Annotated in this window: 129 protein-coding genes and 1 tRNA gene (2 of these 130 cut by a window edge); 53 read left to right on the plus strand and 77 right to left on the minus strand. The window is 63.8% G+C overall.

Going from position 1 to position 110196, the window contains the following annotated elements; genetic code table 11:
* Positions 1–1041, minus strand: partial view of a lytic polysaccharide monooxygenase gene (locus IL252_RS17755; protein ID WP_208628360.1) — the 5' portion only. 123 nt of this gene lie to the left of the window's left edge; 1041 of the gene's 1164 nt are visible here — the first part of the coding sequence; it begins with the start codon at positions 1039–1041; its stop codon lies off the left edge, out of view.
* 300 nt (positions 1042–1341) lie between these two features.
* On the opposite strand from IL252_RS17755, the gene IL252_RS13195 reads away from it, so the two are divergent.
* Positions 1342–1872 carry a hypothetical protein gene (locus IL252_RS13195; protein WP_208628361.1) on the plus strand — a complete coding sequence of 177 codons (531 nt, stop codon included), beginning with the start codon at positions 1342–1344 and terminating at the stop codon, positions 1870–1872.
* Here IL252_RS13195 and IL252_RS13200 read toward each other — a convergent pair.
* Together IL252_RS13200 and IL252_RS13205 are read right to left on the minus strand one after the other, a co-directional pair.
* Positions 1869–2525, minus strand: a complete 657-nt coding sequence (locus tag IL252_RS13200) for a metalloregulator ArsR/SmtB family transcription factor (RefSeq protein WP_208628362.1) — start codon at positions 2523–2525, stop codon at positions 1869–1871. The genes IL252_RS13195 and IL252_RS13200 overlap by 4 nt on opposite strands.
* 55 nt (positions 2526–2580) lie before the next feature.
* Positions 2581–3687 (minus strand): hypothetical protein, encoded by a 1107-nt coding sequence (locus IL252_RS13205; protein WP_244257138.1) that lies wholly within the window; start codon positions 3685–3687, stop codon positions 2581–2583.
* A gap of 286 nt (positions 3688–3973) precedes the next feature.
* Between IL252_RS13205 and IL252_RS13210 the strand changes: the two genes are divergently transcribed.
* Genes IL252_RS13210 through IL252_RS13225 form a run of 4 tightly spaced genes read left to right on the plus strand, consistent with a single transcriptional unit; the run spans position 3974 to position 7354 of the window.
* Positions 3974–4318, plus strand: coding sequence for a DUF5802 family protein (locus IL252_RS13210; RefSeq protein ID WP_208628364.1), 345 nt, complete (start codon positions 3974–3976; stop codon positions 4316–4318).
* A 52-nt stretch (positions 4319–4370) separates the two neighbouring features.
* Complete coding sequence (locus tag IL252_RS13215) at positions 4371–5264, plus strand: Vms1/Ankzf1 family peptidyl-tRNA hydrolase (RefSeq protein ID WP_170093510.1); 894 nt, start codon at positions 4371–4373, stop codon at positions 5262–5264.
* A 51-nt stretch (positions 5265–5315) separates the two neighbouring features.
* Entirely contained in the window at positions 5316–6329 is a 1014-nt protein-coding gene (locus IL252_RS13220; protein WP_208628365.1) for a DUF1611 domain-containing protein, read from the plus strand.
* Entirely contained in the window at positions 6326–7354 is a 1029-nt protein-coding gene (locus IL252_RS13225; RefSeq protein ID WP_208628366.1) for a dipeptide epimerase, read from the plus strand. The genes IL252_RS13220 and IL252_RS13225 overlap by 4 nt, the downstream gene beginning before the upstream one ends.
* 70 nt (positions 7355–7424) lie before the next feature.
* On the opposite strand, the gene IL252_RS13230 is transcribed toward IL252_RS13225, so the two are convergent.
* The 11 genes from IL252_RS13230 to IL252_RS13280 all read right to left on the minus strand — a co-directional run bounded on the left by IL252_RS13230 (position 7425) and on the right by IL252_RS13280 (position 18824).
* Positions 7425–9137, minus strand: a complete 1713-nt coding sequence (locus tag IL252_RS13230; protein ID WP_208628367.1) for a hypothetical protein — start codon at positions 9135–9137, stop codon at positions 7425–7427.
* 139 nt (positions 9138–9276) lie between these two features.
* Positions 9277–9789 (minus strand): gamma carbonic anhydrase family protein, encoded by a 513-nt coding sequence (locus tag IL252_RS13235; RefSeq protein ID WP_018256424.1) that lies wholly within the window; start codon positions 9787–9789, stop codon positions 9277–9279.
* A 179-nt stretch (positions 9790–9968) separates the two neighbouring features.
* The gene (locus tag IL252_RS13240) at positions 9969–10121 is read right to left on the minus strand and encodes a hypothetical protein (protein ID WP_208628368.1); all 153 of its coding nucleotides are present in this window, start codon (positions 10119–10121) and stop codon (positions 9969–9971) included.
* Positions 10122–10184: 63 nt separating this feature from the next.
* Positions 10185–11459, minus strand: a complete 1275-nt coding sequence (locus tag IL252_RS13245; RefSeq protein WP_208628369.1) for an RNA-guided endonuclease TnpB family protein — start codon at positions 11457–11459, stop codon at positions 10185–10187.
* A 7-nt stretch (positions 11460–11466) separates the two neighbouring features.
* Positions 11467–11994: a hypothetical protein gene (locus IL252_RS13250; protein ID WP_208628370.1), complete on the minus strand. Its 528-nt coding sequence runs from the start codon at positions 11992–11994 to the stop codon at positions 11467–11469.
* Positions 11995–12266: 272 nt separating this feature from the next.
* Complete coding sequence (locus IL252_RS13255; protein ID WP_208628371.1) at positions 12267–13040, minus strand: ABC transporter permease; 774 nt, start codon at positions 13038–13040, stop codon at positions 12267–12269.
* Positions 13037–14044, minus strand: a complete 1008-nt coding sequence (locus IL252_RS13260; protein WP_208628372.1) for an ABC transporter ATP-binding protein — start codon at positions 14042–14044, stop codon at positions 13037–13039. Before IL252_RS13260 ends, IL252_RS13255 begins: the two co-directional genes overlap by 4 nt.
* A 387-nt stretch (positions 14045–14431) precedes the next feature.
* Positions 14432–15577, minus strand: a complete 1146-nt coding sequence (locus tag IL252_RS13265) for a signal peptidase I (RefSeq protein WP_208628373.1) — start codon at positions 15575–15577, stop codon at positions 14432–14434.
* Positions 15578–15619: 42 nt separating this feature from the next.
* Positions 15620–16507, minus strand: a complete 888-nt coding sequence (locus tag IL252_RS13270) for a hypothetical protein (protein ID WP_208628374.1) — start codon at positions 16505–16507, stop codon at positions 15620–15622.
* A 55-nt stretch (positions 16508–16562) separates the two neighbouring features.
* Positions 16563–18167, minus strand: coding sequence for a CARDB domain-containing protein (locus tag IL252_RS13275; RefSeq protein WP_208628375.1), 1605 nt, complete (start codon positions 18165–18167; stop codon positions 16563–16565).
* Positions 18168–18254: 87 nt separating this feature from the next.
* Positions 18255–18824, minus strand: a complete 570-nt coding sequence (locus IL252_RS13280; RefSeq protein WP_208628376.1) for a hypothetical protein — start codon at positions 18822–18824, stop codon at positions 18255–18257.
* A 258-nt stretch (positions 18825–19082) separates the two neighbouring features.
* On the opposite strand from IL252_RS13280, the gene IL252_RS13285 reads away from it, so the two are divergent.
* Positions 19083–20249, plus strand: coding sequence for a DUF5305 domain-containing protein (locus IL252_RS13285; RefSeq protein ID WP_208628377.1), 1167 nt, complete (start codon positions 19083–19085; stop codon positions 20247–20249).
* Between the two features lie 21 nt (positions 20250–20270).
* Here IL252_RS13285 and IL252_RS13290 read toward each other — a convergent pair whose 3' ends face one another.
* The gene (locus IL252_RS13290) at positions 20271–21128 is read right to left on the minus strand and encodes an RICIN domain-containing protein (RefSeq protein ID WP_244257142.1); all 858 of its coding nucleotides are present in this window, start codon (positions 21126–21128) and stop codon (positions 20271–20273) included.
* Between the two features lie 147 nt (positions 21129–21275).
* A complete protein-coding gene (locus IL252_RS13295; protein WP_208628378.1) occupies positions 21276–21713 on the minus strand; it encodes a universal stress protein in 438 nt (145 codons plus the stop codon).
* A gap of 142 nt (positions 21714–21855) precedes the next feature.
* On the opposite strand from IL252_RS13295, the gene thrS reads away from it, so the two are divergent.
* Positions 21856–23778, plus strand: a complete 1923-nt coding sequence (thrS, locus tag IL252_RS13300) for a threonine--tRNA ligase (protein ID WP_208628379.1) — start codon at positions 21856–21858, stop codon at positions 23776–23778.
* On the opposite strand, the gene IL252_RS13305 is transcribed toward thrS, so the two are convergent.
* Positions 23779–24810, minus strand: coding sequence for a hypothetical protein (locus tag IL252_RS13305; RefSeq protein ID WP_208628380.1), 1032 nt, complete (start codon positions 24808–24810; stop codon positions 23779–23781).
* Between the two features lie 168 nt (positions 24811–24978).
* Complete coding sequence (locus IL252_RS13310; protein WP_208628381.1) at positions 24979–25845, minus strand: PspA/IM30 family protein; 867 nt, start codon at positions 25843–25845, stop codon at positions 24979–24981.
* 59 nt (positions 25846–25904) lie between these two features.
* Between IL252_RS13310 and IL252_RS13315 the strand changes: the two genes are divergently transcribed.
* From IL252_RS13315 to IL252_RS13330, 4 genes are all read left to right on the plus strand, one after another.
* The gene (locus IL252_RS13315; RefSeq protein ID WP_208628382.1) at positions 25905–26489 is read left to right on the plus strand and encodes an alpha/beta hydrolase; all 585 of its coding nucleotides are present in this window, start codon (positions 25905–25907) and stop codon (positions 26487–26489) included.
* A gap of 189 nt (positions 26490–26678) precedes the next feature.
* The gene (locus tag IL252_RS13320) at positions 26679–28331 is read left to right on the plus strand and encodes a CTP synthase (protein WP_208628383.1); all 1653 of its coding nucleotides are present in this window, start codon (positions 26679–26681) and stop codon (positions 28329–28331) included.
* Complete coding sequence (guaA, locus tag IL252_RS13325; RefSeq protein WP_208628384.1) at positions 28331–29248, plus strand: glutamine-hydrolyzing GMP synthase; 918 nt, start codon at positions 28331–28333, stop codon at positions 29246–29248. The genes IL252_RS13320 and guaA overlap by 1 nt, the downstream gene beginning before the upstream one ends.
* On the plus strand, positions 29245–29556 hold the full coding sequence (locus tag IL252_RS13330; protein ID WP_208628385.1) for a CTP synthetase: 312 nt from the start codon (positions 29245–29247) through the stop codon (positions 29554–29556). The genes guaA and IL252_RS13330 overlap by 4 nt, the downstream gene beginning before the upstream one ends.
* Here IL252_RS13330 and IL252_RS13335 read toward each other — a convergent pair.
* The 4 genes from IL252_RS13335 to IL252_RS13350 form a co-directional block, all read right to left on the minus strand.
* Complete coding sequence (locus IL252_RS13335; RefSeq protein ID WP_208628386.1) at positions 29553–29822, minus strand: hypothetical protein; 270 nt, start codon at positions 29820–29822, stop codon at positions 29553–29555. The two genes, IL252_RS13330 and IL252_RS13335, sit on opposite strands and share 4 nt — an antisense overlap.
* 176 nt (positions 29823–29998) lie before the next feature.
* Entirely contained in the window at positions 29999–30415 is a 417-nt protein-coding gene (locus tag IL252_RS13340) for a hypothetical protein (RefSeq protein ID WP_208628387.1), read from the minus strand.
* 51 nt (positions 30416–30466) lie between these two features.
* Entirely contained in the window at positions 30467–31162 is a 696-nt protein-coding gene (locus IL252_RS13345; RefSeq protein ID WP_208628388.1) for an MBL fold metallo-hydrolase, read from the minus strand.
* 38 nt (positions 31163–31200) lie between these two features.
* A complete protein-coding gene (locus IL252_RS13350) occupies positions 31201–31830 on the minus strand; it encodes a molybdenum cofactor biosynthesis protein B (RefSeq protein ID WP_208628389.1) in 630 nt (209 codons plus the stop codon).
* Between the two features lie 116 nt (positions 31831–31946).
* Here IL252_RS13350 and IL252_RS13355 point away from each other — a divergent pair, with 116 nt between their 5' ends.
* From IL252_RS13355 to IL252_RS13365, 3 genes are read left to right on the plus strand one after another with little or no spacing between them, the layout of a single operon-like run.
* Positions 31947–32102 (plus strand): hypothetical protein, encoded by a 156-nt coding sequence (locus IL252_RS13355; protein ID WP_208628482.1) that lies wholly within the window; start codon positions 31947–31949, stop codon positions 32100–32102.
* 31 nt (positions 32103–32133) lie between these two features.
* Complete coding sequence (locus IL252_RS13360) at positions 32134–33192, plus strand: zinc-binding dehydrogenase (RefSeq protein WP_208628390.1); 1059 nt, start codon at positions 32134–32136, stop codon at positions 33190–33192.
* Entirely contained in the window at positions 33185–33478 is a 294-nt protein-coding gene (locus IL252_RS13365; RefSeq protein ID WP_208628391.1) for a hypothetical protein, read from the plus strand. Before IL252_RS13360 ends, IL252_RS13365 begins: the two co-directional genes overlap by 8 nt.
* 100 nt (positions 33479–33578) lie before the next feature.
* Here the strand turns inward: IL252_RS13365 and IL252_RS13370 are convergent, their stop codons facing one another.
* The 3 genes from IL252_RS13370 to IL252_RS13380 are packed head-to-tail and all read right to left on the minus strand — an operon-like array spanning position 33579 to position 36393.
* Positions 33579–34649 (minus strand): ABC transporter ATP-binding protein, encoded by a 1071-nt coding sequence (locus IL252_RS13370; RefSeq protein ID WP_208628392.1) that lies wholly within the window; start codon positions 34647–34649, stop codon positions 33579–33581.
* Positions 34646–35452, minus strand: a complete 807-nt coding sequence (locus IL252_RS13375; RefSeq protein ID WP_208628393.1) for an ABC transporter permease — start codon at positions 35450–35452, stop codon at positions 34646–34648. The genes IL252_RS13370 and IL252_RS13375 overlap by 4 nt, the downstream gene beginning before the upstream one ends.
* On the minus strand, positions 35449–36393 hold the full coding sequence (locus tag IL252_RS13380) for an extracellular solute-binding protein (protein WP_208628394.1): 945 nt from the start codon (positions 36391–36393) through the stop codon (positions 35449–35451). Before IL252_RS13380 ends, IL252_RS13375 begins: the two co-directional genes overlap by 4 nt.
* A gap of 79 nt (positions 36394–36472) precedes the next feature.
* Between IL252_RS13380 and IL252_RS13385 the strand changes: the two genes are divergently transcribed.
* From IL252_RS13385 to IL252_RS13395, 3 genes are all read left to right on the plus strand, one after another.
* A complete protein-coding gene (locus tag IL252_RS13385; RefSeq protein ID WP_208628395.1) occupies positions 36473–37183 on the plus strand; it encodes a TOBE domain-containing protein in 711 nt (236 codons plus the stop codon).
* A gap of 167 nt (positions 37184–37350) precedes the next feature.
* Positions 37351–37581, plus strand: a complete 231-nt coding sequence (locus IL252_RS13390; protein WP_170093539.1) for an Lrp/AsnC family transcriptional regulator — start codon at positions 37351–37353, stop codon at positions 37579–37581.
* Positions 37582–37702: 121 nt separating this feature from the next.
* Positions 37703–38026, plus strand: a complete 324-nt coding sequence (locus IL252_RS13395) for a hypothetical protein (RefSeq protein WP_208628396.1) — start codon at positions 37703–37705, stop codon at positions 38024–38026.
* A gap of 70 nt (positions 38027–38096) precedes the next feature.
* Here IL252_RS13395 and IL252_RS13400 read toward each other — a convergent pair whose 3' ends face one another.
* A complete protein-coding gene (locus IL252_RS13400) occupies positions 38097–39017 on the minus strand; it encodes a complex I NDUFA9 subunit family protein (protein WP_208628397.1) in 921 nt (306 codons plus the stop codon).
* 154 nt (positions 39018–39171) lie between these two features.
* Here IL252_RS13400 and tmk point away from each other — a divergent pair, with 154 nt between their 5' ends.
* From tmk to cofG, 5 genes are all read left to right on the plus strand, one after another.
* Entirely contained in the window at positions 39172–39768 is a 597-nt protein-coding gene (tmk, locus tag IL252_RS13405) for a dTMP kinase (RefSeq protein ID WP_208628398.1), read from the plus strand.
* 144 nt (positions 39769–39912) lie between these two features.
* Positions 39913–41097 carry a tubulin/FtsZ family protein gene (locus IL252_RS13410; RefSeq protein WP_170093543.1) on the plus strand — a complete coding sequence of 395 codons (1185 nt, stop codon included), beginning with the start codon at positions 39913–39915 and terminating at the stop codon, positions 41095–41097.
* On the plus strand, positions 41075–41854 hold the full coding sequence (locus IL252_RS13415) for a hypothetical protein (protein WP_208628399.1): 780 nt from the start codon (positions 41075–41077) through the stop codon (positions 41852–41854). Before IL252_RS13410 ends, IL252_RS13415 begins: the two co-directional genes overlap by 23 nt.
* Positions 41855–42466: a 2-phospho-L-lactate guanylyltransferase gene (gene cofC / locus IL252_RS13420; protein ID WP_208628400.1), complete on the plus strand. Its 612-nt coding sequence runs from the start codon at positions 41855–41857 to the stop codon at positions 42464–42466.
* A 44-nt stretch (positions 42467–42510) separates the two neighbouring features.
* Positions 42511–43629 carry a 7,8-didemethyl-8-hydroxy-5-deazariboflavin synthase subunit CofG gene (gene cofG / locus IL252_RS13425; RefSeq protein WP_208628401.1) on the plus strand — a complete coding sequence of 373 codons (1119 nt, stop codon included), beginning with the start codon at positions 42511–42513 and terminating at the stop codon, positions 43627–43629.
* A gap of 15 nt (positions 43630–43644) precedes the next feature.
* Here the strand turns inward: cofG and IL252_RS13430 are convergent, their stop codons facing one another.
* A complete protein-coding gene (locus IL252_RS13430) occupies positions 43645–44307 on the minus strand; it encodes a helix-turn-helix domain-containing protein (RefSeq protein ID WP_208628402.1) in 663 nt (220 codons plus the stop codon).
* An 85-nt stretch (positions 44308–44392) separates the two neighbouring features.
* Between IL252_RS13430 and IL252_RS13435 the strand changes: the two genes are divergently transcribed.
* Complete coding sequence (locus tag IL252_RS13435) at positions 44393–45709, plus strand: cytochrome P450 (RefSeq protein WP_208628403.1); 1317 nt, start codon at positions 44393–44395, stop codon at positions 45707–45709.
* 181 nt (positions 45710–45890) lie between these two features.
* Here the strand turns inward: IL252_RS13435 and cofH are convergent, their stop codons facing one another.
* Together cofH and IL252_RS13445 are read right to left on the minus strand one after the other, a co-directional pair.
* The gene (gene cofH / locus IL252_RS13440) at positions 45891–47258 is read right to left on the minus strand and encodes a 7,8-didemethyl-8-hydroxy-5-deazariboflavin synthase subunit CofH (protein ID WP_208628404.1); all 1368 of its coding nucleotides are present in this window, start codon (positions 47256–47258) and stop codon (positions 45891–45893) included.
* A gap of 116 nt (positions 47259–47374) precedes the next feature.
* On the minus strand, positions 47375–48391 hold the full coding sequence (locus IL252_RS13445; protein ID WP_208628405.1) for a sodium:calcium antiporter: 1017 nt from the start codon (positions 48389–48391) through the stop codon (positions 47375–47377).
* Positions 48392–48562: 171 nt separating this feature from the next.
* Between IL252_RS13445 and IL252_RS13450 the strand changes: the two genes are divergently transcribed.
* Positions 48563–49591, plus strand: a complete 1029-nt coding sequence (locus tag IL252_RS13450) for a phosphoribosylaminoimidazolesuccinocarboxamide synthase (protein WP_208628406.1) — start codon at positions 48563–48565, stop codon at positions 49589–49591.
* A 78-nt stretch (positions 49592–49669) separates the two neighbouring features.
* Here the strand turns inward: IL252_RS13450 and IL252_RS13455 are convergent, their stop codons facing one another.
* On the minus strand, positions 49670–50650 hold the full coding sequence (locus IL252_RS13455) for a formyltetrahydrofolate deformylase (protein ID WP_208628407.1): 981 nt from the start codon (positions 50648–50650) through the stop codon (positions 49670–49672).
* 176 nt (positions 50651–50826) lie between these two features.
* On the opposite strand from IL252_RS13455, the gene IL252_RS13460 reads away from it, so the two are divergent.
* The 5 genes from IL252_RS13460 (at position 50827) to purQ (ending at position 54803) form a co-directional block, all read left to right on the plus strand.
* On the plus strand, positions 50827–52047 hold the full coding sequence (locus tag IL252_RS13460; protein WP_208628408.1) for a PKD domain-containing protein: 1221 nt from the start codon (positions 50827–50829) through the stop codon (positions 52045–52047).
* Between the two features lie 29 nt (positions 52048–52076).
* Positions 52077–52916, plus strand: a complete 840-nt coding sequence (locus tag IL252_RS13465; RefSeq protein WP_208628409.1) for a hypothetical protein — start codon at positions 52077–52079, stop codon at positions 52914–52916.
* 220 nt (positions 52917–53136) lie between these two features.
* A complete protein-coding gene (locus IL252_RS13470) occupies positions 53137–53790 on the plus strand; it encodes a hypothetical protein (RefSeq protein WP_208628410.1) in 654 nt (217 codons plus the stop codon).
* 78 nt (positions 53791–53868) lie between these two features.
* Positions 53869–54126, plus strand: coding sequence for a phosphoribosylformylglycinamidine synthase subunit PurS (gene purS / locus IL252_RS13475; protein WP_018257527.1), 258 nt, complete (start codon positions 53869–53871; stop codon positions 54124–54126).
* Entirely contained in the window at positions 54123–54803 is a 681-nt protein-coding gene (purQ, locus tag IL252_RS13480) for a phosphoribosylformylglycinamidine synthase I (RefSeq protein WP_208628411.1), read from the plus strand. Before purS ends, purQ begins: the two co-directional genes overlap by 4 nt.
* Before the next feature lie 361 nt (positions 54804–55164).
* Here purQ and IL252_RS13485 read toward each other — a convergent pair whose 3' ends face one another.
* The 3 genes from IL252_RS13485 to aglM are packed head-to-tail and all read right to left on the minus strand — an operon-like array spanning position 55165 to position 58059.
* Positions 55165–56241 carry an archaeosine biosynthesis radical SAM protein RaSEA gene (locus tag IL252_RS13485; protein ID WP_208628412.1) on the minus strand — a complete coding sequence of 359 codons (1077 nt, stop codon included), beginning with the start codon at positions 56239–56241 and terminating at the stop codon, positions 55165–55167.
* Between the two features lie 37 nt (positions 56242–56278).
* On the minus strand, positions 56279–56719 hold the full coding sequence (locus tag IL252_RS13490; RefSeq protein ID WP_208628413.1) for a VanZ family protein: 441 nt from the start codon (positions 56717–56719) through the stop codon (positions 56279–56281).
* A gap of 44 nt (positions 56720–56763) precedes the next feature.
* Positions 56764–58059, minus strand: coding sequence for a UDP-glucose 6-dehydrogenase AglM (gene aglM, locus IL252_RS13495; protein ID WP_208628414.1), 1296 nt, complete (start codon positions 58057–58059; stop codon positions 56764–56766).
* An 82-nt stretch (positions 58060–58141) separates the two neighbouring features.
* Here aglM and aglF point away from each other — a divergent pair, with 82 nt between their 5' ends.
* Together aglF and IL252_RS13505 are read left to right on the plus strand one after the other, a co-directional pair.
* Positions 58142–58903 carry a UTP--glucose-1-phosphate uridylyltransferase AglF gene (gene aglF / locus IL252_RS13500; protein WP_208628415.1) on the plus strand — a complete coding sequence of 254 codons (762 nt, stop codon included), beginning with the start codon at positions 58142–58144 and terminating at the stop codon, positions 58901–58903.
* Positions 58904–58944: 41 nt separating this feature from the next.
* Positions 58945–59931 (plus strand): SDR family oxidoreductase, encoded by a 987-nt coding sequence (locus IL252_RS13505; RefSeq protein WP_170093562.1) that lies wholly within the window; start codon positions 58945–58947, stop codon positions 59929–59931.
* A gap of 13 nt (positions 59932–59944) precedes the next feature.
* On the opposite strand, the gene arcS is transcribed toward IL252_RS13505, so the two are convergent.
* From arcS to IL252_RS13535, 6 genes are all read right to left on the minus strand, one after another.
* Positions 59945–61717 (minus strand): archaeosine synthase subunit alpha, encoded by a 1773-nt coding sequence (gene arcS / locus IL252_RS13510; protein WP_208628416.1) that lies wholly within the window; start codon positions 61715–61717, stop codon positions 59945–59947.
* Between the two features lie 92 nt (positions 61718–61809).
* Positions 61810–63279 (minus strand): tRNA guanosine(15) transglycosylase TgtA, encoded by a 1470-nt coding sequence (tgtA, locus tag IL252_RS13515; RefSeq protein ID WP_208628417.1) that lies wholly within the window; start codon positions 63277–63279, stop codon positions 61810–61812.
* A gap of 25 nt (positions 63280–63304) precedes the next feature.
* Positions 63305–63748 carry a type II toxin-antitoxin system VapC family toxin gene (locus IL252_RS13520; RefSeq protein WP_170093565.1) on the minus strand — a complete coding sequence of 148 codons (444 nt, stop codon included), beginning with the start codon at positions 63746–63748 and terminating at the stop codon, positions 63305–63307.
* The gene (locus IL252_RS13525; protein ID WP_153552839.1) at positions 63745–64020 is read right to left on the minus strand and encodes a hypothetical protein; all 276 of its coding nucleotides are present in this window, start codon (positions 64018–64020) and stop codon (positions 63745–63747) included. Before IL252_RS13525 ends, IL252_RS13520 begins: the two co-directional genes overlap by 4 nt.
* 162 nt (positions 64021–64182) lie before the next feature.
* On the minus strand, positions 64183–64425 hold the full coding sequence (locus IL252_RS13530; RefSeq protein WP_153552838.1) for a hypothetical protein: 243 nt from the start codon (positions 64423–64425) through the stop codon (positions 64183–64185).
* A complete protein-coding gene (locus IL252_RS13535) occupies positions 64422–64733 on the minus strand; it encodes a hypothetical protein (protein ID WP_208628418.1) in 312 nt (103 codons plus the stop codon). The genes IL252_RS13530 and IL252_RS13535 overlap by 4 nt, the downstream gene beginning before the upstream one ends.
* 102 nt (positions 64734–64835) lie before the next feature.
* On the opposite strand from IL252_RS13535, the gene IL252_RS13540 reads away from it, so the two are divergent.
* Positions 64836–66632 carry an L-aspartate oxidase gene (locus IL252_RS13540; RefSeq protein ID WP_208628419.1) on the plus strand — a complete coding sequence of 599 codons (1797 nt, stop codon included), beginning with the start codon at positions 64836–64838 and terminating at the stop codon, positions 66630–66632.
* A gap of 46 nt (positions 66633–66678) precedes the next feature.
* Here the strand turns inward: IL252_RS13540 and IL252_RS13545 are convergent, their stop codons facing one another.
* From IL252_RS13545 to trmY, 7 genes are all read right to left on the minus strand, one after another.
* On the minus strand, positions 66679–66939 hold the full coding sequence (locus IL252_RS13545; protein ID WP_153552835.1) for a hypothetical protein: 261 nt from the start codon (positions 66937–66939) through the stop codon (positions 66679–66681).
* On the minus strand, positions 66936–67163 hold the full coding sequence (locus IL252_RS13550; RefSeq protein ID WP_153552834.1) for a hypothetical protein: 228 nt from the start codon (positions 67161–67163) through the stop codon (positions 66936–66938). The genes IL252_RS13545 and IL252_RS13550 overlap by 4 nt, the downstream gene beginning before the upstream one ends.
* A 106-nt stretch (positions 67164–67269) precedes the next feature.
* Entirely contained in the window at positions 67270–67500 is a 231-nt protein-coding gene (locus tag IL252_RS13555; RefSeq protein WP_170093569.1) for a hypothetical protein, read from the minus strand.
* Positions 67501–67648: 148 nt separating this feature from the next.
* Positions 67649–68194: an NUDIX hydrolase gene (locus IL252_RS13560; RefSeq protein ID WP_208628420.1), complete on the minus strand. Its 546-nt coding sequence runs from the start codon at positions 68192–68194 to the stop codon at positions 67649–67651.
* Between the two features lie 54 nt (positions 68195–68248).
* Positions 68249–70303, minus strand: a complete 2055-nt coding sequence (locus IL252_RS13565; RefSeq protein ID WP_208628421.1) for a hypothetical protein — start codon at positions 70301–70303, stop codon at positions 68249–68251.
* Between the two features lie 70 nt (positions 70304–70373).
* Entirely contained in the window at positions 70374–71612 is a 1239-nt protein-coding gene (locus tag IL252_RS13570) for a PQQ-binding-like beta-propeller repeat protein (RefSeq protein WP_208628422.1), read from the minus strand.
* A gap of 145 nt (positions 71613–71757) precedes the next feature.
* Entirely contained in the window at positions 71758–72357 is a 600-nt protein-coding gene (trmY, locus tag IL252_RS13575; RefSeq protein ID WP_208628423.1) for a tRNA (pseudouridine(54)-N(1))-methyltransferase TrmY, read from the minus strand.
* A 409-nt stretch (positions 72358–72766) separates the two neighbouring features.
* Here trmY and IL252_RS13580 point away from each other — a divergent pair, with 409 nt between their 5' ends.
* The 4 genes from IL252_RS13580 to IL252_RS13595 all read left to right on the plus strand — a co-directional run bounded on the left by IL252_RS13580 (position 72767) and on the right by IL252_RS13595 (position 75077).
* Complete coding sequence (locus tag IL252_RS13580) at positions 72767–73699, plus strand: VOC family protein (RefSeq protein WP_208628424.1); 933 nt, start codon at positions 72767–72769, stop codon at positions 73697–73699.
* Positions 73696–74367 (plus strand): alpha/beta hydrolase, encoded by a 672-nt coding sequence (locus IL252_RS13585; RefSeq protein ID WP_208628425.1) that lies wholly within the window; start codon positions 73696–73698, stop codon positions 74365–74367. The genes IL252_RS13580 and IL252_RS13585 overlap by 4 nt, the downstream gene beginning before the upstream one ends.
* An 81-nt stretch (positions 74368–74448) precedes the next feature.
* Positions 74449–74688 (plus strand): antitoxin VapB family protein, encoded by a 240-nt coding sequence (locus IL252_RS13590; protein ID WP_208628426.1) that lies wholly within the window; start codon positions 74449–74451, stop codon positions 74686–74688.
* Complete coding sequence (locus tag IL252_RS13595; protein WP_170093576.1) at positions 74685–75077, plus strand: type II toxin-antitoxin system VapC family toxin; 393 nt, start codon at positions 74685–74687, stop codon at positions 75075–75077. Before IL252_RS13590 ends, IL252_RS13595 begins: the two co-directional genes overlap by 4 nt.
* Positions 75078–75521: 444 nt before the next feature.
* On the opposite strand, the gene IL252_RS13600 is transcribed toward IL252_RS13595, so the two are convergent.
* Together IL252_RS13600 and IL252_RS13605 are read right to left on the minus strand one after the other, a co-directional pair.
* Entirely contained in the window at positions 75522–76604 is a 1083-nt protein-coding gene (locus tag IL252_RS13600; protein WP_208628427.1) for a site-specific integrase, read from the minus strand.
* Positions 76597–76788: a hypothetical protein gene (locus IL252_RS13605; protein ID WP_208628428.1), complete on the minus strand. Its 192-nt coding sequence runs from the start codon at positions 76786–76788 to the stop codon at positions 76597–76599. Before IL252_RS13605 ends, IL252_RS13600 begins: the two co-directional genes overlap by 8 nt.
* A 294-nt stretch (positions 76789–77082) precedes the next feature.
* On the opposite strand from IL252_RS13605, the gene IL252_RS13610 reads away from it, so the two are divergent.
* Genes IL252_RS13610 through IL252_RS13620 form a run of 3 tightly spaced genes read left to right on the plus strand, consistent with a single transcriptional unit; the run spans position 77083 to position 78242 of the window.
* Positions 77083–77331, plus strand: coding sequence for an ArsR family transcriptional regulator (locus tag IL252_RS13610; protein ID WP_244257145.1), 249 nt, complete (start codon positions 77083–77085; stop codon positions 77329–77331).
* A gap of 3 nt (positions 77332–77334) precedes the next feature.
* Positions 77335–77622 (plus strand): hypothetical protein, encoded by a 288-nt coding sequence (locus IL252_RS13615; protein ID WP_208628430.1) that lies wholly within the window; start codon positions 77335–77337, stop codon positions 77620–77622.
* A complete protein-coding gene (locus tag IL252_RS13620; RefSeq protein ID WP_208628431.1) occupies positions 77619–78242 on the plus strand; it encodes a hypothetical protein in 624 nt (207 codons plus the stop codon). The genes IL252_RS13615 and IL252_RS13620 overlap by 4 nt, the downstream gene beginning before the upstream one ends.
* Positions 78243–78320: 78 nt before the next feature.
* Here the strand turns inward: IL252_RS13620 and IL252_RS13625 are convergent, their stop codons facing one another.
* A complete protein-coding gene (locus tag IL252_RS13625) occupies positions 78321–78665 on the minus strand; it encodes a DUF5615 family PIN-like protein (RefSeq protein ID WP_208628432.1) in 345 nt (114 codons plus the stop codon).
* 2 nt (positions 78666–78667) lie between these two features.
* Positions 78668–78961, minus strand: a complete 294-nt coding sequence (locus tag IL252_RS13630) for a DUF433 domain-containing protein (protein WP_208628433.1) — start codon at positions 78959–78961, stop codon at positions 78668–78670.
* A 286-nt stretch (positions 78962–79247) separates the two neighbouring features.
* On the opposite strand from IL252_RS13630, the gene IL252_RS13635 reads away from it, so the two are divergent.
* Positions 79248–79535, plus strand: a complete 288-nt coding sequence (locus tag IL252_RS13635) for a hypothetical protein (protein ID WP_208628434.1) — start codon at positions 79248–79250, stop codon at positions 79533–79535.
* A 609-nt stretch (positions 79536–80144) separates the two neighbouring features.
* Here IL252_RS13635 and IL252_RS13640 read toward each other — a convergent pair.
* The 18 genes from IL252_RS13640 to IL252_RS13725 all read right to left on the minus strand — a co-directional run bounded on the left by IL252_RS13640 (position 80145) and on the right by IL252_RS13725 (position 89816).
* Entirely contained in the window at positions 80145–80357 is a 213-nt protein-coding gene (locus IL252_RS13640; protein WP_208628435.1) for a hypothetical protein, read from the minus strand.
* The gene (locus IL252_RS13645) at positions 80357–80569 is read right to left on the minus strand and encodes a hypothetical protein (RefSeq protein WP_208628436.1); all 213 of its coding nucleotides are present in this window, start codon (positions 80567–80569) and stop codon (positions 80357–80359) included. Before IL252_RS13645 ends, IL252_RS13640 begins: the two co-directional genes overlap by 1 nt.
* Positions 80569–81078, minus strand: coding sequence for a hypothetical protein (locus tag IL252_RS13650; RefSeq protein WP_208628437.1), 510 nt, complete (start codon positions 81076–81078; stop codon positions 80569–80571). The genes IL252_RS13645 and IL252_RS13650 overlap by 1 nt, the downstream gene beginning before the upstream one ends.
* A complete protein-coding gene (locus tag IL252_RS13655) occupies positions 81075–81635 on the minus strand; it encodes a hypothetical protein (RefSeq protein WP_208628438.1) in 561 nt (186 codons plus the stop codon). The genes IL252_RS13650 and IL252_RS13655 overlap by 4 nt, the downstream gene beginning before the upstream one ends.
* A 70-nt stretch (positions 81636–81705) precedes the next feature.
* Positions 81706–82353 (minus strand): hypothetical protein, encoded by a 648-nt coding sequence (locus tag IL252_RS13660; protein ID WP_208628439.1) that lies wholly within the window; start codon positions 82351–82353, stop codon positions 81706–81708.
* 6 nt (positions 82354–82359) lie between these two features.
* Entirely contained in the window at positions 82360–83208 is an 849-nt protein-coding gene (locus tag IL252_RS13665; RefSeq protein WP_208628440.1) for a hypothetical protein, read from the minus strand.
* 43 nt (positions 83209–83251) lie between these two features.
* Complete coding sequence (locus IL252_RS13670) at positions 83252–83707, minus strand: hypothetical protein (protein ID WP_208628441.1); 456 nt, start codon at positions 83705–83707, stop codon at positions 83252–83254.
* A gap of 61 nt (positions 83708–83768) precedes the next feature.
* Positions 83769–84011, minus strand: a complete 243-nt coding sequence (locus IL252_RS13675) for a hypothetical protein (RefSeq protein WP_208628442.1) — start codon at positions 84009–84011, stop codon at positions 83769–83771.
* A gap of 4 nt (positions 84012–84015) precedes the next feature.
* On the minus strand, positions 84016–84744 hold the full coding sequence (locus tag IL252_RS13680) for a hypothetical protein (protein WP_208628443.1): 729 nt from the start codon (positions 84742–84744) through the stop codon (positions 84016–84018).
* A 4-nt stretch (positions 84745–84748) separates the two neighbouring features.
* Complete coding sequence (locus IL252_RS13685) at positions 84749–85231, minus strand: hypothetical protein (RefSeq protein ID WP_208628444.1); 483 nt, start codon at positions 85229–85231, stop codon at positions 84749–84751.
* Entirely contained in the window at positions 85231–85476 is a 246-nt protein-coding gene (locus IL252_RS13690; RefSeq protein ID WP_244257147.1) for a hypothetical protein, read from the minus strand. The genes IL252_RS13685 and IL252_RS13690 overlap by 1 nt, the downstream gene beginning before the upstream one ends.
* Before the next feature lie 111 nt (positions 85477–85587).
* Positions 85588–85725, minus strand: coding sequence for a hypothetical protein (locus IL252_RS13695; protein ID WP_170092363.1), 138 nt, complete (start codon positions 85723–85725; stop codon positions 85588–85590).
* Positions 85725–86525, minus strand: a complete 801-nt coding sequence (locus IL252_RS13700; RefSeq protein WP_244257151.1) for an ATP-binding protein — start codon at positions 86523–86525, stop codon at positions 85725–85727. Before IL252_RS13700 ends, IL252_RS13695 begins: the two co-directional genes overlap by 1 nt.
* A gap of 229 nt (positions 86526–86754) precedes the next feature.
* Positions 86755–87027: a hypothetical protein gene (locus tag IL252_RS13705; RefSeq protein ID WP_208628446.1), complete on the minus strand. Its 273-nt coding sequence runs from the start codon at positions 87025–87027 to the stop codon at positions 86755–86757.
* Positions 87024–87605 carry a hypothetical protein gene (locus tag IL252_RS13710; RefSeq protein WP_208628447.1) on the minus strand — a complete coding sequence of 194 codons (582 nt, stop codon included), beginning with the start codon at positions 87603–87605 and terminating at the stop codon, positions 87024–87026. The genes IL252_RS13705 and IL252_RS13710 overlap by 4 nt, the downstream gene beginning before the upstream one ends.
* The gene (locus IL252_RS13715) at positions 87602–88156 is read right to left on the minus strand and encodes a hypothetical protein (protein ID WP_244257154.1); all 555 of its coding nucleotides are present in this window, start codon (positions 88154–88156) and stop codon (positions 87602–87604) included. The genes IL252_RS13710 and IL252_RS13715 overlap by 4 nt, the downstream gene beginning before the upstream one ends.
* The gene (locus IL252_RS13720; protein WP_208628449.1) at positions 88156–88767 is read right to left on the minus strand and encodes a hypothetical protein; all 612 of its coding nucleotides are present in this window, start codon (positions 88765–88767) and stop codon (positions 88156–88158) included. The genes IL252_RS13715 and IL252_RS13720 overlap by 1 nt, the downstream gene beginning before the upstream one ends.
* Positions 88764–89816 (minus strand): hypothetical protein, encoded by a 1053-nt coding sequence (locus IL252_RS13725; RefSeq protein ID WP_244257157.1) that lies wholly within the window; start codon positions 89814–89816, stop codon positions 88764–88766. Before IL252_RS13725 ends, IL252_RS13720 begins: the two co-directional genes overlap by 4 nt.
* Before the next feature lie 121 nt (positions 89817–89937).
* On the opposite strand from IL252_RS13725, the gene IL252_RS13730 reads away from it, so the two are divergent.
* Positions 89938–90207, plus strand: coding sequence for a hypothetical protein (locus IL252_RS13730; RefSeq protein ID WP_208628450.1), 270 nt, complete (start codon positions 89938–89940; stop codon positions 90205–90207).
* On the opposite strand, the gene IL252_RS13735 is transcribed toward IL252_RS13730, so the two are convergent.
* The 5 genes from IL252_RS13735 to IL252_RS13760 all read right to left on the minus strand — a co-directional run bounded on the left by IL252_RS13735 (position 90191) and on the right by IL252_RS13760 (position 92639).
* On the minus strand, positions 90191–90820 hold the full coding sequence (locus IL252_RS13735; RefSeq protein ID WP_208628451.1) for a hypothetical protein: 630 nt from the start codon (positions 90818–90820) through the stop codon (positions 90191–90193). The genes IL252_RS13730 and IL252_RS13735 overlap by 17 nt on opposite strands.
* Positions 90817–91125, minus strand: a complete 309-nt coding sequence (locus IL252_RS13740) for a hypothetical protein (RefSeq protein ID WP_208628452.1) — start codon at positions 91123–91125, stop codon at positions 90817–90819. The genes IL252_RS13735 and IL252_RS13740 overlap by 4 nt, the downstream gene beginning before the upstream one ends.
* Positions 91118–91570: a hypothetical protein gene (locus IL252_RS13745; protein ID WP_208628453.1), complete on the minus strand. Its 453-nt coding sequence runs from the start codon at positions 91568–91570 to the stop codon at positions 91118–91120. Before IL252_RS13745 ends, IL252_RS13740 begins: the two co-directional genes overlap by 8 nt.
* A 169-nt stretch (positions 91571–91739) precedes the next feature.
* Positions 91740–92291: an SWIM zinc finger family protein gene (locus IL252_RS13750; protein WP_244257160.1), complete on the minus strand. Its 552-nt coding sequence runs from the start codon at positions 92289–92291 to the stop codon at positions 91740–91742.
* A 275-nt stretch (positions 92292–92566) separates the two neighbouring features.
* Positions 92567–92639, minus strand: a tRNA-Pro gene (locus IL252_RS13760).
* An 801-nt stretch (positions 92640–93440) separates the two neighbouring features.
* Between IL252_RS13760 and IL252_RS17620 the strand changes: the two genes are divergently transcribed.
* Positions 93441–93575, plus strand: coding sequence for a hypothetical protein (locus IL252_RS17620; protein WP_342766466.1), 135 nt, complete (start codon positions 93441–93443; stop codon positions 93573–93575).
* Between the two features lie 207 nt (positions 93576–93782).
* Here the strand turns inward: IL252_RS17620 and IL252_RS13770 are convergent, their stop codons facing one another.
* Entirely contained in the window at positions 93783–95147 is a 1365-nt protein-coding gene (locus IL252_RS13770; protein ID WP_208628455.1) for an O-antigen ligase family protein, read from the minus strand.
* 157 nt (positions 95148–95304) lie between these two features.
* On the opposite strand from IL252_RS13770, the gene IL252_RS13775 reads away from it, so the two are divergent.
* The 5 genes from IL252_RS13775 to IL252_RS13795 all read left to right on the plus strand — a co-directional run bounded on the left by IL252_RS13775 (position 95305) and on the right by IL252_RS13795 (position 100804).
* Positions 95305–96678 (plus strand): hypothetical protein, encoded by a 1374-nt coding sequence (locus tag IL252_RS13775; RefSeq protein WP_208628456.1) that lies wholly within the window; start codon positions 95305–95307, stop codon positions 96676–96678.
* Complete coding sequence (locus IL252_RS13780) at positions 96675–97679, plus strand: sulfotransferase (RefSeq protein WP_208628457.1); 1005 nt, start codon at positions 96675–96677, stop codon at positions 97677–97679. Before IL252_RS13775 ends, IL252_RS13780 begins: the two co-directional genes overlap by 4 nt.
* A gap of 51 nt (positions 97680–97730) precedes the next feature.
* Entirely contained in the window at positions 97731–98900 is a 1170-nt protein-coding gene (gene sat / locus IL252_RS13785) for a sulfate adenylyltransferase (protein ID WP_208628458.1), read from the plus strand.
* Positions 98900–99520: an adenylyl-sulfate kinase gene (gene cysC, locus IL252_RS13790; protein WP_208628459.1), complete on the plus strand. Its 621-nt coding sequence runs from the start codon at positions 98900–98902 to the stop codon at positions 99518–99520. The genes sat and cysC overlap by 1 nt, the downstream gene beginning before the upstream one ends.
* Positions 99521–99655: 135 nt before the next feature.
* Positions 99656–100804: an N-acetyl sugar amidotransferase gene (locus tag IL252_RS13795; RefSeq protein WP_279634290.1), complete on the plus strand. Its 1149-nt coding sequence runs from the start codon at positions 99656–99658 to the stop codon at positions 100802–100804.
* A 43-nt stretch (positions 100805–100847) separates the two neighbouring features.
* Here IL252_RS13795 and IL252_RS13800 read toward each other — a convergent pair whose 3' ends face one another.
* Both IL252_RS13800 and IL252_RS13805 read right to left on the minus strand, forming a co-directional pair.
* Complete coding sequence (locus IL252_RS13800; protein ID WP_208628461.1) at positions 100848–102287, minus strand: hypothetical protein; 1440 nt, start codon at positions 102285–102287, stop codon at positions 100848–100850.
* Between the two features lie 67 nt (positions 102288–102354).
* The gene (locus IL252_RS13805) at positions 102355–103572 is read right to left on the minus strand and encodes a glycosyltransferase family 4 protein (protein WP_208628462.1); all 1218 of its coding nucleotides are present in this window, start codon (positions 103570–103572) and stop codon (positions 102355–102357) included.
* Positions 103573–103707: 135 nt separating this feature from the next.
* On the opposite strand from IL252_RS13805, the gene IL252_RS13810 reads away from it, so the two are divergent.
* Positions 103708–104874, plus strand: coding sequence for a glycosyltransferase family 4 protein (locus tag IL252_RS13810; RefSeq protein ID WP_208628463.1), 1167 nt, complete (start codon positions 103708–103710; stop codon positions 104872–104874).
* 5 nt (positions 104875–104879) lie between these two features.
* Here IL252_RS13810 and IL252_RS13815 read toward each other — a convergent pair whose 3' ends face one another.
* Positions 104880–105932: a hypothetical protein gene (locus IL252_RS13815; protein WP_208628464.1), complete on the minus strand. Its 1053-nt coding sequence runs from the start codon at positions 105930–105932 to the stop codon at positions 104880–104882.
* A gap of 241 nt (positions 105933–106173) precedes the next feature.
* On the opposite strand from IL252_RS13815, the gene IL252_RS13820 reads away from it, so the two are divergent.
* The 5 genes from IL252_RS13820 to IL252_RS13840 all read left to right on the plus strand — a co-directional run.
* A complete protein-coding gene (locus tag IL252_RS13820) occupies positions 106174–106749 on the plus strand; it encodes an acyltransferase (RefSeq protein ID WP_208628465.1) in 576 nt (191 codons plus the stop codon).
* A complete protein-coding gene (locus IL252_RS13825; RefSeq protein ID WP_208628466.1) occupies positions 106746–107831 on the plus strand; it encodes a DegT/DnrJ/EryC1/StrS aminotransferase family protein in 1086 nt (361 codons plus the stop codon). The genes IL252_RS13820 and IL252_RS13825 overlap by 4 nt, the downstream gene beginning before the upstream one ends.
* The gene (locus IL252_RS13830) at positions 107828–108805 is read left to right on the plus strand and encodes a Gfo/Idh/MocA family protein (RefSeq protein WP_208628467.1); all 978 of its coding nucleotides are present in this window, start codon (positions 107828–107830) and stop codon (positions 108803–108805) included. The genes IL252_RS13825 and IL252_RS13830 overlap by 4 nt, the downstream gene beginning before the upstream one ends.
* Before the next feature lie 71 nt (positions 108806–108876).
* Positions 108877–109593 carry a hypothetical protein gene (locus IL252_RS13835; protein WP_208628468.1) on the plus strand — a complete coding sequence of 239 codons (717 nt, stop codon included), beginning with the start codon at positions 108877–108879 and terminating at the stop codon, positions 109591–109593.
* Between the two features lie 138 nt (positions 109594–109731).
* Positions 109732–110196, plus strand: the 5' end (the start) of a protein-coding gene (locus IL252_RS13840) for a nucleotide sugar dehydrogenase (RefSeq protein WP_208628469.1). Its footprint extends 930 nt past the window's final position; only the first 465 of its 1395 coding nucleotides appear in the window; it begins with the start codon at positions 109732–109734; its stop codon lies beyond the right edge, outside the window.

Here is a 110196-nt window from a genome sequence, read left to right on the forward strand (position 1 = left end):
CGAATTCCACTTGGGCACGTCCGGCTGATCGGGCGTGTCAGTTGGCGTGTCGGTTGGCGTGTCGGTTGGCGTGTCGGTTGGCGTGTCAGTTGGCGTGTCGGGCTGATCTGGCGTGTCATCGCCGGAGACCTGCTCCCAGGGACCCCACTCGGAGGAACCGGGTTCGTCACCCTGCGTCCACCATTTGGCCTCCCACGTTTTGCCGTTGTAGGTCACCTGGTCGCCGCTCGTGTACGTGGCTTCGGAGTCCCACGCGGGCACGTCAGGCTGATCTGGCGTGTCAGTTGGCGTGTCAGGCTGATCTGGCGTATCAGTTGGCGTGTCGGGCTGATCTGGCGTGTCATCGTTGCCATCATCAGCGCCGGCGATGTCAACGTAGGAGCACGAATAGAACGCTTCTGGCGAATCGGATCGCTGCCAGACCATGTAGATGATGTGCTCTTTGTTGTTGCGGTCAGGGACATCCACACCACTGATTTCCGTCGTTTCAGTGGGACTCATCGGATCAGTCTCGTGGATCAGTTCCAGGTCATCCCACGCAAGCGCGGTGTCTGGATCCCATCCATCCTTGGTCATGTAGAACCTGAAGTACTTGGCTTCGTGTGGCGCGGTCAGATCGAGAGTAAACGTCTGCGTACCGGGCTCGATCGTCGTCGAAGGCCAGTCTCCTGGCTCATCGTACGGAGCGTATCTTTCGCTTCCGGCACTACAGAGTTCACCGTCGTCGATGTTCTCCCGGTGATCGCCGCCCGCATCACCGTCGCGAATTCCCTGCCAGTTGTAGATTGCCTGTCCGCTCTGCTCGCGTGCAAACTCACACATCTCGTTTGTCTCTCCCTCGCTCTTAACCTCCTCGTAACAGGCCAACCCCTGGCCAATCGGATCCGACGGTGCTCCATGGGCGGCGGCCGTCTGTACCACAAAGAGACCAAGAACCGTCAAAAAGAGGATCAGTACCCCTGTCTTTGCGACACGTGACTTGGTGACACGTGGTAGGCTACTCCCCGCAACTCGTTTGCGTATTACCGGATCTTCCCCCATTGTTGATCCAGTTTTTGTTGCGGTAGGATTGTATATATAATTTTCGTCAAAGAACTAAAACAAAGGATGACTACCTTTTTCAAACTCCACTCACCGTTATATAGAAAGCTGGCCTCGGCACTCATAGGGTTCGTCGCTGCGCGGTGGTCATCCACACTCGGAACCGCGATCGCTCGTCATCGGCCACTCGGTCGTAGTGCGTCCCCGCCAAAGACGGTTGCTCATCGCGGACGGGTACCGACGGGGAAGTCGACCGACGGGGGAGAAAGGCCCATACCCCAGGCGCTCACAGTGTGGTGTATGAGCGAGCGCACCGACGACCTGACGATCGACGAGGAGGCTGTCGACGAGGTCGGTGTGGGTGAGACGGACGCGTCGGTCGGCGGCACAGACGAGATCGCCGGGTTCGACACGGCGACCGACTTCGAGACCGACACCGACACGGCCGACGAGACGACGGCCGGCGGCGGGCTCCGGGGGCGCGTCGGCGACGCCGTTTCGCCGGTCTCGTTCGCCCTCCAGCTCGCGGGCGCACTCGTGGGGACGTTCGTGGTCGGCGGGGCGCTCCCGCTGGGACCCCTGAGCGGCGTCGTCGGCGTGCTGGCGGTGCTGTTCGTGTTGGGTGTGGTCTCGACCGACGCACGGTACGTCGAGGCGGGCACTGCCGGAGCCCTGGTCGGCGTCCTGACGACCGTGGTGGGATCGATCACGCTCTCGGTCGTCTCGGGCGGCCTCGTTCCGGTCGCGGGCGGCGTCGCCGGCGGGCTGGCCGCGCTGGTGGGCCACTACGCCGGCCGTGACCTCCGCGACGGGCTGACGCGAGACCTCTAGTCGGCCAGTTGCCAGCCGTCGGCGTGGCGCTCGACGATCCCCTCGTCGGCGAGCCACGCCAGCGCGTCCTCGACGAGTTCCGGTGGGGCCTCGACCTCGCTGCTGATACGCTCGACCGAGTGGATGCCGTTCGCGAGCGCGCTGACGATTTCGGCGGAGAGGCGGCCGTCTTCCCGGCCGTCGTCGATGCGCTCGCTGATGCGCTCCCGGAGGTCGGTCACCTGGCCCTGGACCCAGCGCTGGGCCAGCGACAGCTCGTTTTCGAGCTGTTCGAGTCGCTCCAGATCGCTGGCGAGTGACTGCAAGTCGTCGCCGTCGTCGTCGCCCACGTCGATGGTGAGGTGTCGACAGGAGCTCATGTCGAAGCCTCTACGGGCCGGGTACGCGCTCTTGGTCCCGAACTCGTAGGGCGAGACCCGGACTTCCAGCCGGAGGTTGCGGGCGATCGAGAAGTACTTGCGGCGCTGATCGTCGGTCCGGCTCTCGATGAGTCCCGCGTCTTCGAGCTTCTGGAGGTGGTCGATGACTGCTTTCGGGCTGACGCCGATGTACTCGCTGATCTCGGTCACGTAGCAGGGCTTGTGTGCTAACAGGCGCAAGATGCGACGGCGGTTCGCGTTCCCGAGGAGATCGAGCAGCTCGGCGGAGTCCATTCACCCCGGGGTAGGCTACCAGTGGGGAAAAGGGTGTCCCCTCGCCCGATGGGGATTACGGACCGTTGCCAGGGGCGTCGTCCGGCGGTCCTCCCGAGGAGTCTCCCCCGGGCGGACCGTCGTCAGATGGTCCGTTCCCGGACGACCCGCCGTCGGCGTCGTCGCCACCGTCGCCGTTCGCTGACGTACCGTCGCCGCTCGCCGACTCGCCGTCGTCCCGGTTCGAGTCGTCGCTCGTGCTCTGATCGGCGTCGTCTGTCGATCCCGTGTCGCTCTCGGACGCTGTGGACTGGGCCGTCGTTTCGGAGCCGTCGTCTGCCGTCCCACCGTCGGACCCGTTTTGCACACCCCCGCGCCTAGGGTCTGTCGTCCCACCCCTGTCAGCGCCGTCGTCTGCCGGCCCGGTCTCGTTGGGCGGCCCACTGCCGGGTCGTTCTCCTTCGGACGCCGGTCCGTCGCCCGCGGTCCCGTTACCGGGGCCTCGGTCGCCGGCTCCCGGCCCTCGCGTCGCGTTAGCGGCCGGTCCTCGCGTCGCGTTGTCCCCCGACGGCGGGCCGGCCTCGTCTGGCGGTCCCTGTCCGTCGCCGATTGAGTCCGGTGGTCCGGCGTTCGCCGGTGGCCCCTGTCCGGTTGCGATACCGCGGGCGACGCCCGGTACGTCGCCCGTCGTGACGTTCCGGGCCTGCCCCCGGAGCCGTTCGATGCCGGTCGGGTCGACGCCCGCGGTCCGTGCTGCGGTCGCGGTGTCGTCGATGCTGTGTCGGAGTGCGTTGATCTCACCGGCGAGTCGGCTGGTCCGGACCAGATACTCGGTTTCGTCGATCGAGCCGTTCTCGTAACGCTCCTGGAGTGTCTGGTTGCGCTCCTGGAGGCGCTGGAGTCGCCGCTCGATCTCGGTCGTCCTGTCGGTCGCCAGCCGCGCCTGCTCGGACTCGTTTGCCCGTTCGAAGCCGGCGGCCCACATCCCCGACTCGACGGTGTCGTTGGTCTCGGCGGCACTGGCCTGCATGAAGGCTGTCAGCTGTGCCCCCATGTCCGCCTCGGTCCCGTTCTCGGCTGTCTCGTTGGTGGCCTGCGCGTTCGCCCCGCTCGCCGGAAGCGCCGCCACGCCGACGGCGACGACCGCGAGGACGGCGACGAACGTGGCCTGCCGACTGTTCATGTTCACCTGCATGTGGTCGGGAGTGCATAAAAAACGATACTCACTGTTCGCACTGTTCAGCGCGGGCAGGTGTCGACTATGAACCGTTCACGCTGCTGATCGAGCGACCCTGCGGCGTCGAGAGCGTTCATTCGGCCCCGTCGAGCGGTTGGACCCGCTATCGCCGCCCGCCGTCAATCGCGACGGCTGTCTGGTTGACGACACGGCTAGCGGTGTGATTGCCCGACGTGATACCGTTCACGGCGAGGGTTTATATCATGGTATCACATACCACGAAACGTACTGTATGTTCGAACGATTCTCCCGTGGCTACTATCTGGGGCGACTGTACGTCGAGCCCAGCGCGGACGGCTCGCCTGCAATGTGCCGCGAGCAACACGAGCAGGTCAACCGACAGCTGTACACGGACGGTGAGGGCATAGAGCGGACAGACCGTCCGCTCGTCGTCAAGCTCGGCACCCGTCACCTCGCGGTCGAGGGCGACGATGCGGTGCCAGCCGACACGCTCGCCGTGCCGGAAGACGTACTCGCCGAGGTCGACGTGGCCAATCCACCGACGCTCCAGGAGGTCCTGCTCGCGAAGGCCGACCGAGCTCGACAGCTCCTCTCGATGACCGGGACCGCGCTGTGAACGCTGGACGCGGTGTGAACGTTTATACGTCAGGCCGTTCCGGTCTCAGTCGATGCTCGAAGAGCTGTTCGGCCGTCGATCGCTGAAAGCGCGCATCGAGGAGTTAGAGGAGGAGAAACGCCACCTCCAGCGCCAACTCGACGCCGAGCAGGACCGCCGTGCCGACGCCGTCAGCGACCGCCAGGCCGCACAGGAGCGCGTCAACCGACTCGAAGACCGCGTGACCGAACTCGAAGATCGCGTCCAGCGCCAGCAAGGCCAGTCCGGACGCGGCGAGTTCCGCCGGGAGGAGACCCTCTCGGGCGAGCGACTGGAGGGCGTCCTCGATCGACTCGACTCCGTCGAGACCGGGCCGGAGGGGGCACTGACCGCCTACGTCGCCGACGAACACGACCTCCCCGCCGCCGTCCGGGACGCGGTCGGCGACGACGCCCCGCTCGTCCGACGGGCCGCTCCGTGCCTGCTCGTCGTCGACGACGCGGGACTCGTCGCGACGACCCTCTCGACGCCCGTCTCGCCCGAACCGTTCGCCGAGTGGCGCGACGGGTTCGCGATCGATCGCACGTGGTTCGAGCCGACGGGCGAGTACGCGGTCGCGCTCGTGCGCTCCGACCTGTTCGCACTCGGCGAGTACGTGGGTCGGGAGCGGATCGCCTTCCACGGCTTCGACTCCGAACTCAAGAGCCAGCACTCGAAGGGCGGCTTCTCGCAGGCGCGTTTCGAACGCCTCCGGGACGCCCAGATCGACTCCCACGTCGACCGCTGTCTGGCCGCCATCGAGGAGCGCGACGCCGAGCGGCTCTACGTCGTCGGCGAGCGCAGCCTGCTCTCGAAGTTCGCCGACCGAGCCGACGCGACCCAGCCCGTCGACGCGACGGGCGAGCCCGAGGCGGCGCTCGCGGACGCCGTCCACGAGTTCTGGCGCGTCCAGCTGCGGGTGCTGTGACTGTCGGCGGCCGGGCGAGGTTTTACTCGGTGGGCGTGCGAGGTTCGACCTATGGACATCGCACTGCTCGCTCACGGACAGTTCCCCGGCCGGGCGAAGACGGCCGTTGGCGTGTTGCGCTACGGCGACCAGAACGTGCGGGCGGTGATCGACCGCGACACCGCTGGCGACCGCGTGAACGACCACGTGACGGACGGACAGGACGCGCCGATCGTCGAGAGCATGGACGACGTGCCGGCGGTCGACGCGCTGGTGATCGGGATCGCACCGATCGGCGGCGGGTTCGTCGAGTCGTGGCGGCCGGACGTTCGGACGGCGATCGAACGCGGCTGTGACGTGATCGCCGGGCTCCACACATTTCTGGCCGACGACCCCGAGCTTTCGACGCTGGCCGAACAGTACGACTGCGAACTCCGGGATCTGCGCGACCCGCCCGACGACCTGTCGGTCGCCGACGGGACCGCCGGGGCGGTCGACGCCGACGTGGTCCTGACCGTCGGCACCGACTGCTCGTCTGGGAAGATGACGGCCAGCTACGAGCTTCGCGACGCTGCCAGAGCACGGGGGATCGACGCCGCAGTCGTCCCGACCGGACAGACCGGCGTCCTGATCGAAGGGTGGGGGATCGTCGTCGACCGAGTGATCGCCGACTTCGCCGCCGGTGCCGTCGAGCGACTCGTCGAGGCGGCGGCCGAGGACCACGACCTGTTGATCGTCGAGGGCCAGGGGGCACTGGCACACCCCGCGTACTCCGGCGTGACGACGAGCATCCTCCACGGCGCACGACCGGACCGGCTCGTGCTCTGTCACGTCGCGGGCCGGACCGCGGTCAACGGGTACGAGGACACCGCGATTCCGCCGGTCGCGGAGTACGCCAGCCTCTACGAGTCGGTCGCTGCCCCGGTCGCGGACGCGCCCGTCGTCGCCGGCACGCTCAACACGCAGTCGTTGCACCCCGAGGCCGCCGATCGGGCTGTCTCGACGTACGCCGGCGAGCTGGGCGTTCCCGCGACGGATCCGGTCCGGTTCGGCGTCGACGATGACCTCCTGGCGGTGGTGACGTGAGGCTCTCGTGCCAGCGCCACGAGCTGCCGACAGACGATCCGTTCGAGATCGCGCGTGGCACGACGACCACCGCAGCCGTCGTGACGGTCGAAATAACACACGAAGGAACTACCGGCGTCGGCGGCGCAGCGCCCAGCGAGTACTACGGCGAGACGGCGGACTCGGTCTGTGAGGCCCTCGACGACCTCCGGCCGGTCGTCGAAGCGTGGGACGATCCCCACGCGAGCCAGCGTGTCGCGAACACGCTCGCGACCCGGCTTCCCGACGCCGCCGCGGTCCGGGCGGCCGTCTCGACGGCGCTCGCGGACCTGGCGGCGCGGGACCTCGGCGTCCCCTGCTATCGGCAGTGGGGGCTCGATCCGGCGGCGGCCCCCCGAACCTCGTACACGGTCGCCATCGCCGATCCCGAGACGATGGCCGAGCGCGCCGAGCGCGCGGTCGAAGCCGGGTACGACACGCTGAAAGTGAAGGTCGGGACCGACGACGACCGGAGTCGCATTCGAGCGGTCCGGCGCGGCGCACCCGACGCGACGCTGCGAGTCGACGCCAACTGCGCGTGGAGCCCCGCAGAAGCTATCGAGCAGGCCGACTGGCTGTCCCGGCGTGACGTGCAGTTCCTCGAACAGCCAGTAGCGGCCGACGATCTGGACGGTCTGGCACGGGTCGCCAGCGCCACGTCGCTGCCGGTCTGTGCCGACGAGAGCTGTGTCGCCGCCCCGGACGTGCCACGCGTGGCCGACGCCTGCGACCTCGTGACGGTGAAACTGATGAAGTGTGGCGGCGTCCGTCCCGCAGTCGAACAGATCCACGCCGCACACGCACACGGGCTCGACGTGCTGCTCGGCTGTATGCTCGAATCGAACGCGTCGATTGCGCCGGCCTGGCACCTCGCACCGCTCGTCGAGTACGCCGACCTCGACGGGGCCGCCCTCCTGTCGCGGGACCCGTACACTGGCGTTCCCCTCGACGGCGGACGCGCAGACCTCGGAAGCGTCACGCGGGGGACCGGCACTCGTCGGTGCTGAGTACGAGCGGCCGGGCCGTCGATCCGTGAAACGGACGCCGTCGGCAGACGGCAAACAGTGTCGCTCGACCTCACAGCCAGTCGGCGAACGTGTCGTGCTCGCGGCTCAGCTCGTAGTAGTCGCGCTGGGCCTCACAGATCGCGTCGGGCAGGTCGTGTTCCGAGAGGTACTCGCCGACCCGGTCGAGCTTCCACTGGCTCGGCGTGGTCCCGAGTGCCCGTCGTCGCTCGATCGGTGCCAGCATCTCGTCGATCTGGCTCTCGGGCACGTCCTGGCTCCCCAGCCCCCGCCGGGCGTACTCGAACACCTCGTCGTAGATCGCGTCGTGGTCGGTCGTGCGCTGGCCGTCGGCGGTCACCCAGGCGAGGTCGGCGTCCGGTCCCTCGCGGGCGGCGCTGTAGAAGCTCGCTTCTGCGTCCTGCCAGGGGAGTTCCGCGAGCGGATGGTCGGCGACGACAAGCCCGCGGAGCAGGCCGGCCGTCAGCACCTGGACGGCGATCGTGTCAGCGACCGTCGGCTGGGTGGGGATCGGCCGGTACTCGATTCGCAGGGACCGCTCGTCACCGGCTCCGTCGACGGGATCGCCCCCGATCACGCAGCGCAGCCACCGCCAGTAGGTCCCCCGCTTGTGGTCGAACTCCCAGTAGGTGTCGTGGAGTCCGCTCCGAGTGCCGTCCTCGATCCACTCCCGGGGGAACGGGGCGAACAGGTCGTCCTCGACGACGCGGTCGACGACCTCGGTCGTCGTCTCGATGTCGCTGGGGACTCGCACCTTGGGGTTCTCGCTGGTGTTGACCGACTGCTCGAAGGCGGCGATCCGGAGCTCGTGGTGGGTGTCTTCCAGCAGCGCCCGCGGGTCCTCGACCGCGTCGTACATGTCCGCCGGCAGGAGCGGCGAGTTCGCCGTCAGCGCGACGATCGGTCCCAGCGTCCGGATCGCCGCGTTGTAGTAGGCCGGGAACGCGTCGCTGTCGGGGATCTGGAGGTGTGGCTGGATCGAGGCGGTCAGGGACTCGAAGAGGATCGTCGGGAACGAGTGACTCGCGCCGGGCACCGAGAAGTCGATCTCGCCCCCGGCGTGGCCCAGCGCCTCGTTGTCCAGCGCCACGTAGCGTGGGTCCTGTCGCATGTTCTCGGCGAAGACGAACCCGTCGCGTTCCTCGACGTCCGAGAGGTACGACACGCTCCCCGCCGCTGGCGGAATCGTCCACATCGCGTCCAGCACGAGTTCGCGGTTGGCCTCGCGGGCCGCGTCGCGGGCCTTCTTGATGCGCATCTCGATCGAGGTCGTCTGGACCGCCAGCCCGGTCGGACCGAGCACGTCGGGATCGGTGTTGATCTCCGCGTTGTGGACGCCCAGCTCCTTGGCTGCAGCGGTCCCGAAGATCGACTCCGGAAGCTCGGCGAGTCGCCCCTCCCAGTCGTCGGGGTCCATATAAGGCTCGTCGGCCTCGTCGTCCCCGTCGGATTCGAACGAATCGTCGACAGCGTCCTCGCCCGCCGGTTCGAGTGAACCCAGATCACCGCCGCTGCCACCACTCAAGTCGGCGTCGAGTGTCGCCTCGTCGGGTTCGTCCTCGCCGTCGTCGTCCGTGACGGGTTCCGGCTCGGCGTCGATCGCGTACACCTCGACTTCGAGTCCGACCGCGAAGTCCTCGTTGTCGAAGGTGCCCGCCTCGATCGCGTCGCGCAGTTGGTCGGCCTGCTCGGCGATCCGTTCACGAAACTCCGCGTCGCTCTCCCCCGACAGCGACCGTCTCACCAGGTCGACCACGTCGTCCATGGCAGTGGTATGCGCGACCGGGGGAATTAGTGTTGTGCCTCTTCGGTCCGTTCAGAGTGCCGAGACACCGGGCTCGCGACGGTGAACGACTCGTGGACTCGCCGTCGGACCGATTCGTGCTCTTCCCGACCGCCCCACGCTACTCGAACAGCTCCTCGTGGCGGGCCGCGAGATTGGCGTAGTCCCCCGACGAGAAGGCTTCGAACACGGCCTCGGGGTCGATGGTCGTCTCGGACAGCGGCGTCACGGAGGCGGGGCTCCCACGGACGAACGAGTCCGGGGGCACGTCGTATCCCGGCGGCACGACTGTCCCCATCGCGACGATGGAGCCGGAGCCGATCGTCGCCTCGCTGACCGTCGAGTTGAACCCGACGAGCGCGCCGTCCTCGACGGTCGCGTCGTTGAGCACGGCCCCGTGCCCAACCATCACGTTCTCGCCGACTGTCGAAGCGTGGAGCGTGGCGTTGTCGCCGATGGCGCTCTCTCGTCCCACCTCGACCGGCCCCACGTCTCCCCGGAGGACGACGCCGGGCCAGACGTTCGCGTTGGCCTCGATCCGCACGTCGCCGACGACGGTCGCGTCGCTGCTGACGTGTGCGTAGCCGTTGATCGTCGGCGTCTCCCCTTCGAACGAGTACTCGCGACTGTCCATACACAGTGTAGGGTGGCAGTCGGCAAAAAGTGTCGGTCGAACTACACGGCCGTCGACGACGGGTGAGACGCCCACCGACACGCGACGATACCCCTCGCTCACACTGCCGGCTGTAACTCCGTGACGAGCTTCGCCACCCCGGGGTGGCGAAATCGGTCACAGATGTACGGCCGGGAGTATCAGTTCGCCCGGACCGCGTCGTCGAAGACGGGCTTGAGCCGGTGGACGGTCTGGTCGTCCACGGCGTTGGGATCGAGGTGGAAGTGAGCGACGGCGTCGACGCTGCGGAGCTGCCCGGTGAACATGTACAGGAACTTGAACGCCGCTTGCACGTCGTTGACATCCTCCCCGCTCTGAAGGGCGAGGATTCCCGACCGCCGTCGGGATATTGTGGTTTACGACGTGACCTGTTCTTGAGGTGCGAACGCACCAGTTTCCTTGTCAAACAAGAACGTCGATGGCTGTGCCAACCAGCCGTTACTCCTATCCTCTCCGTGAGGATTCGGAGATACTTTCTGCCGGATGTTCTCAGCACCGTTCACATCTGCGTTCGCCACCGTCTTACACTCATCACAGACGTACAACCCACGCTCCACGCGGTTCGCCTTCCGCTTCCGACCACAACACGAACACGACTTCGACGTGTCCCGCTCAGACACTTGCTTGACCGTGATGCCGTCCATCTCGGCTTTGTACGCAAGCATCGAAGTGAAGCGGTCGAACGCCCACGAATGCGGGTCGAGATTGCCGTGTTTCCCCCAGTTTTTCGACTCGTCTGTCTCTTCGTCCTCGCGGATGCCGGAGAGGTCGCCAACCACGATCGTACCAACACCTTCGTCCACACATCGCTGAACGATGTGTTTCGAGAGCGTGTGGAAGTAGTGAGTGCGACGAGCCGAGTTCTTCTGGTTCAACCGCGTAGCTTGCTCGGAGTCAGAATCGTCACATTGGGCGAGTCGCTTGCTGAAGTAGTAGTCGTCCTGCTTCAAGCAGTTGAGCGGGTACAGTTCGCTGTGACCGTCTTGGTAGGCGAGTGCGGCGAAGTTGTTGATGCCGAGGTCAACACCCACGGTCTTCTCACCGGGTGCTTCAGAAACCTCGATCTCGACTTTGCAGACGAAGTGGAGTTCCCACTCGTCGCCGGTCCAGACAGCCCGAACCTGTTGCACGGTCTCGACGGTGGAGAGGTCAATGTCGGGACGAGTCTGGTATTCGCAGAGGATGAAATCCGACCAGTATGCTTTGAGGTTCGAGCCTTTGCTGAGGCGGACTCGCTCGTAGTTGGTGTCGAGTTTGAAGCCGGCGGCTTTGAACGTGACCGTGCTTCGGGGATGGTCGTCGCCGTGTTTGCGGTACTTCGGCGGGTTGGCTCTCGTGTCTCCATTGCGTCGTTTGCCGTACCAGCCGTTGAACGCTTCAGCGAGTTGTTGAAGGACTCGCTGACTTGACTGAGAATGCAGGTCATCGTAGCGTTCGTGCGACTTCAGGTAGGTGGTGAGTTCGTTGTGACTGGGAATGTGGCCGATTTCAGACCACACTCGGTCGCAGACCCACCGTCCGACGTTCCAGAGTTTCGAGGCAGCGAACCCGAGCGAATCAAGGTCGTCAGACACCCGCTGCTGGTTCCTAATGGAAGCAGTGTAGGTGCGGGTAACGACCTGTTTCGCCATACATAACCTATGTAGTCAGAGTTACTGGAGAGTATGGATTGGAGCGTGGAATATCCAGCCGTGCAATCGAACGGTGGATTGCGTAGGAGTTGTCGGATTCATCCCCGCCCTGAAGGTCGGGGCTTTCTCCTCGTAGCCCCGTAAACTGCAGCGGCTCGGTCAGCGAGTCGAAGCAGACCACGAGCTGGCAGTCCGTATCCAGATCGTTCAGGTAGTTGTTCAGCTCCATCCCCAGCCCGGTGATGTCGTTGGGGTTGGCCGTGGTCACGGCGACGCTCGCGGACAGCTCCTCGCTCCCGTCGCCGGCCACGCCGCCCCGGTCGGCGACGTCGACGATTCCCAGCCGCGCCGGCAGTTCCTCGTGGGCCGACAGCCATGCCTCGACGCGTTCGGCCGCCGAGTCCGAGTAGGTGATCTGTAACACGTCCAGCGTCGCGGGCGGACCGACGTTCAGCAGCTGCGTACACTGCCGGTCTCTGGCCGCACTGAGCGACGGTGCCAGCGTGAGGACGTTCGTGCCCGGTGTGGCGGTCATTTCCCGTCTCCCGCAGCGCCGAGCTGGCGATCCCACGGTGTGGGTGTCTGGACTGGCACCAGCACAACGTCGGCCCAGCGAGACATATAGCTACGGGCTGGCGCTCACGCGGTGGTCAGATGAGAGAGCGAAACTGGACGGAGCGCCCTCGCAGTGCTCGACCGCTCGGTGACTCGCTGTCGTCCGAAGACGCCGTTGCCTCCCACCTCTCGCTGCTCTCTGTGGAGGGGGATTTCACTCGTCATCACGCTGGACTACTGCCACCGCCCCGTCTAGTAGTGCCCGAGAACGCCTCGCTTGCGTGCCTTTGCCGTCCCCACTCGGAATACTAGCAGTCCAATTGCCAGGTAAACACCCGACTGGCCGACCAGCAGTCCGAGGTCGAACGCCGGCAGTTCCCACACGTGGAGGCCAGCCGTCATCGTCCGTTGCAATAAGTCATTGCCCAGCGATAGCGGGAGGAGTTTCAACAGTGCGTACTCCTGGACCGGCAGGGCGATCAGCCCCGCAAACGAGAGCTGAATCAGCGGAAACACCTTCTCGATCTGCTTGTAGACGAGCGCCGCTCCTCCGAAGACGAATCCGAGGCCGACCACCGGGAGCAGCGTCAATACTCCCAGTACGACGGCTGAGAGCGGTGCAATGGAAAACCACGTCTCCGTCGTCACCATCATCACCAGCAGGAGGACGACGCCGGTAACGAACGTTCCAAGGAGGTTGACCACGGTCTTCATCGTGACAACCGCTGTGAAGCCGAACGGAGACATCGACAACTGCTCCAGAGTTCCCCACTGCGCCTCATCAGTTAGGTCGTGCGTGAGATCGGCATATGCCGACACCGCCATCGTAAAGAGGAGATACCCGACGACGAGCGATTCCACCGACCGGGAAATCACATCTTCTGCCACAAACTGCCCGCCGAAGAAAATGAGCGCGAAAAATACGTAGAGGGTCACGAACCCCACCACCGTGTTCACGAGATAGCGACGCGAGAGCGTCAGCGATTTGCTCGCGATCGCTCGAAACAGGACGAGATGGCGATTCACGACTCTCCCTCCTCTCGTGACGGCGATGCAGGTGTCGTCAGATCGACGAAGATGTCTTCCAGATCGGGCTCGATTTCGGTGAACGATCTGACCGTCGCGTCTGCCGTCCGCAGTACTTCGACACACTCGTAGAACTCCTCGCTGCCCGCGAGCGCGATTTCGAACGCCACGGAGTCGGTGTCGATCCGCCAGTCGTGCAGCTGGAAGCGGGTTTCGAGTTGCTCTCGGAGGTGTGCTTGCGATCTCCCCGCGAGTTGGACGTGGTATGATTGGGCCCGAAAGACATCGAGCAAGCTATCGACGGAATCGTCAGCGACGATGTCGCCGTCACTGAGAACGATCACGCGGTCGCAAACGGCTTCGATGATGTCCATGTCGTGACTCGTGATTACGATTGTCCTGTCTTCCTCCCTAGCGAGGCGTCGTAATTCGGTCTGGAGGTCGCGGGTCGTTTCCACGTCGAGGCCGAGCATCGGTTCGTCGAGGAAGAGGACGGGCGTTTCGCGGGCGAGCGTACAGCCGAGGGCGACTTTCTGCTTCATGCCACGAGAGAGATTTTTGGCCGGCTCGTCCGCCTTTCCGGTGAGTCCGAGCGTGTCGATAATTGCCTCGTGTCTGTCGACACGTGTCTGTGGAGCGATGCCGTGGAGGCCGGCGAAAAACGCGAGGTTTTCACGAACGCTCAGCCGCCAATAGACGTTGCGTGCGCCTTCGAGGACGGCACTCACGTAGTTGTACGCGCGTGAACGGGCCTCGTGTACGGGGACTCCGTGAATGGAGATCGTACCACTCGTGGGTGTGACGAGTCCGAGGATCGTTTTGACGGTCGTCGTTTTGCCAGCGCCGTTCGGGCCGAGCAGCCCGACAATGTGCCCGGCTCCGATATCGAACGAAACGTCATCTACGGCCGTGACACGACCACTCTCACCCGTATAGGTCTTTGTGAGCGACGAGACCGAAACTGCGGGGCCACCTTCTGGAGGGTCCGTTGGGCGGGAACACATCGTTCAGTGTCGGCTCGCTACTCGGAGAACTAATTTAAAAGTACGTACTAACTGGAAGGGAAGGAAGACAATCGGTAACAGTACGGGCGTACGTCTACAGGCGGTGCAGGCCGAGTGCCACGGGACTCGATCCCGAGACAGTTCACAGACGGGACGGAGGCGAGTACCCGACGCGGGTACGGGCGACTCACGCAACGGTCTGGCACTTCTATCTCGGGCGTCGAGATGAACAGAGAGGTCGTGCCGTCGGCTGGAGTCGCGAACCGCACCACAGACGGCCGTCGGTCGGAATCGCTCTCCCACCGGTCATACGGAACGTTGTCGTTGCGTACCGGTGAGTATCTCCCCCGTCTAGCGCTCACCGGGACATCGCTACAACCGTCCGTATCAGTCCAAACGACGGCGGACTCTGGTTCCCAGTGACGCGTTCCCGCCCTCGCGGACCCTGACAGTCCGGAACCCGACGACGCGACTCACCACGAGCGTCGTGACACCCACCAGTACGGCGTTGACCGCGGCGAGTGCGAGCAGCGGGTGTCGCTCGTGGAGCGCGGCGACGACCGGGGCGGGCAGCACGTGGAGATAGCGATACTCCGTCACCGACAGGACGGTCTGCTCGCCCGGCTCGGGTGCGGTCGCCGACACCGACAGCGTCGCGGCCTGTCCGGGTCCCACGGTCAGTTGCTCGTCGAGGACGCTGGTACCGGCACTCTCGCCCTCGAACACGAGCACGATCGGGACCAGTCCGTAGTTGTCGACACCGATCTCCCAGGTCGCGTCGTCGCCGGGGACGATGTCCGGGCTCTGGGCGACGGTGTCGCCGTCGACGACCAGCTCCTGCGTGCCGTTGCCCACGAGCATGGCGGCGTTGGCCGGGACCAGCACTGCGAGCACCAGCAGTATCGTCGCGGTCCGCGCGTTCAGCAGTCCGGGTCGATCACGCGACCGCTCGGTGCTGCGCTTGCGGTCGTCGTCCACCACGAGCGTGAGGGCGAACAGCACGAACCCCACCGCAAAGAGGACGACGCCCGAACCCTGCCGGTCCAGCGAGTCGCCGAATCCCACGAGCTGTGCGAAACTGGACTGTAGCGCGAGGACGCCCTCCTGGACCGCACCGACCCCCACGCCGAGCGCCGGGATGACGACGACCGTGCCGTCGATCTGGAGTGCGTGGGCGACGATCTGGTCGTCGGTCACCGGCGGTTCGGGACCGTCCTGGTCGGTAAAGGGGTTGGCGTCGCCCTTCGTGATGTACCCCTCGTCGGTCTCGCCGACGACGCGGTGGGTGGTCAGTCCACCGCCCTGGAGCTCTCGGGCCTCGTAGACGACGACGTCGCCTTCGTCGACGCTCCCGGCGAGCACGGACGGCACCGCGACGAAGCCGTCGCCGGTGTCGATCGTCGGCTCCATGCTCCCAGTCTCGACGTACGAAAACAGGATCGGCTGGCCGAGGATCGCCCCGAGCACCAGTGCCGCGACGGCGACGATCGCGGCCACTTCGAGCACGGTCCCGACGGTCGCGCGAACTGACACGGGGCGACGTAGACGCCCGAGCGACAAAAGCGTTCTCGGCCGTCAGATCGGTGTTTCCTCGCCCGGCAACTGGGCCCCGACCTCGACGGTCGTGTACGTCGCGATGAACCCCAGCGCGTACCCCAGCAGGTGAACGTAGACGTTGACCACGGTCGCCCCCGTCGCCGTCGTCGGCGGGAAGGCGACGAAGAAAAACGAGACGAAGACGACGCCGGAAAAGCCCAGTAGCTCGGCGTTGCCCGGCCGGTAGGAGATCCCGCGGAGCTTCCGGACGACATCAGTCACACGATCCGGGGCCGAGAGCCAGTACAGCAGCGCCGCCAGAATCGCTGTCAGGATCAGTCCGGCAGTGCCCAGCCACACTGTCGCTCGATCTTGCTGGACCGACTGGACGCTCAGCCCCGCGACGAGTGCGATACCCAGGAAGAAGAGAGTCGGTGCGACCGTCTCACTGGGCCCGACGTCGGCGTGGGCTTCGAGGAAGTCTGCCAGTGCCAGCGGGAGGTAGCCCACGAAGGCCATCGTCACTCCGGAGAAGCCGGTGCCGGCGGCCGGGCGAACGACCGCCAGATTGAGGTACGACAGCAAGACCGGGAACACCAGAACGAACGTGAAGAAAGCCGCGAAAAAGCGGCTCCGACGCCCGCTCGCGACGCTCAGCAGGTACGCTACCGGGACGACGAGGAAGTATCCCACGACGTTGACCGCGAGGTGGGACGTACTGAGGTGGACGAACGGCGCGGTCGCCGCCGTCAGCAACGTCGGGTCCGTGTACTCGAAGACCAGCGACTGCCGCGTCGACAGCGGCAGGAGAAAGACCAGCCCCAGCAGTATCGGAACCGAAAACAGAACCGCGATGTCGGTCGGGTGGAGGCCACTCCAGCGTGGCGTGATCCGATCAGACCTCTCGACGGGGCTCCGATTGCTCATGACTCGCTCGACCGGAGATGCGCCCGTCTCACGCTTGAGCGTTCTCACCGAAATATCAGCGCTGAAAATCGGACTCGGTCCCAGAGTCGGCCGTCTCGACGCGGAGGGTCGCGATCGCCTCGACGGCGTCGGCTTCGAGCACCAGCCGGACGGCGAGGGAACCACCGGCCGGAATCGCGTTGGGCGACGTATCGTCGTCGGGGAACTCGGTAACGTCGTCGCCGTCGGCGCTCTGGACGGTCACACCGTCCGTGACCGGCGCTCCCTCCTCGTCGACGGCGACGACCCGCACGCTCGCGGCGCTGGCTGCGGTGTTTCTGATCGTAAACGCCGGATCGAGCGTCACGGGCTCGCCGTCGGGCACGTCGTAGCCGAGGATCGTGCGCTCGTCGTCGGTCTCGCTGACCGTGGCGGACCCGTCGCCGACGAGTTCCAGCGTCGGCGGGCTCTCGTCGGCGAGGACGACCACGAAGTCGGCGTCGTCGGACCGCCACAGGACGAACAGTACCAGACCGGCGGCGAGCAGGACCAGCCCGCCGAGCAGCGCCGGGGCGAAGCCACCGATCTCCAGTGGCGACTGACTCTGCTCGTCGACCGTGACGGTCACCGACTCGTTCTGGCCCTGAATCTCGTAGGACCCCGGCGCGTCGAAGGTGACTGTGCCGCTGACGGTCGTCCGTTCGCCCGGTTCGAGCGTCACCGTCTCGGACGCGATCACGCCGCCACCGCCGCGGATCTCGATCGTCCTCGTCGCGGTGTCCGGCCCGCGGTTCTCGACGGTCGCCGTCACTGTGACCGTCTCGCCGACGGTCGGCGACTCGGGGTCGGTCGTCAGGCCGACCACTTCGATCCCCGCTGTCGACGCATTTGTCGGCTGGCCGCCGCCACCGACCTCGGTCCGGGTCGGCGTTGGCGTCGCGGTTCCGGGAGTGGCGGTGCCGTCGTCCGTCGGCGTCGCGGTGTCGCCCGTCGTGCCGCCGCCGGTCGAGCCACCCGTCGAGCCGCTGCCCGTGCCGCCGCCTGTGCCGCTGCCCGCGGTGTCGGTCGGCGTCGCGGTGTCGGTCGCGTTGTCGCCAGGGATCTCGGTGGGTGTCGAAGTATCCGTCGGCGTCTCGGTCGCGGCTGGCGGTCCGCCGGTGTCGCCGCCGCCGGTGTCGCCACCACCCGTTCCGCCGCCGGTGTCGCCGCCGCCCGTTCCGCCCTCGCTGGTCTCGTCGGGGATCGCTCCCCGGAGCGTGATCGACTCCATGACGATGCCGGGGGTCCCACTCTCGACGACGAACCCGATGCGTACGGACTCGCCGTCGGTGAGCGTCACCGGATCGGTCTCGTCTTCGACGGACGCGCCGGTGTCCATCCGGTAGAAGTCGACGGCGGAACGGTCGTCTTCGATCCAGACGCTGGCCTCCGCCAGATCAGTGCCGAGGACGAACACGTCGTCGACGACAGTTCGCGAGTCCGGATTCAGGTTCGATATCTCGACGCGAAGCTGCCCGTCCGGTCCGATCTCGGCGTACTGCTCTCCGTTGGCCGTGTCGGCGGGATCGAGGTAGACGCCACGGACGGCCTCGTCACCGGTCGTGAACGCACCAGTAGTCGTGGCGATGGCGAAAGCACCGACTACCAGGAGTGCGAGGAACAGCGACCGATGAGTGTCCATCTCGTTACCTTACCATTCGTCGTGCTCGTTTTGCCGCCGGCTGGGCAGTCGCCACGGTCCTGTCGCCTGTCTATCAGGGAGCCGACCTTAGTTCTCGTTCGCGACGATCACGAGCGATCCGTTTCCGTCGGTGTCGGGGGAGTCCGGCACTTCTTTGCCGGCCTTGACCGTCGCTTTGAGGTCGAGCGATTCTCCGCTGCTGCCCGAAGAGCCGCCTGTCAGTGGGTTCTGTGCGCTATCGAGTTCGAAAGTCACGATCGCATCGAGATCGCCGACGGTACCGATGCCGATCGTCGCGCTGTCACTGGGAGTACTGCCCGAGGGTCCGTTCAGCTGGATGTCCACGTCGGTCGTGGAGTTGTTCGTGATCGTGACGACGGAGTCGATGATCGTCGTCGCGTCGTCGTTCAGCCCCTCTGCACCGCCACCAGTACTCGTACCGAGTGCTTCACCGATGTTGATGGTCAGCGTGTCGCTGTTGTCGTTCGTGACGTAGGTGCCGTCTCCTGCGAGACCGATCAGACCGCTCGCGTCACCGGTGGTGGTGACTGCGACCGTTCGGTCTGCCTGGACCTGTGTCAGGGCACCGCTGCCCAGGACTGCGCCGCTTCCAACTGCTGCTGTGCCAATGCCGATGAGTAGGTTCCGTCGATTCATAATTCACTCGACCACCCACCAAGGTGGTTACCATAACATGTTTCCCCACTCATAAATAACTTGTGCGTCTATCGCGTCCCGAAACGGAAATATCGGACGATTCATACGGTCTATTGCGTGTTTGTCGTTGCCACACCCTCAGTACGACGGCGTCGGATCACTGTTGGCGATGTGATATGGCGGTCGACCGGACGGCCCCGAATACGATCGCCGTTCCGACCGTCACGTCTTTGGTAGTGGCCCAGACAGTAGCGTGCAATGGGAACGGGCGACGGTTCGGCGTGGGTACTGCGTTCGCGTCACCTGCTCGCACAGTACCTCGCGATCGCGGTGGTCGTCTGTCTGGTGCTGGCCGGAGCCGGTGGGTTCGTCGCTTACGCCGAGTACAGCGCGCCCGACACGACGACCGAGCAACGCGTCACCGCCTCGTGGACGACCGACAGCTCGTTCGCCCACCAGGCCACCGTCGAGCGCTCGACGCGGGCCTTCGAGGCGGGCACGGTCCTCCGGAACCGATCGGCGTACCTGTTCCGCGTGACGCCGGCACTGGCCGGCGAGCACCGCTTCCGGCACGAGGGCGCTCCCGAGGCGGCGACCGTCGCGACGGACGTGCGACTGGTCAAACGCTCGATCGGCGGAACCGGCGACGACCGGACCGAGTTCTGGCGCGTCACCGACTCGCTGGCCTCGAAGGAGACGACGGTCGCACCCGGCGAGAGCGCACGCACGAGCTTTCGAGTGAACGTCTCCCAGCAGCGCAACGAGACCAGACAGATCGAGCGCGAACTCGGCGGGACGCCGGGGCGCATCGAGCTGTTCGTCCGCGTCACGACGCGGGTGACGACCACCGTCGACGGGGAGCAACTGGAACGGAGCCGGACCGAGCGACTGACGATCCGGCCCGGTACCGCCACGTACGCGGTCGCGGCGAACACGACCGGACGACAGGAGGAACCGGTTCGGACCGAGACCGTCTCCGTCCCCGTCGAGAAGAACACCGCCCGGATCTACGGCGGCGCGGCCTTCGCGGCCTTCTCGCTACTCGCCGCGGCGGGACTGGTCTTCGCCGACCGTCGCGATCGGCTGGCCGTCCCACCCGAAACGGTGGCCGCCTTGCAGACCGAACGGACGCGCGACCGCTTCGACGAGTGGATCTCGGTCGGGCGCGTCCCCGAACCGGACGACGACGAGCGCGTCGTCACCGTCGACTCGCTGGCGGACCTGGTCGACGTGGCGATCGACAGCGATCGCCGCGTGATCGAGGACGGCGACGACGGCCGGTTCGTGGTGCTCGTCGATCGGGTGCGGTACTGCTACGAGCCCCGAGCCCCGACGATCGACTCGACGGATTCGGTGGCCGACGGCTCGAACGGGGCGACCGACGCCGTCGGCGAAGACGACCCGATAGGAGACGACGACAGCTGAGCCGCCACGCCGTCTCCGGTGTCACACCTGCGTTATCTTCCAGAACTGGTTTTTGACGCTCGGATTCGATCCCTTCCAGGGCCACTGGATCGCCGCCGCGCCCCATCTGGTATCACCGCCATCGATGTCGATGACGTATCCGCTCCCCTCGTTTTCGATCCGATACCGATCTGGTGCGTTCGGTATCGGCACGACGTTCCAGCGCTGGTATGCCGTTCCGTCTGGGGATTCGAGTATCAGTGGTGACCCGCTGCTGTCGCGATTCTCCGGCGCGATAACGCCGTCACGCTGATAATACTCTATCGTGTACGCACAGCCGTCGTCGGTCGGGGTAAGTATCCACGAAGTGGGGAAACCCAGTTGCTCGACTCTGCCATTTCCCCACCAGCTAGGGTCGTACCCCAAATACAGATCAGAGTGGACCGGTGAGAGCCGGTACTGTCCTTCACTGAGCGGTGGCGTCGTCACCCGTCGCGTCAGATCGATTTCCGTGCCTGGTCCCGTCGCGCTAATTCGCACCTCGTCTGCGGTGCCACTGGCCGGAGCGAACTGCACGTCGACGGTGTTGCCGGACCCCGGCGGCAGCGGGAACTGGACGCGCTTGCGCCGCCGTTCCGTTCGCGGATGCAACACGTCGATAGCGTCGGTCTCGATTTCGACGACGAACTGGTCCTGGCCGTTGTTCGTCAGCGAGAACCCGCCACCGCATCCCGACGTGCCCTCGATACCCAGCAACGCGTCGGCGTCGGAAACGACGTCGACGGACGCCTGTCGATTCGCCGTGGACTTCGTCAGCCCGAGCGTCTGTCCCGCGAGGAGAGCGCCACCGCTCCCCATGAGGGCCAGCGCACCGCGACGCGTGAGCGTTCGCCTGTCCACCACCAGTCACCACCGAAATATACGGTTGGTAACAGGAAATTACTGAGGGGGAAACATTAAGCTTGTTCTCCATTCACCGGTCGATATCGCCCCGTACTGTTGGCTGTCACTTCGTGACGGTCCGGCACCTGCGGGTGGCGAAACCGATCACTCGATGTTGACGACCAGTACCGGCACGTCGACGCCCTTCAAGACGCGTTCGGTGACGCTGCCAAGCGTGGCGACCCGATCGCGACCCGTCTGGCCGTGAGTCCCCATCGTGACCACGTCGACGTCGTTGTTCGTCGCGTACTTCTGAATCGTCTTGTGCGGGATCCCCTCCTCCATCGCAGTCTCGACCGTCACTCCGGCGTCTTCGGCGGTCACCGTCACGTCGTCGATCGCGACTTCGCCCTGTTCGCGCAGCGCCTCGATAACGTCGTCCTGGGTCTCCTTGTCGGCCGCGAGGAAGCGCCGACGGTCGACCACGTACAGGACGTGCAGCGTCGCGTCGTGGTTCCGGGCCAGCGTGAGCGCGTGGCTAACGGTGTCTTCGGTGCCCTTGCTTCCGTCGGTCGGCAGCAAAATGTCGTCGTACGTCTCCATCGTTCGCCCTTTCGTCGGCCTCCCCAATATGTGTGGTCCCGTCGTGGCGTCCCCCGTGACGATTCACTGCCCACGCAGCCGACGAACAGGCCGGCCGCTCCGTCTCAATACACTTATCCCACCGTGTCGTTTTGTGCCGTCCATGAGCACGGTCACGGTCACGCTACCGGATGGCTCCCCCCTCGAACTCGAGGCCGGGGCCACCGTCGAGGACGCCGCCTACGAGATCGGCCCGGGTCTCGGCTCGGACACGGTCGCCGGCGTCGTCGACGGTGAGCTCGTCGACAAACACACCCCGCTGCCCGACGACGCAGCGCTCGAAATCGTCACAGACGGGGCCGACGAGTACGTCGACGTGCTTCGCCACTCGGCGGCGCACGTCTTCGCACAGGCGCTCCAGCGACTGTACCCGGAGGCGGAGCTGACACTGGGACCGTGGACCGACGACGGCTTCTACTACGACGTGACCGGCGTCGACCTCGACGAGGACGACCTCGACGACATCGAGGACGAGGCCCACGAGATCATCGCAGAGGACCTCGACATCGAACGCGTCATGCTCGACCGCGAAGAGGCGCTCGATCGCTACGAGGACAACGAGTACAAGCAGGAGATTCTGGAGACCGAAGCAGCGGGCGAGGACCCCGTCTCCTTCTACGAACAGGGCGAGTTCTACGACCTCTGTCAGGGCCCCCACGTCGAGTCGACCGGCGAGATCGGCGGCTTCGCGCTGCTGGAGATGTCGGCCTCGTACTGGCGCGGCGACGAGGACAACGACACCCTCACGCGGGTGTACGGCACCGCGTTCCCGACCGAAGAGGAACTCGACGAGTACATGGAGCGCCGCCAGAAGGCCAAGGAACGCGACCACCGCAAGATCGGCCAGGAGATGGACCTGTTCTCCATCGACGAGACGACGGGTCCGGGACTTCCGCTGTACGAGCCCAACGGGAAGACGGTCCTCAACGAGCTTTCCGACTACGTCGCTGAACTGAACCGTGAGGCCGGCTACGACGAGGTCGAGACGCCCCACGTCTTCCGCACCGAGCTGTGGAAGAAGTCGGGCCACTACGACAACTACGTCGACGACATGTTCCTGCTGGACGTCAACGACGAGGAGTACGGCCTCAAGCCGATGAACTGTCCGGGCCACGCGACGATCTTCGACCAGCAGTCCTGGTCCTATCGCGACCTGCCGATCCGCTACTTCGAGGACGGGAAGGTCTATCGCAAGGAGCAGCGCGGCGAGCTGTCGGGACTCTCGCGGACGTGGTCGTTCACGATCGACGACGGCCACCTGTTCGTCCGACCCGACCAGATCGAGGCGGAGGTCCTGTCGATCATGGACATCATCCTCGACATCCTGGACACGTTCTCGCTCGACTACACCGTCCAGTTCGCGACCCGCCCCGAGAAGTCCACCGGCAGCGACGAGATCTGGGAGAAGGCAGAGTCCCAGCTCGAAGCGGTGTTAGAGCAAGAGGGCATCGACTACGTCGTCGAGGAGGGCGACGGCGCGTTCTACGGCCCGAAGATCGACTTCGCCTTCGAGGACGCGCTGGGTCGCCACTGGGACGGCCCGACCGTCCAGCTGGACTTCAACATGCCCGACCGGTTCGACCTGACGTACACGGGTGAGGACAACGAGGACCACCGCCCGGTGATGATCCACCGCGCGCTCTATGGCAGCTACGAGCGGTTCTTCATGGTGCTCATCGAGCACTACAACGGGAAGTTCCCGCCGTGGCTCGCGCCCGAGCAGGTCCGCATCCTCCCCGTGTCGGACGACAACATCGACTACTGCGAGGAGATCGCAGAGGAACTCGACGACTTCCGCGTCGAGATCGAGGATCGCTCGTGGACGGTCGGCAAGAAGATCCAGGTCGCCCACGACGACAAGGTGCCATACATGATGGTCATCGGCGACGACGAGGAAGCGGCCGGGACCATCTCCGTCCGGGACCGCAAGGAACGCGAGGAGAAAGACCTCCAACTGGCCGACTTCAAGCAGCACCTCGAACGCGAGGTCGAGCAGAAGCGCACCGCCGTCACGTACCTCGTGTAGTCACGCGTCTCCGTTTTCGTCGCCTCCGGAGTGGACGGTGTCTCTGAGGACGAACGGGCCGATCGACAGCGTCCGCTTCGCGACGGTGACGATCCGCAGGATATAGGCCAGCAGGAGGACGAACGGGACCAGCGCGACCGTCGTCGCGGCGCTGACCAGCCAGACGACGCTGTCGACGCCGAGGACGGCTCCCTGCACGACGGCCGTCTGTCCGCCGTAGAGGATCATGCCGGCCGAGACGATCAGCGCCGGGACGGCGGCGTACGCGATCGCCCGCGAGAGCTCGATCAGTTCCCACTGAAAGTACAGCGTCTTGACGTGCTCGCGGGCCGGCCCGAAGAGCGTCAGCGTCTCGACGAGGTCGTCGAGCGTTTCGGCCGCGTCGTCGCCGGTCCCGTCGGCCGCCCTCAGCCGGCGTGCCTCGTAGATCTTGCTCGCGTAGTTGAAGTTCAGTGCGGCGAACACGACCTCGAAGGTACCGAACTGGGACGCTTCGAGGTCGTCGCCGACGGCATCGGCGTCTGCAACGAGGTCGTCGGCGAACGAACGCAATTGCTCGTCGCCGCTTCCCTCGGCCGCCGTCTGTAGTGTCGCGGCCTGGCGACCGACCGCCGCGACGAGCGACCGGAGAAAGCTCGCCGGATCCGGGGGCGTCACGTCGCTGTCGATGACCGACTCGACCGACCGCCGGAACGACATGGCACCGTCCATCCGTTCCCGTTGGTCCCCCAGCGCCCCGAGTTCCTGTGACAGCACCAGCTGAGAGAGCGTCACGACGAGCGTGACGCCGGTGATGATCGCCGTCAGCAACCCCTGGAACAGCGTCTCGACGGGATCCGAACCGTCCATGGTCGCCCGCAGGTCGGTCCCGGAGACCTGACTCAGTGCCACGAGCGCGACGAAGACCGACAGGAGCGCGAGCGCCGCCACCACGCGTCGGTCCGCGCCGAGCAACAGCCAGAGTTTCCAGCGGCTCTCGTCGGCGCGTTCTCGCATCGTCCCGGCACCGACGTCACTGTCGGCAGTTGGCATAGCTGCCCGTTCGAAGGCCACGCACTTATAGCACCGATCGGGGCGACAGACGAGACGGCGATCCGGTCGTTGGCGCTCGCAAACTGCTTATACTGCCGGCTGTACATCTGTGACCGATTTCGCCACCCCGGGGTGGCGAAGCTCTTCACGAAGTGACAGCCGGCAGTATTAGGACTGTTCGTCCTCTTTGAGGTCTTCGAGCTCGCTCTCGACTTCGCTGTCGGAGACCTCGGGCGTCTCCACGTCGGCCTCGCCGTTGCCCCCTGCCAGCTCGGCTTCGAGGTCGTCGGTCGTGACCTCGGCGTCTGCGCTCTCGTCGCTCGTCTCGTCGGCGTCGCCTTTGCCCATCTCGGCTTTCAGCGTGTCGAGTTCGGCGTCGACCTCGCCTTTCGACTGGATATCTTCGAGTTCGCGGTCGAGCTGGTCCTTGTCGCTGAGCGCGTCCTCGAAGACGCCCTCGTCTTGGAGTTCGTCCATCGCCTGGGAGCGGGCCTCCATCTTCTCGGTGCGTTCCTCCGCGCGCTCGATCGCACGTCCCACGTCTTTCATCTCGTCGCCGGCTCCCGTCATCGCCTCGTTGACTCGCTTGGAGGCCTCGGCGGCCTCGTAGCGTGCCTTCATCGTCTCTTTCTTGGTCTTGAACTGCTCGATGCGCTGCTGGAGCTGGTCTTTCTGTTCGACGAGCCCCTCCTGCTGGCTCTGGAGCTGCTGGATCTGGCTGTCGAGCTCCTCGATCTGGCTCATCTTCTGCTTTTTCTTTTCGAGGGCCTTCCGGGCCAGATCCTCGCGATCCTGCTCGATCGCCTGCCGGGCCTGTTCGTTGTGGTTCTCGACGTTCTCTTCGAGTCTGCGTTTCTGGATCTCCAGGCGCTTTTTCTGGGTGGTCAGGTCGGCGATCCCTTCCTTCACGTCCTGGAGTTCGTCCCGCAGTTGCTCGTAGGAGTAGTCGAGCGTCTCGTTCGGGTCCTCGGCGCTGTTGAGGACGGCGTTCAGTTTCGACCGGATGACGTACGATGCGCGCGAGAGGATTCCCATACCCCGTCTTCGGGGGCCGCGCCTTAAAATTCTTACATCCATCTGCCCTGAGGTACAATGTGGAACGTATTCCGATTCCAGGTGGGCGTGACGTGCGGGCCGTCCTCGACGACCGGGGAGCGGACCGCGTCGTCGTCGCGTGTCCGCCCCACCCACAGATGGGCGGCTCTCGTAGCGACCGGCGCTTGCAGGCGGTCGGCGACGCGGTCGGCGAGCGAGGCGTGGCGTGTCTGCGCTTCGACTACGGGCCGTGGGACGAGGGCCGCGGCGAGCGCCGTGATTGTCTCGCGGCGCTGGAGTGGGCCCGCGAGCGGTTCGACTCGGTCGCGCTCTTTGGCTACAGTTTCGGCGCTGGCGTCGCGTTGCTCGCGGCGGCCGAGGCCGACCCACAGCCCGCCGCCGTCTCGGTGCTCGCACCGCCGGCACGACTGGACGACGGCACGGAGACGCCGCCGGCCGTCGGCGACATCGACTGCCCGCTTCAGGTGTGCTACGGCGAGCGCGACGACACCGCCGACTGGCGGCCAGTCGTCGACGCCGCCCGCGAGCGCGGGGCCGCTGTCGAAGCGCTGCCGGCAGACCACCACTTTGTGGGGCAGGGCGAGCGTGTGGGTTCGCTGGTCGCCCAGTTCGTGACGCGGTGATCCCGACGCGGTGATCGGGGTTTCCCGCGGACGACGTTGGCCCCTTCCGCGGGGCCGCTCGGCCCGACGATTTCACGTCTGGGGGTGTGGTTCGGGTTCGCTAACCACGCCGCTCGCCGCTTCGCGCCCGACCACAGGCCGGTCTCGCCATCCCGAAATGGTTTTGACGCCACGGAGTCCACCGTCGGTATGCCGACGGAACCTGAGACTGACTACGACCCGGAGCTGGGTCGGAAGTTCATTTTCGTAACGGGAGGCGTGATGTCCGGGCTGGGCAAGGGAATCACCGCCGCCAGCACCGGCCGACTGCTGAAAAACGCGGGCTTCGACGTGACCGCGGTCAAGATCGACCCGTACCTCAACGTCGACGCCGGGACGATGAACCCCTTCCAGCACGGCGAGGTGTACGTGCTCAAAGACGGCGGGGAGGTCGACCTCGACCTGGGGAACTACGAGCGGTTCCTCGACATCGACATGACCTTCGACCACAACATCACGACCGGCAAGACCTACCAGCACGTCATCGAGAAGGAGCGGGCCGGCGACTACCTGGGTAAGACGGTCCAGATCATCCCCCACATCACCGACGACATCAAGCGCCGGATCCGAGAGGCCGCGAAGGGCAACGACGTGTGTATCATCGAGGTCGGGGGCACGGTCGGGGACATCGAGGGGATGCCCTACCTCGAAGCCCTGCGCCAGTTCGCCCACGAGGAAGACGACGACGACATTCTCTTTACCCACGTCACGCTCGTCCCCTACTCGATGAACGGCGAGCAAAAGACCAAGCCGACCCAGCACTCGGTGAAGGAACTGCGCTCGATCGGGCTCCAGCCCGACATCCTCGTCGGCCGATCGGAGGACAAACTCGACATCGACACCCGCGAGAAGATCGCGCTCTTCTGTGACGTGCCGACCAAGGCGGTGTTCTCTAACCCCGACGTATCTGACATCTACCACGTCCCGCTGATGGTCGAAGAGGCGGGGCTCGACCAGTACGTGATGGAGCAACTCGACATCGCGGACGAGGCGCTCCCACCCGAGCAACGGGAGAACCGCTGGCGCGAACTCGTCACCCAGCAGACGACCGGCGAGGTCGACGTGGCACTGGTCGGCAAGTACGACCTCGAAGACGCCTACATGTCCGTCCACGAGGCGCTGAAACACGCGGGCCTCGAAGCGAACGTCGACGTGAACGTCGAGTGGGTCGACTCCGAGGAGATGAGCGACCACCACGTCGACCGACTCCACGACGCCGACGCCGTCGTGGTCCCCGGTGGCTTCGGCTCTCGCGGGACCGCGGGCAAGGTCGAGGCGATCCGCTACGCTCGCGAGAACGACGTGCCGTTCCTGGGTCTGTGTCTGGGCTTCCAGATGGCCGTCGTCGAGTTCGCCCGGAACGTCCTCGGACTGGCGGGCGCACACTCCGCAGAGCTGGACGAGGAGACGCCACATCCGGTCATCGACATCCTCCCCGAACAGTACGAGGTCGAGGACATGGGCGGGACGATGCGACTGGGGGCCCACGAGACCGACATCGAACCGGGGACGCTGGCCCACGAGCTGTACGGGGCCGACAGCTGTACCGAACGCCACCGCCACCGCTACGAGGTCAACCCCGAGTACATCGAGCGCATCGAGTCCGAAGGGATGACTTTCTCGGGGCGCGCCAACAACCGTATGGAGATCCTCGAACTGCCCGATCACCCGTACTTCATCGGGACACAGTTCCACCCCGAGTTCCGCTCGCGACCGACGCGTGCCAGCCCGCCGTTCGTCGGGCTCCTCGAAGCAGTGCTCGACGACGACACCGCGGCCGCCGATCCGGAGGTGAGCCACTGATGGTCGACGTGGACTCGTTCATCGACGAGAAGGTCGACGAGATCGCCGACGCCGTCGGCGAGAAGAACGCCGTCATCGCGCTGTCTGGTGGCGTCGACTCCTCGACGGCCGCCGCGCTGGCCTACGAGGCTGTCGGCGACCAGCTCACGCCGGTCTACGTCGACACGGGGCTGATGCGCAAAGGCGAGACCGACGAGATCCGCGAGACCTTCGACTACATGGACTCGCTGCGGATCGTCGACGCCACGGACCGCTTCCTCGACGCGCTGGGCGGCGAGACCGACCCCGAGGAGAAGCGCCACATCATCGGCGAGCAGTTCATCAGGGAGTTCGAGACCGTCGCCAAGGAGGTCGAGGCCGACTACCTCGTCCAGGGGACGATCTACCCGGACCGGATCGAGAGCGAGGGGACGATCAAGTCCCACCACAACGTCGGCGGCCTCCCCGAGGTCGTCGACTTCGAGGGGATCGTCGAGCCGATGCGTGATCTCTACAAGGACGAGGTCCGCGAGGTCGCCCGCGCGCTCGACCTGGAGGAGGTCGTCTCCGAGCGGATGCCCTTCCCCGGGCCCGGCCTCGCGGTGCGGATCATCGGCGAGGTCACCGAGGAGAAACTCGACGTCGCCCGCGAGGCCAACCACGTCGTCGAGGACGAACTCGAAGAGTACGAGCCGTGGCAGGCACTCGCAGCGGTGATCGGCAAGGCCACGGGCGTCAAGGGCGACAACCGCGTCCACGGCTGGGTCGTCGCCGTCCGCTCGGTCGAATCGCGCGACGGTATGACCGCCCGCGCCCAGGAGATCGACTGGGAGACCCTCCAGCGCATTCAATCGCGGATCACCGGCTCTCACGAGAACGTCGCTCGCGTCGTCTACGACGTGACTCACAAACCGCCCGCGACCATCGAGTACGAATGAACGTCGTCGTCGCCGGCCCGGACGAGACAGCGATCGCCGACGCGATCGCGGCCGAGGGCCACACGATCACGGAAGCGCCGGTCGGTAACCGACCGGGACTCGAAGAGGCGGACGTACACGAGGCCGACGTGTACCTGCTGACGGATCTCGAACAGGCGACTTCGATCGCCGTCGCGAAGGACCTCAACCCCGAGGTCCGCATTGTCGTCTACGCCGAGGGCTCGCTGCCCGACTTCGCCAGCCGACAGACGGATCTGGTCGTCGATCCGCAACTGCTCGGCCCCGAGGCCGTCGCCGAAGAACTCTAGTGACCCTGCATCGCCTCCATGGCGATCGCGGCCGCCGCCGCTCGGTCCGGTGCGCTGTCGAGCACCAGTGATCGATCGTTGCACAGTTCTCGCACCTGCCACTCCTGTCCGTCACCTGGAGCACGCACGAGCGTCGGGACGACCTCGACACGTCGCCCCGAGTCGTCGTGTTCGTACACCACCGGCGTCGCCGACGAGTACTTGCGGTCCCGATGGGTCGCACGGACTCTGTGCCACCCGTCTGGGGGAGTCGTGTGAACGGCCATCGCGTCTCGTCGTCCACGCTCTATGGTAAAAAGTGACACACCAATATTGTTGGGTAGTCGACAAAAATCGCTCGCGGTTCGGAACGGAATTTTTCGGGCCGGTACGCCGGGCGGCCGTCGTCGAGCACTAAACGGTGCTGTGGTCGCTGAGACTGCCGAATTTCGACGAACGAGTACTACTCTCCGATCGAGAATGTCCCGTAGATCGTGTCGTCGTCTGGCGTGTTGTGGAGGACTCGTAACTCTGTGATCTCGCTCTCTTCGACTGCTATCGACGCCTGATACGTAACGTGGCCCTCGCATTCGAGGCAGTGGGGACCGCTGTCCACTCGGCTGAAATCTAATTCGAGGACTGACCTCCCATCCTCCGATGGAACGTGAGCATCGTCCTGGACGACGTAGCAGCCGGCCGGCACCTCGGCGTGGCCCACCAGCTCTATCTCTGCCCGGTCGCCCGAGATTTCTGTTGGCGTCTCTGTGAGGTCGCAGTCGGTTCCCTCGATCTCCACTGTCGAACCTATCTCTGGGGCGTCAGAATCACCGAGTGTGGCGCAGCCAGCGAGCGACGGGAGGGCGACGGCGGACGATTTCATCAGGGATCTCCTGTTCACAAATATACTCATTGTGTAGGAATACAAAAAACATCAGCGCCGGTTCGCGACCTCGGCCAGCCGATCACGGCCGTCACGCTCGAACGGACGGCCGTGTCCGACGCCCAGTACCTCGAAGGCGGGCGCTCGTCCGTCCAGATCCGCGATGCTGCGCGCGACCTCGTCGGTGGCGTAACTGAGGAGCCACGGCGACGGTTGGAGCGAACCGCCCGACTCCCGTACCAGGTCGCCGAGCAGGCCGACCGACGCCGCCTCGCTGACGTAGGCCACGTGGCCGGGCGTGTGTCCCGGCGTCGCGTAGACGGTGAACTCCCCGACGGTGTCGCCGTCGGTGACGGGTTCGATCCGGCTGGTGGGCGGCGAGACGAAGCCGGCCATCGCTCGCTGGAACAGTCCTTTGTGGTTGTGCCAGGGCGGCCGCCGTCGGCCCGCGACCAGTTCGGCGTCGGCCTCGCCGACGTAGATCGGCGCGTCGAGACCGTCGAGTCCTGCCAGTCCGCCGACGTGGTCGACGTCGTAGTGCGTGACCAGGATTCGATCGATGTCGGCCAGTTCGTAGCCGGCCTCGGCGAGCCCCTCGACGAGTCGGCTGCCGTGCCAGGGCAGCCCCGCGTCGACCAGCGTCACGCCGGAGCCAGCGCCGTCGCCCGCGACCGCTTCGTCGATCAGGTAGGCGTTGACGCCCCGGAAGTCGAACCACCAGACGCCGTCCGCGAGCCGAGTGACCATACCGTCGCGTTGGCCGCGTGGCCGCAAATGGGTTTGGCCTACGGCCCCTCGCCGATCCGGTCGGAGAGTCGACCGATCTGCTCGACGACGATTTCCTCGGTGCCGAGACGGGCTCCCTCGACGGAACCGGGGAGGCAAAACACCGGCGTCCCGTCGGCGATGCCGGCCGCCGCCCGAGTGGCGATCACGTCGGTCCCGACTGCCTCGTAGAACCGTCGTCGGAACAGTTCGCCGAACCCCGGGAGTGCCTTCTCGAACAGCGGATGGACGGCCTCGACCGTGATATCCCGCGTGTCGATGCCGGTCCCGCCGACGGTGACGACGCCGTCGACGTCCCCGCGGTTGACGAGCGCGTCGACCGCGCCCTGGACGCCGTCGTGGTCGCGACCGAGCAGCTCGCGGGTCACCAGCTCGTGGGGACCCAGCGCGTCGATGACGGCGTCACCGACGGGATCGTCCTCGACGCTCCGGTCGTCGGCGACGGTGACGACGGCGACGCCGGCCACCGGTCCCCGATCGGATTCGTCGGCCTCCGCCGTCGTCTCGGGCTCGTCCGGCGCGGACGATTCCGACTCGTCGTCCGTCGGCTCGTCGGACTCCGAGTCCGTCTCAGATTCACCTCGCTCGTCGTCCCGCGTCCGGCGGTTCCGTGACTGGAAGTCGACCATGGTCCGGCTTCGCAGTGCCGCGGATAAATAGCTCGCGGCCTTCGCCGGGTCACTTCGACGCGTGCCTTGTATTACCAAATCAAAATGATTAAGTGACATGTATGTGGGCTGAACGTATGGAGAAAGCGTTTCACGTCGTCTGCCACGAGTGCAGCGAGGAGGGGGTCTACGAGAGCCGATCCGACGCAGTTGCCACACGGGAAGCGCACGCCGACGGGACGAGTCACCGGGTCAGTATGCTGGCGATCGGCCCGGCGGTCCCGAACCCCTAGGGTTTAGACGATGGTGGCCTGACCACCAGCCATGGATGCCGTCCAGTTCGCCGCCCACGGCGACCGCGAGGTCGTCGAGTACGGGCCGTCTCCCGAGCCCACACTCGACCCCGACGACGTTCTCCTCGACGTGCGAGCCGGAGCACTGAACCACCTCGACGTGTGGACACGCCGGGGACTTCCGGGGATCGACCTCGACTTTCCCCACGTCCCCGGGAGCGATGCCGCGGGCGTCGTCGTGGCCGTCGGAGACGCGGTCGAGCGGTTCGGCCCCGGCGATCGCGTCGCCGTCACCGCCGGACGCAACTGTGGGACCTGCGAGTTCTGTCGCGACGGTGAGCCGACGCTGTGTGTGAACTACGAGATCCTCGGCGAACACTGTCCGGGCGTCCACGCCGAGCGGACCGCGGTCCCGGCCGACGCGCTCGTCCCCGTTCCGGAGGGCGTCGACTGGACGACCGCGGGGGCCGCGCCGCTGGTCTTCGGGACCGCCTGGCGCATGCTCCACACTCGCGGCGAGATCGACGCCGGAGAGACCGTCCTCGTTCTGGGAGCGAGCGGCGGCGTCGGCCACGCGGCGGTCCAGATCGCCGACCACGCCGGCTGTGACGTGATCGCGACGGCCAGCAGCGACGAGAAGCGTGCGACCGCTCGTCGGCTGGGTGCGGATCTCGCGATCGACTACGAGGCCGAAGACTTCGCCGACGTCGTCCGCGCGGAGACCGGCCAGCGCGGCGTCGACGTGGTCGTCGATCACGTCGGCGCGGCCACCTGGAGACAGTCGCTGCGCAGTCTCGCGAACGGCGGCCGACTGTTGACCTGCGGGGCGACGACCGGCCCGACGCCGGAGACGAACGTCAACCGGATCTTCGGCAACCAGCTCTCCGTCCACGGCTCGACGATGGCCGGTCCCGGCGAGCTCGACGACGTGCTCGAACTGGTCTGGGACGGGACCTTCGAGGTGCTGATCCGGGCGGTCCTCCCGATGAGCGAGACCGCACGTGGCCACGAACTGCTGGAGGACCGCGAGGGGTTCGGCAAGGTCGTCGTCGTTCCGGACAGCGAGTACGAGGGAGGAGCCGATGAGTAGCGACGACGACGCGGGCTACGTCCATCGACCCAGCGGCGAACCGCCGACGAGCGGCGACGGCGAACGCGAGTTCGACTGGCGAGGGTGGACGCTGGTCGCCACCGTGATCTTCGCCTTCATCGTCGCTCCCGGCGCGCTCCTCCTCCTCCCGGCCGCACAGTCGTTCGTCCAGTCGCTCGGGCTGACGTTGCGTGACGCCTACCTGGTTCTCCCACTGCTCCCGGCGTTTCTGCTCGGTTCCGTCGCCGTCTGGTCGGCGATGCGCGCTCGTTCCGGCGGTGCGTGACACGGACGGTCGTCGCCAGCAGTGAGCGGCTCCCCGGTGGCGACTCACTGCTTGCGACGACATCGGTCCGCGCGAGCGCGACCGCGAATTTCTCGGCTGGTCACTCTCTTGCCGTGTCGGCTCCGAAGCGCGTCAGCTTCGCCGCCGGCACCCGAACTGTCACCGTCGTCCCCACTGCCGGCGGCTCGGACTGGCGCTCGACGACGACCGTCTCGTCGGTCGGGAGGGTGACCGACACGTCGTAGCGTGACCCCCGGTCCGTGACGTGGCTCACCGCCCCGCTCAACGTCGGTGTCGTACCGGCGCTGTCGGAGCTAGCCAGCGTCAGCTCCCCTGGGCGGACGTGACACGACACCGAGGCCCCCGCCGGTCTGTCGCTCCGGGCCTCCGGCAGTGTCAGCGTCTGCTCGCCGACCGCGAGTACGAGCGGCTCCGGTTCGACGACGGTCGCCTCGACGGTGTTCGACCGTCCGAGAAACGACGCGACGAAGGGCGTGGGGGGCGACTCGTACAGCGCCCGCGGCGTGTCGACTCCCGCGATCGCGCCCTCGTTCATCACGACGAGTCGATCCGCGAGCGCCATCGCGTCCGCCTGATCGTGGGTGACAAACAGCGTCGTGACGCCGGTCTCTCGCTGGATGCGACCGATCGCCCGCCGCAGCTCCTCGCGGAGGCTGCGGTCCAGTGCCGACAGCGGCTCGTCGAGCAGCAGTACGTCCGGCTCCGGTGCCAGCGCCCGTGCCAACTCCACACGGCGCTTCTGGCCGCCGCTCAGTTCGGCGGGGGAGGCGTCGCGCCGCGAGGCGAGCGAGACCAGTTCGAGGTGGGTCTCGACGAGTTCGTCGATCCGCGAGCGTTCGATCTCGCGTGCTTCGAGCCCGTAGGCCACGTTCTCGCCGACGGTCATGTGGGGGTACAGCGTCGATTCCTGGAAGACGACACTCACCCGTCGGCGTTCGGGCGGCTGCCGGGTCACGTCCTCGCCGCGCAGCCAGATCCGGCCCGCGGTCGGGCTGAGGTGGCCGGCGATCGCCTGGACGATCGTCGTCTTGCCACAGCCACTCGGCCCGAGCAGCCCGACGATCTCCCCGTCTGCCAGCGAGAACGACACGTCTTCGACGGCCGTCTTCGAGCCGTAGCGGTGCGTGAGGCCGCTGACTTCGAGGGTCATCCGTCGACCACCGTCGGCACGTGTCCGAGCCGCTGGACCGTGGTGACGACGACGACCGTGATGGCGAGCAACGCCAGCGCGAGCGGGACGATCGCGTCGATCCCTCCGGCGATGAACTCGACCCAGATCCGGGTGGGGATCGTCCGGGGGTTGTACGCGACCATCATCGTAGCACCGAACTCCCCGACCGCTCGCGCGAACGTGAGGACGACGCCCGCGACGATCGCGCCCCGTGCCAGCGGGAGCGAGACGTTCCAGAACGTCGCCAGCGGTCCGTACCCGAGCGAGCGAGACGCCTGTTCCAGTCGCTCGTCGACGGCACCGAAGCCGGCCCGCGCCGTGACGACGACGAACGGGCCGGCGACGAACGTCTGGGCGAGGATCACGCCCGCGAGACTGTCGGTCAGCGGGAGGCCCGCCGCCAGCGCCGCACGGCCGAGCGGCGTGAAGCGCCCGACCGCCGTCAGGAGCATTGCGCCGCCGACCACCGGCGGCACGACCAGTGGCAGGACGACGATCCCCTCGACCAGGCGCTTCCCGCGGACGGACGTTCGAGCGAGCGCGTACGCCAGCGGGACGCCGAACAGCGTCGAAACCAGGGTGGCGACGGGGGCCGTCAACAGCGAGTTCCGGATCGCGCGCTGCGCTGGCGGGGCCGACAGTCCGGCGACGACGTTCGACGTGCCAGTCCGCGAGAGGAAGGCCACGAACGGGACGACCAAGTGGACGAGGAGGACACCGCCCAGCAGCGCCGGCACGAGCCGGCTCGGCGTCCGAAGGTGTCCTCGGTCGAACGCTCTCACACTGTCACCTCCGAGGGGACCGAGCCGTGTTCGCCCGGCAGTTGCTCGCTCACGCGCAGGCCGGCAGCCCTCAGCACGGACGGATTCGCACAGAGGAACCGGACGAGTGCCCGCCCGCCGGCCGGATCGTCGGCGTCGTCACAGACGGTCGCACTGTAGAGGATCGGCCGTCCCGTCGCGGTGTAGCCGTCGTCGGTCGTGTACGAGACCGTCGCGTAGTGGTCTGCCAGGGCCGGGTTCGAGAAGTTGTAGCGGTCCGGAAACGCCACGAAGGGCAGCCCGCGGTCGGCGGCCATGTTCTCGTAGACGACTGCGCCAGCACGAGACCCGGTCTCGACGCCCGCGAGCAGCTGTGGCTCGTCGGGCTCGGTGTACAGCCGCGGGACCACCCGATCGCGAAAGCCGTCGAGGTCGTGTGCCCGCTGTGCGAGTTCGAACGCCTGGAGCGCGCGATAGCCCAGCGGATCCAGCTCCGGGTCGCCGATTGCGATGGCACCGTCGTCGGCGTCGCCGACGACCTCGTACCACGGGGTGCCGGCCGCCAGCTGTTCGCCCGGCTCCGTCGCCTCGTTGTAGCACAGCCCCAGGCTGTTCGCCGCGAAAGTCACGTCCCAGTCCGTGGCCACCCCGTACAGTCGGTCCCGGAGGAGCGTCGCGTCGGCGCTGACGACGGCGTCGGGCCGCTTGACGCCCTCTTTGACCATCCGCATCACGGCGTTCGACCCGTGGTACTCGCCGTGGATCGCCCGCCCCGTCTGCTCTCTGAATGCCGGGCCGACGTGTCGCTCGAAGGTGCGGGCGAGACTGCCGGCACACAGCAGGCTGACTGCGCCGCTTCCCGTTCCCGTGACGCCGGTACACCCCCCGAGTGTCCCCACGCCGACGGCCCCGATCGCGGACAGGAACCCTCGACGGGAGACCGCAGCCCTGGTGTTGTCCATCGTTGTATCACGCCCAACATAACGGGGTTATGCTGAGTACAACATAACGGTTTTGCTCGCTCCGTCCGTCGGCGTGGGTATGGACACGGACGTGGCCGTCTCGCTGACTGCCGATGGGGTGACCGTCGACGCGTCGGACGCGGCGCTGTTGCGGGCCGTCGACAGCGAGGGATCGCTGAACGCGGCCGCCACTGCGCTGGGCCGCTCGTACTCTCGGGCACACAAGCGCCTGACCGCTCTGGAAGAGACGCTTGGCTCGCTCGTCGAGCGCGAACGCGGGGGAGAGGGCGGCGGTGGGAGCGTCCTCACCGACCGGGGCCGCGAACTGTTGACGCAGTTCGCCCGCGTCCACACCGTGGTCTCGGGTACGGCCGCCGCGGACGTGATCGCGCTCTCGGGCACCGTTCGCGAGCGAGCGGGACGGCTGGTGACCGCCGAGAGCCCGGCCGGCGAGTTGCACGCGATCGTCGTCGGGGACCGAGAATCGTCGGTCGACACCGGCGACGACGTGACGGTGACGCTGACCGCCGACGCCGTGACGCTCCAGGAGCCAGACGCCGGTCCCTCGGCCACCCGGACGAGTGCCCGCAACCGACTGCGCGGAACGGTGACGGCCGTCGACGAGCGCGACGGCGTCGCGACGATCACCGTCGACGTCGGAGCCGCGACGCCCATCCCGGTACTGGTCACGTCGGCGAGTCGGGCACGTCTCGACCTCGAACCGGGCGATCCCGTCGTGGCGACGTTCAAAGCGACGGCCGCCAGAGTGACACCGCTCTCCGGGGAGTGATACTACCGGCTGTACATCTGTGACCGATTTCGCCACCCTGGGTGGCGAAGATATTCACGAAGTGACAGCCGGCAGTATGAGCCGGCCGTCACTGTCCTCGCCGTCGGCGTCTCGCGAACCACGCGACCGACCTGAAGCTTTTCATGTCATGAGTTCACACAGTACACATGGTCAGTGCATTCATCATGATCAAGAGTTCGGCCGGCAAGTCCCAGGGACTGCTGTCGGAGATCCGCGGTCACGACGGCGTCGGCGAGGCCCACATCGTCGCCGGCAACTACGACATCATCGCCGAAGCGGCCGGCGAGGAAGTGTACGACGTGATGCACACCGTCGCGACGCGGATCCGGGACCTCGACGGCGTCGTCGACACGCGGACCTACATCTGCATGGAGTGAGACCGAGCGGTGGCGACGTGTACCGGGAGGCGTCGCCAGCAGGTAGCCCTCACCGGTCTATCGTCCGACGCCGTCCGACTCGTCCCGATACTGCAAAGCGTCTCGACTCCCTAGCCCGACCATGGTCGCCGTCATCGATCTCGTCGGACTGCTGGTGATCGTGCTGGTCAACAGCGCCGTCACGGCGTTGATGACTCGGTTCTTCCGCGTGCGACTCGACACGCGCTGGGGGAGTGTCATCTACTCGCTGCTGTTGTGCCCGGTCGTGCTGTTCGTCCTCTTGCTGGTACTGTCGGGCGTGTTCAAGCTCGGCGGAAATCTCGGCAGTCGCACACTCGTGGTGTTGGCGACGATCTTCCTCCCGCTGGCGCTGGGACTCACGTTCGACTACGTGTGGATGCCGGCCCCCGACGAGGTAGAGCTCCCGGAGACGATGCAACAGTAGTGTTCTGGGCCCGCGGCGTTCGCTCGCCCGTCGGCCCGATCACGTCGTCCGGTCGAGGAGACGCCGCCGCTCAGTTCGCGACGCTGGCGGCGATGCCGAGGTACTCGCCGAGCGTCGTCAGCTCGCTCTCTTCGACGCCGAACCGCCCGACGTCGTTGTCGTCGGTCGTGTTGTCGAAGTTCAGTGACCGGTACTGATCGCCGCCCATGGGGAAGCCGGGGACGAAGCCGAGCGTCTTCAGCCCGATCCCGGCCAGTGCCATCGGGAGCGGGACGATGGTGACCGAGCCGTCCGCGGCCTCGTAGACCTGTTCTGTTACCGCTCGCAGCGACAGGACCTCGGGGCCACCGAGTTCGTAGACCTCGCCGACGTGTTCGGCCTCGGTGAGCGCGTCGGCCAGCATCGGCACGAGGTCGCCGACCCAGATGGGCTGGAACCGCGTCTGCTCGCCGCCGCCGGGCAGCGGGTAGATCGGGACGCCGGGCGCGAACATCCCCTTGAGCCGCTTGGTGAACGGGACGAACTCGCCGCCGTCACCGAACACGACGGAGGGACGGACGATCACCCAGTCCAGCGACGAGTCGCGGACGATCGCTTCGGCTCGGCCCTTCGAACGGATGTAGTGGGTCGCACCGTCGGCGTCGGCCCCGAGCGCGCTCATCTGGACGAATCGCTCGACGCCGTGTTCCTCGGCTGCGCGCACGCAGTGCTCCGTCCCACCGCGGTGGACGCGGTCGTGCATCTCGTTGCCGCCCTTGGGCTTGAACAGGGGCGACAGCGCCACGAGGTTGATCGCGGCGTCCTGGCCCTCGAACGCGCCCTCGATGCTGTCGTAGTCGGTCACGTCGCCCGCGACGGCCGTCGCCTCGGCGGGCAGATCGGCGGCGTCGGGCGAGCGTGCCAGCACCGTCACGTCGTGGCCGCGATCCACCAGCGCCGTACAGAGATTCGTCCCGATGAAGCCACTCCCGCCGACGAGCAGTACGTTCATACCCGATATATGACCGGGGACTGATGTAAAGCTAGTGCGCACCCAGTTAGGACGCGCCGCCAGTGTCCTGACAGCCTGTCGAGTGATCTCGGTGGAGCTGCCGGGGCTCCGACCAGTCGGGGCGTTTACGTACGGCCGCGGCGACGGCTCGGGTATGCTGCTCACGCTCGAAGGACTGGACGGCAGCGGAAAGACGACCGCGTGGGAGACGCTCCAGCACCACGCCGCCGTGCCCGACGACGCCGTCTTCACGCGCGAGCCGACGGAATCGTGGTACGGCGAGGCCGTCCAGCGATCGATCGACGACGACGAGGCGGATTCGCTGGCGGAGCTGTTCCTCTATACGGCCGACCACGCCGACCACCTCGCGAACACGGTCGAGCCGGCCCTCGACGCCGGACGGCTCGTCGTCTCGGATCGGTACTCCGATTCGCGCTACGCTTACCAGGGGGCGACCCTGAGCGACCGCCTCGACGACGCGCTCGGGTACGTCAGGGACGTACACGCGCCCTGGACCCGACCGCCGGACGCGACGATCTACCTCGACGTGGACGCCGAGACCGCCGCCGAGCGCAGCGGCGCGACCAACAAGTTCGAGACCGCCGACTACCTCGCGGACGTCCGCGAGAACTACGAGCGCCTGATCGCGGCCGAGCCCGACCGGTTCGTCCGCATCGACGCCACCCAGCCCGAGCGGGCCGTCCGGGCGGCCATAGAGGCGGCCGTCGACGAACTCCTGTCCGGAGAGTGAGGTTCCCACCAGTGGTTCGGCCAGTCGCCGTCGCGTGGTGTCGGGCCAAATATCAATATAACAACCATATCGTATTCGATATCCTGGCAAAAGGCTTATGCCTGCTTTCCTACTTTCCCTCTTCAAGCGGAGTCTCACCAAGCAATGAAACTCGCGATGATCGGCTTCGGGCAGGCCGGCGGTAAAATCGTCGACAAGTTCCTCGAATACGACGAACGGACCAACTCTGGCATCGTCCGTTCGGCGGTCGCGGTGAACACGGCGAAAGCGGACCTGCTCGGCCTCGAGAACATACCACAGGAGAATCGAGTCCTGATCGGACAGGCGCGCGTCAAGGGACACGGCGTCGGTGCCGACAACGAACTCGGCGCGGAGATCGCCGAGGAGGACATCGACGAGATCCAGGGCGCGATCGACAGCATCCCGGTCCACGAGATCGACGGTTTCCTCGTCGTCTCTGGACTCGGCGGTGGCACCGGCTCGGGCGGTTCGCCGGTCATCGCGAAACACCTCAAGCGCATCTACACCGAGCCCGTCTACGGGCTCGGCGTGTTGCCGGGCAGCGACGAGGGTGGCATCTACACCCTCAACGCCGCCCGCTCGTTCCAGACGTTCGTCCGTGAGGTGGACAACCTGCTCGTCTTCGACAACGACGCCTGGCGCAAGACCGGCGAGTCCGTCGAGGGTGGCTACGACCACATCAACGAAGAGATCGTCAGGCGCTTCGGCGTCCTCTTCGGCGCGGGCGAGATCGGCGACGGCGACAACGTCGCAGAGAGCGTCGTCGACTCCTCGGAGATCATCAACACGCTTTCGGGCGGTGGCGTCTCGACGGTCGGGTACGCCTCCGAGGACGTGGAGATGTCGTCAAACAGCGGTGGCGGCCTGCTGTCGCGGTTCTCCAGTAGCAGCGACGACAGCAACGACATGGACACCGCCAACACCACCAACCGAATCACCTCGCTCGTCCGGAAGGCGGCGCTCGGTCGGCTGACACTGCCCTGCGAGATCGACGGTGCCGAGCGTGCGCTGCTCGTGATGGCCGGTCCCTCTGCCCACCTCAACCGAAAAGGCATCGAGCGCGGGCGCAAGTGGCTCGAGGAGCAGACCGGCAGCATGGAAGTCCGCGGCGGAGACTACCCGACAAACGAGCCCCGCGTCGCCGCCGCGGTGCTCCTGTCGGGCGTCCACAACGTGCCCCGCATCAAGGAGCTCCAGCAGGTGGCAATCGAGGCACAGGACAACATCGACGACATCCGCCAGGAGAGCGAAGATAACTTAGAGCAGTTGGTCGAAGACGACGATGATGAACTTGACCCGCTGTTCTAAGACTGCGACTGCGCTGCTTTGCGTCGCGCTGCTGGTGACCGCGACGGGGACAGCCGCTGCTCTGACTCTCTCTTCGGATGGGGTGCCAAGCGAGGCACAGGTCGGGGAGGAGGTGTCGATGACGTACACGATCGACGATCCCTTCACCGACACGGCCAACGACTGGACGCTCATCGCGGACACCGAACTCCAGAACGTCCGCTGGACCGTCACCGTCCTCAGGGCCGGCACGCCGGTCGAGGACGGGGAGACGACATACGGCGAACAGTCGTTCGAACAGGATCTGAGCGTCGACAACAACGGCGACCAGATCCAGATCGAACTGGTCGGTGAGGCACCGGCGGTCGCAAACTACAGCTACGACCCCGAACAGACGTTCACCGTCGCCGCGCTCGACCAGCGGACCGGCAGCAACACCGACGAGCTGGTCAACGACTCCGCCCACCACTACACGAGCGAGAGCCAGGCCGCTCGCGAGGCCATCGACGACGCCCAGAGTGCCATCGACGCCGCAGGTGGCCACCAGGAAGCCGAGGACCTGCTCGACAGTGCGATCTCGTCGTACGAGAACGAGAACTTCGAGAACGCACAGGAGCTTGCAGCACAGTCCCAGAACGCGGCCGACTCCGCCCGCCAGTCCCAGCAGACGACCCAGATGATCCTCATGGGTGCCGGCGTGCTCGCCGTCTTGCTCCTGCTAGGCGGGGGCATCTACTACTGGCAGTCCCAGCAGGGCGACGACTTCTCGAAGCTGTAGATGCGCGTCGTCGTCCCGTTTTCTGCGACCGAGCCCAAGACGCGACTCGCGCCAGTTCTGGACGCCGACGAGCGTCGCGCGTTCGCCCGTGTGATGCTCGCGGACGTGCTCGACGCGCTCGATACGGTCGGCGTCGACCCCACGATCCTCGCGACCGAAGCGATCGACCTCGACCGGCCGGTGACCGTCGACGACCGCTCGCTCGATGCGGCGATCAACGATCTGCTCGCGGCGAGTGACGAGCCCGTCGCGGTCGTGATGGCTGACCTCGCGCTGGCGACCCCGGACGCGCTCGACCGGCTCTTGGCGGCCGAGGGCGACGTGGTCCTCGCTCCGGGCCGTGGCGGCGGGACGAACGCGTTCGTCGCACGCCACCCCGACTTCCGGGTCGACTACCACGACGCGTCGATCCGCGACCACCGCCGGATCGCTCGCAACGTTGGTGCGACGGTGACCGAGGTCGACTCCTATCGCCTGAGCACCGACGTCGACGAGCCGGCCGACCTCGCGGAGGTCCTGCTCCACGGCGAGCGAGCGGGTGCCGACTGGCTGCGCGGGGCGGGCGTCCAGTTGACCGTCGCCGACGGGCGGACCACCGTCGAGCGACCCTGACCCGTCCGGAAGGACTTTTGCCCTCGCAGTTCCGAGACGGTGACGTGATTCCCGGCGCGAGCGACTACGACCTGTCGCTGTCCATCGACGAGGAGGCGATCGAGCAGCTGTTGCAGACGACCCCGGCCGACGTGTCGGCCGCGCCGTCGCTGTCGTTCGCGCGCAACGTCTTCCTGCCCCTGACGACGGCCTGTCGGTACACCTGTACCTACTGTACCTACTACGATCCGCCGGGTCAGGCCGAACTCATGACCACCGAGGAGATCAGAGAGACCTGCCGGCGCGGGGCCGACGCCGGCTGTACGGAGGCCCTATTTACCTTCGGTGACGACCCGGACGACCGCTACACGGCGGTCCACGACCAGCTCGCCGAGTGGGGGTACGAGTCGATCCACACGTACCTTCGACGGGCCTGCGAAATCGCCCTGGAGGAGGGACTGCTCCCACACAGCAACCCCGGCGACCAGACGCGCGAGCAGATGGCAACGGTGGCCGACCGCAACGCCTCGATGGGCGTGATGCTCGAAACCACCGCAGACGTGCAGGCCCACGGCGGTCCCAGAGCCAAGAACCCCGGCCAACGGCTCAACACGCTGCGAGTGGCTGGCGAGCTCGGCGTCCCGTTTACGACCGGGATTCTGGTCGGCATCGGCGAGGACTGGGCCGATCGGGCCGAGAGCATCCTCGCCATCGCCGCGATGCACGAGCGGTACGGCCACGTCCAGGAAGTGATCGTCCAGCCCGTCGTGGACAACGAGCGGTGGGACGGCGGGTCCCCGGACCTGGCGACGCTGCGTCGCGTGACGGCGATGGCTCGGGCCGGGCTGCCGGAAGACGTGTCCGTCCAGGTCCCGCCGAACCTCGCGCCGGCCCGCGAACTCGTCGACTGTGGCATCGACGACCTCGGCGGGGTGTCGCCGGTGACGGTAGACCACGTCAACCCGGCCTACGAGTGGCCGGCGCTCCAGGAGCTGCGTGCCGTGGCGGACCACGCCGACGTACCGCTCCGCGAGCGGCTGCCGGTGTACGAGCGGTTCCTCGGGGACGAGACGTGGATCTCCGAGCGGATCCGCGCCGCCATCGAGCGCGACGACGTCCACGGCGAACGGTTCCGTGCCGTGCGAGACCGGGGCGAGAACCCTGCCGGCGTCGGCGGCCGGTAGCTGCCGAGCGCGTTCTCACGAGTCCGGATCGACGAATTGCGAGAACACCCGGTGCTCGATTTTCCGGAGGTGTTCCCCGACGGTCCCGGCGGTCGCGTCGACGGCGTCGGCGATCTCCGCCTGGGTCGCCTCTCGGGGGTTCTCGTAGTACCCTAGCTCGATCGCCGTTTCGAGGATCGTCTGCTGGCGGTCGGTCAGACAGGCAAAGAGGTCCTCGCCGCGAGGCGGGCGCTGGCCGGTCTCCAGCAGTTCGATCTCGAACGCCTCTCCGCTCGCGGGCACGGCCTCGCTGAAGGCCCCTTCGTCGCCGACGAAGGTGATCTCCATCGCGCCGTCTGGGTGGACCTCGATGGGCATCTCCATCATCACGGTCGACTCCTGGCGGTGCTGGAGCATCCGGTAGTTGGCGTCGTTGGGATCGAACTGACAGTAGGCGTACCAGCGCCCCTCGGTCCCGGTGACGGCGTACTGACGGACGTAGTCGCTGTCGTCGAGGATCGCCTCGTAGCGGTCGCGGTTGCCCCGCGCCTCTGCGAGCATCACGCCGCTGCCGTCGTCGAGTAACTCGACGCGGTGGATCGCCTCGCGGGTGATGTCCTCGGCGTCGGACAGCGCCTGCCCGAGCGGGTGGAAGGCGGTGCCCTCGCGCGGCTCGACGCGGACGGTGACGTACCGCATATCCGCAGTTTCTCCGGGTGCTACTTAAATCGACCTCGTCGGCGAGGCGACAGGCCGAGGCGAGTCCCGGCCGTCTCTGTACACGATGACGACCACAGATGCCCCCGGCCCGCGTGGACTGCCCGTGATCGGAAACTCCCACCAGTGGGCTCGCGACCCCTGTGCCTTCCGCGAGCGCTGTGCCGCGGAGTACGGCCCCGTCGTCAACTACGAGATGCTGGGGTGGGACACCTACATGCTGACCGATCCCGCCGACGTCAAGCGCGTCCTCGAAGATCCCGACACCTTCCCCAAACACGAACCGAGCAACGCCCAGCTGGAAGCGTTCGTGGGAAACGGCCTGCTGACGAGTGGCGGCGATCTCTGGGAGCGCCAGCGAGCGGCGATTCAGCCGGCCTTCTACATGGATCACATCCGCAACTACGCCGAGCGGATGGTCGCTCAGGCCGCCGCGACCGCCGACCGCTGGACGGCCGGCGAGTCGGTCGACGTTCGGCGTGCGATGACGCGGTGTACGCTCGACATCCTCGTCGACTGTCTGTTCGGCGAGGATATCGATCCGGCCGAACGCGGACTGTACGAGGCCGTCGAGGCGTTTCAGGCCCCGCTGGAACCCAGCAAGCAGCCGATCACGTTCTTCGCGCCCGACTGGGCTCCAGTCCCGTTCCTCAGGCGGGCCGATCGGGCGCTCTCTCACATCGACGACCAGATCTACGACATCCTCGAAATCCGCCGCGCCGACGAGTCGGACCGCGACGACCTGGTCGCGATGTTGCTCGCGGCCGACACCGCGATGGACGACGAGCAGATCCGCGACGAGCTGGTCACCTTCCTCTTTGCCGGCCACGAGACGACCGCGCTGTCGATGACCTACGTCTGGGACCTGCTCTCGCGCAATCCCACGGCCCAGCGGCGACTCCACGAGGAGGTGGACGCGCTCGACGGGCGACCGACGATCGAAGACGTGTTCGACTTCGAGTACACCGGTGCCGTCATCGAGGAAGCGATGCGACTGTATCCCCCAGCCCACGACATCCGTCGATCGCCCGCCACGACGGTCGAGATCGGCGGCTACACGATTCCAGAAGGGAGTCTCGTCACGCTCCCGACGTGGGTGTTGCACCGCGACGAGCGCTTCTGGGACGACCCAGAGCGGTTCCGCCCCGAGCGGTTCCTCGACGGCGGCCGATCGGACCGGCCGGAGTACGCCTACTTCCCCTTCGGCGGCGGCCCGCGTCGCTGTATCGGCCAGCAGTTCGCGATGACGGAGGCCCAACTGATCCTGGCGACGATCGCCCGCGAGTGGACGCTCGAACGCGAGTACGGCGACCTCGACCTGTCGGCCGCGGTCACGCTCCAGCCGAGCCACGACGTGCCGATGACTCCCCACGAGCGAACGTAGACCGATACTGCCGGCTGTCCATCTGTGACCGATTTCGCCACCCGGGGTGGCAAAGCTCGTCACGAAGTGACAGCCGGCAGTATGAGCGAGCGACAGCGTGCGCCCGATTGCTCGACGGGGCGTCGGGTCGCGGTCGTCGGCCGAACGACCGGCGCGGGCCGACGGTTCCACGGTGGCGGCGCTATCGTGTACTATCCTCTATCATCGGAGTGCCGTCTGCCTTCGGCCCGAGTTCGGGACCGAAGGGCGGGTCGTCGGGGTCGATCCGGCGGCGCTGGCGGTAGTCGGTCGACCGTTCGACGGGGATCCGGCCGACGGCGGTGATCATGTCGACGTACTCCCGGAACGTGCGCATCTCGCCGTAGTCGCCGCCGGCTCGCTTGGTGATCTCTTCGGAGAGGATCGTCCCCATGAAGTCGTCGGCACCGCAGGTCAGCATCTTCAGGCCCTTGGCGTCGCCGTACTTGACCCACGAGGTCTGGATGTGTTCGACGTTGTCGAGGAACAGTCGCGAGACGGCGATCAGGAGCTCGTCCTCGTCGTCTGTCGCGCCGCCAGCGACCAGCCCTTCCTCGTACAGCGGCGTCTCCTCGTGGACAAAGGAGAGCGGGACGAACTCCGTGATCGCGCCAGTGCGGTCCTGCAGATCGCGGATCCGTTCGAGGTGGAGCGCCCGGTGGGCCTCGTTGTCGACGTGGCCGTACATCATCGTCGCGGTCACGTCCAGCCCGACGCTGGTGGCCGCCTCCATGGCCGCCATCCACTCGCCGCTGTCGATCTTGCCGGGACAGATCACGTCGCGCACCTCGTCGACGAGGATCTCGGCGGCCGTTCCGGGGACGCTGTCGAGGCCGGCCTCGGCCAGTCGCCCGTAGATCACCTCGTACTCCCAGTCGGTGCCCCGTCGGGCGTGGTAGGCCTCTTCGGGCGTCATCGAGTGGAGGTGGACGCCGCCGACGCTCATCGCCTCGATCTGTTCGCAGTAGGTGCCCGGATCGGTGTCGTACTCGCCGGCCGGCCGGTAGTTCAGGTCGCCGCGGTCGCTCGTTTCGAGTATCTCGCGGTGTTCCTCGTCGAGCGCGAAGGCGGGGTGCAGTCCCGAGACGGAGGTCACCTCGTAGATCCCCATCTCCAGGGCGTCGGCGACGATTTCGCGGGACTGTGCTGGCGTTTTAGTGAAACCGCCGTGATCGTCCTGGTGGGACGTGCGGAACTGTTCGGAGCGGTCCTTGAAGTTACAGAACTGACAGCCCGTGTTACAGGCCGTCGTCACGTTGTTGTTGAGGTTCGCGACGAAGGTGACTTCCTCGCCGACGACCTCGGCGCGGCGACGGTCCGCGGCTTCCAGGACGAGTTCCTTGCGTCGCGGATCGATCCCCGAGTGGTCGGTGCCCGTCGTCAGGAGTTCGATCGCGTCGTCGACGGACAGTCGCGTCCCGTCGCGGGCCTTCGCCAGTGCGTTCTCGAAGGCCTGGTCCGTCTCGGGGCGGTGGGAGAAGTCGAACTCTCCCCGCGGGACGTTCGCCGCTGTGTCGAAGGCGTCCGGCATCGTCTACCGATAGGTGTAGTCGGTCAAAAGCGTGGCGGGACTGCGCGAAGCTGTAGCGTTCCCGAGGGTTACCGCTCGAAGGCAAAACGTGCCGAGCCGAGCGATTCGGCCGGTCGCTACGACGGCAAGACGCCGACGACGCCGACCGCTTCGGCGACGACCCAGGCGACGAACACGAGGTACGCGATCAGCAGCGAGTACGCCTCGCCCATCGTCATCTCCAGATCCGTCCTGAGGACGGTAAAGAGGTGCAGCGTCGCGAGCGTGAGCACGCCGAACATCGGGACGGCCATCGCGAAGTCGACCGCCCACTCGCCGATGATGAGAACGCCGGCCGGGATCGCGACCAGCAGGTCGAACGTGTTCGAGCCGAGCACGTTCCCCAGCGACACGACTCCGCGCTCGTCTCGCGCCGAGCGCACGCTGACGAGTGTGTCTGGGAGGCTGGTCGCACCGGCGACGACGGTGACGCCCATGATGAACTCTGGGACGCCGAGCGCGAGCCCGATGGCGTCGACCGACTCGACGAGGAAGTGGACGGCGACGAGGATCGTCAACAGTCCGGCACCCAGCAGCGCCCACTGTCTGCCGGCGTCGATCCCCTCGCGTCCGTCCTCGTCGGCCTCGTAGTCGGCCGTGTCCTGGGACTGGATGAAGACGTACAGTCCGTACATGCCAAGCGGCAGCAGTGCCAGGGGACGGGTCACGGTCCCGACCAGGCGCTCACCGTCGGCGGGATAGTAGATCACCGCCATCGAGAACGTGATGATAAGGACCGACACCGCGAGCATGTAGAACTGGGCCTCCTTGTAGACGAGCGTTCGGTTGGCCTCCATCGGTCCGTCTCTGGCGATCCCCGACAGCGCCGGAATGACCAGGATGTTGAAGATCGCCGACCCGACGATCGCACCGACGCCCAGCGACAGCGATCCCTGGAGCGCCGAGGCGACGGCACTTGCGAGCTCCGGGAAGCTGGAGCCGATCGCGGCGACGAGTGCGCCCTGTACGACCTGTGGCAGTCCGTAGTAGGTCGCGAGCCGATCGCTGGCCGATTCGAGCCAGCCGCTCCCTTTCCAGACCGCGATCGTGGCCGCGAAGACGATGCCGATGTCGATCGGCGCAACCCCACTCATCGACTGACGGTCCTGCCGGATCGGAGTTAGGTGTTTGGTTGCCCGCCCGAGTCGGGACAGCCAGACAACACGTGTGTCTGCGTCGGTGAACCCGGCAACGGATCTGGACGGCCGCTGCCCGACGGTGCGAAGTGCAAACGCCTTTGTCCGGGCACGCCGACGCTGGCAGTAATGACGAGCGTCAAGGAGTTCCGTGTCGACGAACCGGCCACCGCCGATCAGCTGGGCCGTGGCTCGTTCGTGTTCACCGACGACTACTCCGTGTTCGACTGGGGCAAGATGCCCGACGAGATCCCCGACAAGGGGGCGTCGCTGTGTACGATGGGTGCGTTCAACTTCGAGCTCCTAGAGGAGAACCACGTGCCCACTCACTACGAGGGCGTCGTCGTCGACGGCGAGGTCGTCGAACTCGGCGACGCGCTCGCGGCCGGTGTCGCTCCCGACGAGATGTCGATCTCGCTGACCCAGGTCCCCGACCTGCCTTTCGACGGGGGCAGCTACGACTACGACGCGTACCACGCCGACGCCGGCCAGAACTACCTCGTCCCCTTGGAGATCGTCTTCCGCAACCGCGTGCCGGTCGGCTCCTCGCTCCGGAGCCGGACCGATCCCAGCGATCACGGGCTCGACCGCGACAGCTGGCCCGACGAGGTCGTCGAACTCGACGAGCCGATCGTCGAGTACTCGACGAAATACGAAGAACAGGACCGCTATCTCGATCCCGCCGACGCCGACGAGATCGCCGGCCGGGCCGACATCGACCGTCTCGACGAACTCGCCCGCGCTATCAACCACGTCGTCACCGAGCAGGCCGCAGACGCCGGGCTCGTCCACGAGGACGGCAAGATCGAGTGTCTCTACTACGAGGGCGAGATCCGGGTCGCCGACGTGGTCGGCACCTTCGACGAGAACCGCTTTTCCTACGACGACCAGCAGGTCTCCAAGGAGGTCGTCCGCCAGTACCACAAGCGAACCCAGTCCGAGTGGGTCGCGGCTGTCGGCGACGCCAAAGACCGCGCGGACGAGGAGGGCGTCGCCGACTGGAAGTCGCTGTGTGACCACCAGCCCGAACCGCTCGACGAGGATGTCCTCGGTGTCGCTCGGGACCTCTACTGTGCCGGGACCAACGCCTACGTAGCGGCCGACGTGTTCGACGCCCCGTCGCTGGACGCCGCGGTCGCCGCCGCTCGCGACCTGTAGAACGCTCGCCGTTGTGCCGTTTCGGTCGACTGCACGCACTCGTGCGGTCGGCCGATCCAACGGCGGCAAGAATCCGTGTCAGTCGTCGGCCTCGATCTCGTCGTCTTCGCCGGCAACGAACTCGCCCAGTCCGTCGATGGGGCGATCCGGATTCTGCTCGTCGAGCTCTCGTGGTGCGCCCAGCTGGGCGTCGACATCGTCGGCGTTCCGGAGTTTCGTCCGGCCGCGGTGGACCGTCACCTCGTCTTCGAGGTGGAGTCTGATGGCCTCCAGCAGCGCCTCGGCTTCGAGTGGCTGGCCGATCTGCTGGAGTTGCTCTTCGGTCGCGTCGTCGGGGACGTTGAACGCCCGCTGGGTGATGATCGGTCCCTGGTCGAGATCCGTCGTCACGTAGTGGGCCGTGACGCCGGCAATCCGGACGCCCTCCTCGATCGCTTGCATGTACGCCGACGCGCCGGGGAACGCGGGCAGCAGCGACGGGTGGACGTTGATGATCCGACTCTCGTAGCGAAAGACCACGTCGGGACTGAGGATGCGCATGTACCGCGCGAGAACGATCAGATCGGCGTTGTACTCCGAGAGGAGGTCCAGGAGTTCTCCCTCGTCGGGAGTCCCCTTCTCGTCGCCGATGTCGTGGAAGGGAACGTCGTACTTCTCGGCGAGGGGCCGGAGGTCCGGATGGTTCCCGATCACGACGTCGATGTCGGCTCCGAGGTTGCCGCTGGCCCACGCCTCGAACAGCGCTTCGAGACAGTGGCTCTCCTTGGTGACCAGGACGGCGATCGACTGCGTCTCTCGGTCGGCCGGGAATCGGACCTGCACGTCGACGCCGAGTTCGTCTCCCAGATCGTGGAGGTCGTTTCGCAGCGTCGTCTCCGTACAGACCATCTCGCCGGTGTCGACGTGCATCGTCATCCGGAACACGCCTTCTCGAACCGCCTGGTCCAGGTCTTCGATGTTGATGCTCCGCTCGAACAGGAGACTGGTGACCTCGGCGATCAGGCCCGTGTCGTCGTCGCCGACGACCGTGATCTCCGTCAGATCGTGCGTCACGCCCACCACCTCGTGACGATCGTGCTCATCATTGCCCGTTCGTCGGGCGTGCCACTCCAAAAGCCTTCGTGTTGGCCGCCAGCCCTGGCGAACGCCACCCATCTTTCCGCTTAATCTGGAGAACATTCCCGAACAGAATGGACGAAATTATAAATACGGAGACGGAACCACGCCCCACCCAGATGCGACGACTCCACTCTCTCGTGGTACTCTTGGGGCTCCTCGCGGCGCTCGCGATCCCCGTATCAGCGGCCGGCAACGCTCCGCCGACCGCCGCTGCGGGACTCGATCAAACGGTCACGAGCGGGACGACGGTGTACCTCGACGGCGCCAACTCCCACGATCCCGACGGGCGTATTCAGACCGTCGAGTGGTCGATCCGGGACCCAAACGGCGCGACCGTCGCCCCGTCGTGTCGGAACTGCCTCCAGCCGACCTTCACGCCGAACGTCACCGGGCGCTGGTCGGTCACTGTGACGGTGACCGACGACGACGGCGCAGCGGCCACCGACACGCTGTACGTCACCGTCGAGGAGGCGCGCGGCCCGACGCTCACGCTCGATGGACCCGACAGAGTCGTTCCAGACGAATCGACGCCCTTCGTCGTCGAGGCGACCAGCGACGGAGCACCCCTTCGTTCCGTGTCACTCTATCACGACGACACGCGCGTCAACAGCACGACGGTCGACGGCACCACGACGCTGACGACGCTCACCCACACGTTCTCCGAAACCGGGTCGACGGAACTGCTCGCCGCCGTGACGGACGAGGCTGGCTACGTCAACACGACGACGATCACCGTCGACCCCACGACCGCCAGTGCTGCCAGGGTGGGCGATCGCTGTGACGAGGGCGAACGCCGGGTGTACATGGGCGGAAGTATCGGCAGTATGTGCTCTTCGACGGCACTGATCTACGAGACGCGGAACGACGTGACGATGGTCGTTCCGACGGGCGACGCCTCCCAGGAGGGTATTCAACTCTACAACGATGAACAGGGAGAGGTCGTGACAGTAGCGACGGGCGAGCAGGTCCAGGAGATACGACGTGAGAATGATGGTCTCATCACACTGGAAGACGTAGAAAAAACTTACGAAGAAAACAAAGATAACGGAATGTATAGCCCATATGACCAGTCAGTAGAAACTATTATAGAAAATAACGAAGAGGAGTATGAAGACGCAATTGAGAACATGCCAGTATCAATGACAGAATCTGGAACCACTGACGTGGACGAGGCGGATGATATGACTGGATCCAACTCTCAAAGAGAAGAATCTGAAGAATCAGACGGTGAAAATGACGCTGCCGAGGATGACAACACGACATCAAATTCTAGTGGTTGTCCACCGGTGAACAACCTCGTTCCTCCATCAGTCAGACACAACCGGATGAGTTGCTGAGTATGTGGGAGCATAAAATAAAACATATCATGAAACAAGCTCTTCGAATTATTGGAGTCCTCTTTTTCCCAATTACTTTGCCGATCGTTGTTGGAACAAATACTGATGAATACGCAGCGCCATTCAGTTCACTGCCCGGCATCAGTGAAGATGGTGGAATTGTTAGTGGAGTATTAATGGCTCTGTACATTTCTTTATTCATATATGCTATTTTAACGTTTAGCTCTAATATGTATGGTGGAGTAGCTGAACCTAGCAGGCCTGTAGATAGCAATACTTCAGAAAGCAGCCATACACAGACAATGGTTCAAAATATTAATACCACCCAAACTGCCGGGACGGCTACAACAACACCAGAACCATCCCAGACAACCGTATCAACTGAAATTCCTGAGGATAGCAGCACATATGACGGTCAAGTCAAAAGAGAGATAGTTGAATATATATCATTTATGATTGTATATAATAACACAATATCTAACAAGAGTGGTGTAAATGTCCGGAACTATACTGTGGATCCAAGAAATGAATCAGCGACACTCTATTGGGAAACAAATCCGAATAATGAATCTCGATATATTGAGGAAACCCAGTCCGTAATGTTGGATTATGCTGGTGGCGGTGAACGAATCCGTAAGTCAAATAATGCATCTGTTAGTATGATTCCAAAGAAATTGAACTTTGTTGTGCTCACAACAAAGGGGGAAGTATATCTGAAAAGCTATGTATCATATATGTCTTCTTGGAGATTTACTAAGGATGTCACTAGTGGACAACGTTATTATATGAGATTCTTTCAAAATTCAAGACCTGGCCCAGCACACCCGAGTTACGAAGCGAACCAGACGACTACCGCAACCACGGGCTAGTGACTCGCCTCGGTATCAGTAATTGATTCGCGGCGATAAAGCCTAACACGGAGGACTGACCAGAAGAGTACGTGAGCGGTCGAACCACGTCGGCAGCCGGTCCCAGCAACGACCGAGCAGTGCGGTGTGGGCCACTTGACAGCCCAGAGTTCGGTGCAGTCGGGTCGAGTCGTCGACGGCGAACGGACCAGGAGCGACGCGCGAGTCGCTGGCGATCGACATGAGTCAGGTGAAGACGCGGTACGGGTTCGAGGGAGTGCCACTGGAGTCGGTTCCAGCCGGGACGAACCTGCTGGTGACAGGGCCGTCGCTCGGTGGCCTGCGGCAGCTTTCGCTGGGCCTCCTGTCTGGGCCGGCTGACGAGGGTATCTTGCTCGTGACTGCGGACGTGAGCGCCAGTGAGGTCGTCACCGACTTCGAGATGGTCGGTGGCGACGCGGACCCGGGGCGGATGTGCCTCGTCGACTGTGCACACGAGAGCGACGGGACAGAGAGCGACCGCGTTCACGGTATCGCGACGCCGGCCGACCTGACGGGGATCGGGATGTCGCTCTCCGCGCTGTACGAGCAACTGTACGACGACGGGCTGCAGAGAGTCCGGGTTGGGGTGTACACGCTGGGTCCGTTGCTCGTGTACGCCGACGACGTGCGGCCGGTGTATCGGTTTTTGCACACCGTTGCCGGGCGTGTCAGAGCGGCGGACGGACTGGGTGTCTGTGCCGTCGATCCCGCGGCACACGACGAACGGACGATTCGGAGCGTTGCGCAGGCGTTCGACGGGACAGTCGAACTCCGCGAGGGCGACGGCGGACACCAGCTTCGTGTTCGGGGCCTGTCCGGTCAGCCCGACGGTTGGCGGGACGTGACGCTGTAGGGGTCCTGTCGAAGTCCGGTTGCGCCGGCACGGGCGAGAACACAAGCGTTTTGCCCGGTCCCCACCGTCGGTTCACCAATGACTGACTACACCGCGACCGTGACGGTCAGGCTCAAGCGGGGCGTGCTCGACCCCGAAGCCGAGACGACCAAGCGAGCGCTCGAACGGCTGGGGTTCGAACTCGACGCGCTCCGATCGACGGACCGCTACGAGCTCGATCTGGCTGCCGAGAGCGAGGACGAGGCTGCCGAACGCGCCGGTGAGATGGCAGAGCGGCTGCTGGCGAACCCGACCATCCACGACTACGAGGTGGCGGTCGAGCGGGCCGAGGCATGACCGTCGCCGTCGTCCGCTTTGGCGGTTCGAACTGCGACCGCGACTCCGTGCAGGCGCTGTCCCATCTGGGCATCGACGCCGAACTCGTGTGGCACGAGGACGGACTCCCGGAGGACGTCGAGGGCGTCATGCTCCCCGGCGGGTTCTCCTACGGCGACTACCTGCGAGCGGGTGCGATGGCGGCACGGTCGCCGATCATGCAGGAGGTCCGCGAGGTCGCGGCCGAGGGGGTCCCGGTACTGGGCGTCTGCAACGGTGCGCAGATCGGCTGTGAGTCGGCGCTGACGCCCGGGGCGTTCACGACGAATCGGAGCGCACGCTTCCAGTGTGAACACGTCCACCTCCGCGTCGAGAACGCCGACACGCCGTGGACGGCCGCCTACGACGAGGGGCAGGTCGTCGAGTTCCCGATCGCACACGGCGAAGGCCGCTTCGAGATCGACGACGACCGACTCGAAGCACTGGAAGCCGACGACCGGATTCTGTTCAAATACTGTGACGAGAGCGGCGCGGTTCACGACGGTGCGAACCCGAACGGGTCGAAGCACAACGTCGCCGGCATCACGGGCGAGGACGACACGGTCGCCGTCATGATGCCCCACCCCGAGCGCGTCTCGCTGCCCGACATCGGTGCCGTCGAGGGCCAGGGCGTCCTCCGCGGATTCGCGGAGGCGTAGGTCAGCGAACCGCCGTAGAAACTTTCTATCGAACGAGTGCGCGCTCATACTGCCGGCTGTAACTGTTGCAAGATATTCGCGACCCCGTGGTCGCGAAATTCTTCACAGACTTACAGCCGGCAGTATTACGAGCGGACAGCCACACCGTCGGCTGGGCGAGTATCGTCTCGGAGGATGGGAACGAGGGGCCATGGAGCGTGTGACAAGATCCTGACCCCTAACCGTCGGTATGAGATCCAGGAATAAAAAGACGGGGTTACCGGAGTGAAAGTGAAACTGGGTGTAAGGCGAAACCTACTGGCAATCTCCACAGACTAGCGAGTCAGCGAGCGCTCCCGTTCCTGGCCGGGATCGGGGACGGTTATCGGGCCAGGGGGAGCGAGTAACTCGCTTCGCGCTCGACGACGGCGTCCCAGGTCGCCTCACAGTCACAGGTGACTTGCTCGAAGACGCTCGGGTCCTGGCGGAGGTCGAAGTCCTTGATCGCGCGCTGGGCGCGGTCGTCACACTCTCCGCAGTTGTGTGGGCCGCGATCGCTCCCGTGGCCGACGGGGTCCGAGACGACGATCACGTCCTCGTCGGCGGTCGACTCCAGCACTTCACACACCGACCAGAGCCACGGGGGCCGGTACCCCTGGTCGTGAAACAGCTCTTCGACCATCGTGTACCGCTGGACGTTACAGGGGTTCATCGAGACGGTGTGACACCCCTCGACGTCGGCGCACTTGCGCACGGAACGTTGCATGTCTTCGATCGCTTCCGACTCCGTGAGGAAGGGCGGTTTCATCAGGAGATACGCCTTGACGCCGCCACCGGCGGCCTGTGCCTGTGCGGCCGCGTCCTCGAAGTCCGCAAAGTCGAAGTACTTGTTCACGCAGTCCCGCCGAACGCGGTCTGTCGCCGTTTCGAGGCCGACCGCGATGTCGGTCTCCAGTCCCGCGTCGACGAACTCGGCGACCTTCGCACGGTCGACGAAGTCGGGCAGGGACTCGACGACGATCCGGTCGCGGTCGGCGAACTCAGAAGCGATCGCGCGCCGCGTCTCGGCACCGACCTCGCGTTCGTCGAGGAAGCTCCCGGACGTGTAGATCTTGATCAGCCCGGCCTTCTCGTCGGCCTCCTCGGCCTCGTGGTCGAGACAGTACTGGATCTGGGCCATCAGGTCCTCGTGGGCGACGCTGCCGCCGTCGACGCTCTCGGCGACGTAGCCACACATCGTACAGCCACCGGCGCGGGCCCACCGGCAGCCGCCGGTGTTGAGGATGATCGTCAGGCTCTGGTAGACGCCGTCGGGCGTGTTGTCCTCGTCGAGCCAGACGCGGGTCGGTTCGCGGGGATCGTAGGACGCGTCGTTGCGCGAGCGGACCTCGCGCATCACCTTGTTGTGGGCGTCCATGCCCTTCCCCTGTTCGTATACTTCGGGCGTGGGCGTGCTCATTGTCGGGCAAAGCGGGGCTGTGCGTAAAGCGGCTTCGCTACGGGTCGCCGTCGGACAGAGACTTCGTCGCCTCGGCTGCGACCGATTCGAAGCGCAGTCGGGCCGCGACGACGCCCCAGCCGGCGGCGATCACGGACGCGCCGACGGCGTTTGCGAGCACGTCGAGGCGACTGAACTGCCGGTAGACCAGTGGCAACTGGACGAGTTCGACCACGAAGCCAAACGCCACCGCGAGGACGAACACCGCCACGGCGGCCCTCCGTGGCTCCCACTCGGCCAGCGCGTAGGCAAGCACCGTCGCGAGGCCGCCGTACGCCAAGACGTGGAGGTACTTGTCGATCCCGAACACGCCGAGGGGACCCGTTGTCTGACTGGCCGATCCTGGGCGAAGCACCGAGAGGAGCAGGATCACGGCTGCGACGCAGCCGACGACCAGCCAGCGCATCCGGCTGGAGACGAGTGGGAGCCGACGGGACATAGCGACGACTGGCCGGCGACGCGCAAAAATGTCTTGCTGTGCGCTCACCAGGTCAGGCCTTCGTAGGTGATGCCGTCGCGTCGCTCGACGACGTGACGGCCGTCGACGACGACGGGGTCCGCCATCTCGTCGAACTCGTCGTCGAGCGCCGCGAACTCGTCCCAGTCGGTGACGACGACTGCACCGTGGGCTCCTGATAGGGCGTCCGCCGCGGCGTCGGCGGCGCTAAAGGCCACGTCCGGCGCGTACTCCCGGAAGCTCTCGACGGCGACGGGGTCGTAGGCGACCACGTCGGCTCCTCGCTCGTGGAGCCCCTCGATGACCGGGATCGCACGCGTCCCGCGCACGTCGTCCGTGCCGGGCTTGAACGACAGTCCCAGCACGGCGATCCGTTTGCCCGCCACGTCGACGTGATCGTCGAGCAAGGAGAGGAGCCGTTCTGGCTGGCGGTCATTGACGTTCACGCCGGCCTGCAACAGTTCGGGATCGTAGTCGGCGTCTTCCGCGGCCGCGATGAGTGCGTCGACATCTTTCGGGAAGCAGCTACCCCCCCACCCCAGCCCTGACCGGAGGAACCGCTCGCCGATGCGGTCGTCGAGCCCGATCGCGTCCGCGACCTCGTAGGCGTCGACGCCGTACTCCTTGCAGATGTTCCCGAGTTCGTTGATGAGGCTCACCTTCGTCGCGAGGAAGGAGTTGTTGGCGTACTTGATCATCTCGGCCTCCCGGAGGCCGGTGCGGACGACCGGGGCCCCGGTCTCCTCGACCAGTGGCTCGTAGATCCGATCGAGCGTCTCGTAGGCCCGTTCGTCGGTCGCACCGAAGACGATCTTGTCCGGGTCCATGAAGTCCGCGACGGCGGTCCCCATCCGGAGGAACTCGGGGTTCATCGCGATCCGGAAGTCCTCGCCGACCGCGAGGTCGCCGGCCTGCTCGATTGCCGGTGTGACGACTGCTTCGGTGCTGCCCGGGATCACCGTGCTCTTGACGATCACGAGGTGGTCGCCGCCCGCCGGGAGCGCCTCGCCCAGCGAGCGCGCGCCCGCTTCCATGATCGAGAGGTCGTTGCTCCCGTCGTCGTTTGCGGGTGTCGGCAGCGCGAGGAACGTCGCGTCGGTCTCGCGGACGGCCGCGTAGTCGGTCGTCGCCCGCAGGCGGTCGCCCGCGTGGCGCTCGATGCGCTCTGCCAGACCGGGCTCGTGGATCGGCGCGTCGCCGTCGTTGATCGCGGCGACGACCGACTCGTCGATGTCGACGTTGACCACGTCGTGTCCGAGGTCGGCCAGACAGGCCGCGAGCGTCGTCCCAACGTACCCGCTGCCGACGATGCTTACTTTCATTGGCCGCCAGTTGTCCGGGACTGGCCTTGAGGATTCTGTTCGACCGATAGCCTTTAGCTGACTGACTGGTGAATGGGGACGTATGAAAGCTGTCGTCCTCGCCGCCGGGGAAGGCACCCGGCTCCGCCCGCTGACCGAAGACAAGCCCAAAGGAATGGTCGAAGTCGCCGGCAAGCCGATTCTCACTCACTGCTTCGAGCAACTGATCGAGCTCGGTGCCGACGAACTGCTCGTCGTCGTCGGCTACAAGAAACAGGTCATCATCAACCACTTCGAGGACGAGTTCGAGGGCGTCCCGATCACGTACGCCCACCAGCGCGAACAGAACGGGCTGGCCCACGCCCTGCTGACCGTCGAGGAGCACATCGACGACGACTTCATGCTGATGCTCGGCGACAACATCTTCCAGGCGAACCTCCAGGACGTGATCAATCGCCAGCGCGAGGAGCGGGCCGACGCCGCCTTCCTCGTCGAGGAAGTGCCGTGGGACGAGGCCTCTCGCTACGGAGTCTGTGACACCAACAAGTACGGCGAGATCGAGGAAGTCGTCGAGAAGCCAGAGGACCCGCCGTCGAACCTCGTGATGACCGGGTTCTACACGTTCACACCGGCGATCTTCCACGCGTGTCACCTCGTCCAGCCCTCCAACCGCGACGAGTACGAGATCAGCGACGCGATCGACCTCCTGTTGCACTCCGGGCGGACCATCGACGCCATCCGGATGGACGGCTGGCGCACCGACATCGGCTATCCCGAGGATAGAGACGCCGCGGAGGAACGGCTCACCGACGGTGCCGAAGTCGACGACGGTGAGGCCGTGCAGGCGGTCGACGGCGCGGAGTAGTCCCGACGGGTTTTTACTGACAGCCCGTGGCCTTTCCGACAATGAGGATTCTCGTCACCGGCGGTGCGGGGTTCATCGGCGGTCACATCGCCGAGCGGTTCGTCGTCGACGGCCACGACGTGGTCGCGCTGGACAACCTCGATCCGTTCTACGACGTGGACATCAAACAGCACACGATCGAGCAGTGTCGCGAGCAGGCGGCGTCGGGCGACGGTAGCTACGAACTGGTCGAGGGCGACGTGCGCGACGCCGACCTCGTCGCCGAGTTGGTCGCCGACGCCGACTACGTCTACCACCAGGCCGCACAGGCCGGCGTCCGTCAGAGCGTCGAGAACCCGCGCAAGTACGACGAGGTCAACGTCGACGGAACGCTGAACTTACTGGACGCCGCCCGCGAGACCGGCCTCGAACGGTTCGTGATGGCGTCCTCGTCGTCGGTGTACGGCAAGCCGCGGTACCTGCCCTACGACGAGGAGCACCCGACGACGCCGGTCAGTCCCTACGGGGCGTCCAAGCTCGCGGCCGAACGGTACGTCTGTGCCTACAGCGAGGTGTACGATCTGTCCGCGGTCGCGCTGCGCTATTTCACCGTCTACGGGCCGCGGATGCGCCCGAACATGGCGATCTCGAACTTCGTCTCTCGCTGTCTCGACGGCCGCTCTCCCATCGTCTACGGCGACGGGAGCCAGACGAGAGACTTCACCTTCATCGAGGACGTGGTCGAGGCGAACGTCGCACTGCTCGACACCGACGCGGCCGACGGCGAGGCGATCAACGTCGGCTCGACGGACAACATCGAGATCGAGACGCTGGCCCAGGAGATCCGCGACCAGCTCGCCCCGGAGCTGGATCTGGTCTACGAGGAGCGCCACGACGCCGACGCCGAGCACACCCACGCCAGCACCGAGCGGGCCGCGGAGCTGCTGGGCTACGAGCCGGAGTACACGATCCGTGAGGGCGTCTCGGCGTTCATCGACTGGTACCGCGAGAACCGCGAGTGGTACGAGCCGCTGGTCCGCAACTCCTGACGGTCACCGCACGCTACTGTTCTTCGACGTGGCGCACCTGGCAGGCGATCCCGCGAGTGGCCTCGTCCATCGCCGGACCGGGCATCGTCGCGCGGCCGACGCCGAAGGCCGACGGGCCTTCGATCACGACCTCGTCGCCGACGCGGATCTCGTCGTCGGCCTCTACGACGCCCGGCGCGAGCACGGAGCCGTGTGGCACGAAGTCGTCGATCGCGACGCGCTTTACCGACACGTCCGAGTCGACCCACCGTCGGGCTCCCGCGATCGTGAGTCCGAGGACGCCGTACTGCTGGGTCAGCGCCGCCAGCTGTTCGCCCTGGCCGCCGTCGGTCCGCTCGCCGTGGGCCCGTAGCTGGGGGTACGTCCCTTCCGCGGTCAGCGTGTCGCCGAAGATCTCGTCGCCCGCACCGGCCCCGAACTGGTAGTCTGCCACTGCCCGGAGCGTGTTGTGCTGGCGCTCGCGCTTGCGGTACTTCGGGTACCCCTCCAGCGCTCCGGCGAGGTTCGCAAGCGAGTCTGCCGTCGTCGGGTGGTCTTCGACGGTGTAGGTAAAGGACTGGTCGAGACGCTCCTCGACGCGCTCGCAGATCTCGCGGTACCCCTCGCCGGGGACGTGGACGATCACTTCGGGGTAGTCGGTGCCGTCGAGATAGCGTTCGAGCACGTCGGCCACGAACTCGATCTCGTTGGCGCTCCACTGCCCGGTGACGACGGAGTCGTAGTGCTGGGCCGGATAGGTGAGTTCCAGCTCCTGTGGGACGACGCCGATCGGCGAGGTCATCGACGCCATGTGGCCCCGGAACTGGACCGCCCGGTGGTACTGCTCGTGGCTCTGTGAGTCGCTGTAGGGCTTGCGCGCCGAGCAGGGGACGATGACGAGGGGCTGCTCGTCGAAGCGGGGCCGGTACCGTTCGGTGACCCGCTGTGCGAACCGCTGGATCTCGACCCGGCGCATGGTGTCTTCGGTCGCGGCGGTGAGCTCCTCGCGTCGGTAGATCGGGGTGTGGCGTTCGAGGTAGGCGTACTGCTGGTCGAGCCGTCGCATCGTCGCCGTCAGCCACTGGTCCTGGCGGGCCTGGCCTTCGACGTAGTCACGCAGCCGGCCGTCTCGTATCCGGCGACGGACCCGAGCCAGCTCCGCTTCCAGTGCGTTGACGTTGTGGTCGACACAGTCCTGTCGGTCGAACTCCTCGCGGGGCTGCCGGCAGGCCGGACACGAGCAGGGCAGTTCGTCGAGGTCTTCCAGGAAGTAGGCGTCGTCGGTCGTCAGGTATCGGCCCTGTGTCCCCCGGACGACGGCCCGGTCCCGGTCGACGAGGTCGACGCCAGCGTAGACCAGCGTGGCGACGTTGCGCGGCGTCGCGACGCCGGACAGCATCAGGGCGGTGTCGTCCGGGATCGCTTCGCGCGTCTCGATCACGGCCTCGACGAACGCTTCGGCGTGGCCGACGAGCCCGGCGGCCTCCGAGAGGACGTACGCGTCGGCGCCGTCGTCGTCGGCCGTCTCCGTCGAGACGACGGCGGCGCTCGGATAGTCCACGTCAGGATAGTCGACGGCGAACGCCTCGGCGACCTCCTCGGGCGTGCCACCGGGGAGGCCGCGGTGCGGGAGGACGGTGAGGACGCTCTCGTCGCCTTCTGGCACGTCTCGCTCCGTCGGCCAGAGGCTCCCGGCGTCCGCGAGGTAGTCGTCCACGACCGCGGGCGTCGTGACCGGATCGGCCAGCCGCAACTCGGCCAGCCGCGCCGCGCCGTCGCGCTCGTGAACCTCGAAGTACTCGGTCATGGCCCTGTATCGGCTACGGGGACCCAACTATCTTGCGAGTCTCCCCGGCCGGCGAGTCGCCACACGACCGGACGGCCGACACGGCAGCCCGGTCAGTCCTCGCCGAGGTGGCGGACCGTCACCGAGTCGGGCACGCGAGCCAGCGCGCTCTCGGGCCACTCGAACTGCGCGAGCGTGAACGTCGCGTCGGGGTTGGCCTCGGCGAGGCGCACGACGCCGTCGGCGGCGGCCTCGTAGGCCTGTGGAGCGAGTCGCTCGGGGACCTCCGCGGTGAAGGGATAGGCGTCGCTCATCTCTCTGGGATAGGGGCCGAAGGGGGGCGTCACCTGCCAGCACTCGTCGTAGGCCTCGTCGCGCTCGCCTTCCGTGAGCAGGACCTCGCCCGAGAGGTCGAAGCGGTCGAGTCGCTGGTGGTGCCGGACGACCTCGGGGCGGCGCGCGCTCTCCGTCGACGTGTGGAAGACGGTGTCCTTGGCGATGCGGTCGGTCTCTTCCAGCTGCTCGGCGTGGTCCAGCAGCGTCCGGTAGCCGTCCAGCATCGTCGGGTGGGCACGGGCCCGCGAGTCGACCAGCTCCATGAGGTCGCCGTCCCTGATCGCCTGCTTGATCGTCCGGATCTCGCCGTAGGTGACGTGGAGGTTGTGGCGGGCCAGCAGGTCCTCGCCGCGCTGGTCGTCCATCGCCCGGAGGTCTGCGGGCTCGTACTCGACACAGACGGGACACGAGCAGGGGAAGTACTCCATGTCCTCGAGGTGCTCGGTGCCGCGGACGGTGAGGTACCGGCCGTCACGAGCGTACAGCGCGTACGCCGCCGAGTCGAACAGGTCACAGCCGAGCGCGACGGCCATCGCGAACATCATGGGATGGCCGGCCCCGAACAGGTGGACCGGCGCGTCCTCGCCGAGCCCGCGCTTGCAGGCCGCGACCACGTCCGCGAGGTCGTCGTAGCGGTACTCGTTCATCAGCGGGACGACCGCGCCGACCGGGAACACGTCGAGGTCGGTCCCGTGTGCGTGCTCGGCCGCTCGCTCGCGCAGGTCGGGATAGGTCGAGCCCTGGATCGGTGCAGTCGTGAGCATCTCGCCGGTGTCGACGCCGTCGGCGATCTCCAGGCGCTCCTGGGTCGTCGCCAGCTCCGATTCGGCTCGCTCGCGCGCCACGTCCGGCGGCGTCGGGATGTCGACGGGCGTCCCGATGTCGCTCCCGATCTCCTGCTGGAAGGCCAGGATCTCCTCCGTCGTCACGTCGATCTCGCCGTACTCGGCCAGCTGGAAGGAGCCGGAGTCGGTCATGATCGCCCCCGGGAAGTCGAGCAGTTCGTGGAGGCCCTGCTCCTCGGCGGGCTCGCGGAGATCGTCGCTCTGGTGGAGGATGTAGCTGTTCGTGATGAGGATCTCCGCGCCGAACTCCGACGCCAGCGTGGACGGCTCGATCGTCTGGACGTGGGGGTTGACGACGGGCAGGAGTGCGGGCGTCTCGACGGTGACGCCGGCCCGGGGCACCGTCAGCTCGCCCAGGCGGCCGGCCGCGTCGTACCGGCCGACTTCGAAGTGGTCTCGCATTACCCCCAGTGGGGAGAGCGCGTGCCTAAGGGTTGCGTTCCGCGACGGTGGCCGGAGCGAGGCGATCGACGAGACCGTCGAAATCGTCGTCGAACGCGAGGACGTGGTCGATGTCGTGGGACCGGACCAGCGCGACCGTCGTCGCGTCGGTGAAACTGAGGCGCTGGTCGTCGTACCGTTCGAAGATCTCCACGGCCTCGTCGAACTGCGGTGATTCGACATCGAGCATCGAGAACTCGCTCGGGTAGCCGTCGCCTCGAATCCGCTTCCCGACGTGGACTGCTCGCTCGTGATCGCCGCTTCGCTGTAGCGTCAACGTCACTGCCTCGTCGTAGACGTAGTCGCTGACGTACGGCTGTCCGAAGGCCCCGTCTTGCACTGCTTCGAGCGCTGCGGCGGCGACGTCGTGGCGAGATGCCGAGTGATCCTGCTCCGCGTAGACGACGCCAGTATCGACGAAGACGGTCATCCGTAGAGGATGTCGTCAATGTCGTCCTCGTCGGTCTCGACGCCCGAGTCGAACTGACTCTCGCGTAGTTTCTCTTTTTGCTCGTCACTCAGCGGGACCGTCGAGTCACGGAACGAATCGACGAACTCCGTCCGGGACCGATCGACGTTCTCGACCATCCGTTCGAGGATCTCCTGTTGGGTCACCTTCCGACCCGTTTCGAGTCTGATCTCGGCCTGGATCTCCTCTATCTTCTCCTTGACCGCCTCGTCCATCTTCACGGCCGTCGCCATACAACTGAGTAGTAATTTCAACCGAATAAACGTTACTCACCCACGGCCGCGTCGCCACTCGCTTCCAGGTGTTCGCGTTCGGCGACGAGACAATCGGCGAGGGCGTCCCTACGTCCCATTCCGTAGTCTTCGCTTGCGGTTTCGGTCCGAAACGTCTGTCGTTCACCCGCCCCGGACGCGGTACCAGACCGTTTCGCCGACCGGCGATCCGCCGTCGAGGTCGAGCCGTCCCACGAACAGGTCCCGGACGGCGAAGGTGACGGTCAGTTCGACGCACTCCCCGTCGTCGGCGCGGACCGTGACGACGCAGTGGCCGTCGCGTTCTTCGAGTGCCTCGATATGCCCACGCTCCCACCGGTCGACGTGGTGGTCGGGTTCTCTGGCGTGGATGCGATCGTGGTTCACGACGGGCTCCCGTCACAGCAGACGGTGTAGCGAACGTCCGCGTCGACCAGGGCGGCGATCCGTTCGAGGACGGCCGTCGTCGTTTCCAGCGGGCCGAACTTGCTCACCGTCTCTCCGTCGGCTCGCAGGGCGAGCGTCCACACTGGCGTCCCCGCCGGCCCGTGACGCCGTTCGACGACGAGCGTCCGGTCGGGAAAGGCGAGGCGACAGTGGCCGTCATCCGAGACGGTCAGCGACACGCCCTCGCGGTCGCCGAACCGCTCTCGGAGCCGCGCTTCGAGGCCGTCGGCGTGTTCTGGCTCGGTCACACCGGCCGTAGCGCCTCTCGACCGATACGTGTTTCGCGGCTTCGCGTGCGAGCACGCGCACGCGCGCGAAAGCCGTAAGGGTCCAGCGCCCCTCGTCTTGATGTGAGCAACCCAGACACTGCCGACAGCGACGGAACGTCTGTGCCCGAATACGAGCGAGTCGACGTCTCGGTACTCGTCGTCGGAGCGGGCGCTGCCGGCGCTCGTACGGCGATCGAACTCGCCGAGCGCGGCGTCGACGACGTACTGGTGCTGGGCAAACGGAATCACGGCGACGCCCACACGACGTGGGCTCGCGGTGGCATCAACGGCGCACTCGGGACCCACGATCCGGACGACTCGTGGGCGATCCACGCCGCCGACACCCTCAACGAGGGCCACTTCGTCAACGACCCACAGAAGGTCGAGACGGTGACCAGACAGATGCCCGATCGCCTCCGGGAACTCGACGACTGGGGGATGGACTTCTCCCGAACGGACGACGGCGAGATCGACCAGCGGTTCTTCGGTGCCCAGTCGTTCCGCCGGACGGCGTTCGCGGGCGATCACACCGGCGAGTCGATGCTGGAGACACTCGTCGACCGGGCACGGGAGCTGTCGGTGCCGTACCGCGAGAACGTGCTGATCACCAAGCTGCTGTCGGACGGTGACCAGTGTTACGGCGCGGTCGGGTTCGACATGGACTCCGGCGAGTTCGTGCTCGTCAACGCGGGGACCGTCGTGCTCGCGGCCGGTGGCTACGCCGCGGCCTACAACCGCCACACGTCCCGCGACGACGAGAACAACGGCGACGGGCCGGCACTGGCCTACGACGCGGGTGCCGAACTCATGGACATGGAGTTCGTCCAGTTCCACCCGACGGGGATGGCGGTCGACGAAGACGATCCCGAGTGGGAGCCCTGGAGTGGGCGACTCGTCACCGAGGCGGTTCGCGGCGAGGGGGGACACCTCTACAACACCGACGGCGAGCGGTTCATGGAGCGGTACTCGCCCGACCAGATGGAGCTAGACGCCCGCGACGTCGTCGCCCGAGCGATCGCACGGGAGATCGCGGAGGGACGTGGCACCGACAACGGCGGCGTCTATCTCGATCTCTCTCACAGAGACCGTGCGTTCATTCGAGAGCGTCTCCCGCGGATGTACGAGCGGTTCCAGGAACTGGGCGTCGACATGGCCACCGAGCCAGTCGAAGTCGCGCCGACGGCCCACTACGGCATGGGCGGGGTCGCCGTCGACGAGCACGGGGAGACGACCGTCGACGGACTGTTCGCGATCGGCGAGACGATGGCCGGCGTCCACGGTGCCAACCGACTCGGTGGCAACTCCCTGGCAGAGACCGTCGCCTTCGGCGTCGTTGCGGGCGAACGGATCGCCGAGCGCGTCGACGGAGCGGGACACCTGCCCGAGGCGGTCGTCTCCGACATCGCCGAGCCGCAGTTCCGCGACCTGGCGACACTGGCCGGTCGGGACGGCTCTCACGACGTGATGGACGTGTTCACCGAACTGCAGTACCTGCTGTGGGAACACGCCGGCATCCTGCGGACCGACGCGTCGTTGCGGGCGGGCCTCGACGCACTCGACGAGGTCCGCCGGAAGGCCGCCGACATGGACGTGGGGCCGACGACGAGTTCGTCGTTCGAGTTCGCGATCGACATCGGGTTCATGCTGACCGCCGCAGAGGCGGTCCTGCGTGGCGCACTCGAACGGACCGAGTCCCGGGGCGCACACTACCGGACCGACGAGACGGAGACGGACCCGGACTGGCAGCGCAACATCTACTTCGAACGCTCCGACGTCGGTGGCATGCGGACCGAGACGCGTCCGGTCGGCACGCCGAGCGATGCCGTCCAGTCGGCTCTCGACGAAGGGCACGAACTGGACTACCATCAGCTCGAATGAGGCCGCTCGGGCGTCCCGAGGGCCGATCAGATCGTGTGGCTGGGGCTTAGCTGTCCGGCACGTCGAAGTAGCCCAGTGCGTCCAGAATCGCGCCCAGCAGGAAGCTGATCACGGCGAGCACGACGACGAGGCTGGTCAACACCGTCGAGATGGGTTCCGGGAGCGTAAACTGGAACGCTGCGATGAACACGCACGTGACGATCCCGACCACGAGGAGAAACGACCCCGCGCTCGGGTCCTCGCCGGTCAGGAACTCGATCCCGGAGAGCGAACGGTCGGGCTGTTCGTCTGCGAGGTCGTTGCTCATGTCTCGGCCTCGGGTGCGGCTCGCTGGACGATCTGAACGAGATGGGAGACCCAGAGCCCGCCAGTGAAGCCGAACAGCACGGAGACGACGACGACTTTCGTCATCAGCTCCAGTGGGGCGACTGCTGCCAGCAGGCAGAGCGTGCCAAACAGGAGCATCAATCCGTACTGGATGCGCGTCTCGGTGTCGATCCGTGTGAGTGGTCTGGTGATTGTCGAACGCATTGTGTCTGTCTCGTCGCGACTGCAATGTCTGGTCGTCCGGTACACCGGCTCGAACTCTCGGCGGCCCGAGGTGGCGACTCCCTTCACGGAGCGACGGCCCAGCGTTTCACTCTCGGTGCCGTTCGAGCTCCGTCTCGATCTCGTCCAGCCTGCGGTAGATGGCGAGCCCGAGGATCGTCGCGGGCCAGAGGCCAACGAACTGTCCGCGCTGTTTGTCTCCCCGAACGTAGTAGTAGTACAGTGCCAGCGCGACGGAGGCGATCGAGGCCAGTGCCGCCGGGCCGAGCGTCCGTTCGGCGTCACCGCCCGTCTCGACTGTCAGTTCTTCTGTGAGCACACTGTTAACTAGTCCCACATACATATATCACTTCGGCAAGAATATCACTGCGATTTGTCTTCCGGCAGCTATCTGGCCGCACTGTTCTCTCTGCAACCGTCGGCTCCAGGTGGTGCGTGGGATACAGACGGACGGCCGGGAGACGACCCTACTGCTCGAACAGCGCGTAGTAGAGCACGCCCGTCACGGTGCGCCCGTCCCGAAGCTCGTCTTCCCGGGCCGCATCGAGGAGTTCGTCGAGCGTCGTCGTCGCGACGCGGATCGACTCGTTGTCGTCGAGGTCCTGCTGGGCCGTCTGCTCGCAGTCGCGGGCGACGAAGTAGTGGAAGACCGCGTCCGCGAAGCCGTTGGCCGGCTCGACCGTCGTCAGGTGTTCGAGCGACCCGGCCTCGTAGCCGGTCTCCTCGGCGAGTTCGCGACGGGCGGCGTCCGCGGGCTCGGCGTCGTCGGACTCTATCGAGCCGGCCGGGAGGCCGCGGTTCACGCGGCCGACCGCCTGTCGCCACTCCTCGATGACGACCACGTCGCCGTCGGGCGTCAGCGGGAGGACGACGACGCTCTCACCCTCCGCGAGGTAGTCGAATTCGGCGTCGGTACCGTCCGGGAAGCGAACGCGCTCGTTGCGTACGTCGAACCCCGCACAGCTGTAGGCGACGCTGCGCTCTATGGTCTCCCAGGCGAGTTCGTCGGTCATGTCACAGCGTGTGTGGACGACGATCAAAAGGCGTCCGGAACTGCCGGCCCGGAGCTACAGCTTCTCTGCGTCGAGGGCCTGATCGACGCGCTTGCGGGCCTGTGACAGCCGTCTGTCGACCGCTCGCTCGATGGGGTCGGGGAGACCGTCTGCGGCCCGTTCGAGGTTGTCCGCGACCTGCTCGAATCCGCTCTGGACGGCGACGAGCCGACGGTCCGCTCCCTCTCGGTCGCCGTCTGCGGCCCGCTGGGCCGCTCGCTGTGCGGCGCTGCCGGTCGCTTCCAGCGCTCTGACGAGTCCCTGGACGGCGTTTGCCCTCCCGTCGAGGTCCAGTCCCTCGATCTCGGCGCGCGTCTCCTCGGTGATCGTCGCCAGAAAGCTCGCCAGCGATTCTTTCCCGGTGGTCGGCCGCTCGATTGCGATGCGGTCCTCGTCGGTCGGATTCACGCGGACGGCCCCGAGTTCGTCGTCGCTGTCCCGGATCTCGCCCGTGTAGGCACCGCCGCGGTGGACGTAGACCGCGTCTGGCCCCTCGACCGGCGCGTCGTAGAGTCGCCCGCCGAAGTCGTCTTCGAGCGCGAAGTCGGTCACGTCGGCCTCGCTCTCGGTCGGGTCGACGGTCACCTTCGTCGCGTCCTCGCGAGCCACGAGCGGGATCTCGCCGTCGACGCCGGCCGCCGTCACGCCCTCGTCTTCGACCGTGATCGACTCGCTGTGCGGTTCGACACCCGCTCCGTTGACGGTGAGACGGTGCTGGCCGGAGTCGACGCCCTGTGCCACCGCGACTCCCTGGAACGTCGGGACGGCACTCGGCTCGCTCTCCAGCAGCGCGACGGACTCGACCGCGCTGTCCTCGGTGGTCACGCCTTCCCCGTCCGGAGCCTCGCCGTCTTCGACGAGCGAGGAGACGGCGGTGACGACGGCGTTGATCGGTGCCGGCTCGCCGATCGCCGCGTAGCGGTCGGCGAGTTCTCGGCGGTGGTTCGGGTCCGAGATGTCCGCTGCGGGGTTCTCGTAGCGAGGCTGGGTCCAGGGCTCTCCGGTCGTCGTGATGTGGCCGGCGACGGCGTCCTCGACGGCTTCCGGGACCGAGAACTCGAAGCTCAACTGCGGGCCGGTGAACCCGGAGATGTGTTCGAGGGCCGTCGTCGGTCGCAGTTCGTACGCCACGTCCGCGTCGGTCTCGGGGTCGTCGCGGCCCTCGAACTCGAAGACGAGGCCGGTCTCGCGCTCGGGGAGGTCGGTCGGCGGCGCGGTGAGCGCGTCGAACGACCGGATCGTGAGCTCCGCGGGGACGAGATCTTCGGGTTCGACCGACGGCAGCCGGTCGTGCTCGTAGACGGGTGCGCCGTCGAGTTCCGGGACGACGTAGGGGAGCCGACTCCCCTCGTCGCGGGGCAGCCCGTAGGCGACGGGGATCGAGGCGAGGGACTCGACGTCGTCGACGACGCGGTTGGTGATGTCCGCGATGTCGCCGCCCGTCGGCAGTCGCTGGAAGTGGTCGCGTTCCTCGTTGACCGACAGCGCGCTCGAATGGGAGCCCAGTTCCTGGAGGATCCGCGGCACGGTCCGCTCGGGGTCGAGGAACTCGTTGTTCGGGACCTTGCGCGAGTGGGAACTGGCGACGAAGAGCGCGGGCTCGTCGCTGTCGGTGTCGACGAAGACGTGGAGCACCTCCCAGTCGTGCCAGTGGAAGTTCGTCGTGAACTGGTCGAAGGCGCTGTAGGCCCAGTACTGGACGACGGCGAGCGGGGAGTCGTCGTAGGTGACGACGTTGTGGAAGACGGTCGGGTCCGGCGGCGTCTCGGCGGCTCGAAACCGTTCGGTGTAGCCGTCGAGTGCGTCGAATCCCGCGACGACAGTTTCGCCCTCGCGCTCGCTCTCGTAGGGGCGTGGATCGGTCGGGTACCACTGCTCGGCGCTGTCGAAGTACAGCGTCGGTGCGAAACGCTCGGCCAACTCGCGAGCGCGGCCCTCGTCGACCGGCGTCGTCGTCGCGTCCTCGCCGGATTCCAGCGCGCTACAGCCGGCCACTGCGCCCGTCCCGACGACGGCGGTGGCGGCGAGGAAGGCACGCCGGTCGAGGGGATCGGAGGCGTACTCAGTCACGTGTGTCCCTCGCCGGGCACGTCAAAAGGTCTTCTGGCACTTTCGGGACCGCCCCAGCCGTCACCGCCGGTCACTCGTCGGCGACGATGCGGTACAGCCCGCCGGTGGGGCCCTCGCCCTCCAGCGACGCCTCGGAGGTTCGCTCGGCGACGTAGATCGCGCTGTCGGTCACCAGCGGGGTGCTGGTGACCTCGCCCTCGGCCGGGACGGTCCAGACCTCTTCGCCCGTCGACTTCGCCAGCGCGGACAGCGTCGGCTCGTAGGACCCCACGAGGACGTGCTCGCTGGTCACGGTCGGACAGCCGATGACGGGGCCACCCACGTCCGTCTCCCACTGCTCGTCGCCGCTGTCGGTGTCGAGAGCGTACAGCGACTCGTGCTGGTCGCCGACGTAGACGGTGCCCGTCGCTCCCTCGACGGCGGGGCCGGCCATCACCGACGCGCCCAGATCGGTCGCCCACTGCTCGGTGCCGTCCGACAGCGCGACGCGGTAGACCCTGTCGCTCCACGAGCCGAAGAACGCGCTCCCGTCCCAGGTCGCGATCGGCCCCTTGATTTCCTCGCCGGTGTCGTAGCGCCAGAGGAACTCGTGGTCGGGATACGACCAGCCGTAGAGGGAGCCGTCGTTGGAGCCGACGACCAGCCGACCGGCCGCCCGGTCGATCGCACACGTCGAGTGTGGGTGGTCCGTGATCCGGCGGTCCTCCCAGCGGACCTCGCCCGTGACGGCGTCGAGCGCGAAGATGGCACCGCTCGGTTCGTAGTACTCGACGGCGATGTAGAGCCGTCCGTCGTGGTAGCCGGGACTGGATCCGATGGCGTCGCCCAGCTGCGTGCGCCAGTACTGCTCGCCCGTCTCCAGATCGAACGCGTACAGCGCCCCGTCGTACGCGCCGACGTAGACGGTCCCGTTCGCGATCGCTGGCGTGCCGTGGAATCCCCGCGACGTGTCCGTGGCGTCGGCTCGCCACCGCCGTCTCCCGTCGGGCCGGACCGCCCACACCTCGCCGGTGTCGCCGGTGACGACGATATCGCCGTTCGGTGCCAGCACGGGACTGCCCTTCGCCGCGGTGTGTCCGCCCGTGTTGAGGCCGTCGAGTCGCCAGTCGACGGTCACCGACGAGGGAATCGTCTGTTCGGGGAACACACCCCGTCTGGTGGTTTCGCCACGGAACTGCGTGTCGGCCGTCTCGGCTGGCGGCCTCTCCGGGCCGCCTCCGAGCGTCCGCAAGCGACCCATGCAGCCCGCGGTCCCGATCGCCGCGGTCGTTCCCACGCCTGCGAGGAACCGCCGTCTGCGCTCGTCCATACCTCTCCCCAACGCGGGGATCGAGTCAAGTGACTTTCGCACGCTCCGGGGGCACGCTCCTGGCTCATACTACCGGCTGTACATCTGTGACCGATTTCGCCACCCCGAGGTGGCGAAGCTCTTCACGAAGTGACAGCCGGCAGTATCACTCGGTGGACCGGTAGCCGTCGGTGTCGAGGAAGTTGTGGGCGACGGTGATCGCGTGGTTGGCGTGTAACGGCTGTGGGCCAAGCGAGAGCCGCCGGTCGACGGCGTCGTCCAGCAGGGCCTGTTCGGCGTCGGTGAAATCTCGGTGATCCGAGAGGACGAACACCGGATCGGTCGGCGGCGTCGCGTCGACGACGGGATCGCCGTCGGCGTGCAACTGGACGACCGTCCCCGCCGTCGCCACGTCTTCGAGCGTCCCCTCGAATCCCCGGCGGGTCAGCGAGATGCCGGGCGACGTTTCGACTGGCACGTGGCCGATGGCTTCCTCGCGCTCTTCGAGAGCCGTGCGAATGAGGGCCGCCGTCGATCGCTCGTCCGGGTTGAGCCGCCGGACCGTGTCGCTGTCGACGGTGACCGTGTACTCGTCGCCCAGCACGAGGTGGACGCGCACCGCCTCGCGGACGTCGTGACTGAGGAAGACGGCGGCCGAGACACACCGACAGAGCACGTCGAGTCGCCCCGCCGCCCCCGCGAGATCGTCCAGCGAGAAGTCGGGCGTCGTGGGGGCGTCGTGGCCGATGATGACGAACTGGCGCATACCGACGGCGAGGACGTGTGGGGACAAGAACGCTCGCTTTCGACGTCGGAGTGTGGGAAGCCAGAATCGGGGACAAGACACCGAAAGCCCTCGTGCAGTTCCGGTCCCGCGACTCGCTGCGCTCCAGTAGGTGCTTACGTCGTCGGGGTTCCCGGAACTGCACTCGCCCTTTCATCCGCCAGGCGTGTGGATAGCTCTACAGTCTACGTCCTGGCGGATGAAAGGGCGAGGCACGGTTGGGCGGTCTGCGTGGGCCCTATCCGACCGTCGGGAGGATATCCCGCACAGACCGCCCGAGCGGGCCGAGGGCTTTCGGTGTCTGCACTTCGGTTTCGTCTGCTGCTCTCGAACCCCCTCTTTCGTCTGCCGCCGGGACTATCACCACCGATCCCCAACAGACGTTTATCAGATGCTCACCGACACGCCGGGGATCCACCACGTCACGTCGATGGTCGGGGACCCGCAGGCGAATCTCGACTTCTACGCCGACGTGCTGGGCCTGCGCCTCGTCAAGCGCACCGTCAACCACGAGGACGTGCTGCGCTATCACCTCTACTACGGCAACGCCACCGGCGACCTCGGGACGATCTACACCTGCTTTCCCTACCCCAACGAGCCGCCGGGGCGGCGCGGGCGACCGGGAATCGACGCCGCCGCCTTCGCCGTTCCGCTGGGATCGCTCGACTTCTGGGCGGACCGCCTCGCCACGCACGGCGTCGACGCCGAGCGCCGCGAGCGCTTCGGCGAGTCCCTGCTCCGGTTCGAGGATCCCGCGGGGACGCGCCTCGAACTCGTGGCCGCCGACGCGCCGGTCGACTCCTGGCAGGCGGGCCCCGTCCCAACCGAGCACGGGATCAGGGGCCTCCACGGCGTCACGACCCATCCCGTCGATCCCTACCAGACCGCGAGCGTCCTCGAAACGCTCGGCCTCGAACAGGTCGCCGAGAGCGATGATCGGGTCCGCTACCACGCACCCGGCGACCACGCGACCGTCGTCGACCTGCTCGACCGCGAGGGGGAGTTCGGCCGCGAGGGTGTCGGGACGATCCACCATGTCGCCCTGCGCGTCGCCGACGACGAGTTGCGCGAGTGGCACGATCTCTTCCGGGACCGTGACGTTCGCGTCTCGCGCATCCACGATCGGCACTACTACCGAGCGATCTACGTCCGGGAACCAGGCGGGATCCTGATCGAACTCGCGACGGAGTCACCGGGGCTCACGGTCGACGAGGACGCCGCCGACCTCGGCGGGTCGCTCGTCCTGCCACCGTGGGCCGAAGAGGACCGGTCGATGATCGAGGAGCAGTTGCCTCCGGTCGAGGTCCCTCACCGCGACGGATGAGTGAGGACCGCCCGACTGACGATGTCCCCGGCCCCCACGGCGGCCGGCCGATCGTCACCGCGGGCGCGCCCCGAGGAGCCACGGAAGCCGTCGTCCTCGCACTCCACGGCCGGGGCGCGACCGCACAGGGCATCGTTGCCCTCCTCGATCCGATCTCCCACCACGGCGTCACCGTCGTCGCCCCTGACGCCCACCGAAGCAGGTGGTATCCCTACGCTGGCACCCAGCCGATCGAGCGCAACGAACCACACGTCTCGTCTGCCCTCGCCGTCGTCGAGGCCCTCCTCGAACACGTCGTCGAGACCTTCGGCGTGGACCGTGACCACGTCGTCCTCGTCGGCTTCTCGCAGGGGGCCTGCGTCGCCGCCGAGTTCGCCGCCCGCAACCCCGACCGGTACGGCGGCGTAGCCGTCCTCAGTGGCACGCTGCTCGGCCCGACGATCGACTCCAGTGGCTTCGCGGGGACGCTCGACGGGACGCCGGTGCTCGTGGCCTCGGGCGACGAGGATCCACACGTCTCCGCCGACCGGGCCCGAGCGACTGCGGAAGTGTTCCGGTCGCTCGATGGTGATGTGACTGAGCGTCGCTACGAGGGCGTGGGTCACGAGGTCACCGACGACGAGTTCGATTTTCTGGGGTCGCTGCTCGAAACGCTGGTCGACAGCTGATAGCCGTCATTGGTTGGATCGTGCAGTCGGTCGGCACGTGGTGGCGGTAGCCTTTTCAACTCTGTAAACGGGTGTTTACACATGGGGACGAAGCACGTCCGGCTCGACGAAGACGTCTACGAGACGATCCGAGCGCGAAAACACGAGGACGAGACCTTCTCGGAGGCCGTCGCTCGGCTCGTCGGCGGCCCCTCGCTGCTGGAGATCGCCGGTATCCTCTCGGACGAGGAAGCGGACGGGTTCCGTGAAGCAGTCGACGAGGTAGACGCCGTCGACAACAAGGATCTCGACGAGCTGGTCGACCGTTTCGAGGGCACATGATCCTCGATACGTCGTTTTTGATCGATCTAATGAACGGACAGACCGACGCCGTGACGAAGGCCGGTCAGCTGGACTCGAATCCCGTTGTCGAACGAATTCCCGCGCAGGTCGTGTACGAGTTGTACGTCGGTGTCGGATACACCGAGACGCCCGAAGCGGAGGTCGAGAAGATCCAGTCGATCGTCGACACTCGCCCCGTCGAGGAGACAACGCCGGAGATCGCGCGTCTCGCTGGCCGGCTCAACGGGTCACTGAAGCGTCAGGGGCAGACGGTCTCGACCGGAGATATACTGATCGGAGCGACTGCACGCCACTACGACGAGCCGGTCGTTACCGGCAACCCCACCGATTTCGAACCGATTCCCGACCTCGAGATCGAGCGATACTGAGACACGGTCGCCATGGCAACGAGCGTCGATGCCGCAGTCGACAGTTGCTGCGAACCAGCATCAACTGTCAGTTCATGCGTGGTACGAGTCGGGCTCGTTTTACGATCTCGGCCCCAGCAGATGAGTTCTCCAGGGTGATATCTTTACGTTCGCTGTTTCTCTTGCACGCACAAACACGATATTTACCCAGTGATTGCATTTGAGAGTCCTCAGTGCAACGCTCGATGTGGAACGGTCCTGCTGTATCGAACAGCGACCACGCAATGATCGTGTTGTGTCACCAAGCCGGTGAAGTAGCGTATTTCGTTCTATCCCAACGTACACTGAACTCTGCGTTCTCAGGACTTCTCGCGTAGTAGAGTGAAAATGGGCCGGCGCGATTCTGGTTTATCGCGATTCGTAGGGTCCTGTGCATGGTCTACTTCCCGTTTTCTGATCGTCGTGTTAGTTATCATCATTCTGAAATTCCAGTTGGTCGATGAGCGATCGGCGGCGGTCTTCCATCCGCTCGCGCAGTCGTTCGCGGCGCTCCTCGGGAGTCGCCTTGTCGTAGTGGTCCTCGATCGTCTTGACCGAGGCGTTGACCCGTTCTGCTACGTCCTGGGGCGGCCAGCCGCGGTTGAGCAACCACGTGATCGTCCCGGTTCGGATCTGGTGGGGAGATCGGGACGAGGGGCACTTGCTGGCGTGCCGGCGGGCGGTCCAGTCGCACTCCTCTATCGTCTTCCCGTGGGGACAGAGGCCGTATGTACACGGAATGGTCGCCAGATAGCTCCAGAATCGGACCGTGTTGCTGGTCGGTCGGCCGTTCGCGCTCGCCAGCAGCGGCTGGCGACCGTGATCGTCGTTCACGTCGTAGCGGTACTCAGAGAGGTACGTCTTGACGACGGCCGCAACCTCTGGAGAGAGTGCGACCGGCCGCTCGCCCCGGCGCTTGTTCTTCAGCGGCGTCCCGGTATCGGGACGATGGCGGAACATCACGTAGGGGTTCTCGCCCAGCACCGCGTCCCGAACGTCGAGCGCTCGGAGACTGCCCTGCCGAGCGCCAGTGAACCACGCCAGTTCGAGAAAGACGTGCTGTCGGGTCCCGTAGTCGGAATCGGACTGCCGGTAGTGCTCCAGCAGGGCGCGGGCCTCCTGCGCGTCGAGCTTCGTGTCGCTCGATCGTTCCTCGGGGTCGATGTCGGGGATTCGGACTCTCTCGGCGAGGCCGTCGTCCACCGCCTCGATGTCTTCGAGGAACTCGAAGAGCATCTTCAGCGTCCACATCTCGCCTTCGAGTGTGACGGGTGCGATGTTGGCCGATCGGAGCTCGTAGTACTCGTCGAGATCGTAGCCACGCAGCTCCCCGACGGTCTCGATACCGACGCCGTCGCACCACTCGACGAAGAGCTTCAGCCGGTACTCCCAGCCGTGAACGCTCTTCTCTGTCGAGTCCGACCGGCGACGCCGAAGGTATCGGTCGCACGCCTCGCGTGGGGTCAGTTCCGACGGCTCGGACCGTCGACGGCGTCGGTCCTCAGTCATCGTCTGACTTGCCACCGTCGGCGACGAGACCGGCACAGTCGGCGCACGTCGGCAGTCGGTCGCGGGCGTCGACGCCGTCGGCCGCCGCGCCACAGGTCGCGCAACTGCCAGCGTCAGAATTATTGGATGGCGATGCCTCAGTCTCTGCACGGGGCTCCAGCCCCGTCGAAGTGGTTTCGATCATAGCTATCGGTGGAACCACCTTTTCGGGCGGTGTTGTTGCACCGCCCGGCTTCGAGAACCGAGGAGAGTCATCATCAACCGACCAAGCGGTTCCTACCTCACCAATAACACTGCTATGTTATAGATGTTACGCTGGCGCTTAGAGTATAGCATATAGTTATAAATGCTATATTCCGGGCCTTGACGTTCTAAAACGCCATATTTGATGTAAATGAGACGTTCAGGCGCATGGATGACCATATGGGATGACCGAATCCTTGAGATTGCTCGTGACGAAGACAGTGTCTCCCCAAAGATGCTGGAAGATACAGGGTTGATCCGAGTCACGAAACAACAGATCTCTCGTCGACTGCGGAAGCTCGCCGACAAGGGCCTCTTGCTCGATCTCGGAAACGGGGTCTACGTAATCACCGACCGGGGCGAGGCGTACCTCAACGGTGAGATCAGCACGTACGAAGACGAGCAGGACGAGCCGATCGACGTGAACGGGGAGAACGGGAACAACGGCACGACCAGCACATCCGAGTCGGAGAACGCGGGGTAACACATGGATCGGAAGACAGCCAGTTGGATGAAGCGCGAGGATGAGCGGATACTCGAATATCTCGAAGAGGAAGAGTGGGCCGAACCGGAGATGATCTCACGGAACGCCTTCACGAAGGTTTCGACGGCCCACGTCTGTGAACGGCTCGAAATGCTCCGCTACGCCGGTCTTGCGGATACGATGGGGCTGGCAAGCTACGAACTCACAGGTGACGGCCACCGGTATCTCGACGGCGAGCTCGACGCCGAGAACCTGCCACGGCCGACTGTTGATCGGGTGCTACGGAAATGACCGATCAGTCGGGCTTAAACGATACACGCAACGATCCACAGGCGCAGAGAGTCGTACGAGAGATTGAACGGTTCGTCGAGACGTTTGAGGAACGTGCTGGAAAGCACGCTGCTGACGTAATTCTTGATGGTAACAATCTACACGGTAGTCAGATCAATCAAGAACCCGAACGGTTTGTCGAGGACAACCTGATTGAGCCAATCGCGAACGCTCTGAATTTGAATGTCCGATTTCGCCCGAAAGGATTTACCGGGCTTGAAGGTCGAATCCCCGATTTCACTGTATTGAACCTCGATATTGAGAACTTCGGTGAAGTGAAGACTCCTGGTCAGATCGCGAGCGGTCGGAAAGAGTCTGTAGAATATCTCGAAATGGCAACAGAGCGCCCGATCGTCGGTATTGCAACAGACGGTTTCACTTGGATACTCTATACTGCGAACGAGAGCGAGAAGCCGACCTACACGAGTCACGAACGGATCTACGATATAATCAAGAAGATCAGGATGGAACAAGCACACGAGCGTGCTGAACGGCGTTCTCGTCCTCCACTTCGTGAAGCTGCATACGGTCTGGTTTCAGAATTCTCAAAAGCTGCCATTAAAAAGCGGATTCAGCAGTAACCTGTGTCAGCGTGGAACGGGGTCGGATTCCGTGGAGACCAGAGGTGAAATGACCGACTCTTTGTTTGCTGGGGACTGTTACAGCCAGTCTTTGCTCCCGAACTCCAGCCCACGGAACTCCGATTCGGGATACGTCGACGCCATCTTGTGGACGATCTCGGCCACTTCTCGGCCCGAGAAGTCCTGATCCACGAAGTAGATCGCGCAGTGGTAGGCGTCGTGGTCGTGGTCCGTGATGAAGTCGTCGTCGTAGGTGAGGATCACTCGCTCCTCGCGAGCGGAGTAGCGGACGATCTGGTCGTCCGTCGTCCCCAGGTCCAACTCTGCTACGTCACCGACGTGCTCGACATCGTAGCCGTAGGCATCCAGCTTGTGGCGTACCTGCGGCTCCATGTTCTCGTCGAGCAGGAAGCGCACCGTCATCCTCACTCATCAGGTGGGGTGAGCGTCGACTCTTCCCGCGCGATCTCCGCGGCCTCCTCTCGCTGGCGTTCCACGGCGTCCATCTCGTCGGGATGGTCGTGGTAGTACGCCAGCGCGTGGTAGACCTTCGACAGTGGGAGATCGTGCCGGTCAGCTACGGTCTCGGGCCGCAGCCCGCGCTCCTCGACGCGGTCGTGGATATAGCCAACCGTGATGCGACGGCCGCGGATGTGCGGCTCGTCGTGAATGTCTGACTCGTCGCCTGAAACTACAGTTTTCTTCATCTGCTTCGACATTGCTACACTACGATATTGTAGAGCGGCACACTTGAGTTTTGCCGGTAGTTCCCTCTCAGTTGCTGGGAAGACTCTCTGGGTGCGACCGCATGGGGTTACGCGTCGAGAAAATGGCTTCCTCCAATATGAACACGAGACTGGGTCACTCCGTGTTCATATTCGCGGCTCGTCCCTGATCGTGACCACGAATCTCCTCGGCAGTTCAGCACTTCACCCCCAAATCGGGCCGAAATGGCCCGTCCAGTGAGCCGAAAAAACTAGGATTCCGGGGGTCGTGTTCACGAGCATGGCGACGAAAGACGTTCCCAAGTCCGTCCGCATCCGCACTGGCGATGGTAACGAGTATCGTTTCGACGCGATCGAGCAGGCCGCCGACTTCTACGACTGCAATCGATCGGACGCTGTGGCCTACGCCTGCGACAACGTGCCGGCACTCGTCGAGGCAGCTCGGGACGTGCTGGAGCGGGACGACCTGACGACCAAGCAGAAGCGCGAGATTGCCAAGACCATGTCGACGAGAGGGATTGAGTTCGAGATCGAGAGTAGTGTGGGCGTTGATCGAGGAGACGCATAGGACGAGACTCGATTCTACAACTCAGGAGTTTATACCATATTTTGCGGTCGCAGCTAACCAACCAACTACCCATGTCTGGAAGTGGCTTCGCAGTAGCCCTCGAAGATTCTCAGACAACAAGATTTCATCCAAAGGCCATCCGACCAGTTTCATGATGTAAACATCCATCATGATCGCGAATGCCTGAGAGAACGTCCCAGCGTCAGCGAGACCGGTCAATAAATAATACAGAATCCAGAGGCTCCCGCCATAAATATACATATTCTGGATTGTATTCTTGTTCGTAGCGGTTCCAATCGCGTAGTTTGCAGTACGGGAGCCTCGACCCATATTAACCATCAACAGAGAACAATGTATATAAATCATATGATATAGATTTAAACATTATGGTTAGGTTGTGCAGATAGGCAGTTCTTTTCTAATATAAGTGATGGAATAATCTGACTATGATACCACAGATCCCCATCGGGATGTCAATGGCTATAGTCGCGTTCACTGCACTGGCGTTCATTTATCTCCAGCTCAAACTAAAAGCGATCTGAAACAGCTACCGCGCCGGCTCGGTGACCAGCGCCAGGTCGCACCGCACCAGGATCTCGTCGTCGACGCTCACCCCTCACCGCCGTCGACGGCGTCGGCCATCGCCTGCTGCTCGTCCTGTCCCGGCGGGGGCTGGTACGGGAGCTTGCTCGCGACCGCTCGCCCGAAGCCCTCGACGCGCTCCATGCCGTACCGTGTGGGCACGCTCATCCCACCGAGGAACATCAGCAGGCCGAACGCGACCGTCTGCGTCTCGGGGAGCGCGGCCAGGGCGGCCTGCATCACGACTCACCTCCGAGTGCGTCGGCGTCCACGTCGTAGGCCGGTCCTTCGTCGGGATGGACACTGAAGGCCCGCAAGAGCGCTCTGAGCCGCTTCCGGTTCGAGCGCGACCGCTGGGCCGTCCGTCGCAGTACCTCCAACTGCGCAAGCTCGATCCCGACGAGCACCGACAGGAGCGCCGCGACCGTCCCGAGACCGATCTGGACACCCATTAGAGCAACCCTCCGATGGCGTCCCCGGCGTCCTCGACCGTGTCGGCCGCACCGCCGGCCGCCCAGTCCCACGCTTCGCCGGCTTCGCTGCCGACGTTCTCGACGGCGTCGGCCGCACCGCCAGCCGCCCAGTCGCCGGCCTCCTCGGAGTCGTCTGCCGCCTCCTCGACTGCACCGGCACCGTTGGTAAACAGCCAGTCGAGGCCGTCTCTCACTACGTCGCCGGTGCCGTCGGCTACGTCCGTTGCACCGTCCCAGGCATCGCCAGCAGCGCCGCCCACGTCACCCGCGGCATCCTGTGCGCCGTCAGCCACGTCGCTGCCGACGGTAACGGCCGTGTACATGTAGTACAGCAGCCCGAGACCGAGGATCACCATGAAGATCTGCCCGCCGCGGGACTCCGCGACCTGACGGGCGTCGGCACTGCCCTGCTTGGCAACATCGGCCACTTCGTCGGCGTTCTCAGCGAGAGCGCCGCCGGCTGCTGCTGCCGCTGGAGCTGGACTCACTGCCACCACCCCCAGAGCGCGACCAACAGCATGATCCCGGCGACTGCACCGACTGCCTCCATCGGCAGGCCGGCCGGCCCGGTCGGACCAGTCGGGGAACTATCGCTCGACGGGCCACCCGATCCCGAGGAATCCGACGTGTCGGTCGAGTCGTCCGGAGCGGTGGTCCCTCGATCCTCCTGGCTGGAGTTGGGGGTCCCGTCAGTCCGCGAGTCCGGCGTCGTCACCACCGTGTCGGCCGATCCGTCGCCATCGGTGTCCTCGACGCCTTCAGACGGGCCAACAGTCGTGTCACTACTGCCCTCGTTGCGCCCGCTGATGATCGTGTGATCCGAGCCGTTCGTTCCCGAGCCCGCCGGGTCGTCGTCTGGGACCGTGTAATCGTCGTCGCGCGAGTCGTCAGTCTGCCGGTCGATGAGGTCCTGTGTCTGCTCCGATCCGCGACTCGACGACAAGCCGCTCAGCGACGAGTCGGTGCTGTCGTCTGACTCGGAGATCGATCCGTCGGGGCTGATCTCCTTCCCGGTAGCCTGTTCCCATCTTTCGACTGCGTTCATCGCTCGATACCTCTGTTCTGAGTGTTGCTGTCGTTCATGATTGTGTCACAGATACGCTGCCGGTAGTCGATCACGAGAGAGGCCCCCCGAGGTTGCCCCCACGACCGACGCTGAGGCCCTTGAGCTTGACCGGGTCGAGGACGATCGTCGCAGTATCGTCCAGCGGCCCGATGGGATCTTGAAGCGGATTGCCGTCCTCGTCGGTGGCCGGGTTGAACCACGTGTAGCGGACGCCATCGGGTCCGCCCGATCTCCGAGCCACTCCCATGAACGTCGTGTAGGTCGTGGAGAGACACGGGAGATCGCCCTGGGCGTCGTCGTCGATCGCTGCCGCCGTCGGGAACACGCCGGCAGACATCACCCACTCGACTTCTGGGAGCGGGTTGCCGTCGGGATCAACGACAGTCACCCGGACGGGCCGGAACGCTGCCGGTATGAGGATCGCACTCTGGTCGGTACTCGCGGCGCGATCGCGACGGCGGTGGGGCCGCGGTCGGACCGTGTCGGTCGTCGCCGCCCCAGCTGCGTCTCCCGGCCGCTCGGGTCGTGGCCGCACCGTATCCGCAGTGACAGCTCCCGACTGGGTCACGGTGTGATGGGTGTCGGGCCGGGACCGGCTCGACGTGGCCGCCGAGGCCGCCGTGGCCGTCCGCGACTCGTCGCTGTCGCTCAGCGATTGTGCGGCCGCCCCAGTCGGTGCCTCTGTGAAAGTCGCCATCGGTGGTCACTCCATCGCGATGCCGACCTGGGCGATGTTGTGGGCCTTACACAGCTTGTACAGGTTGTTCGCCGAGTCGTCCTGAATCGTGTCCTCGTGGCTGGCGTCGTCGCCCGATTCCTCCCGAACCCACATCGAGTGCGTCCCGATGATGGCGTCGTTTCCGGCGTTGTTTTTGTACTGGCCAGAACACACGACGTTGTCAGTCGTCGTGTAGTTCGCGTAGTTGTTGTCTGGGTTCACCTGCCCTCGACCGTGCTGGGTGCTGCCCGACTGCGTGCCGGGCATCGCGCTCAGGAAGTTCGTCCAGTTTCGTGGGTGTCGGTCATCGTAATCTCTGTCGTAGCACTGTGCGTGCCAGAGCACTGCGTAATTGCTCTCTCGGTTGGCGGCCGCGTCGATGTCCCAGGTCTCGGCGAGCCGGGCCATCCCGATCGCCATATCCTCGTCGTGGCCGTCGCCGACGTTTCGATCGACGTAGAATACCCAGCCGTCAGAGTCGGAGTAGTCGAGATAGTAGCTCACGCTGTCGCCTTCTTGAATGTTCTTTCCGCCCTTGTTGTCTGGAGCGTACCCCATCGGATCATCATAGTCGTCAGTACCGGTCTCAGCAGCCACATCGTGCGCGTAGCGGTCAGCCCACGTCGAGTTTGCTGAGTCCCAGTCAGGGCCGTGCTCCATCCGGATGGCCCCGTCATAGTTGTTGGCGAGCGTTTCGATCCGGAAACACTCGCCGTTCGGGGTACTGATGACGAACCACTCTCCGTCAGCGATGCTCTCGGCGTCGCCGGTCGCGGAGGTGTCTTCGAGCGACCAGTTCGCCATGCCGCTCACCTTGTCTCTGAGTGCTGCCAATGCTTTGCCCCACGTCGTCGCGTTTGGTCCAGTGAAAGTCATGCTATCGTAGTGCCAACACTTTCAGAGTGGTGTCGGCGGCACTCTCGGTCATCTGTCGGTACCACAGCTTCGAGGTGTTGAGTCCACCAGGTGGGCTGAGCGAAAACGGCGCTTCAGCGGCCGTGAGCGGAATTTCGCGGTTGGTCCCGGTCTGCTGGAACGAGACCAGAACGGGCTCGTCGAAGCCCCAGACGGTGACCGTGTCGGCCGGGAATCCCCAGTCGAGGCCCTGCTGGTTGACAGAGTCGACCAAGACCGGCTCTTCGGTCACGAAATACGTCGGCTCGTCGCTGGTGCTCGTTTCGCCGAGGTACTGTTCACCTCGCTGCTCAAGCAACAGCGCGAGCAAGAGCCGGTCCGTGTCGCTCTCAAACAGATCTTCGTGCCAGGAATCGGCACCGATGTTGTACTCGGACAGCACCCGCTCGATGACGCTGTCGGGGCCGACAGTACTCATCGGCCGATCACCACGTCGTCACTGTCGTGCCGCCGTTCTGTGGCGGCTATGTCGTCGTGAGTCATATCGTACCGTCCTCCATCGCCGTGTACAGCAGCAACAGGAGCATGCACAGGGTGCTCGCCAGCAGCAGGTCGTCGCGGTTGATCGGACGCTGACGGAAGAACTCGTCCAGCGCCGAGTCGTCCGGTCCGTACTGTTGGCTTCCCTGCTCGGTGCTCGTGGTCGCTGCTGCGGTTCGTGGCCCGGTGCCAGATGCCTCTCGTCCGGTTGCGGGTCGTGTAACAAGTCCGCCGGGCGGCACGGCTCTACCTCCGTGCCGCGTCAGTCGCCACTGCCTGCTTCAGTCCGTCGATAGGACCTTCGGCTCCGCGGACAGGCAGGTCAGTGAGCGCGTTCGTTGCGACCACCTCGGTCCCCGATCCGTTCGCGTCCGTAGCGAACGCGACCGTGTACGGGGCCGTGATGGTGAGTGCGAGTGTGAAGTCCGCCGGAACGAATGGATGGAGTGGGGACTGATCGGCGTCGACGGTGATCGGCTCCTTGCCCTGGTCCCGACGGTGGATCATCCCCATGTCCGCCGAAAACAGTACGTCCGGCGTCCCGTTGGGTGCGACCTTCTGCAACTCCACGAGGGCCTGCGCACCGCTCGTGTAGTAGGCCGTGAGCGTGTTGTCTGCGCCACCGGCCGTGTAGTCGAACGAGTCTCCGGCGTAGTCGACCGAGTCGGGCTGAACCCGCTTGTCGCCCTCGTACAGCACCAGCGAGTCGGTGACCACATTCGAGTCGATCAGCTCGTGAGACAGGGAGAACGTCTCGGTGTTCCCATCTGTCCCGTCGGTCGTGAACGTCTCGTAGGCCACCAGCGACAGGTCAAAGGGGCGGCTCCCGTCGACGGACACTGCCCGCTTGGGCTGGTACTCCGCGACGGTCGTGGGCTGTCCCGGCGACCCTGTGGAGAAGGTGAAATCACCGGCTGTGATGTTGTCGCGGCTGGTGTTGGCCTCCCGAAGACGCTGCATGATCTGCTCGTTCATGCTGTCAGTCCTCCGCTCGGACGGTCACAGCCTTGCGATCGATCTCCACACGCGAGTTGTCCCAGTCGATCTGCTTCGAGGATCGGATGGCGACCTGCACCTCCTCGAAGTCGAGCACGACCAGGCCGTCGCCCTTCAGTTCGGTGCGGGTCTGTTCGCGGTAGTCCTCGTTTTGCTGCTCGGTGAGTGAGAGGGTCCGGTACTGACGGATGTTGCTGAGCCGTTCGCTCACGACCATCGGCTGATCCCGGCTCGGGGTATCCCACCGCAGGATCACCTCGGTGTCGCGGGGCAGGTCGTTCCCGTCGGCGTCCTTCAGCTCGGCGTAGATGGGGACACCAGACCCACCGTAGACGTGGTTGTCGATCTCGATGACGAGCCCGTCGACGGGCGACCACGTGAGGATCGTGCTGTCGGTGTCTTTGATGTTCGTCTCCTCGGTGGCGTCGACCTTCGCGCTGCCGAGGTTGGTCAGACTCTCCGACATCAGTTACCCCCCGAGACCCGCGCCCGGAGTTCTTCGAGGACGTTGATGCCGCCGCCGATGGCGACCTTCCGGCCAGCGCCGCCGTAGAGCGCGCCGCCAGCGGCCACTGTCGCGCCGTAGGCTTCGTTGGGGAGGTCCCGCCCCATCTTGTCTTCGACTGCGTACTGTACGAGTTCCGGTGCCATGTAGCCGCCACCGATGAGGGCCACGTCCATCACGTAGTCCTCGCTGGCGAGCGTCGACATTGCATTACCAAAGTCCATGCAATCGAGCAGTAGCGGCCCGATATCCTTCAAGAACCGACGAAATAGTGAAGCAGTCTGCTACGGTGTGAAGCACAGTGCTTCAGTCTGGGTTCAGTACGTACAGTCGTCCATCAACACGCGAACCACTTCGGCGTTGTTCGGTTCGCTACCGGGGCGCTTCCGGTCGATCTGGTCGCGCACTTCCTCGAATCGCTGGCTGTCGTCGCCGCGCAGGGTGATCTGTGTCATCATCCGTACTGTGGGGGGTTGAGGTCGTTGCCTTCGCTGCCGTAGTGCGTGCTGTCCATCGTGACGTTCTGCGTGTTGACACGGTACTGCTCGCCGTCGTCGTCGCTGTAAATCCACTCACTCCCGATCGTGCGCTCCTGCTCGTCCTCGTGCTTCTGGAGCGACGTGGGCCGCTCCCGATCGGGCGGGAGGAGTTCGTCGGGCACCCGGCGAGGGTCGGGGTCGGCCGTGTTGTCGTGCAGTTCGGCGGGGTACTCCAGAGCGGACGAGAGAGCGCCAAGTTCCAAGCCGTCAAACCCGCCGATCATCCGGGCCTGACACTGTGTGAGTACGGTCTTGTCGATCTCGGCCGGTCGCTGAGTGACCCACATACTCGACGTGCCGGCCCCTCGCCCCGTCGTCGCCAGCTCCTTGATCGGCTGGGGGAGCTTCATCTGCTGGGGCGCGACGAAGTGGGCTTCGTCGATGACGACGAGCTGGTCCCGATCGAGCCGACGGAGGGCTGAGGCGATCGTGGCGCACACGTCGCGCCACCGGTCGGTGCCCAGGTGCTTCTTGTTGCGTTCCAGCACCACGAACGGGTTGTTTTGCAGGAACGTCACCCAGTCGGAGACGGACCACTGCTCTTCGACGCGGCCGACGATCCAGTGAGAGGCGATCCCCTCCTTGACGAGACCGCGATACTCGCCGCAGTAGTCGAGTACGGCCATCGATTCGTACTCCTGGGCGTTGCTCTCCATCCAAGCCTGGGCGTGGTAGCTCTTGCCCCATCCCGATTGGGCGACGAAGGCCAGATTCACGCCTCTACCCCCGTGCAGGCACCGGTTCGGGGTGTGTCGCCGCGCCGAAGCCGGCGAGGGTCAAAGCGCTTGGCGAGTCGGCACCACCGTGAGGGGCACCGCGTCGACCGGGTAGGTGGCGGGCTTGCCCCGAACTCCAGATACTTCTCGAAGCACCGGCCACAGCGCCGGCAGATCGACCGCCCGCAACAGTCGCACGTCCGGCGTGATGTGGTACACTCGGGGTCCGTCATTCCTCGTTGTCGCCCTCCTTGACGTGCTCGGCTTCGAGCCGGAGTGTGTCGCCGCCGTAGGTCCTGACGCGCCGTTGCTCACCGTCGGCCAGAGCATCGAGGTCCAGATCGGTCAGAACGGCTCGGTCCGGTTGCTCGCCGGGACCGGTCGCGTTGCTGCTTCGCTGCTGGGTGAGGAGTGCATCCAGTAGGAGTGCGACGGCCAGCACCCACGCCATCGCCTCGGCCGTCTTCTTGACTTCGTAGGTCGGTGGGAGAGCTACGTTCATGCCAGCGCCTCCGTGTTCGCGTAGATGGCCCCCTCGGTCGCCTCGCTCGGGCCGGCAAGCAGCTCCTCCATCGCTCGCTCTCGGTCGAACTCGACGATCACCTGCTCGAAGCGGTCGAGTGAGACGCCCCACTGGCCGCTGACGTGGTGGTCCGCAACCTCTCGATCAGAGCGACCGTGCAGCCCGTCGGCCTGGTGGCGCACTGCGTCGGCCCACCGGCTGACCTGCTGTTTCCACTCGCTGTGGTCCATCTCGGCGTAGGTCGCCAGCGTCTCCGGGTCGTCGACGTCGAGGTCTTCGGGAGCGTGGTGGGCCAGCCAGATCTCGGCGAGCGACGGGCCGCCGGGCGTCTGAGCGGCGAGCACGTCGCAGATCTCCGCCACGCGCTCCTCCACGTCGTGCTCGTCCACGCCGTCGTCGGGGTCGATCCCCAACTGCTCGCGCTGGTCGAGCACGGCCGCCCGCTGCTGGGCTTCGATCTCGGCCAGCACTCGGGCGTGGGCCGTGATCCGCTCGGAGTTGTGAGGGTCGTTCAGATCGCCTTTCATCTGCCGTAGCTGCTTCATGCGTTCCATCATAGCTGTAGGTCCAGGTCGTCGGTGAGGTCACTGATAGCGTCCTGTGCCAGATCCGTCTCGGTGAGTACGATCACCAGCGCCAGCCCGGCGGTCCCGAGGGCCACCTGCTTGCCGGGCGAGAAGTCGGTGCCCATGCCCGACTCGGCAAGCCACTGGTCGACCGCGTCGTCCAGTTCGACCGGGGGCGAGCGGGCGAGGTCCTCGATGGTCTCGGCGTCCTTCTCGGTCGGTCCGTCGCTCGCTTCGGCGATCTCGCCGAGGAGGAGTGCCAGCATCATCACGTACTGGTCGCCCCACGACTCGCCGTCTGGGACCATCGACTGTGGCTCGTCGTCGGTGGTCTCCTCGCCGCTCTCGTCGTCCTGCTCGTCGCTGCCAGCGCCGGCTTCCTCTTCGATGGCGTCTGTGTCGAGGTCGAGATCGTCGAGGTCCACGTCGGCCCGCTCGTCGTCGTCGATCGCCGGCCGGTCGTCTTCGGTTTCCTCGCTGGTCTCTGGGTCCGGTTCGGGCTCTTCGGGTGGCTCCTCCTCGGCGCTCTCGGCTTCGCTCATCAAAACACCTCCTGGGGAGTCTCGCCTTCGTCGACGGGACCGGCGTCGGATACCTCGCTCTCTACCTCGACCGGTTCCTCCTCGTTGTCGCTGTCGCCGCTGGTCGCGACGAGGAAGGCCACCAGCAGGGCGATGGTTCCACCGAGGATGGCAAGCCCCGAGCGGCCGCTGCCACCGCTCGACGCATCGCTTTGAGCGTGCTCGTCCTGCTCGTCCGTACCGCTGCCGTCGGTGCTTTCACCGCTGCTCTCAGCACCCTGCTGCTGTAGCTGTTGCTCGTACTCGTCGGATTGGTCCATGTCGTCGCCCTCCTCGGGGTGCTCGTTTCCCGCTTTTGCACCGCTCTCAGCGCCCTCTACCACCGCTTCGCCCTGCTCGTCGCTCTCGTCTTCCTCGGTAGCAGCGGCACCACCGGTTCCGGGCGGGTCATCATCCCCTTCGTCGCCCTCGTCGGCGGTGCTCGTCTGCTCCATCAGCGCCGCTCGGAGTGCTTCGGTGTCCTCGTGGGCGTCGTCTGCTTTCGCGTTGATGTGCCGGCGCACACTGCTCGCGCTCTTTTCTCCGTCGTCGTTGTAGTCGCACCCCTCTGCGGGGCAAGGTGGTCCTGTCATGTGTCGGTAAGTAATGCGTCGTCAGTCTGGTCGGCGGTGCCGACCGGCGTGTCAGCGGTGCCCTTCAGCGCCGCTCGAAGGTCCTCGCGTTCCCCTGCCGTCACTGGATGAGCGTGCTCGCCGTGGTCGGCGTGACACTCGTGGCAGTCGGCGGCCATCGAGCGCGCTAAATCAAGCAGGTCGGCCTGCGTTTCCTCCAGTCGCTCGAAGTCGAGCGGGGACTGGCCGGCCGTATCCCGTACCGCGTTTATCGCTCGCGCGGCCTGCTGTGCGTGGTGCCACTCCTCGGTGACGGTGGCGAGTGTATCGTCGAGCGCATCGAGCGCGCTCAGGTAGCCGTTCCAACCGCGCTTGAGCGCGCCTTTCTGCTTGCCGGTGAGAGCGGTGGATTCACCGCTTTCAGCACCCTCTACTGCCCCTTTGCCCTGCTCGTCGTCCCGGTCGTCTGGATGGACCGGTTCGGGAGGGCGCTCGGGTTCCCTCGCGGCGAGCATCCGGTTGACCTCTTCTTCGCTGTAGTCGCAGGTCGTGCTCAGGAACTCGCAGGCTTCGGGGTCGCCCCGCTCGCAGTGCCCGCGGGCGTGGTCGCACTGCTCGCCCTTCGCCGTCTGGGCGGCGTTGGCGGCCTTTTCGTCGACGCTCTCCCTGTCGGTGCGCTTGCCGCTTTCGCGACTCGCCTTCGCCATCACCTCGCGGTGCTCGTCGACGGTGAGGGTGCCGTCGTAGTAGCTCACCCAGTCCTCGACGCCCTCGGACCGGGCGATCCCCTTGACCGCCTTCGCGTGGGGTACCGAGGCGCGTGCCTTCGAGAAGTCGATCCGGTCACGCTCGCCGTCGGACAGCGGAACCTGACCGGGACCGTCGCTCTGCTCGCCCCGACTGTCGGCAGCCTCCAGGCGCTCGGCATCGAGCACGTGTTCCGGCGTGTCGGCATCCGAGTAGGCGACCGTCTTCAGCCGCCGGTCGTCGTCCGTACACAGGTACTCCTCGTGTCGCTCTCTCGCGGCGTCTGCGGCGTCTTTACTCCCGTACTCGATTCGTGTGGTCACAGAATGAGGTCACCACCATACACCCAAACGGGAGGTAGAGCGTGTTGGGTGACTGGGCCACTCCGAGTACGAGTATATAGTCGGATACAGACTTTTTACTAATCAAATTCTAGACGGTTCCATGTCGCAGCGGCAAGTGAGATACAACGTTGGTCGGGCGCTGTCGGACAGTCCGGTGGTGCCCCTTGGTGATGCAAAAGCGCAGGAACAGGGCGGATCGTCGATTTACGTTCCGTATCCGCAACCCCACGCTCGGAATCAGGGCATCGAGCAGAGTAGTGAAGTGGAGCTGGCACTGCTCGCCGGGACTGGGGTTATCATGGTCGCGCCGTCTGGGTTCGACTGGGAGATGCTGGAAAAGCAGGGTGAGCCGTTTACTGCTGGTCAGTAGCCGTGTCTACAGCACAGTCGTTACCGCCGTCCGTCGCTGCAACCAAGGTCGTCTGTTCGGTCAGGTCGGGAACCTCACCCGCGATCGGTGCAGCGCCCCCCTTTCGATCGACAGAGAGCGCGATGTCGCACCCGGACCAGTTCGGAGTCCGGAAGTAGTAGGTCGCAACCCGTTCCCAGCCGTCCCAGCCGTCGAGTCCGTCGGAGTTGTAGCCGAACGTCAGCACGTGGCCGCCGGGCGCGGTGACGTTCGCGATCGCTCCGCGGGCCTCCCACTTCCGTCCGACGTGGTTCCCATCGTAGTGCCGCTCGGCCATCTCTGCCGTGTACGGCGGATCGTAGACGACGGTATCGAACCGGTCGTGGTCCAGGTGCTCGTCGAGCTCCCGAACGTCGTAGTGCGTGTCGACGTCGCGGTCACGATCGAGGTCGTTCCGGTGAATCGCCCCATCGTGGTCGAGCTTCGTCTTTCCGGCGCAGGCGTTCAGGACCTCGCCAGCAAGCCACTTCTCCACGATCTCCCGTATCTGCGGCGTCTCGAAGGTCCACGGTGAGAGGTGAACCGGATCGCCGTCCTCGGTCTTGCCGCCGATCTTGATTCGCTCGACCGTCACGCCGATTCACCTCCCGTGTGTACCGCGTAGATGATCGGTTCCTTTCCCTGCGGTTTTATCGACACTCTGTCCGGGGCGAGATCGGGATTCTTTGGATCGCGGAACTCATCGACAGGCCCGAAATCGTCAGCCCTCACCATCGGGTAAAACGGGCCCACAGAGCCGCTACCGAAGTGTTGGATTGTGCTCCGAGGGGTCCGAATAACGAGCTGCTGATCGAACTCCCGAACTTCTGGCGGGATTCGAAGGCCGTCTTCGTCGATGTAGGTGGTCCGTTCAGTACCGCTCGTAGACTGCTCACTCACCGTCGGACACCTCAGTTCGGAGCGTTAGCGGATGGATAGCGACGCGGCCAGAGCGAACAGTCACGAGCCCACTCCCGTCGAGAGGGTCCAGAATTTCGCTTTTCACAAGCACCTTCTTCTTGTTCGGGTGGGACTCTCGGCAGATGATGTCTTTTGCCGCCTCGACTGGTATGACTCGTCGCTCCTCGCCAGCGAGTTCAACATAAGCGTCCGCGAGATCGGGGTCCTTCGGGAGTACGAACCGGGACCGCTCCGACGACGGAAGGTACTCGTCGAGGGCTTCCCGAAGCACCTCGCTCTTTTTCTCGCCGTGCTCGTCGAGGTAGATCGCCAAGCGTCGGCCCAGTTCGTCGCCGAGACGCGCCTCGGCGCGTTCCTCGGTCCGGTGGCGGTCGTTAGCCTCGGAGTCGCCGGGAAGACGACTGCCTCGTGACTGACTGCTCATGCGACCCTCCTGTCCGCAGATCGGGCTTCCACTGCGGACACAGATGAAACAGGGGTTCGGTTACCCCGCATCCGGGGGGTGCCGAATAGTGGGTGTGTTTCGGTTCGAGTGTATGGTGGCGGACACCCCCCCGTACATCGCTGAGAGAGTGGGGTGGGGGTCGGTCCGGTCATCGCTGACCACCGACCTTTTCGCGTGCCCAGCGTAGCTGATTCCCGACGGTTCCCGGCGACCGGTCCGTCTGGCGGGCGTACTCCCGAACGCCTACGTCGCCCCACTCGCAGGTGAGATAGGCGTCGAGTTCGGCGGGCGTCAGTCCTTCGAGCACGTGGCTCCGGTCCTCGCGGTCGAAGGACAGCCACGACGGGGGAGTCCGATAGTGCCGGCCGGTGTCGATGTGCGTAACTTCGATCTGGCCGCGGACCCAGCGCCACCACAGGCTGGCGAGATGTGCGCACCAGTCCCGATGATGGAAGCCCTTGCAGGGACACTCGGCGCGCAGTGAGCCGCCAGAGAGCGCCCAGACGACTCTGTGGTAGCTGTCACTGTCCGATAGAGAGACCATACGCTCTGCCCCGTTGATCGGGCCGCCGTCGTCGGTTGTCTCCTGTGCGCGCTTCCAGCTGCTGGACATGGTGAAGTCGTCGGGCAGTTCGAAGCGCGGGAGCCCACCGATGCGCTCCGGTGACGGGCCGGCGGGTACATCCTCGACGATGCTCATTGTTGCCCGCCTCCGTGGCAGTCGGGGCACCATTCGGTCGGGATCGGTGAGTCGCCGCGGGTACCGCGTTGCATCCGGCTGCCACACTCGGGACAGTACTTCACGGGCGACACACCCCTTCGTCGCGCGCCGGACACCGTTGCAGTGGCTCTTCGATGTAACCACCACAGTAGTTACAGATCGGGCGGTGTCGGCCGTGGTCAATGCTCACGCCGACCACCTCCCAAAGCAGCCGCTAATTGTCGGAGAACCCTGGAAAAAGGGTATATAGGTAGTGGGCCGGCGCGAATTCGAATCGCGGTTACGGCCACCCGAAGGCCGAAGGATACCAAGCTACCCCACCGGCCCGTGACGTAGCACGTGGACGAATGGGTGGCGACGGTTTAATCGTTGCGAAACTGTGCCTTCGCGACGGGTAGGCTCACTTCCCCCTTGTCGTTCCAGTCGCAGATTCCTCACAACACAGCACTACTTTTAGAGTGATTTTCCAAGGTTGGATCGACCGCGGCCTGTACCAGCCATCGTCGCTAGGTCACACTCTGTACACCTGTGCCCGTGAACCAACGGCACGTACGCCACAGGTGGTGACAGGCGACTCGTGTGCGAGTGAGCAGTATCGACGCGTGCCATCTCGACAGCCTCGTCGTCGCCAGCCTCGGCCGGGGTGGATTCGACTAGCTCTAACCCATAGCTTCGCTGTATACGCTCTCTTGCATCGTCACATATAGCGCCAAACCGGTCACGATTCCACTCGGACCCATCGCCACATATCCTCGGTCGCGAGCTGTGTCGTGAGATCACAGAAGTGATTGAGAAGCCAGAAGATCGGGATGAAGACGAAGTACGACTGACTGGTGAACTCGGCGATAACGAAACTGAACTGGTCCAAGGGATGGACGGCCAAGAATGACTCTCCACGGATTTCACTCGCAGTCTTCGCCATCACAGATAGTGCGAATACTCGCCACCGGCGATGCAGGATTTATCGGCGACCTCCTGGTGGAACGGTTCGTCACGGACAGCCACGATGTGATCGCACTCGATAATCTCGATCCGCTCTAGGATATTGATATCAGACGGTACACGGGACAGCAGTGCCGGGAACTGACTGAAACTGGCTGTGGCCACTACAAATTAATCAGGGGCAACATTCGTGATGCCGATCTTATCGCAGATCTTGTGGCCGACGCAGACTACATCTACCACCAGGCTGCTCAGACAATCGTTCGACACAGTGTCAGAACCCCCAGAAGTATGACGAAGTCAACGTCGATGGAACACTAAACTTGCTAGGTGCAGCCCGAGAGTCCGGGATTGACTCCGAGAAACCATACATCGGTGGAGAATACAGTACCTACCACCACAACTACGTCAAGAACTTGAGTAGACGGCGCTTCGATATTGTCCCGATTATCAAGCCGAATCGATTCTCTCTTCAGTTGGTCGCAACAGGCACTTGAAGTGCAGTACTTTCGGACAATTAAATTGGGATCAGCGGTTCGGCGTTTGGATCTGGCACTTTTTCGACGGGGATCTGGACCGTTTGGCTACGAGACCTATGAAGACTCCGAAACAGAGCCACCAGAAGATCATCGACGGGTCCATCGTGGGGAACGGACCGAGTTGTCCGGCTGTAACGCCGCCGAATACTGAACCGACCACTACGATTGAAACTCCCCAGAGGGTCGGGGAGTCGTCGCAAAGTAAATCTGCGGTCTTGCTTGAGAGTTTCCAGCAGAGATAGAATAGCATTCCACCAGAGACGAATCCGTACTCAATCAAATATTCGAAGGCTAAGTTATGCGAACGAGTTAGTTTCGGATCGTAAAATGACAGCGGAGCAGTCTCCACACCGACACCAAGTTCCGCGTAGGTGTATTCACCCCATGGTGCAGGCCCTATTCCGATCGGAGCCCACGAGTTACGCAGCAAGACGCGAATCGAATCCATATAGAGACTGATTCGACTCGACATGAAGTCGTCCAGCCAGTAGACGAAGCCGACCGGTTCCCACACTGTGGTCATAATGAAGATCCCGATCCAGAGAAACAGCGGGCTGAAAACCGCGACCGGCAGTAACTGTTCGAGACGAAGTTTCTCCAGGAGCAGAACGATGAGGACGAAGACTGGCAAGACCAGTCCGACGCGCCCGTGTCCGCCCGTAATGTCCACGAGAACGAACAGATACGTTAGCAGGATGAGGGTCGGAAGGTAGTAGTAACTGCTCTTTCGAGCGTACGCGATTGAGAAGACGAACGCAATCGAGACGGGGACTGGGGTCGCGTTTCCGTTGTAGAATCCAAATGAGTTGGGAACCAAATTGGGATTCCCGAACCGTTCGACGAACGTCTCGTGCGGTGTGCCTGGATACACGATCGGCTCGAAACCGGGAATAGGCATGTAATGAACCAGCATTGCATACACCGACAGAAGCGTCATCCAGATCGTAAAGAGGTGGACGATCCGCTTTGCTATCTCTGGTCGGCGATAGACGTGCAGGGCACACGCGTACCCGAAGACGAGAATCAAAATGTGAGTCTTATACCAGTACGCGACGAGGGTGAACAGAACCGCGGCGAACGCGATCGACACGGACGGCCAGATAATCTCGACCTTGTGCGTCCGGAGATGGACAAAGCCACGGAGTCCGACGTAAAGCAAGAGCAGTCCCGTTTTGAGGGTCCCGACGAGAGATGGATGGATACCCGGAAGCCAGAGAATCGGATAACTGAGTGCCAGGAGACACAGCACGATCATCGACAAGTGTTCGACGATCGACAACCCGAACAGGTCGACGAAGGTGTCGTGTGCGTCAGTGTCGTATGGCGGAATGATTCCCTTGAAAGCTCTGGCCACGGGAAAATGTACGATTACCACAACTTAAACGCACCGAGTTTGTGAAGCGAATCGGCTACCGGTGCTGAATGATATATTATTTATGTTTCGGCGCCCAACAGCCCAAGAGACGACCAATTTTTATCTCGGTACCGTTATCACCAAGTACGAGACGCCAATGTCATCGAAGGTCTACGTGGTCCACTGTATTGACACAGAAGGACCACTGTACGAGTCACTCCAGGCGACGTTCGAACGATTAGAGCACATTTTCGGGCTCACATTCGAACCCAGCGAGGAAACGCTCGCAAAACTACAGCGAGGCGAGATCGAACTCGACGGTAAGGAAGAGGCGGTCCAGCAGGTCGTCGATCCGGAACTTCTCGACTACAACGACACCTGGGACAGGATCAACGAGATGCTAGACGAACTGCTTTCGGTTGACTTTCGCCAGCAGTACATGGATTCGACTGGACAGGGCTGGATCTACAACTGGTTCTGCGTCGACCACGTCGACTACGACATCAACCCGCGCCGTCGGACGATGGGGTATCACGAGATCTTCAAACACTACAAACGGCGACTCGATCGAGAGAGACACGATCAGGACGGCCTTCATTTCCACTACCACCCACACCCGTTTCGCGATCATGCGCATCGCTGTGCGACTCACTGGTGGGCGAACTCGGACACTCTCTACGAGGTGCTGTGCCGACGGATTCTTGATCATGACTGGTTCCCCGCTGCAAACCGACCGGGGTTTCAGGTCAACCGACCGGACAGTCACTGGTTTCTCGAACAGTACATTCCGTTCGACTACGCCAGCATGGCCACGGAACCCAGTGAGGAAGCTGAACAGCAACTCGATTTCTCCCAGGGTCGATCGGGCGACTGGCGACGGGCACCACGAACGTGGGTGCCGTATCACCCGTCCCACGACGACTACCAGAGCAAAGGTGACTGCCGTCGATGGATCGCACGTTGTCTCAATGTCGGAACGCGGAGCTATCTCCTTGACGAAGACGATGTCCGTCAGGCGTTCCGTGAAGCCAGTGAGGGGAAACCGGTCGTGCTTTCGTTCGCAGATCACGACTTCCGAGATATCAGATCAGATGTCGAATACGTCCACGACCTGTTGACGACGGTGTCAGCAGAATTTAACAATACTGAGTTCGAGTACTGTGAAGCAGTCTCGGGGATGCGACGCGCACTCGACATTCCCCGAGAGCCGCCATGTGATCTGGATGTCGAACTCGAACAGATCAAAGACGAGGGTCACGTGTTGACGATCAAAACCGAGACGCCGACGTTCGGACCACAACCGTTTTTCGCTCTTAAGACCCACTCTGACGAGTACTACCACGACAATTTGGACTTCCAGACGCCGAACCACAAGTGGACGTACTTCTTCGACGAAGAGACCTTCCCGTTGCAGGCCGTCGAGAAAATCGGTGTCGCTGCGAACAACGCGTACGGGACGACGACGGTGACTACGATGGAGGTCCCGTCACGAGACGTGACGAGGACGACGTGGAACGAGCCAGAACAATGAAACGAGCATCGAGTCAGACGTTGATCACCGGTTGTTACCGGAGTGGTACCGAGTACATCACGCAACTGCTGGGCAACCAGCCCGATTTGACGACCACGATGTACGTCACGAACTTCATGCGGTACTACTGGGGGAAGTACGATCCCATCACCGACACCGAGAACTACACAGACCTCATCTTCGACGCGAGTCAGACGACCCGACAGCGATGGGGGAGAGAGGTCGATCCACATCGAGTGCTCGACGAGCTTGAAGAACTCGATGAAGTCGACTACGCGTCAGTGTACGATCTCATCATGAGCGATCTCGTCATCACGGAAGAGATCGATCACTGGGCCGAAAAAATTCAACTCGTCTGGCGCTCGATCCCGGAGTTCGTCGATGGTTTCGAGAACGGACGAGCGATCCTCATCGTACGTGATCCCAGAAGTGTGCTGGCGTCGTTCAAAAATTACACGTACGAACCGGAACCTGCCTATCTGGGGGCAGTGTTCAATATGCTCGACGTGTTCCAGAAGGCCGAGCAGTACTCCCGGACGCTCGCAGAAGATCGGTTCCATCTCATGCGCTACGAAGATGTCATCTACAATCCGGAAGAAACGCTGATCGAGGCCTTCGACTTCCTCGGGCTATCGAGCGACCACGACCTCCTCTCACAGAACGGCTGGACCGATACGGGTGGTGATCCGTGGGGATCTAACTCGGCCTTTGATGGTGATTTTGATCCCGATAAAGCCGTTAATCGCTGGAAAAATCGGCTTGAATCTTGGGAAGTCGCAATCTGTGAGTGGGTCGTCGGTGGGAGAATGGCCGAATTCGGATACGAGCCTGCTGGGTACGCGCCACCGGCAGAGACAGATATCGACGTACTCCGCGACGATCCAGAACTATCACAGTACCTCGAACAGTGGCAGGAGCACGGGACAGGAGTCGAGTCGTTCCCGTCGGATCCGACCGATCCAGACAACTGGGAAGAGAACGCGGAGGGAGGACAACGGTGACGACGCCATTTATAACCTGGAATAGTGAACGTCAGTCTGGAGAGTACAGACGTGATTGAGCCACACGGTGGTGAACTCGTTGATCGTATCGTTAGCGAAGACCGTCGAGCACTCAGCAAAGAAGTCCAAGATGCCCCAAGCATCCATCTCGACTGGAGTGAGTATCAGGAACTGATAAACATCGGGGTCGGTCGATACAGTCCCATCGACGGCTTCCTCGGCCAGAACGACTTCCTGAAGGTTGTCAACGACATGACCCTGGAGGATGGGACGACCTGGCCACTGCCGATCACGCTCGATGTCGACAGCGACAAAGCAGCAGAATTGAACCCTTCGACGACGGCGGGGCTCTATCATCCAGATGGCCATCTCGTTGGCAAGATCGACGTGAGTGATATCTACGGGTACAACGAGGAACAATCGGCACGAAAGCTCTTTGGAACGACAGAGCGGTCACATCACGGTGTGGGGACCTTCCTGAATCAGGAAGACTTTTTTGTCGGAGGAAAGATATCTGTCATCGGCGACGTTCGATACAACGAGAACGATCTTCATCCCGCGGAGACGAGAGTGTTGTTCAAACACCGGGGCTGGGAGAGGATCGTCGGGTTCCAGACTCGGAATGCCCCTCACAGAGCACACGAATACATCCAGAAGTCGGCACTTGAGCTCGTCGATGGCCTGTTGATTCAGCCGAAACTCGGCGACAAGCAGACTGGGGACTACCGTGACGAGACGATCCTGACGGCGTATTCTAAGCTTATCGACAACTACTATCAGAGCGAGCGCGTCGCGCTGTCGGTGTTCCCATCGCCTATGCGGTACGCGGGCCCACGAGAGGCACTGTTCGATGCACTCGTCCGGAAGAACCAGGGCTGTACGCACTTTATCGTTGGTCGTGATCACGCCGGAGTAGAGGACTACTATGATGAGTTCGGAGCCCAGCGAATCTTCCAGCAAGTGAACGATGTCGGGATCACACCATTGTTCTACGACTACTCGTTTTACTGTGAACGCTGTGATGGGATGACATCCGAGAAAGTATGTCCACACGACGATGCCGAGCGGGTATACCCGAGCGGAACAAAGATCCGCTCACTACTACGCGAAGGGAAACAACCGTCTGAGAAGATGATTCGTCCGGAAGTTGCGAACACGATCGCCGACTTCAGCGATCCGTTTATTACAGGCACAGACGAAACGACGGGTGAAGACTACTAATGACGTTTACCATCTGGTTTATGGGTCGCCCCGCGAGCGGCAAATCGACACTCGCTAAGCGTGTCGACAACTATCTCAGGGACGAGTCTGTGCCTATCGAGAACCTCGATGGCGACGAGATCCGTCAGAACCTTCATCCAGATCTCGGATTCACCCGGGAAGATCGGAGCCTGAACAACCGCCGAACCGCGTTCATCTGTAACCTGTTAAATCGAAACGGGATCGCAGTCGTCAACGCGATGATCACTCCCTTCAGAGACTCACAACAGACGGCAAGAGAAATTGTCGAACAATCTGGCGATTTCGTCCTTATATACGTGAAATGCTCGGTAGACGAGTGTGAAAAGCGCGATCCAAAAGGGCTCTACGAGCAGGCCCGTAACGGAAAAATCGAAAACTTCACCGGGATCAACCACCCCTTCGAGGAGCCCCACAACCCAGACATCGTCGTCGATACCGAAGCGGAAACGCCCAAAGAGAGTTTCGAGCACGTTCGCGAGGAGATCCACGAGCGTGGATTACTGGAGACAACCATGGCACGAGAGTACAACTTCGATCTGAGCCACTCTGACGAGCAAGCGATCAAAGAACGATTGCAGGATCTCGGCTACATCAACTAGCCAGAGCGCCCGACGTTTTGCCAGCAGAGAACCAGAAGTGTTCACATTTGGTTTGCGAGACTATATCATCTGCCGAGAATCTCGTCCCCGCCACCTTTTTTTACTAGCGGATGGTCCATCTACCCCTACAAACGTATGAAACGCTGTACGAACTGTTTGATGCCGACGACGAAACCTGGCGTCGAACTCAACGACAAGGAACTCTGTCAGGGCTGTACACACCACGAGATGCGTGCGGAAAACGACTACGAGGAACGCTGGGCACAACTCGAAGAACTCGTCGACGAGTACAGGTGCGACGACGGTGGATACGACTGTATCATCCCTGTGAGTGGTGGTAAGGACAGTCACTATCAGACCTACGTGTTGAAAGAGAAGCTCGGGATGAACCCACTTCTGGTGGCGGTCAGCGATCCGTTCACGAAGACCGAGACCGGCAAACACAACGTCCAGAACATCCAGGACGCCTTCGACTGTGATCTCATTACCGTGGACGTGAGCGTCGATACCGTCCGCAAGATGGTGCGGACTGCCTTCGAAGAGCTCGGGAGCCCTACTTGGCCGATCGACCGGGCAATCTACTGTGTGCCACTGCAGATGGGCATCAAATTCGACATCCCGTTGATCATCTACGGTGAGAACACCGACTGGGAGTACGGTGGGGTTGTCCACGATCACGACGAGGAAGAACCCTACAGTGCCAAAGATCAGATCAAGAACCAGGTCGCGAAGCCGGTCGACTTCAGCCTGTGGTTGGACAACGGTATCGAGGAAGACGATCTCAACCTGATGGAGTATCCCTCGCCAGAGGAGATCGACGAGGCCGGCCTCGAACCGATCTATCTCAGCTACTTCACTCCGTGGGACGGGTACGAAAACTACCAGATCGCCAAAAACTACGGGTTCAGGACGCTCCATGACGAGTGGGACCGCGCGGGCTTCATCGAAGACTACGACCAGATAGACTCCATCGGCTATCTGATGAACGTCTGGATGAAGTATCCGAAGATGGGCTACTACCGGACGACGGACGTCGTCGGCTACCGCCGCCGGAGCGACCACTTCGACATCAGTATCGAGGAAGGCATCGAACTGATCGAAGAACACGACCACAAACTCGACGAACGGATCCTCGACGACTTCCTCGACTTTACCGGCTACTCCGATCGGGAGTTCTGGGAAATCGTCGAGTCACACCGGAACGAAGAAATTTTCACCGAGTCGTTCCACCAGTCGGGCACTGTCCCCCGCCCGGTCAACGACTTCGAGAACATCGACGTGTAACCGACCTCTTGCGAATTACATCGCCGGAAATGCCGCGTCCCTTTTACAGAATCGTGACATTCCGAGACCGCTTCTGACTTCGGGATTGTAGCTGTTCTTCATCGGTCGTGATGGCTTTGAGGGCATTTTCGAAATTCTGGATACTGTTCGACTTAAATAACGACTCGAGGTCGGGACTGGATACCTCGTCTGCACTCGTGAGTAGCTCCTCCGGTGTACTCACCAGGTCAGCATATCTCTCTTCGATCAGAAATTCACTGTCTTGAGCGTCCGGGAGATCGACGATATACGTCCGCAAGTCGAACGCCAGCCCCTCGAAGATCGCCGTCGAACCGACGCCGACCTGAATCGTTGATTCGGACATGAGCTGGTAGAGCGGTGGTTCGTCCGAGTCGACGACGGTAACGCCGCTGTCGATCAACCACGGGTACTCGTCTCGCCATCGGTCGTACTCACCGGGATGGAGTTTGTACACGATGTCGTGGTCTGTCTGCCCGTTCAGTTCGACCGCAAACTGTGACAATTCCTCGCCAATTTTCCCCTGGGAGATGAACAGGATCTGGTCTCTTGCTTCGATATCGGCATACGATCCGGCACGACGCTCCAGATACGGGTACCCGATTGGGACGACATGGCTGTCGGGAATCGGGTATTCAACATACCCTTTCCAGAATTCACCAAAGGTGAAAAAATAGTCCGGGAACGTTTCCTTCGTTCGGTCACCGGGGAACGAGTACCCCAGGTGTTTCTCACTCAGTAGACCATGTTGCAGTTCGATGACGGGGATGTCCTTGTTTTTGCCCGCTTCGATCAGGGTTTCTTTGCCGTAGCTCGTGACGATAACGAGGGCCGCTGGATCGACACGGTTGAGCAAGCGTTCGTACAGCGGCAGTTTGTTTCGACGGTGTGAGAGGAGTCGTCTGACCCAACTCGTGAGATCGACAGAAACGCCGAATCGATCATCGATCGCGCCGTCGATCTCTTCGAGTCTCTCCCGTTCGTCTGATCTTAGATCGACAGTTTCTCGCTGAACCATATTCCAGATCGTCGAGGAGAACTCGATGAGGTCCAGATAGCGGAGATTCTCGGTCTTGGCTGGTGTCTCGTGTCGCAACTGATATGGCTGTTCGAAGTGGGCGTAGTCGTAGTCACACGCAGTATGGATCGGATCGCAGTAGATATCCCAGTACTGTCCGTCCGGCTCAAGTTTCCGCCGTCCAGTACCGACGAACATGAGATCAGACGACGAGGCGAGAAACGGATTCTTGAGAAAGACGTTCCGTAACCACTGTGTACCGCCCTTCGCGTACGCACGCCATCCAGATCCAGTCTCCGAATGTGCTTTCCCGAGCGTATCGGGGTTTACCGCTCGAAACAGTTGGAACCTGATCCGTTCCCAGAATCGGACACCGTCGACACGAAGATCGAATACACCGAAATCGTCTTCAAACTGCTGGAACGCTTCGATGTCGACCGTTTTCATTGCTTGAGTGATGAATCACGATCCTTTTGAAGGCTCCGTTTCGCCTACGAACTACTCTACTCAGCGATCATCCGCTCGTGCTGTGATCGTCTGTCTCGATGATGCTTCTGTGGATGTCATACAGTTGCTCTGCATGCCGCTTCCACGTCCAGCCGTTCTCCTGCAACCGATCAAGACCTGCTTTTCCCATTTCCGCTAATGAATCACGGTCACTGACCATCGCCGTCAACCGCTCTCGGAGCGTTTCGGGATCTCCCGGCGGAATCAAGGTCCCCGTCGTGCCGTTGGCGACCTGTTCACGGATACCCCCAATATCGGAAGCAAACACCGCAGTTTCGCTTGCCATTGCTTCATAAATAACGCTCGGTCTCCCTTCCGAGTAGCTTGGGAGCAAGAGTAGATCGGCAACAGCGTATAGCCGCCGAAGTGCAAGCGGAGATAATTTCCAGTACGATCGAACGTCCACGCTCGACTGGTTCATCGCTCGCTCGACCTCCCACCGTAGGTCACCATGGTGGCCGACGAACACGACGGTCAGATCGGCTATTTCTAGGGTTGGCAAAATTTCAGTTATCTCTTTGATTCCTTTGTTTTTGTTGAAGCTCCCTACAAACAGAACAACGGCATTCTCTTCGGGTATATCAAGTTCGTGCCGAATCGATTCGGCGTTCCCAGTCGGATAGCGATTCGGATCTGTACCTTCTGCGAGCAGTGTTACCTTCTTTTCGTCAGTCAAATCTCTCGCGATATCGCTCAACGCCTCACTGACACAACACACCCTGCTACAGTAATCGAGTGTTTTGTTCACTTTCTTCTTCGCTGACCGAGGTAGCGAGTTGTAGTTATTGAGTAGATGTCCACGACCCATCACGGTCAATGGGATATCGTGTTGCTTACAGTATTGCAGTACTCCGTACCCGTCGAAATAAATGTGACCGGCATGGATAATGTCTGGAATCGCTAATGTATCGTTTGCGTAATTCGTGACTGAACGAGTGAAGGACTTGCTGGCAACTGTGTACTTGAATAGCCGTTTCGGTAACGGATAGAAGAATCTTGGATGGTGCACTTCGTATTCTCTAGAGTACTCAACAGATGGCATATTTCGGTAGTTCGAGTATGGGCCGATGGGGGGAGCACGGGGAACAGGAGCTATGACATCAAGATCGACAGGGCAGTACTGTGCCAGCGAAGAGAGTGACCGACGATTGAACAATCCCTTGTAGGGGTTGATTGCAGAAGGATGGGCTCTCGAACACGCTAACAATCTATACTCGCCACTCATACGAAACCAGAAACCACATCAGTACTAATAACCCAGTGAATTGACCGCCTCCACACCTACTGGCGTGTAGTCGAGAGCACCAGACCGTGGTACAAGACCAATCAGTTTAAGATCTGTTACTGGACTAGTTCGGACATGGGCAAGTCGAATCCACATATCTGTTTTATTTCTCAGCAGGTGTATTGCTATCTCACTGACGGAAACTACGAAAGCGCAGGCGGTGCAGAGCGACAACAGTATTTGCTCGGCAAGGAACTCAGACGACGTGGATTCGAAATTTCGTATATAACTGGCGACTACGGCGGACTTGGTGAGGAAACAATCGATTCAATTACTCTGAAACGCTCAATTCCGATGAATGTTGGTTTCAGCGGGGCACATAAAAAGTTCTTGGGTCTCTTCCGTGCTATGCGAAATCTGAACGCAGATATTTATTACGTTCGCTCGTCATTGGTTCTGTTCATTTTTGCAACCGCTATTTCCAAGATCATCAATAAACGAATCGTCTACGTCGTCGCAAGTGACCAGACTGTTGAACCGGAACGCCTAGATGATCTTGAACATGGTTGGTTTTCGAATATATCTATGAAGAGGCTGACACAGCCGATCATCAAACGTCTTTATCTCCGCTCTGTTGGGGATGCCGACCAGGTGATTACATTAACAAACCATCAAAAACAGGTGTTGCAGGAAGAGTACGACATTCCGGCGACTGTGGTACCAGTAGGCTACGATCTCCCACCAGCGGACGACATCCTCGATCCGTCTGAGCGCGAATATTTCTTTTGGGCCGGCAGGCTTACACCTGACAAGCATCCCGATACGTTTCTCGATGCCGCGGCCCAGCTCCCGGACGAAGAGTTCGTGATGGCAGGTCCAAAAGGAGGCCATCCGGAGTTCACAGAGCGAGTCATTAAGACTGCCAGCTCCATGGACAACGTGACCTACATCGGTTACGTGAAACCAACTACAATCCATGAGTATTTCAAGAAGTCGATGGGATTTATTCAGACGACGGGCACCACAGCAGGCTTCGGAAACACGACGCTGGAAGCGTGGCGGTTCGCGACTCCGGTTGTCTCGCTACACTCGAATTTCGATGGCACGATCGAACAGCGTGAACTTGGACTGTACGCGGACGGTTCTGTCGATCTGCTTGCCGAGCATATCGAAGCGCTTTCGGACTCCCCAGAACAGATCGATAAGTACGGCTGGAATGGTCGGGAGTATCTCGATGACCATTTCTCACTTGCAAGTATCGGGGATTCGTACGAAGAGATACTTACCGATGTTGTCGGGTAGCAATTCTACAGGTAACCCATCTGTTCGAGGAACTCGATCTGTTCCTCGCGGTGGGGCACCATCCGTGTCGTGTCGTACTGTGTTTCGTACGTGCGCTCGTCACTCGCGGTCGTTTTAGCCCACGGGACCGTCTTGACGGGGGACAACGGGAACCCGAAGGGGTGTCCCCAGAGACCGTATTCTCCCAACGCTTCACCGTGATCTGCGCTAATGACGACATCCTCTGCCTCGAAGTTGCTGAGGAGGATCTCGACGTACTCCAGCACTAATTCGAGATTCTTTTCAAACCCCTTTTTGACTGTATCGGTAGATTCTTCGTTCCATTTCGTACCCTCATACGGTGCCTCCTCTGTAGGCGTGATCTCTCGCGTGTGATCGAGTCCATCCATGAGTTCGGAAGTCGACATCTCGCCGGGTTCCCAGTCCAGCGCATCGGCGATAAATGGAATGTGTGGGAGTGTATAATGGACGATCAGGCGGTCGAAATCCTTCTCCCGACCGATGTCGATCGCACGATCGGTCAAAATGTGGGGAATGGCCGCGTTCTGTGGATGCAATCGGTCCTCGTCCACGTCGGTCCAGATCATCTCGTAATATCCAAACTCGTCCGCAGAGAGCGTCTGCCAGTGAGGCCAGCCATCGTAGAGGTAATCCTGTTCGGAAGCATCCATCCGATGTCTGTGGAACTGTTCTTCGAGAATTCGGTACGACCAGATATTCCCGGAAAGGTGTGCGGTCTCTGCAATCTGGTCGCGGTACTCCCCGGTAAACGTTTTGAGCATCCACTCGGCCGACATACTACCGACAGACTGGATCGACTGGATATCGTCGAGATACGGTTTCGAGTCGCTAAACCGCTGGAGAGAATCGACTCGGCAGGCGTCTAGGATGATCAGGAGATCCCAGTCACGCTCATAAATGTTCGTGCCGACCGGAGCACGCGACGTGACAGTGTTCCATACCAAGTACCAGATCGGCGTGTAACGGAGAACCTTCCAGGTAAATGCTGAGAGTCCTTGATGACGAAGAATCTTCAATCCTTTACCGAACGGAGCCATACCACTAAGTGAAGCGTCCAGTCTATTTGAAGATTCGGATGGGGCACCGATGGCATCATGTATTTCTGACGACCGAATGTGATCCGAGGACACAAATCTTCTCCCTCAAGATTACTTTTAGTTTCGGTCACCAGGCAATCGTGACAGCCAACGACCCACCAACGGAAAGGCACGTGTAGCGTTGATTACTTTAGCTAAGAGAGATGAGTACCCGTAGAGAGAACCAGCCGGATTTGCATCAATGACTGATTCAGAGAAAGTATATGACTCGGTACCTGCTACGACTGTCGGATACGAGTACGCAGACGATACGACGCCACCGGTAATCGGTGAAGATCCAATCATCCGGCCCGGGACGATCGTCTACGACGATGTCGAGGTCGGTGATCGGTTCGTTACCGGGCATCACGCACTCGTTCGAGAACACACGACGATCGGGGACGACGTACTCGTCGGTTCACAGGTCGTCATCGATGGAGAGACGACGATCGGTGACGGGGTGAGTCTGCAGACCGGGGTCTACGTACCGCAAGAGACCAAAATCCACGATGACGTGTTCGTCGGGCCAAACACCGTCCTGACGAACGACCCCTATCCACTCAGGCAAGACGTTCCACTCGATGGGCCGGTATTGAAAGACGATGTTTCGATCGGGGCGAACGCGACGATACTGCCGTCAGTGACGATTGGTGAGGGTGCCTTCGTGGCTGCGGGAGCAATCGTCACCAGCGACATCCCAGGTGAAACGCTGGCGATCGGATCGCCTGCTGAACCGTATCCCTTGCCCCCGGAACTTGAGGGAGGAAACGACACGTGATACCGATCGCGAATCCCCTCCTCACTGACGCCGAAGTCGATTCTGTAACAGAAGTACTTCAAAGCGGGATGCTAGCCGACGGTCCGAGAGTTCGATCCTTCGAAAAGCAGTTTGCTGAGTACTGTGGCACATCACACGGCATCGCAACGAGCAACGGGACGACAGCATTACACGCGGCCCTCGAAGCAGCCGGGATCGAAGCGGGCGACAAAGTGGTCACGTCCTCGTTTTCCTTCGTCGCGAGTGCGAACGCGATTCGTCTCGCAGGTGGCGAGCCGGTGTTCGCTGACATCGATCCGACGACGTTCAACCTCGATCCAGGCCACGTCAAAGAGCTCGTGAGCGAGGACAACGATATCACCGCGATCCTGGCGGTCCACCTCTACGGCCTCCCATGCGACATCGAACGGCTAACCGAAATCGCCGATCAGCACGATCTACTGCTGATTGAGGACGCGGCACAGGCCCACGGTGCGAGATGTCTGGACTCCCCTATCGGAACGTTCGGGGACTTTGGTTGTTTCTCGTTTTACCCGACGAAGAACATGACAACTGGGGAAGGCGGGATGGTCGTCACAGACAGGCCCGATCTCGCGGAGCAAGTCCGCTCGTTCGTCAACCACGGGCGCGATCCGAACGCGGCGTACGAGCACACTGCTGTCGGACACAATTTTCGGCTCAACTCGATTGCGGCGGCGATCGGACAACACCAGCTCGAGAAACTGCCGGGGTTCGTCGAGGAACGCCGGGCCAACGCGCAACGATTGACTGACTTGCTCGAGGGGAGTGACATTCGAGTCCCGAAGGAACCGGACGGTCGAAGGCACGCGTACCACCAGTACACGATCCGATATCACGATCGTGACGGGCTGGCGGAATATCTCGAATCTCACGACATCGGGACTGGCGTGTACTATCCGCACGCAATCCCGGATCAGCAGGCGTACGACGAAGTCGATGTCGAGGTGCCACACGCACGTCAGGCCGCAGACGACGTACTATCCTTGCCTGTCCATCCGGCCGTGAGTGAAACCGACATCGAAAAGATCGCGATGCGAGTCCGGGAGTACACGGAGACATGACGAACGAATCAGAGCCACTGGCCGCTGGTGTGATCGGCGTCGGGAGCATGGGCCGCCACCACGCACGCGTATACGAGGAGCTGCCGAACGTCACACTCGATGGCATACACGACGCCGACCAGACGCAGGCGCGAACAGTCGCAGACGACCACGGGACCGAAGTCCGTAGTCGCGAAGAGTTGTTGGATCAAGTCGACGTAGTCTCAGTTGCGGTCCCGACGGCGTACCACGACGATGTCGCCAGTGAGTGCATCCAGCAGGGTGTCCACACGCTCATCGAAAAACCGTTCGTCGAGGACCCCGAGCGAGGTGAGGCTCTGCTCTCGATGGCCGACCGCGAAGATGTGGTGCTCCAGATCGGTCACATCGAACGGTTCAATCCGGCTATCGTGACATTGCGGGACATCCTTCCCGAACTGGAGATCGTCGCAGTCGACGCGAAACGACTGGGGCCACCGCTCGAACGGCACATCGACGACAACGTGGTCACCGACCTCATGATCCACGATATCGACATCCTGCTCTGGCTCGTCGACGCACCAGTCAGGTCGATCGAAGCGGCCGCTCCGAGCCCGTCACACGCCACTGCGACCCTCGAGTTCGAGAACGATATCGTCGGTACGCTGACGGCAAGCAGAGCGACTCAGCGGAAGGTACGGACGCTCTCGATCACGGCCAAGTCGTGCTACATCGAGATCGACTACATGGACCAGTCTGTCGAAATCTATCGACACTCGCTTCCGGAGTACATCGAGGATGACGGCGACGTTCGGTATCGTCACGAGAGCATCATCGAGCGGCCGATGGTCGAGAGCGGTGAACCACTGCGGAACGAACTCGAATCGTTCGTGTCTGCCGTACGTAGGGGACGAGATGTGAAAGTAAGTGCAACCGACGGTGTTCGCGCAGTGGAGTGTGTGCAACGCATCGAACAGGCCGCCGGTATGCGCTGGGACTGGCATTCAGTTCACTGATCGACCGTGGAAACAGCACGTCGCCGAACACAAACACTTATTCTGTCCTGCGAAAAAGCCATTCGGTACTGATGACTGATTTCACATATGAATATTACAGAGACCTTCTCAAACGATTATCTGAGCGCGGATACGAATTCCGATCGTTCGGCGCGGTGAGTGATGGGAAGACTGTATTTCTGAGACATGATGTCGACTGGTCACCACGCCGGGCTCTCGAAATGGCACAGCTCGAGTCGGATCTCGGTATCTCCTCGACATATTTCTTCCATCTCACGTCGCCACTATACAATCCGTTACACGACCGATCGAGAGAGATACTGACCGAGATCGAAAGCTACGGCCACGAGATCGGTGTCCACCTCAGTACGCATCAGTACTGGGACGACGATCCCGGTCCCGAAGCAGTGAGCAAAAAGGTCACATCCGAACGAGCGATCCTCTCTCACCTCGTCGATGCGGTCGCCGACGCGACCTCGTTCCATATCCCACCGGACTGGGTATTAGATGTCGAATACGACGATTTCACGAATACGTACGAACCACGGTATTTCAGCGAAATTACCTATTTGGCCGACTCGAATCAGCGGTGGCGAGAGGAGCGACCGCTCGAATCGGATCTCTCTGACCAGGTTCAGATGCTCGTCCACCCCGGACTGTGGGCCGAGACAGATCAGCAGTTCGTGGAGCGACTGGCACACGAACAGGAGTCCAGAAGTGCATACGTGTCGGCGTACATTGACGAACAGTACCTGCCCGACAACGAGACGATCAGCGAAGCCAACTGATTACCAGATTGGGGAGATGCGCTCCCTATAAATAATGCGGGACCATAGGCCCGCTACACTCTCACAGAAGGGTCGTTATTTGGTTACCAGCGGCCCACCATACTGGACGGAGATAACAAATCTGGACGGAGATAACAAATGGACAAACACCGCAACGAAGCGCCGTACGTGCAGGACGGCAATCGAACTGGGGACGCCATCGACTCTGTCAATATTGGTGTCTACGGACTCGGAAAGATGGGACTCCCTGTCGCAGCGGTCTTCGCTGATACGTTCGGTGGGGTCAGAGGAGCCGATATTGACGAAGCAGTCGTCGACGCGATCAACCGAGGACGATCTCCCGTACAGAACGAGCCCGGACTCCCGGAACTGGTGTCGGACTGTGTTGACAGTGGTGAACTGACGGCTGTCGTCGACCCGAACGCCGTCGCGTCCTGGGCATCACTACACATCGTCATTGTCCCCACCCTGCTGGACAGCGACGACAATCCAGACCTCTCGATCGTCAACTCGGTCGTAGACGACATCGCTGACGGACTGACGGAAGGCGACATGGTTATCGTCGAATCGACGGTTCCACCCGGGACCTGTCGAGATCAGATC

It is taken from the genome of Halomicrobium sp. IBSBa, assembly GCF_017612575.1.
Taxonomy (GTDB): Archaea; Halobacteriota; Halobacteria; order Halobacteriales; family Haloarculaceae; genus Halomicrobium.

Excerpts from the sequence above, each read along its gene's own strand:
- IL252_RS13270 (WP_208628374.1), bottom strand. The coding sequence starts at position 16,507 with ATGAGCAATCGGAGCCCCGTCGAGAGGTCTGATCGGATCACGCCACGC.
- IL252_RS13485 (WP_208628412.1), bottom strand. The coding sequence starts at position 56,241 with ATGAGCACGCCCACGCCCGAAGTATACGAACAGGGGAAGGGCATGGAC.
- IL252_RS13570 (WP_208628422.1), bottom strand. The coding sequence starts at position 71,612 with ATGGACGAGCGCAGACGGCGGTTCCTCGCAGGCGTGGGAACGACCGCG.
- IL252_RS13710 (WP_208628447.1), bottom strand. The coding sequence starts at position 87,605 with ATGATGGAACGCATGAAGCAGCTACGGCAGATGAAAGGCGATCTGAAC.
- IL252_RS13310 (WP_208628381.1), bottom strand. The coding sequence starts at position 25,845 with ATGGGAATCCTCTCGCGCGCATCGTACGTCATCCGGTCGAAACTGAAC.
- IL252_RS13615 (WP_208628430.1), top strand. The coding sequence starts at position 77,335 with ATGGATCGGAAGACAGCCAGTTGGATGAAGCGCGAGGATGAGCGGATA.
- IL252_RS13305 (WP_208628380.1), bottom strand. The coding sequence starts at position 24,810 with ATGCCAACTGCCGACAGTGACGTCGGTGCCGGGACGATGCGAGAACGC.
- IL252_RS13680 (WP_208628443.1), bottom strand. The coding sequence starts at position 84,744 with ATGAACGAGCAGATCATGCAGCGTCTTCGGGAGGCCAACACCAGCCGC.
- IL252_RS13660 (WP_208628439.1), bottom strand. The coding sequence starts at position 82,353 with ATGGCGACTTTCACAGAGGCACCGACTGGGGCGGCCGCACAATCGCTG.
- IL252_RS13245 (WP_208628369.1), bottom strand. The coding sequence starts at position 11,459 with ATGGCGAAACAGGTCGTTACCCGCACCTACACTGCTTCCATTAGGAAC.
- IL252_RS13220 (WP_208628365.1), top strand. The coding sequence starts at position 5,316 with ATGGACATCGCACTGCTCGCTCACGGACAGTTCCCCGGCCGGGCGAAG.
- tmk (WP_208628398.1), top strand. The coding sequence starts at position 39,172 with ATGCTGCTCACGCTCGAAGGACTGGACGGCAGCGGAAAGACGACCGCG.
- IL252_RS13805 (WP_208628462.1), bottom strand. The coding sequence starts at position 103,572 with ATGAGTGGCGAGTATAGATTGTTAGCGTGTTCGAGAGCCCATCCTTCT.
- IL252_RS13215 (WP_170093510.1), top strand. The coding sequence starts at position 4,371 with ATGCTCGAAGAGCTGTTCGGCCGTCGATCGCTGAAAGCGCGCATCGAG.
- IL252_RS13830 (WP_208628467.1), top strand. The coding sequence starts at position 107,828 with ATGACGAACGAATCAGAGCCACTGGCCGCTGGTGTGATCGGCGTCGGG.
- IL252_RS13605 (WP_208628428.1), bottom strand. The coding sequence starts at position 76,788 with ATGATCGAAACCACTTCGACGGGGCTGGAGCCCCGTGCAGAGACTGAG.
- IL252_RS13490 (WP_208628413.1), bottom strand. The coding sequence starts at position 56,719 with ATGTCCCGTCGGCTCCCACTCGTCTCCAGCCGGATGCGCTGGCTGGTC.
- IL252_RS13470 (WP_208628410.1), top strand. The coding sequence starts at position 53,137 with ATGAGTCAGGTGAAGACGCGGTACGGGTTCGAGGGAGTGCCACTGGAG.
- IL252_RS13230 (WP_208628367.1), bottom strand. The coding sequence starts at position 9,137 with ATGGACGACGTGGTCGACCTGGTGAGACGGTCGCTGTCGGGGGAGAGC.
- IL252_RS13340 (WP_208628387.1), bottom strand. The coding sequence starts at position 30,415 with ATGAAATCGTCCGCCGTCGCCCTCCCGTCGCTCGCTGGCTGCGCCACA.
- IL252_RS13260 (WP_208628372.1), bottom strand. The coding sequence starts at position 14,044 with ATGTGTTCCCGCCCAACGGACCCTCCAGAAGGTGGCCCCGCAGTTTCG.
- IL252_RS13600 (WP_208628427.1), bottom strand. The coding sequence starts at position 76,604 with ATGACTGAGGACCGACGCCGTCGACGGTCCGAGCCGTCGGAACTGACC.
- IL252_RS13450 (WP_208628406.1), top strand. The coding sequence starts at position 48,563 with ATGACGAGCGTCAAGGAGTTCCGTGTCGACGAACCGGCCACCGCCGAT.
- IL252_RS13815 (WP_208628464.1), bottom strand. The coding sequence starts at position 105,932 with ATGGCTCCGTTCGGTAAAGGATTGAAGATTCTTCGTCATCAAGGACTC.
- IL252_RS13635 (WP_208628434.1), top strand. The coding sequence starts at position 79,248 with ATGGCGACGAAAGACGTTCCCAAGTCCGTCCGCATCCGCACTGGCGAT.
- IL252_RS13460 (WP_208628408.1), top strand. The coding sequence starts at position 50,827 with ATGCGACGACTCCACTCTCTCGTGGTACTCTTGGGGCTCCTCGCGGCG.
- IL252_RS13235 (WP_018256424.1), bottom strand. The coding sequence starts at position 9,789 with ATGGACAGTCGCGAGTACTCGTTCGAAGGGGAGACGCCGACGATCAAC.
- IL252_RS13780 (WP_208628457.1), top strand. The coding sequence starts at position 96,675 with ATGAAACGAGCATCGAGTCAGACGTTGATCACCGGTTGTTACCGGAGT.
- IL252_RS13345 (WP_208628388.1), bottom strand. The coding sequence starts at position 31,162 with ATGGTCACTCGGCTCGCGGACGGCGTCTGGTGGTTCGACTTCCGGGGC.
- IL252_RS13465 (WP_208628409.1), top strand. The coding sequence starts at position 52,077 with ATGAAACAAGCTCTTCGAATTATTGGAGTCCTCTTTTTCCCAATTACT.
- purS (WP_018257527.1), top strand. The coding sequence starts at position 53,869 with ATGACTGACTACACCGCGACCGTGACGGTCAGGCTCAAGCGGGGCGTG.
- IL252_RS13210 (WP_208628364.1), top strand. The coding sequence starts at position 3,974 with ATGTTCGAACGATTCTCCCGTGGCTACTATCTGGGGCGACTGTACGTC.
- IL252_RS13730 (WP_208628450.1), top strand. The coding sequence starts at position 89,938 with ATGTCGCAGCGGCAAGTGAGATACAACGTTGGTCGGGCGCTGTCGGAC.
- IL252_RS13360 (WP_208628390.1), top strand. The coding sequence starts at position 32,134 with ATGGATGCCGTCCAGTTCGCCGCCCACGGCGACCGCGAGGTCGTCGAG.
- IL252_RS13505 (WP_170093562.1), top strand. The coding sequence starts at position 58,945 with ATGAGGATTCTCGTCACCGGCGGTGCGGGGTTCATCGGCGGTCACATC.
- IL252_RS13640 (WP_208628435.1), bottom strand. The coding sequence starts at position 80,357 with ATGCAGGCCGCCCTGGCCGCGCTCCCCGAGACGCAGACGGTCGCGTTC.
- IL252_RS13800 (WP_208628461.1), bottom strand. The coding sequence starts at position 102,287 with ATGAAAACGGTCGACATCGAAGCGTTCCAGCAGTTTGAAGACGATTTC.
- IL252_RS13285 (WP_208628377.1), top strand. The coding sequence starts at position 19,083 with ATGGGAACGGGCGACGGTTCGGCGTGGGTACTGCGTTCGCGTCACCTG.
- IL252_RS13590 (WP_208628426.1), top strand. The coding sequence starts at position 74,449 with ATGGGGACGAAGCACGTCCGGCTCGACGAAGACGTCTACGAGACGATC.
- IL252_RS13280 (WP_208628376.1), bottom strand. The coding sequence starts at position 18,824 with ATGAATCGACGGAACCTACTCATCGGCATTGGCACAGCAGCAGTTGGA.
- IL252_RS13685 (WP_208628444.1), bottom strand. The coding sequence starts at position 85,231 with ATGTCGGAGAGTCTGACCAACCTCGGCAGCGCGAAGGTCGACGCCACC.
- IL252_RS13380 (WP_208628394.1), bottom strand. The coding sequence starts at position 36,393 with ATGGACAACACCAGGGCTGCGGTCTCCCGTCGAGGGTTCCTGTCCGCG.
- IL252_RS13715 (WP_244257154.1), bottom strand. The coding sequence starts at position 88,156 with ATGAGCGAAGCCGAGAGCGCCGAGGAGGAGCCACCCGAAGAGCCCGAA.
- IL252_RS13810 (WP_208628463.1), top strand. The coding sequence starts at position 103,708 with ATGGGCAAGTCGAATCCACATATCTGTTTTATTTCTCAGCAGGTGTAT.
- IL252_RS13795 (WP_279634290.1), top strand. The coding sequence starts at position 99,656 with ATGAAACGCTGTACGAACTGTTTGATGCCGACGACGAAACCTGGCGTC.
- cofH (WP_208628404.1), bottom strand. The coding sequence starts at position 47,258 with ATGCCGGACGCCTTCGACACAGCGGCGAACGTCCCGCGGGGAGAGTTC.
- IL252_RS13670 (WP_208628441.1), bottom strand. The coding sequence starts at position 83,707 with ATGAGTACTGTCGGCCCCGACAGCGTCATCGAGCGGGTGCTGTCCGAG.
- IL252_RS13320 (WP_208628383.1), top strand. The coding sequence starts at position 26,679 with ATGCCGACGGAACCTGAGACTGACTACGACCCGGAGCTGGGTCGGAAG.
- IL252_RS13400 (WP_208628397.1), bottom strand. The coding sequence starts at position 39,017 with ATGAACGTACTGCTCGTCGGCGGGAGTGGCTTCATCGGGACGAATCTC.
- IL252_RS13560 (WP_208628420.1), bottom strand. The coding sequence starts at position 68,194 with ATGACCGACGAACTCGCCTGGGAGACCATAGAGCGCAGCGTCGCCTAC.
- IL252_RS13720 (WP_208628449.1), bottom strand. The coding sequence starts at position 88,767 with ATGACAGGACCACCTTGCCCCGCAGAGGGGTGCGACTACAACGACGAC.
- IL252_RS13445 (WP_208628405.1), bottom strand. The coding sequence starts at position 48,391 with ATGAGTGGGGTTGCGCCGATCGACATCGGCATCGTCTTCGCGGCCACG.
- purQ (WP_208628411.1), top strand. The coding sequence starts at position 54,123 with ATGACCGTCGCCGTCGTCCGCTTTGGCGGTTCGAACTGCGACCGCGAC.
- trmY (WP_208628423.1), bottom strand. The coding sequence starts at position 72,357 with ATGCGCCAGTTCGTCATCATCGGCCACGACGCCCCCACGACGCCCGAC.
- IL252_RS13200 (WP_208628362.1), bottom strand. The coding sequence starts at position 2,525 with ATGGACTCCGCCGAGCTGCTCGATCTCCTCGGGAACGCGAACCGCCGT.
- IL252_RS13610 (WP_244257145.1), top strand. The coding sequence starts at position 77,083 with ATGCTGGAAGATACAGGGTTGATCCGAGTCACGAAACAACAGATCTCT.
- IL252_RS13820 (WP_208628465.1), top strand. The coding sequence starts at position 106,174 with ATGACTGATTCAGAGAAAGTATATGACTCGGTACCTGCTACGACTGTC.
- IL252_RS13695 (WP_170092363.1), bottom strand. The coding sequence starts at position 85,725 with ATGACACAGATCACCCTGCGCGGCGACGACAGCCAGCGATTCGAGGAA.
- IL252_RS13410 (WP_170093543.1), top strand. The coding sequence starts at position 39,913 with ATGAAACTCGCGATGATCGGCTTCGGGCAGGCCGGCGGTAAAATCGTC.
- aglM (WP_208628414.1), bottom strand. The coding sequence starts at position 58,059 with ATGAAAGTAAGCATCGTCGGCAGCGGGTACGTTGGGACGACGCTCGCG.
- arcS (WP_208628416.1), bottom strand. The coding sequence starts at position 61,717 with ATGACCGAGTACTTCGAGGTTCACGAGCGCGACGGCGCGGCGCGGCTG.
- IL252_RS13655 (WP_208628438.1), bottom strand. The coding sequence starts at position 81,635 with ATGAACGCAGTCGAAAGATGGGAACAGGCTACCGGGAAGGAGATCAGC.
- IL252_RS13630 (WP_208628433.1), bottom strand. The coding sequence starts at position 78,961 with ATGTCGAAGCAGATGAAGAAAACTGTAGTTTCAGGCGACGAGTCAGAC.
- IL252_RS13580 (WP_208628424.1), top strand. The coding sequence starts at position 72,767 with ATGCTCACCGACACGCCGGGGATCCACCACGTCACGTCGATGGTCGGG.
- tgtA (WP_208628417.1), bottom strand. The coding sequence starts at position 63,279 with ATGCGAGACCACTTCGAAGTCGGCCGGTACGACGCGGCCGGCCGCCTG.
- cysC (WP_208628459.1), top strand. The coding sequence starts at position 98,900 with ATGACGTTTACCATCTGGTTTATGGGTCGCCCCGCGAGCGGCAAATCG.
- IL252_RS13550 (WP_153552834.1), bottom strand. The coding sequence starts at position 67,163 with ATGCGTTCGACAATCACCAGACCACTCACACGGATCGACACCGAGACG.
- IL252_RS13385 (WP_208628395.1), top strand. The coding sequence starts at position 36,473 with ATGGACACGGACGTGGCCGTCTCGCTGACTGCCGATGGGGTGACCGTC.
- IL252_RS13365 (WP_208628391.1), top strand. The coding sequence starts at position 33,185 with ATGAGTAGCGACGACGACGCGGGCTACGTCCATCGACCCAGCGGCGAA.
- IL252_RS13250 (WP_208628370.1), bottom strand. The coding sequence starts at position 11,994 with ATGACCGCCACACCGGGCACGAACGTCCTCACGCTGGCACCGTCGCTC.
- guaA (WP_208628384.1), top strand. The coding sequence starts at position 28,331 with ATGGTCGACGTGGACTCGTTCATCGACGAGAAGGTCGACGAGATCGCC.
- aglF (WP_208628415.1), top strand. The coding sequence starts at position 58,142 with ATGAAAGCTGTCGTCCTCGCCGCCGGGGAAGGCACCCGGCTCCGCCCG.
- IL252_RS13350 (WP_208628389.1), bottom strand. The coding sequence starts at position 31,830 with ATGGTCGACTTCCAGTCACGGAACCGCCGGACGCGGGACGACGAGCGA.
- IL252_RS13195 (WP_208628361.1), top strand. The coding sequence starts at position 1,342 with ATGAGCGAGCGCACCGACGACCTGACGATCGACGAGGAGGCTGTCGAC.
- IL252_RS13690 (WP_244257147.1), bottom strand. The coding sequence starts at position 85,476 with ATGTCGACGCTCGCCAGCGAGGACTACGTGATGGACGTGGCCCTCATC.
- IL252_RS13835 (WP_208628468.1), top strand. The coding sequence starts at position 108,877 with ATGACTGATTTCACATATGAATATTACAGAGACCTTCTCAAACGATTA.
- IL252_RS13330 (WP_208628385.1), top strand. The coding sequence starts at position 29,245 with ATGAACGTCGTCGTCGCCGGCCCGGACGAGACAGCGATCGCCGACGCG.
- IL252_RS13645 (WP_208628436.1), bottom strand. The coding sequence starts at position 80,569 with ATGGGTGTCCAGATCGGTCTCGGGACGGTCGCGGCGCTCCTGTCGGTG.
- IL252_RS13370 (WP_208628392.1), bottom strand. The coding sequence starts at position 34,649 with ATGACCCTCGAAGTCAGCGGCCTCACGCACCGCTACGGCTCGAAGACG.
- IL252_RS13430 (WP_208628402.1), bottom strand. The coding sequence starts at position 44,307 with ATGCGGTACGTCACCGTCCGCGTCGAGCCGCGCGAGGGCACCGCCTTC.
- IL252_RS13750 (WP_244257160.1), bottom strand. The coding sequence starts at position 92,291 with ATGAGCATCGTCGAGGATGTACCCGCCGGCCCGTCACCGGAGCGCATC.
- IL252_RS13585 (WP_208628425.1), top strand. The coding sequence starts at position 73,696 with ATGAGTGAGGACCGCCCGACTGACGATGTCCCCGGCCCCCACGGCGGC.
- thrS (WP_208628379.1), top strand. The coding sequence starts at position 21,856 with ATGAGCACGGTCACGGTCACGCTACCGGATGGCTCCCCCCTCGAACTC.
- IL252_RS13545 (WP_153552835.1), bottom strand. The coding sequence starts at position 66,939 with ATGAGCAACGACCTCGCAGACGAACAGCCCGACCGTTCGCTCTCCGGG.
- IL252_RS13390 (WP_170093539.1), top strand. The coding sequence starts at position 37,351 with ATGGTCAGTGCATTCATCATGATCAAGAGTTCGGCCGGCAAGTCCCAG.
- IL252_RS13625 (WP_208628432.1), bottom strand. The coding sequence starts at position 78,665 with ATGACGGTGCGCTTCCTGCTCGACGAGAACATGGAGCCGCAGGTACGC.
- IL252_RS13525 (WP_153552839.1), bottom strand. The coding sequence starts at position 64,020 with ATGGCGACGGCCGTGAAGATGGACGAGGCGGTCAAGGAGAAGATAGAG.
- IL252_RS13295 (WP_208628378.1), bottom strand. The coding sequence starts at position 21,713 with ATGGAGACGTACGACGACATTTTGCTGCCGACCGACGGAAGCAAGGGC.
- IL252_RS13745 (WP_208628453.1), bottom strand. The coding sequence starts at position 91,570 with ATGAGCAGTCAGTCACGAGGCAGTCGTCTTCCCGGCGACTCCGAGGCT.
- IL252_RS13435 (WP_208628403.1), top strand. The coding sequence starts at position 44,393 with ATGACGACCACAGATGCCCCCGGCCCGCGTGGACTGCCCGTGATCGGA.
- IL252_RS13620 (WP_208628431.1), top strand. The coding sequence starts at position 77,619 with ATGACCGATCAGTCGGGCTTAAACGATACACGCAACGATCCACAGGCG.
- IL252_RS13355 (WP_208628482.1), top strand. The coding sequence starts at position 31,947 with ATGGAGAAAGCGTTTCACGTCGTCTGCCACGAGTGCAGCGAGGAGGGG.
- IL252_RS13595 (WP_170093576.1), top strand. The coding sequence starts at position 74,685 with ATGATCCTCGATACGTCGTTTTTGATCGATCTAATGAACGGACAGACC.
- IL252_RS13520 (WP_170093565.1), bottom strand. The coding sequence starts at position 63,748 with ATGACCGTCTTCGTCGATACTGGCGTCGTCTACGCGGAGCAGGATCAC.
- IL252_RS13775 (WP_208628456.1), top strand. The coding sequence starts at position 95,305 with ATGTCATCGAAGGTCTACGTGGTCCACTGTATTGACACAGAAGGACCA.
- IL252_RS13205 (WP_244257138.1), bottom strand. The coding sequence starts at position 3,687 with ATGAACAGTCGGCAGGCCACGTTCGTCGCCGTCCTCGCGGTCGTCGCC.
- IL252_RS13275 (WP_208628375.1), bottom strand. The coding sequence starts at position 18,167 with ATGGACACTCATCGGTCGCTGTTCCTCGCACTCCTGGTAGTCGGTGCT.
- IL252_RS13395 (WP_208628396.1), top strand. The coding sequence starts at position 37,703 with ATGGTCGCCGTCATCGATCTCGTCGGACTGCTGGTGATCGTGCTGGTC.
- IL252_RS13705 (WP_208628446.1), bottom strand. The coding sequence starts at position 87,027 with ATGAACGTAGCTCTCCCACCGACCTACGAAGTCAAGAAGACGGCCGAG.
- cofC (WP_208628400.1), top strand. The coding sequence starts at position 41,855 with ATGCGCGTCGTCGTCCCGTTTTCTGCGACCGAGCCCAAGACGCGACTC.
- IL252_RS13335 (WP_208628386.1), bottom strand. The coding sequence starts at position 29,822 with ATGGCCGTTCACACGACTCCCCCAGACGGGTGGCACAGAGTCCGTGCG.
- IL252_RS13415 (WP_208628399.1), top strand. The coding sequence starts at position 41,075 with ATGAACTTGACCCGCTGTTCTAAGACTGCGACTGCGCTGCTTTGCGTC.